This window comes from Vreelandella indica, assembly GCF_037070225.1.
Lineage (GTDB): Bacteria > Pseudomonadota > Gammaproteobacteria > Pseudomonadales > Halomonadaceae > Vreelandella > Vreelandella arctica.
Genome location: NZ_JBANSO010000018.1, coordinates 1 through 97,599 on the forward strand (window position 1 = coordinate 1; position 97,599 = coordinate 97,599).

The following is a 97,599-nucleotide window of genomic DNA, read 5'->3' on the forward strand; positions in this document are numbered from 1 at the left end:
AAGTACACCTGGCTGCCCTTGAGTGCCTATCTCTCGTTTGAACGTCTACATGAAGAGGTACACCGCTTACTCGGTGGTTACGGAACTGATCACGCGATTAATTTTGAATAGGCACTTAGCACTAAGTAAAGGCGCTGAACGTCTTCAATGTTTTCGACCCGCGGTGTATTGACCTTGGGCCGATAGAAAAAATAGATATCTCCCTTTTCAACATAATCCTTCATCTGTCACCTCCTGTGTAGAAATGGCTATGTCGTTAAGATGGAGTCCTCAAAAGCGTGTCCTACAGCTACCTTTCTAAACAAAGCCTCATTATGGGTTAGCAGAGGATTTTCCTTCGTGCAAACGTATCCTAGGCTATTGGTAGCTAATGCCTAGTCCTCTTCAGTAAGGCGCTGGTGCATCGAGAGCATAACCTCAAGCTCATGTTCTGGACGCATCGGCTCTAAGCCCAGCTCGCTGAACGTTTCACGCCGCTGGCGATGCCATTCGCCAGGAGTGATTGAAGGGTAGAGCACCGATGCCGGGGCTAGCTCTACGAAAGGATCCAGCCCATAGGTATCAAACAGCCGTGCCAGTGCCGCTTCGTCGTCGCCGTTGTCGCTGGTATACAGCGTGGCGGAGAAGTGGTCGTTCTCAAGTTCGCGAATCACTTCCAGAGGACTAACCCCCAGGCTCTCCAGCTCTTCCATGCTGTAGGCGCCCAGGGCATTGGTGTCTTCCTTTATCCAGCTATCATCCGGCTGAATTAATGTTTGCTTCACTCGGCCATCGGGCAGCGACCAAGCAATGGCGAGCGGTAAGCCATCGTCTTCGCCCGTTTCAATGGCAATAAACCCAGGATAATCGGCCACGCTAGTACTCCTATTATGATTCTGCGGGAAGACGGAAAAAACGCTTGGCAGTTTGGGTGGTGGCGTTGCCTAGTTCAGTTTCGTTGATGCCGTGCCACTGAGCAATCTCGCGCACTATCCAAGGTAACAAAGCGGGTTCATGGCGGCGCCCTTTGAGTTTTGTAGGCAAGTTACGGGGTAACAAATAAGGGCAGTCGGTTTCAACCATTAAACGTTCAAGAGGAATATCACTCACCAATGATCGCAGGTGATGACCGCGCCGCTCATCGCAAATCCAGCCCGTTAACCCTATATGCAAGTCTAGGTCGAGATAACCAAATAGCGTATCGCGGTCAGCAGTGAAACAGTGAACCACCGCGTGGCTGATGTCGTCTCGCCACGTATGCAGAATTTCGCGCATCCGCTGGCCTGCATCGCGCTCGTGTAAAAACAGCGGCAACCCGCTTTCGACCGCGAGCGCCAGCTGCGCTTCAAACGCACGCTCCTGCTCCTGGGGCGTCGAGAAGTTGCGATTAAAATCCAGCCCACACTCGCCCACAGCCACTACTTCCGGTAAGGCATGCAGGGCCGCCATGGCGCGCTCAAGACCTGCATCCCACTGGCTGGCGTCATGAGGGTGTACACCCGCCGTGGCGTACAGGCAAGGATACTGTTTGGCCAACTCGACGGCTTGCTCGGCGTGGGCAAGATCGGTACCGGTAACGATCATGCTCGTTACCTGCGCTGCCAGGGCACGTTGTATAACCGCCTCAAGATCACGTCCAAAGCTTTCGTGGGTTAAGTTAGCGCCGATATCCACCAAAGGGGTACTAGGCCGAAACTGTAGTGCTTCGGGTAAAAAATCATCGGCATACGCAGTGGTCAAAGGTGTCTCCCATTCAATATGCAAAGGCACCATTGTAACGGTATGCGCGAGCATCGACTAATGCATCAACGTTCCCCTACCAGCGCGCTCATGCGTTACACTGTGCGCCTCACGATTAAGGAGGACACCGCGTGACCCTGTTACGACTCGAACAGCTGCAACTCGCCTACGGCACCCATGTACTACTCAATCGCGCCGACCTGACGGTTGAAAAAGGCGAGCGGCTGGCGCTGGTCGGGCGCAATGGCACCGGCAAGTCCACTCTGCTGAAGCTGGTAGCGGGGGATATCCTGCCCGACGATGGCTCCATCTGGCGCGCACCTGGTCTCAAGATTGGCGTGTTGGCTCAGGAGTTACCCGAGTCATCTGGCTTGACCATTTTCGATATGGTCGCCCAAGGGCTTCCAGAAGCCGGAGAGCTGCTCTCCGAGTACGACCATCTGATCAATGATCCCGACCCTGATATGGATCGCATGGCGACCCTGCAAACGCGCCTGGAAGCCATTGATGGCTGGTCGTATCACCAGCGTATCGATACGGTGCTCACGCGCTTAGGCTTGCCCCCTGAGGCTGAAATGAGCTCGCTCTCCGGTGGCTGGCGCCGCCGAGTAGCGCTGGCGCGCGCTCTGGTTGCTGAGCCCGACCTGCTGCTGCTTGATGAGCCTACCAACCATTTGGACTTAGACACCATTGCCTGGTTGGAAGAGCAACTGCTGGCCTTTAATGGCGCAGTACTGCTGATTACGCACGATAGGGCGTTTCTTTCCAAGCTAGCGACCAATATTCTGGAGCTGGACCGTGGCCAGCTAGGGCGCTACCCCGGCAAGTACGAAGAGTATCAGGCCCGTAAGCAGCATGAGCTTGAAGTGGAAGCACGGGAGAACGCTGAATTCGATAAAAAACTCGCTCAAGAGGAAGCCTGGATTCGTCAGGGCGTTAAAGCACGGCGTACCCGCAACGAAGGCCGGGTTCGTGCGCTGGAAGCGATGCGTAACGAACGCAGCCAGCGCCGTGAACGCCAGGGTAATGCCAACTTAACGGTGGATCGCGGCGAGCGCACCGGTAAGCGCGTTGTGGAGCTGCAAGGCGTCACCCAGCGCTTTGGCGATGACGTAATACTGCGTGATATTAACCTTGAAGTACTGCGCGGCGACCGTATCGGTTTCCTGGGGCGCAACGGCGCGGGCAAGACAACCCTATTGAAAATCCTGCTGGGCGAGCTGGAACCCACTGAAGGCAAGGTGCAGATGGGCACCAATCTAAAAGTGGCCTATTTCGATCAGCTGCGTGCCGGGCTGGAGCTTGATAAAACCGTGTATGACAACGTTGCTCAGGGCAGTGATCGCGTCAGCGTGGGCGGTAAAGATCGCCATGTGATGAGTTACCTGCAGGACTTTCTGTTCACACCTGAGCGGGTACGCCAACCGGTGAAAGCGCTCTCTGGTGGTGAGTCCAACCGCCTGCTGCTTGCCAAGTTGTTTACTCAGCCAGCTAACGTGCTGGTACTCGATGAGCCGACCAACGACCTCGACATGGAAACTTTGGAGTTGCTTGAAGAGCTGCTTCTCGATTTCGATGGCACGCTACTGCTGGTTTCCCACGACCGTACCTTTATGGATAACGTGGTAACCAGCATGCTCGCCTTTGAAGGCGATGGCGTGGTGCGTGAATACGTGGGCGGCTATACCGATTGGATTCGCCAGGGCGGCAAGTTACCTCCAGCGCCTTGGGAAGGGGCGGCGCGTCAGCGTACTGAACCCACCTCAGAAACGCCTAAAAAGGTGGCCGAAGCTCCTGCTGCCCCGGCTAAGAAAAGCGTTAAGCTCTCCTACAGCTTGCAGCGTGAGTTAGATGCGCTGCCCGCTGAAATAGAACGCCTTGAGAGTGAAGTAGAGGCGCTAGAGAGCGAGATCGGTGACCCAGCGTTTTATCAGCAAGAAGCAGAAGCCGTTACGGCTAAACTTCAGTCCCTTGAGAAAGTGCAGAAAGCGCTAGAAGTAGCCATGGAGCGTTGGATGGAGCTGGAAGCGATGGCCGCTGGGGAATAGATGTAGCAACGATAAAAGGCGCCGAACGGGCGCCTTTTTCGTAGCGATATAAAGCAAGGGTTTACTCGTCGCTTTTCTCACCTTTCTTGCCCACGCGTACCGCAAGAACATCGCACTGAGCACCGTGCAGCACGCCAGTAGAGGTTGAGCCTAGCAGTAACGCAAAACCATGACGACCGTGGGAGCCCACTACGATCAAGTCCACATCATGCTCTTCGGCAAACCGGTGGATTTCGGTATCTGGCATACCCACGACGACATGCTGATCAGCCTCGGCAATATGCGGCGCGGCAATTTCGGCTAAACGTTTTTTGGCATGTTCATCCAACTGGTCTTGGATGCTGGTCAAGTCCATCGGAATATCGCCACCATAGGCAAACCCAAGCGGTTCCAGGGTATGCATAATGGAAATTTTGGCTTGATCGTTACGTGCTGCGATCGCGACGGCACGTTCCAGAATTTTGTGGGAATCTTTGGTTAAGTCAACGGCAACTAAAATGTGGTGATAGCTCATGGCATATCTCCTTAGCGTGGATAACACTAGTTCACAAAGAATAATGGAGCTCTTTGTTCAATAACCGTTACTTTAGATGGCGTGCCTTATTTTAACAATGACCCGTGTTTTAACCATGACTTGAGTCAAAACAACGACCTGAGTCATGGTATTTAGAATAGTGTATACAGTGTGGCTCATGTGGAGGGAAATGTAGAGATGGATTGGTTAATTATAGTCTTTATTCTGATGTTGGTGATTGCCCCGGTCATGTGGTTAAAGCCCAGCCCACGCCAAAAACGCCAAGAGGCATTGCGTTCGCAAATCTCAAAGCAGGGCGTCACTATCAAACTGGAAAAGCCGCCGCTGCACCATTTTAGAGGCACAATGCCTGCCTACCGGTGGCATTATCCGCAGTCAGCACCTGGGCCGGATTTCCTCTTAGTCAGAGACAGCAATGCCAGCGACGCTTTAGCACCGTATTATGCGGGCTGGCGTTGGCGAATAGCCCCTTTGCGGCCGCTTCCGGATAATGCCGAGATACCTTTAAAAGCACTGCTTGAGCGATTGCCACAAGACGCGCTGGTGGTCCAGTCGACTCCTTACACGCTGACATTATGGTGGTGGGAGTCGCAAACCGCTGAACGATTCGCGACTTATTTACCTGAATTTAAGCAACTGCTTGATGCGCTGCAGGGCCATGCCGACCGGCCTAACGGTCAGCCGCTCAAAGGGGCAGGGGAGGCTGAGCCAGCCTCAATGAACGATCACGAGGCTGGGCCGTCTTGATCCCGTGCCTGAATTGCTAGCCCATTGGCTTCAATCACCGCCAGCCATTCGTTGAGCTGTTCAAGGTTCTCCTCGCTCAAGCCTGCAAACATCTCCTTGCGCGCCTGCTGGGCAACGGTATCAATTTTTTCCAACAAAGGCATCGCGGCCGGCGTCAGATAGATACGTTTGCTGCGGCGGTCATTGTCACAGGCACGGCGTTCTACCAAACCTTGCTCTTCAAGCTGGCCGAGAGTGCGCACCAAGGAGGGTGCCTCAACACCAATGGCGCGGGCAAGATCGCACTGCGGGTGCCCTTCGCCCAGACGCCACAAGTGATAGAGCGTGACCCAACGCGTTTGCGTTAAGCCTAAGGGGGCAAGTCGTCGATCTAGAATTGAACGCCATAGATGCGGCAAGCGTGCGATACGAAAACCAATCGTTGAAGCCATAAGCAACTAACTACCAATAAGTGTGAGTAAGCGAATTGTCATAAGCTGCGCCACTGAATGCAAGGCGATTGACAATTCAGTCATCCGGTTGCGCCTCTGCATCATTAGTACGGCCCGGTACAAAGCGCCGTAAGTTCAATCCGCTTAAGCCACTGGCGTGTATTTCTCCATCGGCTAGCGAAGCCTGCTGGCTATCCTCTGCCACCTCAAAGCGTATTAATCCTAAGCGTTGCCCAGTGCTTGTCATAATGTCGATGCGCCACTGCCCGGTTGGATCTTCTGGAAAGTTTTGTTTGTGACTCCATGCGCGGTATCCCTGCTCGCGTCCGCCGTTGATGTTCAATTCCACTACGTCCATTGGCTCACCATTATGATGCCAAGCGTGGGTAATGGTTTCACTCAGTCCACGCGGTGCTCTGATAGCGGTATACACATAGAGCCCATTATCGCTAATGGCCTGGGGAGTCAGCGTCATTGAGCCTTGGGGTAAGCGCTGCTCGACGTCAAACCCAGGAGAGAGAGCACTGCTGGTCATCCATAGGCTGGCAGGGGGTACCCAAATGCGCCCTAGCCAAGCGCCGTACGCTAACACCAACGTTAAGCCAAAAAAGGCGCACCAGCGCTTGAAAGAACTTTGCTTTAGTAGATGCCAAAAGCTAGGGAGGGCGACCACGACCGTGATCCCGAGCGCTAAGAGTAAACTTTGCCCGGTGGTGAGGTGTACCATGATCGGTAACGTCACGAGCAATACGAGAAACACGCACATGGCGTGGAATAAGAAGTAAAGGCTACGCCATCGTTCGGAAATTTTAAAATAGATGGGATCGATGATAGATAGTAGCGCCATCACGCCCACAAGCAGTGCAAACAGCGTCTGGCCACTATTCCATACGGTAGTAACTAAAATAAACGGCAGCGTGAAAAAAAGCGTTTCCTGGTGAATCATCTGGGCAATAAACGTCGTTACGCCTCTTGGTGGCGTTGGGTGGCCACGACGTTTTAGCCAGCGGCTGATTAAACCTTCGGAAAGCAGTAGCGTCCAGGCGAACAAAAGCCCTAGCGCGAGGGCAGCCCCCAGCCACTGTTGGCGATCGACCAGAAAGAAGCTGCCTAACCCGGCAGTAAATGCCATGGGCGGCCATAGCCAGCTCCATGGCTTTAGTCGCTCGACAATGCTTTCTATATGCCGCTGAACGGTGGCAATGCGGGATGGCGTGAGCAGTGCGCCCATAGACAGTTAACCTGCAAAATAATTGGAAGCGTGATCCTAGCAGCATGAACGCCCGCAGGGGAGTGCTGGTCTCAGTAGATGGATAAATTAGCCAAAAGTCAGGGCTTGACGAACACAGGCAACTCAACCAAGCTAAAGCAATCAAACGGCCGTATGAAATCGTTTGGGTTGTATTGACCGTATATTTCTATTGGCCGAATAAAAGTGTGGCGGGTTCCTTTTATGGAACCAACCCGAATTGTGGAGAGAGCGCGGATGATCTACCAAGGCAACGCCATCACGGTGACACGTCGTGACACCCCGAGTGGCAATGACATCGCTATGCTCACTTTTGATCTGAAAGGTGAGTCCGTCAACAAACTATCCAGCGCAGTGGTGGCAGAGCTGGGTGAAGCCGTCAAAGCAATCCAAGCTGAAAATAGTTTAAAAGGCTTATTGATTGCCAGTGGTAAAGACGTGTTTATCGTCGGCGCCGATATCACCGAGTTTCATACGCTGTTCGATAAGGGCGAAGAGTACCTTGTTGAGATGAATCTCAAGGTACACGATATTTTCAACGCCATCGAAGACCTGCCTTTCCCCACCGTTACCGCGATTAATGGGTTGGCCCTAGGGGGCGGCTGTGAAGTATTGCTAACCACCGATTTTCGCGTGATGAGCGAGAAAGCCAAGATTGGCTTGCCGGAAACCAAACTCGGCATTCTGCCCGGTTGGGGCGGTTGTGTGCGCCTCCCACGTATTATCGGCGCTGATAACGCTATCGAATGGATTGCTGGTGGCACGGAAAACCGCGCTGATGCTGCTCTGAAGATGAGCGCTGTGGATGCCGTGGTCAGCGCCGAGCAGTTGGAAGATGCCGCGCTGGATATCCTTGATCGCGCCAATGCCGGTGAGCTGGATTATCAGGCGCGTCGTGCTGAAAAGACCAGCCCGCTGAAGCTCAACCCGATTGAGCAGATGATGGCCTTTGAAACCGCCAAAGGGTATGTCGCTGGCAAGGCTGGGCCGCACTATCCCGCGCCGGTTGAAGCGATCAAAGTGATACAGAAAGGCGCTGGTGAAGAGCGCGGCCGTGCTCAGGCAATTGAAGCCAAGGCTTTCGCCAAACTGGCGCTAAGCAGCGTAGCGTTCAACCTGGTCGGCCTGTTTCTTAATGACCAAGTGGTTAAAAAGAAAGCCAGCAATTACGAAAAGCAGGCTCAGCCGGTGAAGCAAACGGCGGTGCTCGGTGCTGGTATTATGGGTGGCGGTATCGCGTATCAGAGTGCCTCTAAAGGCACGCCGATCCTGATGAAAGACATCAAGGATGACGCGATAGAGTTAGGTCTGAAAGAAGCCCGTAAACTGTTTGCCAAGCAGGTAGAGCGTAAGAAGCTGACTACCGAGCAAATGGCTGAAAAGCTCACCAACATCCGCCCGACGCTCTCTTACGGTGATTTTGGTAACGTTGACCTTGTTGTCGAAGCCGTTGTTGAGAATCCCAAGGTCAAAGACGCCGTCCTTACCGAAGTGGAAGGCGTGGTGGGCGAGAACACTATTCTCACCTCCAATACCTCAACCATCTCGATCAACCGTTTGGCGCAAAACCTAAAGCGGCCGGAAAACTTTTGCGGTATGCACTTCTTTAACCCTGTGCACCGCATGCCGCTGGTGGAAGTTATCCGTGGTGAGAAAACCTCGGACGCCGCCGTTGCTGCCACCGTGGCCTACGCTCGCGCCATGGGCAAAACGCCGATTGTAGTTAACGACTGCCCCGGCTTCTTGGTCAACCGTGTGCTGTTCCCCTACTTTGGTGGCTTTAGCTTCCTGGTTGAGCAGGGCGCTGACTTCCAGCGCGTTGATAAAGTGATGGAGAAGTTTGGCTGGCCGATGGGGCCTGCCTACTTGCTTGACGTGGTCGGCCTGGATACCGCCGTACACGCTAATGAAGTCATGGCCGAAGGCTTCCCTGATCGTATGGCGCGCGAGGGCAAAACCGCTATCCAGGTCATGTACGACAATGACCGCTTGGGCCAGAAGAACGACAAGGGTTTTTACGCCTACGAAGAGGACAAGAAGGGTAAGCCGAAGAAAGTGACCGACGAAGCGGCTTACGCCTTGGTCAAAGAGGTGGTGAAGGAGCACAAAGAGTTTTCCGACGAAGACATCATCGCTCGCATGATGGTGCCGCTCTGCTTGGAAACCGTACGCTGTTTGGAAGATGGCATTGTCGCGACGCCGGCTGAAGCCGATATGGCGCTGATCTATGGCATCGGCTTCCCGCCATTCCGCGGTGGCGCTCTGCGCTACATCGATGCGATGGGCGTGGCTGAGTTTGTGAAACTTGCGGAAAGGCTAGCCGAAGAGCTGGGGCCGCTATACGCGCCCACCGATAAGCTGCGTCAGATGGCTCAAAATGGCGAGTTATTCTATTCCGGCGATAAGTCTGACAACCAAGCCTAACCACCACGCATAGGAGATAAGAGATGAGTTTGAGTCCGAGAGATATTGTGGTGGTTGACGGTGTCCGTACCGCCATGGCGAAAGCCAAGAATGGTGCTTTTCGTAACGTTCGCGCTGAGAACCTCTCCGCTGCGGCCATGCAGGCACTATTTACGCGTAACCCAAACCTAGACCCGTCGGAAGTTGATGACGTGATCTGGGGCTGTGTGAATCAGACGCTTGAGCAATCAATGAATATTGCTCGCAACGCGGCGATTATGACCGGTATTCCCCGTTCGGTACCTGCGCAAACGGTCAACCGTTTGTGCGGCTCTTCGATGACGGCGTTGCATATCGCGGCGGCCAATATCAAAGCGGGCATGGGTGATTTCTTTATCATCGGTGGCGTGGAGCATATGGAGCACGTACCCATGGCTCACGGCGTTGACGTCAACCCTGCAGCCAGCAAATACGCGGCCAAAGCGGCGATGATGATGGGCTTGACCGCTGAACTGTTGGGCAAAATGCACGGCGTTTCCCGAGAAGAGCAGGACAAGTTTGGCGTGCGTTCCCACCAGCGGGCTCAAGCGGCGATGGAGAAGGGCTACTTCGATAATGAAATTATCGGTGTTGAAGGCCACGATCAGCGCGGCTTCAGGGTGATGGTTCAGCGCGATGAGGTTATTCGCCCCGACTCTACTCTGGAGTCTATGGCGAGCCTCAAGCCGGTATTTGATCCGCGCAACGGTACCGTGACTGCGGGTACGTCCTCGGCGCTTTCTGTTGGCGCCTCGGCAATGGCAGTGATGAGCTACGAGCGCGCTCAAGCACTGGGCTTAGAGCCCATCGCGAGAGTGCTTTCGACCGGCGTGGCAGGTTGCGATGCCTCCATCATGGGCTATGGTCCAGTACCTGCGTCCAAGAAAGCGCTTAAAGCCGCTGGCCTGTCAGCCGCGGATATTCAAACCGTTGAGCTCAACGAAGCTTTCGCCGCTCAGGGTATCCCAGTGTTGAAAGATTTAGGCTTCCTGGATGCGCTTGACGATAAGGTTAATCTCAACGGTGGTGCCATTGCCCTTGGGCACCCGCTGGGCTGCTCGGGCTCGCGTATCTGCACCACGCTGTTGAACGTTATGCAGCAGCGCGATACCACCCTGGGCTTGGCGACCATGTGTATCGGCATGGGGCAGGGCGTTGCAACGGTGTTTGAACGACTGAAATAACCATAGCGCTTAGGTACTTAAACGGCATCCTTCGAGGTGCCGTTTTTATTTATCAGGTTTTTGTTCAGAAAAGCACTATTCAGGTTCAGATTGAAAAGCCGTGCGGTGAAAATCCGCTGCGGCTTGTACTTCCGCAATACCGCAGGTATCGGGTACCGGTACTGTGTTGCCCGCCAGAACCGCGAGCACCGCCCTTGTACCGTTGGCCAGTGACTCAAGGTTGTAGCCGCCCTCTAATACGAATACCAATCGGCCCTCGCAGTGCTGTTCTGCCAGCTGTTGCATAAAGCCGGTTAGCGCGCCAAATCCTTCGTAGGAGACGTTGAGCGCCAAGTCATGCCAGTGGGGGTCAAAGCCTGCTGAGACTAAAATGATATCAGGTTTAAACCAGGCAGCTGCTGGCGCCAGGATGTCGCGAAAGGCTTTCAAATACGCTTCATCACCGGCGCCAGCAGGTAGTGGTACGTTGATGGTGGTGCCTTCCCCCAAACCGGCGCCTACTTCTTCCAGGTGGCCAGAGCCGGGGTAGAAGGGGGCGGCGCGGTGAATATCAAAAAACATCACGTCGGGCTCTGCCCAGAAAATATCCTGAGTACCGTTGCCGTGGTGGGCGTCCCAATCAACAATGAGCACTCTTTCGCAACCTAGCGCGCTGCGGGCATGGGCTGCCGCCACAGCTACATTGTTAAACAAGCAAAAGCCGCGGGCGCGAACGGGTTCTGCGTGGTGCCCTGGCGGGCGCACAAGAGCAAAGGCGCTTTTAGCGCGTTTTTCCATCACTGCTTCCACTGCGGCAATAGCCGTTCCAGCGGCGACTTTAGCGGCATCAACGCTACCCGGTGAAACCGCGGTGGTGTCCATATCCAGCCAGGCATTTTTGCCGCGCAGGCTGAAAATGTCGCTTAGATAGGAAGTGGTATGCACACGCGCTAACTGCTCATGGGTAGCCGCTTGACCCCCTTCAATTTTTAAACCTTCAATGGGGGCTCTCTCAAGCAGCTGTTGAATAGCGGTTAATCGCCCAGGGTGCTCAGGATATTTCCAAGGCATAGGTAAGCCAGCAAGCAGATGGCGAATACGCTTATCGATTCGCTGAGGTAGAAAATCGGCATCAATGTTGGGTTCGTGAGCGAGTACGCGATCATCATAAAAGGCAATGACGTTGTGCATAATGGCTACCTAAGAATCGTGCGTTGATTACTCTCAATCGCACTGAATGCACGAAGTGCTTACCTGCAGTAAGGCAGGCTGCGCGTGGTTATACAATGCCGCTTTCAACACTAAACGCTAAGGTCATGCTCATTTCTTCTACTTGATCTGCAAACGTTGGCTGCCATTCACCGCGTAAAATGAGGGGTGCCTGCACCCAGCGCCAGCGTAAGCCAGTCACGATGCTTTCCACTGCGCGCTGAGTGCCCGTGCCGTCATGGCCTGCGCGGATATAGAGCGCACAGGGCAATCCTTGCTTTTTTTCTAGAACAGAATAGTAGGTGCGGTCAAAGAAATCTTTTAGCGCGCCACTCATATAGCCCAGATTCTCCGTGGTACCGAGCAAGATGGCATCGCAGGCTAGTACATCCTCTGGGCCTGCCTCTAAAGGCGCTTTCACTACACACTGCACCTGCTCAAGATCAGGATGACTAGCGCCCCGCGCGGCCGCTTCGCGCAGAAGGCGGGTATTCGCCGACGGGGCATGAGCAATCACTAACAGTTGTTTACTCAATTCATTACTAAGCTCAGCATTCATAGCAAAGACCTAATTGAAACGTGGGGCAGCAAGGGGTTGCGCCATATATTGAAAATGCCACACTGCTTAAGAGTCTTAAAGTTGAGAAGCAATATGTCCAGTAAGACATTGATCAATGTCTATTACGATGCCCAGTGCCCTCTTTGTCGACAAGAGCGTCGGCGCTATGAGCGCTGGTCGGGTCGCCATGCAAAAGATATCGGTTGGCTTGACGTAAGCGAAAATGAGCAAGCTCTATGTGCAAAGGGTGTTGACCCTGCAGTAGCGCTACGCTCTCTGCATGTCGAAACCGAGCAAGGTCAATTAATAGAAGGTATTGACGCCTACCGTTTGTTGATGAAGCGTGTTCCGTTACTGGTCCCGGTCGCTTGGCTGATTGGCTTGCCTGGGATTAAACCAGCACTGCGAACCCTTTATGATGTGTGGGTAAAGCGTCGCCTACAGAAACAGGGCCGGTGGCCTCTCTAATGTCTAGCAAAGGAAGCCTGACAATGCAGCGAAGTGCGCTATATCTAAGGGTGGTAGGGGTAGGTGTAAGCTTATTGCTCGCGGGCTGTGCCGGTGGACAGCATCCTTCGCCCACCCCTAGCCAGACAGCGGCTGATGCACCGTTAGCCAGCCCGCAACCCGCGCCTGCCGCCACGACAGCGCCGGAGGCCGCCACGGCGAGTGACTGGGTGCCGCCGCTATTTATCAGTCCCGAAGAGGAAGCGTCCTACTATGTTAGCCGTTTGGCAGATCGGCGTTTTGTGACCAGCTACGGTGATCGTGACAACCGTCGTCCCTGGTACATTGCCGCTGAGCAATTAGGCGAAATAGGGCTTCCTGCTGTTCCACTGCTGTTTGCTCGGTTGAACACCAGCGATGCGTATGAACAAATGCTGGTTCTCTACGCGCTTCAGCTAGCCACTCAAGATCCTCAGCTAATGGTTCGAACAGGTGGCGATTACGTTCAGTTAGGGGTAGTACTTGACCCCACACATAATGCTGAGAATGTGGCGTCTGCTCAGCAGTGGTGGCAACAACACGCTGAGCAGGTGACCCGCTGATTAATAGCCTTCACACTCAGCAGCGGCTCATCAGATAAATCAAGGCATCAGATAAACCAAGGCCCATCAGATAGACCGAGGAGAAAAACATGGCATTTGCACTTTCATCAATGCAGGTTACCAGCCCAGCGTTTGCTGATCATCAAGCGATTCCTTCCAAGCACACTGGTGAGGGGGAAAATGTTTCGCCTGCCCTAGCTTGGAAAGATGCCCCTGAGGGAACCCAGGGTTTCGCTGTTATCTGTCACGATCCAGATGCTCCTTTGGTCAAGGATGGCAGCTACGGCTTTGTACATTGGGTGCTCTATAACTTGCCCGCTGATACCCATGAGTTAACTGAAAAGAGTGTTGTGGGCACTGCTGGCGCCAATGATAAAGGCGAAGTTGGTTACTTTGGTCCGATGCCCCCTGAAGGGCATGGTAAACATCTTTACTATTTCTGGGTGTTAGCACTAGACCATCAAACGTCGTTGCCTGAAGGGCTGACGCTTGCCGAGCTTCTCAAAGAAATAGAGCCTAATCTGCTAGGCATGAATCGTTTGGTAGGCACGTATCAGCGTGATTGATCGCATCTGCAAAAGTAGACAAGCGGAATAATCCGTGTAGGCTCCACCGCTTTCTTAGGCCTTGAATCAGCCTTTTCTATTAGCCTAGCGATGGAGCCATCCCATGAGTGATCTGCCTAACTGTCCTGCCTGCGCTTCCGAATTTAGCTACGATGATGGGCTTCAATACGTCTGCCCAGAGTGTGGCCACGAGTGGTCAAAGGTAGCAGAGGAGAGCACTGAAGAAGCTTCAGGCGTGCGCGATGCTAACGGCAACATGTTGGTCGACGGCGATAGTGTCACGGTGATCAAGGATTTAAAGGTTAAAGGCAGTTCACTGGTGGTTAAAGTGGGCACCAAAGTGAAAAGCATCCGCTTGGTAGAGGGCGATCACGATATCGACTGTAAAATTGACGGCATTGGCCCGATGAAACTTAAATCTGAATTTGTTAAGAAAGCCTAGCGTTAAACCAGACAGTCAAAAAAATAGCCTCCTGCATGCAGGGGGCTATTGATTTATCAGTCGTCTATTTTTACGCAGTGGTATTAATTTGCGTACCGACGCTTCCACTTGTGGCCAGTTGTGGCACTTGCGCAACGCTGTCCATCAGCGCAGTAATATGGGCTGCTTGCCCGTCTAACGCCTCTTTAAAAACGTTAAACTGGGCCTGCTGGACGACTTGCACCTGCTGCATCGCCATTGAGGCGCTGACCATATTGTTGACTGCTGAATCCATCTTTTAATCCTCGAATAGCAAGCCGCCATCCAGAGCGATGGCACTCAATACTCAATCGAAATTACCAGACGCTGTTCATACATGCAAAGCGATAGCCAGCAGCAGTATAAAGCTAATAGCTTTTTTAAATGATAATGATTGTTGTTTTTGATGCGATTAGCGTCGATCGTGCTGTTATTTTGCTCAAATTGCCAACCATTTAACTCAAGGGCTTCACATCAAATTTATACAGGACTAAAATGGTACTCAATTGATGCAGCCAACCAGTTGATTGACTGCGTACCAAGCACATAAAAGGGGAGTCGACATGCTCAAGCTTTCTCGGCTGACAGACTATGCCGCTGTAGTGATGGCACAAATTGCCCGTCACTCCCAAGCATCACATGCAGCGGCCGACTTGGCTGAGGCTGTGCAGCTGCCACACCCCACAGTAAGTAAAACACTTAAAATGTTGGCACGTGCGGGACTGTTGGTTTCCCAGCGTGGTGCGCAAGGCGGTTATCGCTTGGCGCGGCCAGCATCACAGATTACGGCAGCTGACATTATTGCGGCGATTGAAGGCCCTGTTGCCATGACCGAGTGTAGCCAAGCGGAAGGCGATTGCGAGCTTGTGGCTACCTGTGGTGTGGCTGACAACTGGCAGCGGGTTTCATTGGCGATGCGAACGCTGCTTGAAAGCGTGACCTTAGCGCATTTAGCCGATACAGCACCCATAAAATTGCCGGTGCAACTGCCTATTCAAACGATCAGCCTGTCGGCGGCGTCGGCCTAAGCGCGGCGCAAGCACAGCAGGCCTACTTTATTATTAAAGGCGATCATCTCGCCACCCAACTGCCCGGAGGGTATCACCATGGCAAGCGAAGAAATGGAACAGTTGGTTCGTCGCGAATACAAAGACGGCTTCGTAACCGATATTGAAAGCGACACCCTGCCACCTGGCCTGGATGAAAACACCATCGCCTTTATTTCCAAGAAAAAGGGCGAACCCGAGTGGATGCTGGAGTGGCGCTTGGATGCCTATCGTCAGTGGTTGAAGATGGAAGCGCCATCCTGGGCGCATCTCGATTACCCACCGATCGATTACCAGTCGATCTCCTATTTCAGTGCGCCCAAGCGCCCGGAAGACCGCCCCCAGAGCCTGGATGAAGTCGATCCCAAGCTGCTGGAGACCTACGAGAAGCTGGGTATTCCGCTGCATGAACGCGCCGCGCTGGCTGGCGTTGCCGTTGATGCAGTATTTGACTCCGTGTCGGTAGCCACCACTTTCAAAAAGCAGCTTGGTGAAGCAGGGGTTATCTTCTGCTCTATCTCCGAGGCTATCCGCGACTATCCGGAACTGATCAAGCAGTATCTGGGCACCGTGGTGCCGGTGGCGGATAACTACTTCGCGGCGCTCAACTCAGCGGTCTTCACCGACGGCTCTTTCGTATTCGTGCCGGAAGGCGTGACTTGCCCGATGGAGCTGTCTACCTACTTCCGCATTAACGCGGCCAATACCGGCCAGTTTGAGCGCACGCTGATTATTTGCGAAAGCCGCGCCCAGGTTTCCTACCTGGAAGGCTGTACCGCGCCGATGCGTGACGAAAACCAGCTGCACGCTGCAGTCGTTGAGCTGGTCGCTCTGGACGATGCCTACATCAAGTACTCCACCGTGCAGAACTGGTATCCCGGTGATGAGAATGGCAAGGGCGGTATTTACAACTTCGTTACTAAGCGTGGCGACTGCCGTGGCGACCGTTCACGGATTAGCTGGACTCAAGTTGAAACTGGCTCGGCGATTACCTGGAAATACCCTTCCTGCGTACTGCGCGGCAAGGACAGTATTGGTGAGTTCTACTCCGTTGCGGTCACGAACGGACGCCAGCAGGCCGACACCGGCACCAAGATGATTCACATTGGCGAAGGCACCCGTTCCTATATCGTGGCTAAAGGTATCTCTGCCGGTCGCAGCGATCAGTCCTATCGCGGCTTGGTGAAAATCGGCCCGCGTGCCAAAGGAGCTCGTAACTTTACCCAGTGCGATTCGCTGTTGATTGGCGATAAGTGCGGTGCGCATACCTTCCCTTATCAGGAAATTGGCAACAGCACGGCGACTATCGAACACGAAGCGACCACGTCCAAAATCGGTGAAGATCAGCTGTTTTACTGTCAGAGCCGCGGTATCTCGGAAGAAGACGCGGTCAGCATGATTGTGAATGGCTTCTGTAAAGACGTCTTCCAAGAGCTGCCGATGGAGTTTGCCGTAGAAGCCGAAGCGCTGCTCAACGTCACCCTGGAAGGCGCGGTAGGTTAATCCCTAGCCCTTCAGTCACTCATTTTATTAGTGTCGCCGTAGCGACTCGCCAGAATTAGAAGGTAATCAACATGTTGCAAGTAAATGATTTACACGTCACCGTCGAAGGCAATGAAATCCTGAAAGGCCTCACCCTGACTATCAACGCGGGTGAAGTGCACGCCATCATGGGACCGAACGGCGCAGGTAAATCGACGCTATCGGCGGTTATCGCTGGTAAAGATGGCTACGAAGTCACCCAGGGCACTATTACCTTTGAAGGCAAAGACGTGCTCGAAATGGAAATTGAAGAACGCGCCCAGGCGGGCCTGCTGCTGGGTTTCCAGTATCCGGTAGAGATCCCCGGGGTTAAAAACATCTACCTACTGAAGTCGGCGCTTAATGCCCAGCGCGTAGCGCGTGGCGAAGGCGAAATGCCAGCGCCGGAGTTTATGAAGCTGGTGAAAGAGAAGCTTGGTTACATGAAAATGGACGCCAGCTTCCTACAGCGCGCTGTTAACGAAGGTTTCTCTGGCGGTGAGAAAAAGCGTAACGAGATCCTGCAAATGCTGGTGCTTCAGCCGAAGCTTGCTATGCTCGACGAGATCGACTCCGGCCTGGATATCGACGCCATGAAAGTGGTCGCCGATGGTGTCAACAGCCTGCGCGCTGAAGACCGCGCCATTCTGCTGGTGACTCACTACCAGCGCCTGCTGGATTACATCGTGCCTGATCAGGTTCACGTCCTGGTCGATGGTCGTATCGTTAAGACCGGTGACGCTGAACTAGCTAAGCAGTTGGAAGCCAATGGGTACGAAGGTATCGAGGAGTCTGTGGCATGAGCGATACGCAAACCTTTTTAGATACACTCAAAGCGCGCAGCCCGCACTATCAGGCGGAGCCCACGTGGATTGCTGCACGTCGTCAGGCGGGTGCAGCCCGCTTTGAAGCGCTGGGTTTTCCGACTCGGCGTGATGAAGAGTGGAAATACACCGACGTGCGCTCAATTGCTCAAGGCAACTTTGCGCTCGCCGACAACGCCGAGTTCTCTCAGGCCAGTGCCGCGGCGCTGACGCTGCCCATCGATGCTTACCGCCTGACCTTCGTGGATGGTGTTTTCTCGTCGGCGCTCTCGGATGTGGACTCGTTGCCGTCAAGCGTCCAGGTGTTACCGCTTTCCAAGGCGCTGGCGGAGAACCACGAAGCAGTTGGTGGCCCGCTGGGTCGCTTAACCGGGGTGGATTTCTCACCGTTTGCGGCGCTGAATACGGCATTTATGGAAGAGGGCGCTGTGGTGCGCATTGCACCGGGAACGGTCGTTGAGAAACCTATCCTGCTGCAGTTTCTGTCCCGCGCTGGCCAGCCGGTGATGTGTCACCCGCGCGTACTGGTGGAAGCAGGTAGCCGCAGCGAAGCCACGTTGATTGAACACTACACCGGCGAAAGCGAAGCGACCAACTTCACCAACGTCGTGGGTGAACTGATGCTTGATCGTGGGGCGATCCTTGCTCACTACAAGCTACAAGAAGCACCATTGGGTGATATGCATGTGGCGAGCATTCATGTCGAGCAGGGCCGCGATACACGCTATACCTCGTACAACCTGAGCCTGGGCGGCGCACTAGTGCGTAACGACTTGATCAGTGATTTGAACGGCCAGGGCGCGGAAACCAACTTCCTGGGCCTGTTCTTTGGTCAAGGTCGCCAGCACGTCGATAACCACACCAAGGTCAACCACAATGCGCCGCTGACGTTCTCTAATGAGAACTACAAAGGCATTCTGGATGACCGCGCTCACGGCGTGTTTAACGGCAAGGTCTACGTCAAGCGCGACAGCCAGAAAATTGAAGGGTTTCAGAGCAATCAAAACCTGCTGCTTTCGGATCGTGCTCACATCGATGCCAAGCCTGAGCTTGAAATCTACGCCGATGATGTTAAGTGTTCACACGGCACCACTACCGGCCAGCTGGACGAAGAGGCGGTCTATGCCCTGCGCACGCGCGGTATCGATGAAGCCACCGCACGAGGCCTGCTAACCCTCGCCTTTGCGGGAGAGGTGTTGGATAAAGTTAGCCTGGATGCGATTGCCGAGCGCGTTGAACTCGCGGTTGCGGGTAAGTTGCCGGAGCGCTTTAATCTTGCTGGGCTTGTTGAAGCGGCAGCCGCACTTAACGACTAGTTCTTTAAGACCCGCTTTTAAAGACTAGCCTCAAGGGCTCAACGAGGAGTGATTGATGCCAAATACCGTTATTGAGCAGGCGCCCGCGCAAGTGCAAGCACCCTTTGATGTCGCCCGTCTGCGTCAGGATTTTCCGGTGCTTGCCCGTGAAGTGCACGGCAAGCCGCTAATCTATTTAGACAACGCGGCGACTAGCCAGACGCCTCAACAGGTGATTGACGTCTTCAGCGATTATTACTCACGCTATAACGCCAATATTCACCGTGGGCTGCATACCCTTGCCGATGAGGCAACGGCGGCGTTTGAAGGCACGCGTCACAAGGTGCGGGCGTTTCTCAACGCGGAAGATGCGCGTCAGATCATCTTTACCCGCGGTACCACGGAAGCCATCAACTTGGTCGTTCAGAGCTGGGGGCGTAAAAACCTAGCACCTGGCGATGAAGTGCTGATCTCAATGTTGGAGCACCACTCCAATATTGTGCCCTGGCAACTGTTGGCCGCCGAGATCGGGTTTACCATTAAAGTGATTCCCGTTGAGGCCAATGGCGCATTGGATATGGCTGCTTATCGCGCACTGCTGAGTGAGAGTACAAAGCTGGTAGCGGTCAATCATGTCTCTAATGCGCTAGGGACCATTAACCCTGTGCAGGAAATGGCGGCACTTGCTCACCAGCACGGCGCCTTGATTCTGATTGATGGTGCCCAAGCTGCCCCTCATCAGGTAGTCGATGTGCAGGCGATTGATGCTGACTTTTACGCCTTCTCGGGCCACAAAGTGTATGGGCCAACCGGCGTAGGCGTGCTGTATGGCAAGCAGGCTTTGCTGGAGGCGATGCCGCCTTGGCAGGGCGGCGGTGAGATGATTAAAACCGTCTCTTTCGGTGCAGGCACCACCTTCGCCGATTTTCCGCACAAGTTTGAAGCCGGAACGCCCGCCATTGCGGAAGTCATTGCGCTGGGGCGTGCACTTGAGTGGGTAGAAAGCGTTGGTGTTGCTGCTATCGGCGAGTGGGAAGGGCAGTTGCTTGACCGCGCGACGCAAGCGGCTGGACGAATCGATGGGCTGCGTATCTTAGGCACCGCACCGCAAAAAGCAGGCGTGTTGTCGTTTGTGGTGGAAGGGGCGCATTCGCAAGACATCGGCTTATTGATAGATCAACTCGGCGTGGCTATTCGCACCGGCCACCACTGCGCGCAGCCCTTGCTGCATCATTTCGGAGTCGATGCGACGTGCCGTGCTTCATTTGCTGCGTATAATACGTTCGAAGAAGTGGATAGCTTTATTGAAGCACTCAATCGTGTCATTGGTATGGTGCGTTAAGGTCGGTTCTTTAAGGCCAGCTCTTTGAAGAACGTTTTTAAGGACAGATATGGATCTTGAGCAAGTAGCCAGTCTCGAACGGGGTCAACAGTTGCCGCTCCAGCGCGATGTGGAGGCTATTGCCATTCCGTTTGGTAGTACGGAAACGCTCGTCGAAGATAGCGTAGTCAGCGTCATGCAGGCTAAAGGTAGCTCGGTGAGCGTCGGTTTTGAGGGGCGCCTGTACTTGATTGAGGGGAGCAACCTTGATGCGCTGGGGCTTGAGTCGTTGCCCCGCCCCACACTACCTGAAACTGCCAGTGAAGAGGAAATCGAGCAGTTTGTGTGGGATCAGTTACGCACCTGCTTCGATCCAGAGATCCCCGTCAATATTGTTGATTTGGGCCTAGTTTACGGCTGCCGCATTGAGCGCCTGATCAGCGGCGAGCGCATTGCGACTATTCGTATGACGCTAACCGCCCCGGGATGCGGTATGGGCGATGTTATTGCAGCGGATGCGCGCAATAAGATTCTTGGTGCACCGCAGATCAGCAAAGTACACACCGAGATAGTCTTCAGTCCCCCCTGGAGCCGTGACATGATGAGTGACGAGGCCAAGCTTGAACTCGGCATGTTCTAACCCCAGCTGGGGAACTGGATGCATAACCTCTTGTTGAAATGGTTAAAGCGCTTACTAATGTCGCTAGGAGCACTGTCGCTGCTGGCGACATTGCTGTTTATAGGTGGCAATTTTTGGGTGCTCGCGACGACAGCTGCTTATATCGAACGTCAACCGCAGCAGTGCCGTCCCGCGAGTGTGGGAGTCGTCTTCGGTACTTCTCACTGGACGCGCAGCGGTGTTCGGAATCCGCACTTTCATGCGCGAATGCGTACTGCGGCCACCTTGATTGAACAGTCCCAGGTCGAGCATCTGTTGCTGTCTGGAGATAATCGTACCCAAGCGTATAACGAGCCACGAGCGATGTGGCGCGAGCTTTATCGGCGCGGCGTTGCATCAGAGCAATTGACCATGGATTTTGCGGGCTTTAGCACTTATGACACCCTTGCGCGGGCACGGGATGTGTTTCAGTTGGATAAAGCGCTACTGATTACCCAGAGCTGGCACCTTCCCCGCGCGGTGTACATTGGACGTGCGTTGGGGATGGATGTTACTGGCTGCGTGGCGGATGATGCCACGGTGGGAGTCGAGTGGCGGTTAAAACTGCGCGAGTGGGCAGCGCGTGTGGCTACCCTGGGCGATCTGTATCTATGGGGCAGGGAGCCCTATTTCCTCGGCACTCCAGAGCCCATAGAGTTTAAGAAGCGTGCGCCCATCGAGCTAATTCTGCCGTCACTAAACGAACGCTTTTCGGCACCCTAGCGATGCGTTTTGCGCTTTTGCAGCGCATAGAGCTCGCGAATCAGTTTACGGCACCCCCGCATGCATTCCTCTACCACCGGTTCGATGGGATCAGGTAGCGGATGGGTAAAGAGCGAAGAGAGCGCCTGCATCAATACACGCTCTTGCTCTAATAACTCATTGATCAATACTTGGCTATCGTTACCTACGAAGCTTTTTAGACGGCTCCAAAGCCATAAAAAGTCATCGCGTTCAACGTCTGCATCCCGAGGCAGCATTTTCAAATGCGCACGGGCAAGCTCCTGCAATTTACGCATCTGTTTAAGCCGCTCAGTATAATGCGGCTTTAAAGCGTCGCGCAGTGAGGGGCGCAGGCGTTCGATATTGTCTTGGAAATAATCAATGCTATCGGCCAGCGCTTCCAATACGCTGTCCATCGCCACTTGGCGATTATCGAGAAACATGAGCGTCTACCTCCTTCGGTGACGCAGATTGTGGGGGGGACAGCGTCGATTTGCCACCCCCGAATCGGATTATTTTAAGATTTTGCCTTAGCCTTTAGGCTTGGGCGGCGCTTTACGAGCTGGGGCGGCATTTCTTTCAATGTGCTCAATGATCATGCCCGCAATATCCTTGCCGGTGGCGTTCTCAATGCCCTGCAAACCAGGCGAAGAGTTAACCTCCATAATCACCGGGCCGTGATTTGAGCGTAACAAGTCGACACCGGCAACGCGCAGACCCATGGCCTTGGCTGCACGAATCGCCGTTGAACGCTCTTCAGGAGTGATTCGGATCACGCTGGCGGAGCCCCCGCGGTGTAGGTTCGAGCGGAATTCACCATCCGCCGCCTGACGCTTCATCGAAGCCACGACTTTATCGCCGATCACTAAGCAGCGAATATCAGCACCGCGTGCTTCCTTAATGTACTCCTGAACCATGATATTGGCTTTCATACCCATGAAGGCCTGAATGACTGATTCCGCCGCCTGGTTCGTTTCCGCTAACACCACGCCAATTCCCTGGGTGCCTTCAAGCAGCTTAATCACCAGCGGGGCGCCTTTGACCATGGTGATCAAGTCAGGAATATCGTCCGGAGAGTGCGCAAAGCCGGTAATCGGTAGCCCCAGCCCTTTGCGTGACAATAGCTGAAGTGAGCGTAGTTTGTCCCGCGAGCGTGTAATTGAAACGTTATCGTTGATAACGTAGGTGCCCATCATCTCGAACTGGCGTAACAGCGCACACCCATAAAAGGTCACCGACGCACCAATGCGGGGGATGACCGCATCAAAGTGCTCAATTTCTTGACCTTTATAGTGAATCGAAGGGTGGTGGGAGGTAATGCTCATATAGCAGCGCAGCGTGTCCACCACACGAGCGGTATGCCCACGCTGCTCTGCAGCTTCAACCAGACGGCGTGTAGAGTACAAATTACGGTTGCGCGATAGCAGAGCGATATGCATGTAGGGGACTCCGAGTCTAAATAAAGGCGGCTAATAAAAGGGGTTAAGGCTCACCGTGCAAAAATGCCGCACCGGGTGCAATTAGCAGGCGGCGCATAGCGCGGCGTCCTAATAACATTGGGTGGCGCATATTGCTGCGGTCAGTCAGGGTCAGTTCAACCGGAAAATTCAAATCACCCATTTGCATTGGGGTACGTATTACATAGCGCCACTCGCTATGTCCGTTTGAACTGGTGACTCGGCGTCGATCATGTAAATGTAGACTGTAGCGATGGGCGGGTGTAGTTGGCCCAGCGCTGTGGGTAATAAAACTTACCCATAGTTGACCATGTTCATCTTCATGTGTCTCTATCTCTTCTGCATGCAGGGCAGAAGTACGCGCACCAGTGTCTGCTTTACAGCACAGGTGAAGCCCTAGCTCAGGTAACGTCACCATTTCACGGCGTCCAATGACCGCCTTGGCCTGATAGGGTAATTCCTTCACGGCTCACTCCTTGCAATTAAAAATGACAACATCAAATCAAGCCTTTCTCTGCGACATCATCATGCTCAAACGGTGTTGAATAGAAGAGCCGTCGGGCGCATCACGCATGGCCATCATGACCGGTAAACGTAGCCGTGGGATGAGAGCAAGATCACGCACTACCGCGGCAAAATCAGTACGCTCATCTTCCGCCAAACGCTGTAGAAAAAGAGGTAAGCGCTCAGCGTCTTCAAGATACACCCAGCCACGCCCGGCTATGGCAGCCAGCATATCCGGCCCACAAACTGTGGTGTCTTTAAGTAAGGCGGAGTACCAATTGCCTACCGCTGTTGCATCCGTATTACCCACAGCGCGAAGGCAAGCACATAAGGTTTCAATGTCGCCCGCTTGTGCAGCGGCTTCGCCACGACGTTGCAGCGCGGCGACTAGTGCCTGTGGCAGTGGCTGGTGCTCTAAACAGTAGCACACGGAGTTAATAACGGCGGTAGGTAGGTCAGGCAGTCTCAGCGCTAACGTGTCCGCGTCGGGCGACTCCATACGAACGACGTAATCGGCAATTCCCTGTAATCCCAATGCCTGCCAATCAATCGCCTGCTGGCCACTCAAGTAATCCTCAACCGGCTCAAAATGCTGGCTGGCAGGTAGCCCTGTGTCATAAGTGGCACGGGCATTGAGCATCGCTTGAAAGGTAACGCTGGGCGTAAAGGCGAGGGGATTATCCTTCATTAAGTGGTCCACGTCCGCTGTTTCTTCACGTCCCACCTGAGAAACAGCTCGACCTAATGTTTCCAGCAGACGATTTAAAAACGCATCACGCTGAGCAGGGGAAAGCATCCCCTGTTCATCGAGTGGTAGGGCTAAAAACCAAATAGCAGGCTCGGGCATATCCCCCAAACGAAACAGAATGGCTAGACGTGCTTGGCCTTGCCAAGGTTCTGGCCACGCCAGTTCGCCACGCTCAAAGGTGGCGAGGGACTCCCGTGGGCAGGCGACCACATGGCGGCCCATATGGTAAAGGGAAACCTCTGCGCCGCTGCGGGTAAAAAACTCATCAAGGGTTTGAATCGGTTGCATGACATCCTTCCGCGTTGCAAGCCTGCACTCTACCTTGATGATGGGTCACTGTCAGCCGCCGAGGCGGATAAATACCGGCCAACGGGTATGTCTTACATGACAGTGTGGTTAAAAAGTAAACAACTGTGCGAAAGCCCCATGAGAGCAAGCGCTGCGACACCTTTCCATAGTTTATCCACAGGCTCGTGCAGGTTTTCTGTGAGTCTATGGATAACTCTTCACAAGTGAGCGTGATTGGCAAGCAGCCAGCCGAATGGGGATAATGGTAATAAGATACGCTTTTTCATTTTACGAGGTAGTTACAAACGACGTTATGAGTACTTTTCAACCGCTACAGACAGCACTTCTAGAACTTGAAGCCGCGATGAAAGCCGCCGATCTATGGCGTATGCCGACACCTGACGCTGATGCATTCGCCAGCCAGCAGCCGTTTTGCATTGATACGATGTCGCTGCCTCAATGGGTTCGCTTTGTATTTATTGCTCGCTTAAACGCCTTGATTGAGGCCCGTGCCGCCATGCCTGCCAAGTGCGAAGTGGCTCCCGCTGTGGCCGCGTATTTGCAGCAGGAGAAAACACCTGCCCATCATCAACTGCTTGTTGTACAAGCGGTAGAGAAAGTCGACCAGTTAGTCACTGAAAGCTGAATGGTATTTAAAGATGGAAGCGATTTAACAGACAAAGCCTGCGCAAGGCAGGCTTTGTAAATTACATCCGTCATAACGCTTTTTAAGGCGGCTTAGAAGCGGTAGCTGAGGCCAGCCATGACCACTACGGGGTCGATCTCAACGGTGCCAGCTTCTGCGCCGCCCACTTTGGCATCGGAATCGATATCGATGTACCACGCCGCAGCATTTAACGCCCAATGCTCATCAATCAGCAGATCGATACCGACTTGACCCGCTGCGCCCCAGGAGTCGTCAAGCTCCAATGATGCGCCGATATCGGTTTTTTCGTCAGAGAAACGGGTGTAGTTAATACCTGCGCCGACATAAGGCTGGACACGGGCCTCGGTACCCCCTAACGGGTAGTACTGTAGTGTGAGTGTAGGTGGCAAGTGCTTAGTAGAGCCATCGGTCACGCCTTCAACCTGCAGGTCGTGTTTGAAGGGTAGCGCGGCCAGCAGCTCGACGCCCATCTTGTCGTGGAAGCGATAGCCTAGCGTGAAGGCAAAATTCGTCTCTGCATCGACATTAACATCGGCGCCTAATATCTCACCGTTATTGCTTGTCGGGTCCACTTTCGCAACACCCACGCGGGTAAAAAAGTCACCCGCGCCATAGGCGAATACCTGGCTGCTGGTCATCAAAGCCGCAGCGGCAATACTGGAAACGAGTAGGGTGGGAAGGGCGGCTTTACGCATGAGTTGACTCCTAGTGGCATGGCTAAGCGGCTATGGATGGGCCACTTCATGATGTTTAAGAGTCTAATAAAGAGGTAGTCACTGGTTATTGATCTAGGGCAAGGGTGGGCTGCCTTAACGCCAGATTCGTTATTAACAATATGAACTGCAGACATAAAAAGGCCACCCGAAGGTGGCCCGATCACATACAGCTCAGAAGGGCTGTAATGTAGAGACCTTCCTGTTGTCGATATGTCTGACACATAAAGGTCTCATGATCATCTTACTGGTTAGCGAGTGATGTGCTGATATTCACCCGCATCGGCTGTCATACTGCTCACTACCAGGATAGCAATAAAGGAAGCGATGAAGCCGGGAATGATCTCATACACACCGGGACCACCCATAAATTCACCGTTCCAGCCCAATGCAATCCAGATCATGACGGTAGCAGCACCCACTACCATGCCAGCGATAGCGCCAGCACCGTTCGTGCGCGACCACATTAACGACAAGATAATCAGCGGGCCAAACGCGGCACCAAAGCCTGCCCAGGCATTACTGACTAGCCCAAGCACCTGTGAATCCGGGTCTGAGGCGATAACGGCCGCCACCAAGCCAACCAGTACGACACTGATCCGGCCTACGCCCACACACTCTTTATCGGTCGCTTCTTTACGAAAGAACAGGCGATAGAAGTCCTCAGTCAGTGATGAAGAGGCCACCAGCAGTTGGCTGGAAATGGTACTCATGACCGCCGCCAGCAGAGCAGCATAGAGGAAGCCAGTGATCAGCGGATGGAACAGCAGCTCGGCTAGGATAATAAAGATCGTTTCCGGATCTTCTACGTCCATGCCATTACGGACCGCGTAGGCACGGCCAAACACGCCCAGAGAGACTGCGCCAATCAGCGAGATGGCCATCCAGCTCATGCCGATATTGCGGGCAATAGGTACATCCTTCAGCGTTCGGATAGCCATGAAGCGCACGATGATGTGTGGTTGGCCGAAATAACCCAGGCCCCAGGTAACGGCAGAGAGCCAGCCGATAAAGGTCAATCCTTCTGTCCATGACAGTAGCGTGGGATCGACCTCATTGAGTGTCTGTGACGCTTGGGTGAAACCACCGCCACCTTCGCCAAACAGGACCACCGCCGGCATGATCACCAAGGCCAGCATCATGATGCAGCCTTGCACGAAGTCCGTCATGCTCACGGCCAGGAAACCGCCGACCACGGTATAGACCAGTACCACACCCAGCGTAATGATGATGCCCGTAGCGTAATCGCTCAGGCCACCAATGTTGATGACGCCAGCAAAGGCGCTTTCGAACAGCTTACCGCCTGCCACCAAGCCTGACGCCGTGTATACCGCGAAAAAGATAACGATGACGATGGCGGAGACCGTTCTCAGCGACATTGATCGAGTGGGGAACCGGTTGGCCAAGAAGGCTGGAATCGTAATCGCATTGCCATAGTGCACCGTCTGTTCACGCAAGCGCGGTGCCACCAGCACCCAGTTAAAGAAGGCACCCACGAACAGGCCGATACCGATCCAGGCTGAGCCCAAGCCGGATACGAACATCGCCCCAGGTAACCCCAGCAGCAACCACCCGCTCATGTCTGAAGCGCCAGCCGACAGGGCCGCCACCTTTGGGCTAAGGGTTCGGCCACCTAGCATGTAATCTTCCGAGGTGGATGTGGATTTGCGCATAGCATAAAGGCCGATGCCAATCATGAGCGCAAAGTAAGCAAAAAGGCTGATCCAAACGCCAATAGCCATAAAAAAGTCTCCTGTTTCTTAGTTATTAAGTCGGACGTAGCGCCGACAGGTTAGTGCGCTTACCGAGAAGAATGGGTTGTGGCGCAGTCTTGTTGTTGTTAATGGCTGTTATTCCCTTTTCCTATTCACTTGACGTACCCCAGCAAATGTCAGGCTGGGGTGAGGTCGGAGAAATTTTCGGGCGTGATGAGCGGCTCACTCATCACCCAGCGCCAGTAGCGACGCGTTCCCACCTAAAGCGGCGGTGTTATTAGTAATCGTTTTTTCAGTTACAAAGCGCTGCAGGTAGTGAAGGCCGCCGGCTTTTGGCCCTGTACCAGAAAGCCCTTGACCACCAAACGGTTGAACGCCCACCACAGCCCCAATGATATTACGGTTGATGTACACATTGCCTACGCGCATTTTCTGCGCTATTTCAGCGGCGAATGATTCGTTACGGCTATGTACGCCAAATGTCAGGCCGTAATTGCGACCGTTAATGTCATTGATAACTTTATCAAGCTCGCTGGCTTTGTAACGCACGATATGCAGTATGGGCCCGAACTGCTCGCGCGTGAGTGAATCGATGCTATCAATCGTGAAGGCGACAGGCGCCACGAATGTGCCATCTTGGGTATGCTCAGCAGCCATCGGTGTCTCGGCGACTAGTCGATTTTCGGCTTTGAGTTTTTCGATGTGCTCCATTAAGCCTTTACGCGCCTCTTCATCGATCACCGGCCCCACATCAGTGCCTAAATCGCGAGGGTCGCCAATGCGCAGTTCATTCATCGCGCCTTTGAGGATTTCAATGACCCGGTCGGCAACATCGTCTTGTAGATACAGTACCCGCAGCGCCGAGCAGCGCTGCCCGGCGCTCTGGAAGGCCGACTGAATCACATCTACCACCACCTGTTCAGGCAGGGCAGTAGAATCGACAATCATGGCGTTCATGCCGCCGGTTTCCGCAATTAGGGTGGCTAGCGGGGCATTTTCTCGTGCCGCCAAAGCGCGGTTGATAATTTGTGCGGTGTCGGTGCCACCTGTGAAGACTACCCCGGTGATCCGCGGGTCGGAGGTCAGCACGCTACCTACTGTGGGGCCGTCACCGGGCAGTAGTTGGACGACATCACGGGGCATGCCCGCTTCGTGGAGCAGCTCAATAACACGATGCGCGACGATAGACGTCTGTTCCGCCGGTTTGGCCAGTACCGTGTTACCTGCTACCGCCGCTGCGACAATTTGGCCGCAGAAGATCGCGACAGGGAAGTTCCAGGGGCTGATGGCTGCGAACACGCCCTTGCCACCCATAAATAAGCGGTTGGATTCGCCAGTGGGGCCAGGGAGCTCGATAACTTGGCCGAAGTCCTCTTCAGCGCGCATGGCGTAGAAACGGCAGAAGTCGACGGCTTCTCTAATTTCATCGACGCCATCGGTAAGCAGTTTACCGCCTTCACGCGAGCACAATGCCATTAGCTCTGGCATATGCTCTTCCATCAAATCCCCCAAGCGACGGACAATAGCCGCCCGTTCGGCCACCGGGGTGGCGTCCCAGCGAGGGAAAGCGGCCCACGCAGCATCCAGCGCCTGGGTGGCTTGCTCTTTGCTCGTCCACTGAACGCTACCGACGGTTTTTTGGCGGTCGTATGGGCTGGTAACGCTATGGGTATTGGCGGCGTCGTCCGCGACATCAAAAGCGAGCAGCGGCTTCGTTGGGTATTGCTGATCCATAAACGCAGCCATCTTCTCCATGAGCGGATAGTAGTGGCTGCGTATATTCAGATTCACCCCACGTGAATTGCGCCGCTTGGGCCCGTAAATGTCTTTGGGTAACGGAATGTTCATATTGGCCAGGTGTTTCTGCTGGCGCAGAGTTTCAATCGGGTGCTGACACAGCCACTCGACCGGTACGTCAGGATCAACCAACTGGTGAACAAACGAGGAGTTGGCACCATTTTCAAGCAGTCGCCGCACTAAGTAGGGCAGCAGGTCTTTATGCGCACCCACCGGGGCGTAAATACGGCAGTAGGTACCTTTCGGGGCACGCTCAAGAGCAGCGTCATAAAGCGCTTCACCCATGCCATGCAGACGCTGAAACTCAAAAGGACGGCTATCGCGATTAGCAAATTCTAAAATAGTCGTCACAGTGTGGGCATTGTGGGTAGCAAACTGCGGAAAAATACGCCCATTGGTGTCGCTAGAGAGCAGGAACTGCGCGCAGGCGAGATAGGCTACATCGGTACCCGCTTTACGTGTAAATACCGGATAGCCGTCGACCCCAAGCTGCTGGGACTCTTTAATTTCGGTATCCCAATAAGCGCCTTTGACCAAGCGCAGTGGAATCTCGTCGCCTTGCTGGTCGGCCAAACGGTTGATGTAGTGCAACACTGGCAGCGCGCGCTTGGAGTAGGCTTGAACCACTAAACCGAAGTGCCCCCAGCCCTTGGCGGCTTCACTTTCGTAAACCGCACGGAAGACTTCCAGAGAAATCTCCAGGCGATCGATCTCTTCAGCGTCAATAGTAACCGCAACATCCAGTGCACGCGCCTTGCTGACCAGCTTGATGACTGTGTCGACAAGCTCGGCAAGCACTTGCTCGCGGCGGCCAAACTCATAGCGGGGGTGAAGGGCTGAGAGCTTAATGGAGACCGACGGCGCCGGGGTTTTATCGCTTAACGTTTTGCAAGTCTTGCCGACTTGCTCAATGGCCCGTGCGTAGTCATCAAAATAGCGCTGTGCATCGTCACGGGTACGGGCGGCTTCGCCCAGCATGTCGTAGGAGTAGGTATAGCCTTTATTGAACAGCGGCTTTGAGCGCTTCAGCGCTTCATTGATATCGCGCCCCAGCACGAACTGTTTGCCCATAATCTTCATCGCTTCGTACATGGCGCGGCGGATCACCGGCTCACCCATACGATTAACCATGCGATTGATGAAGTTGGCGGGCTGCCCCTCTTTAGGGTGGTCTAGCTTGAGTACGCGCCCGGTCATTAACAGGCCCCAGGTAGAGGCGTTGACCATCCACGAGTCGCTCTTGCCCACGTGAGACTGCCAGTCGGCGGGGCCGAGCTTGTCTTCAATCAGGGCATCGGCGGTAGCTTTGTCGGGAATGCGCAGCATGGCTTCCGCTAGGCACATCAGCATCAAGCCTTCATGAGTATCCAGGCTGTACTGCTGTAGTAGCTCATCAATCGTATCGACGGCCGTGTCCATTTTACGGACATCCTGAACCAATGCGGCTGTATTGGCTTCAATGCGGGCAAAGTCGTGGCGGTCAGCATCCAGCACCTTGATCAGTTCGCTGACATAGGCGCTTTCATCCACTAGATAGTGGTCGCTAACGCGCGCCATGAGAGTGTCGAGATCAGTTTGCCAGATGGCAGGGTCACGCATTTTCTTGGCATTGAGCATTGAAGCCCCCGAAAGTCTGAACAGAACGAATGGGTAACAGGGCGTTACGCCCAAGCTAGTCAGCGAATGTAGAGTGCGGCTAACTCAGGTGTATGCTGATTTCACGGTAAAACATGTCAATTCCGCGGCAAGCACAGTAACTTTACGACTTTAGTATAGTTTTTGCTGGCCAGCTAGCGGCCCTAACGCAGCGTTTGAGGCGCTGAGCGCAATGGGTGACACATCACCCTGGCGTAGTTTACGCGGCGACAAACCATAGCTACGCCGGAAAGCATGAGAAAGAGCGCTTTGGTTGGCAAAGCCGGTTTGAATGGCAATGTCGGTGAGCGGAAGTCGGCTTTGCAAAATCAGTTGGCGGGCCGCATTTAGCCGTTGCCGCTTGACGTATTGCCAGGGTGAAAGCCCGGTTTGGGCGCGGAAACAGTCGGAAAAATGTGCTTCGCTCAAACAAGCCAGCCGCGCTAGGTCGGCGACACGCAGCTCCTCGGCGAGATGCTGGCGAATAAAATGATTAATTCGCGTCAAATCCAGCCGACGTTGGTTTGAAGTGGTAGCAGAGCCCAATCTCGCTTTAAGGGAACCTAAAAGGGTGGCCGCTAAGCGGTCTTGCTGAAAGGAGTTGGTAGAGGTATCAAACCCTTGAGCAAGTTCGCTCTCCATAAAGGCTAAGTAGTGGCGCAGTGCGTTGTCTAAACCAAAGAAACGGGGGGCATCAAATAGCGCTACTAATTCGTGATTTTCACCTGTCAAAGCGGGGGCGTCCTCGGGCAGGTCGAGAATCAATTGTCGATTATGGCCATTGCCCGAATAGTAGTGCTCGTGATTGGCGGGCACGATACAGCCCGAAAAGGCATTGACGCGCCCACCTAATCCTTCAATTTCAAACTCTGACGAGCCACACATGGTGATGACTATTTGATGAAAATCATGGGCATGATGTTGCGTGGCGCTGGCCAGAGGTATTTGTCGAATGGTGCTCGGCATAGCAGGTCTCCTGGATCGCACCAGCTACTGCTGGCGGAGGGCTGTATGGGCGGACAAATGATCGCGAAGGGCCTTAAGTTCAGCCTGGCCCTCTTGATTGAGCAATGGTTTACCCTGGGCTACCATCCAGCGTCGGCCATGCTGCTCCATTAAATGCGCGGCACGGCGACGAATGCCATCCAAATACTCATTATGCCGAATAGGGTAGCCGATGATAGCGTTCCACTCGGTTTCGCTTACCTGGCTGTTGAGCGCTTTATCAAACAGCGCCAGTAAATCCTTAGGTTCTGTGCGGTAGCGCGGCGTGCTTGAGGTCATCAACACCAGCATTACCGCGCCAATCACCAGCAAGCACACCCCAAATACCAATAAATACAGCGCCATTCGCTGGGCTCCTAGGCGTCATCAGTTCACAAATTGTCGTTTAATTATACGCTTGACGCCGCCAAGGTCGAAAATTTTACTATTTTGCGAACTTTTTCAGCGCGGCGTGTCTGAGTATGTACAGACAACAGCGCGATAGCAGTCGCTAAAGTTGTTGTTCTGGCTCTTTGTTTTGATCCCTTGCTTCCGCTACTCCTTGAGTAGCGGTTTTTTTTGCCTGATGCTTGCCTGTTATATAGCTACTTAAAGAAAGCGTAGCCAGCATAACGGCACGGCTAATGGCGGCGAATCATTAGCAGCGCAATTAGGATATCACGTCGTGTCACGATGCCTATTAACCGCTGTTGCTCCACGACCGGGTATACCTTGGGTTTCGCTGACCGCATTTCCTGTGCCAAGTCGGTAATGCTCTTATTCGGTGATACGCTGAGTACTTCGTGGCGCATCAACTCTTTAACGAGCGGCGCCTCATCATCGTGATAGATACTATCAAGCACACGGCCCAATACATCCTGCTCCGAAATAAAGCCGATTAAGCGGTCGGCGGCATCAACCACCGGTGCGCCTGGCAAGCGGTGCAGTGCCAGGCCCTTGGCTAATGTGGTGATGGATGCGTCGGGTGAAACACGGTAGCAATCGCGGGACATGATGTCGCGAACGATGTTGGGTGCTGCTCTACTCATCATGGACACTCCTCGATCATCGTATTCAGCGCTGTGACAATAATAAAGCTGTCGCAGGCAGTGCGTTGTGATTGTTCGTTGTTGTAGGCGCTAAGGGAGAATCAACTCTTTCACTGTAGGTGATTTGTTCATGGCGTGCGTCCTGCAAGCTATCTTTATTCAACGCTATAAGTACTGAATTTTCTGTGTTGTTAATTTTCTAATGGCATCACCTGACCGTTAATTAAGGCATCAAGGAGCCTTCCATGGATGCACGTGAATATTTAAACCGCAAAGGCGTGGGGAGTGAACGTGACCCGGATCGACCCAATACGTTAGAAGAGAAAGCCTGGGAACGGGCGAGGGGCTCTGGTCATCAACGGCCTAAATCGGGCACACCCCATGATTGGGAAGACTGGGAGCGCCATCACGATGACTTGGCTGAAGGGGCTGAAACCCTTGAGCAGAAAATCGATAAAGAAGCCCATCGTCTTGCCCAGGAGCGGGCGGCTCAGGCTGCTAAAGAGCCAGCTCCTGGCGCCGTAGAACACTTCACGCCACCGCCCAAGGCGGCGCTAGACGCGACCTCGGCTGCATCATCTAAAACGGCATCAGCAAGCCAGACAGAACCAGCGACACCTGAGCCCGCCGCGTTGAAGTTCGCCTATTATGCCCTGGCGATATGCCTGCCACCCCTCGCCGTCGGCTTAACACAGGGCGGCCAAAAGCGTGTGATTATCGCGGTACTGTTAACGCTAGCGGGTTGGTTGCCGGGTGTGGTGTATGCGGTTTGGTGGTTGCAGCGGCGTTAACCAACGGTTGTTATTACGTTTACGACTTGGCAGCTTCATCCAGGTGCGTATAATCCGCGTAAACTAATTTATAAGCCGGGGTTTACGATGGGTTATCTAGTGGGCGTTACCGCCCTGTGGGCATTTTCCTTTTCGTTGATAGGGGTTTATCTGGCGGGGCAGGTCGACAGCTACTTTGCGGTGCTGCTACGAGTAACACTTGCCATGCTGGTGTTCCTGCCGTTTTTACGCCCCAGCCTGCTGCGCGGTAAGCAGCGGCTCGCCCTCATGGGATTGGGTGCCATCCAATTGGGAGTGATGTACACCTTCTTCTACCAATCCTTTTTGCTGTTGTCGGTGCCAGAAGTACTGCTGTTCACGATCTTTACGCCTATTTATATCGCACTGCTGGATGACCTCCTGTTTGGTCGCTTTACCCCTATCTATCTCGTGACGGCACTGCTTGCTGTTCTCGGGGCAGGCGTTATCCGCTATGACGGTGTCGATAGCGGCTTCTGGATGGGCTTTTTAGTGGTGCAAGGGGCAAACCTTTGCTTTGCTATTGGTCAGGTAGGTTATCGTCGATTAGCGGCTGATTTGCCGCCTACGCTGGCGTGGCACAATGTGTTTGGCTGGTTCTTCATTGGCGCAATGGTAGTGGCATTACCCGCTTATTTACTTTTCGGCAACAGCGCTGCATTACCGACCACATCGCTGCAGTGGAGCGTACTGGCCTGGCTGGGGTTAGTGGCGTCTGGCGTTGGCTACTTTGCCTGGAATCAGGGCGCCACTAAAGTGGATGCTGGCACGCTAGCGATTATGAACAATGCGCTGGTGCCAGCAGGGCTTATCGTTAACCTGGTGATTTGGAACCGCGATGCGGATATCCCGCGCTTGCTGCTAGGTGCGCTTATCATTGCGGCCTCGCTGTGGCTCAACCATTGGTGGTGCCAGCGTCGTCAAGTGGCCGTTAGCTAAGCCTATTTGCCCGATACCTCAGGTGTCTCCATAATGGCGGCTTCTGTTAGCGAGAGTCGGCCCATGAGCAACACCTTACCACCAGATGCCAAATCTTCAGAGGCTAGGTCGCCCTCCAGCGATCAATCAGGCAGGCCCTTTAAAACCATCGGGCTGATTGGTCGGTTGGGTAGCGATAAAGTAATCGATTCTCTGCAGCGCCTGGTGACCTATCTCGTCGCCCATGAGTATTCGGTGCTGGTGGAAGACCGCACGGCTACTGCCTTGCCGCATCATGGTCAACCGGAAGCAAGCCGCCGCATGTTGGGGGAGCTGTGCGATCTGGTGATCGTGGTGGGAGGCGATGGCAGCTTGCTTGGTGCGGCGCGTACGCTCTGCCGAAGCGGAACGCTTATTTTAGGGGTCAATCGTGGCCGCTTAGGATTTCTTACTGACATTTCGCCAGATGAGCTGGAAATCCGTGTTAGTGAAGTGCTCGCGGGCGAATTTGAGATTGAACAGCGTTTCCTGTTAGACGCCGTGCTCTACCGTAACGGTGTTGCGGTGGGCAACGGCGATGCCTTGAATGAAGTCGTTCTGCACCCCGGCAAAGCGGTGCGCATGATTGAGTTTGAATTGTTTATTGATGGTCAGTTTGTTTATAGCCAGCGCAGCGATGGCTTGATTGTCGCCACGCCTACCGGCTCTACGGCTTATGCACTCTCGGGTGGTGGGCCGATTATGCACCCCAAACTTGATGTAGTGACGCTGGTGCCGATGTTTCCCCATACGCTGTCGAGTCGGCCAATCGTGATTGATGCCGCCAGCGAAATCCGTATTCATATTGGCGAAACTAACCAAACCTATCCGCATATAAGCTGCGATGGGCAAACGCGGGCGGTAGCGAAGCCCAACGATGTGTTGGTGATTACCCGTAAGCCTGAACGCGTTCAACTGGTGCACCCCATCGGACATAATTTCTACGAAGTGCTGCGCAGCAAATTAGGCTGGAGCCACCGGTTGGGGGATTAAGCATGCAGCGTGAAACGCAAGGCAGGCCTCAGCTGGAAGGATATGACCTGATTGGTGATGTCCACGGCTGTGGCGCTACGTTAGCCACATTACTCGAAAAGCTGGGTTATCATCAGCGCAGCGGTGTATACCGTCACCCACGCCGCAAGGTGATTTTCCTTGGCGACCTGATTGATCGCGGGCCGCGTATTCGCTTGGCAGTGACCATCGCCCGGCGAATGGTAGAGCAGGGCGAGGCCTACATTGTGATGGGTAACCATGAGTACAACGCCCTGGCGTATACTCATCCAGGGCCTGCAGGTAGCCACAAACGCTGGCTGCGTGAGCATACTCCTCGGCATAATCGCATTATTCAAGACACCCTAGAGCAGTATCGCGACTACACCAACGAGTGGGAAGATACGTTGGCGTGGTTTAAAACTATCCCGCTCTGCCTTGAGATAGACGGGATTCGGGTGGTGCATGCCTGCTGGGATCAGAAGCTGATTGACGAGCTAAAGCAGCGACGTCCTGATCAATGCATGGACACCGAGTTTTTGGTTGAATCCACCGACCCCACTACCCAAGCGTATCAAATACTAGATCGCCTCACTCGAGGCCCGCATGTCTCGCTGCCAGAAGGAATTGCGATACACTCTGGTGATGGCTTTACGCGGAAAAGTTTCCGCGCCCACTTTTGGGCTCAAGACCCACAGCAGTGGGGGGATGTAGTCTTTCAGCCGGATAACTTGCCCGGCGATCTTGAAACCCACGAACTCACGGCCGAAGAGCGGCAGCAATTGAGTTATTATGGGCCAGAACAGCCGCCGTTATTTATTGGTCACTACTGGTGCGAAGGGATACCGTCGCTTCCCGCTCGCAATATCGCCTGTTTAGACTACAGCGCGGTCAAATATGGCCGGTTAGTCGCTTACCGCTGGAGTGGGGAGGCGGTCTTAAATGCCGACCACTTTGTATGGATTAAGGTGCCGAAAGAGGAGCGGGCATTGCCGAAACCCTGGGAAATTGATTTTGATTAGGTGATTATTTCTTTGGTTACGTTTTTTTACATAATTTTTGCAAAACGGCTGAACTAACGCTGCTGTCGGCTATCAGAGTAAGTGTTCCCTTGAATGATCCCTTGCTTTTATTCTCCGGCGGTCCCCACCGCCGGTTTTTTTTGCCTGCTTGTTGGCAGCCGATAGCTCGCCCAATACCTACTCGCTGCGGTCAGCGTGCCGTTAGCGCATTGATTAGAGGGATGTTATGCATCCAGTGATGCTTTTGCCCGATCACGCGGATACAAGCGAACTGCGAAAGGCACTTTGGCGCCACCGCATTGGTCACCGCATTACCGACGAGGCCGACGGCCAGCTGCTATGGATTGCTGATCCTCGTCAGCACGATGAACTAAAAGCACTGGTAGAGCGCTGGAAACAGGGGGAACCCCTGGAGCTTCAGCACTCAGCCAAGCGTTCACGCAACATGACTGCTTCCCTGACTTCTCTCAAACAAGTGCCGGTGACGGCCTTGATGATTGCGATAAGCGTGGTGGTGTTTGCCCTGATAGAGGTGTTCGGTGACCAGCTGATCGTGACGTTGACCATCGTGCCCATCGGTATTTCAGGGGGTGAGCTGGTGTTCGGTCAGCTGTCGCAAACGCTCTCGTCAGGGCAGGTGTGGCGCTTACTATCGCCTGCATTTCTGCATTTTGGCTGGATGCATTTGATATTTAACCTGATGTGGGTGTGGTACTTCGGCCGTCAGATTGAAGCGCTGCAGGGCAGCCGCACTATGCTACTGCTGCTTGTTGTGGCGGGCATAGGCGCCAACATCGCTCAGTACTTAACCGGTACCGTATTGTTTGGCGGTATGTCCGGTGTGGTTTATGCGCTGCTGGCCCACGTTTGGTTGATGTCCCGGCGGGTGCCCCGAAGCGGTTTCTTTGTGCCGCAAATGCTGGTGGTCTTCATGCTGGGGTGGATGGTGTTCACCATGACCGATATGGCGGGCAGCGTTGGTTTTGGCAATGTCGCTAATGAAGCGCATTTGGGTGGCCTACTCGTGGGGCTGGTCACAGGCTGGTATTATTCATCCCGCCGTTTGAAAAAACATTAAGAGGCCGCAATGAGCGAAATGACGTTCGAGAAAATGATTAACCAGATGACCCCAGCGATCTATGAGAGCCTGAAACAGGCGGTATCGCTGCGCAAATGGCCTGATGGTCGTCGCTTAACGCCCGAACAGACCGAGCTCTGTTTGGAAGCGGTGATGCGCTATGAAGCTGAGAACAATGTGCCGGAAGAGAGCCGCGTAGGCTATTTAGAGCAGCGTACCTGTGGGGCAGCTGCCAACGGCGCTGGTGTAACACCAGAAATGGCCGGCTTGGCACGGGATGCCACGCGTGATTGAAGCGGCAGTGCAAGGTTGTTTAAGCAAAATGGCAGCAGCGCTGCCTGATCGTCAGCATGAGCAGGTAACCTACCATTTGCGTGCAGGGGAGCATCGTGTCGCGCTTAATGAGCGTATCGGTGAGCCGCTTAGTTTGCGTTGGACGGGCGCGATTGCCTGTACCCACTGTGGGCGGGCGACCAAGAAGAGCTTTGCTCAGGGCCACTGTTACCCTTGCTTTAAGCGGTTAGCACAATGCGATACCTGCATTATGAAACCAGAAACCTGCCACTTTTTCCAAGGCACCTGCCGTGAGCCGGAGTGGGGAGAGAAGCACTGTTTTCAGCCTCACATCGTTTACCTGGCTAACTCTTCTGGCTTAAAAGTGGGTATTACGCGCAAAACCCAAATGCCAACCCGTTGGTTGGATCAAGGTGCAATACAGGCACTGCCGATTCTGGAAGTCGATACTCGCCAGCAGTCCGGGTTTGTCGAAATGCTGTTCAAAGAGCAGGTGGCCGATCGCACCAACTGGCGGGCCATGCTTAAAGGTGACGTTACAGTAATGGATTTAGCCGCTGAGCGTGACCGGCTGCTGAGCCTGTTAGCTGGCGGGCTGAATCAACTCCGCGAGACTCATGGGGCAGATGCCATTCGCACCCTGGAGCAGCCCGCACAAGAATTTCACTACCCGGTCAGCGTCTTCCCAAAAAAAGTGGTGTCGCATAATTTTGATAAGCAACCGGTAGTGGAAGGCGTGCTGCAAGGCGTCAAAGGCCAGTATTTGCTGCTTGATAGCGGCGTTATTAATCTCCGCAAATTCACAGGTTACGAGATCCAGGTGAGTTAATCGGCTAGCCAGAGTGCGGTGAGTTGGCTAAGGTTAGGGGGTAGATTTATCTCGCCTTAAGCAATGCAAGGAAGCCCCGATGCCCTGGCTTAAACTGCTTCACATTGCCGCGCTAGTGATTTGGTGCGGCTCGCTGTTGTACTTGCCCGCTTTGCTCAGCCAAACGCTGCAGCTACGTAAAGACTCGGGCTTTGCTCAGGGTACGCCGCCAATGCCGCGGTTTTTTTATATCTCCTTTGCTACCCCTGCCGCCTTAGTGGCGATTGCGTCGGGTACGCTGCTGTTTCTTATCCATGGCATATTGGGCGGCTGGTTAATCTTAAAGCTTGGCGCCGTGGTGGCGATGGTGGCCGCTCATGGCTGTTTTGGCTGGTTAATACTGCGTCTTGAGCAGGGCCACTACCGTTGGGTGAAGCCCGCCAACTGGACAGCGCTATGCGTTGCGTTAGTGGCCATTCTCAGTGTGCTAGGCTTTGTATTAGCAAAACCGCTGGATTGGAGCTAACACTGTGGCTCTAGTCCTCAACGTCGACACCGACCGCATGTTCATACACCAGTTGGCCGCCCAGCAGGCCCGCCACGGCGATCAAACCAGCGGTGATCAGCGATACGGCCAATCCCCAGGGCAAAATCGCGCTGGCGTCGTTAAAGCGCAGCAGCCAGTTCAGCGACGCCAGCGAGAGCATTACGACCGCTACGATGGCATGACTCCAGCCAGTAATCAGGCGGCGAATACGTGGCACTGTGACCAAGTCGATAATCCCCGCCGTACTGGCAATCCAGCCGCCAAACGCACCGACGCCAGCCAGCCACAAGCTGGCGCGCAGCCAGAATTCATCACCACTCAGCAAAAAGCCAATATCGCTGGCCACCAGCGCCAACAGCGCGGCGACCGGGAAATGAATCATCACTGGATGCAGTGGGTGGCCGGCGATAGAGGCGCGGCTTACGATCGAGAGTTGGCGAGTTTTTGCCATGGTCACTTCCTGTGGGCAGAAAAAAGGAATTCAGGGATGAGGCTTAGACTTCAATATTTAACACGTATCCAGCGCTTAACAAGTATTCAACGCTTAACCCAGCAGAGGGTCAACCGGCTGGGCATTCTGCTCGCACTGTTAGCTGGATTACTGCTAACCGGCTGCGCGGGCGATAAGTCTATTCTAGACCCGGCAGGCCAAGCTGCGCGAGATGTGGTGATGATTTGGTGGGTGATGCTAGGCTTTGGCACCGTCGTATTGGTCATGGTCACCGTTTTTTGGCTGTATACCTTTAAGCGTAAAGAGGTGGCACGCACGCCGGTAGAAGAGCGCCGGGTGGCACGGCGTTGGATTGTCGGCGGCGGGATAATACTGCCAGTCGCCAGTATTATCGCGCTGTTAACTTTTGGTGTGCCGACGGGGCAACGTATGTTAACGCTGCCTTTAAGTGATCCACCGGAAGTGATTGAAGTCATCGGCCATCAGTGGTGGTGGGAAGTGCGCTACCCAGGAGCGGAAGGCGGCGAAGTGGTGACTGCTAATCAACTCATCATGCCGGCGGGTGAGCCCATTGATTTTCATGTCACCGGTGCCGATGTGATCCATGCCTTTTGGGTGCCGCGGTTAGGTGGCAAGATTGATATGGTTCCAGGGCGCATCAATAAAATACGCTTGGAAGCGGATGAGCCAGCGGTATTTGGCGCTCAATGCGCCGAGTTCTGCGGCGCCCAGCATGCCCAGATGCAGCTCTATGTAGAAGCTGTCGAGCGCGACGAGTACGACGCTTGGTTGGCTGACCGTCAAACGGATGAATTGTCGTCGCTAGCGACAAACGACCAACAGCATGAACCTGCCAGGGAGGCATTTATGACCCATTGCGCGAGCTGCCACCGGGTAGCCGGGCTCTCAACGGCTGGAGAAGGGCCTGACCTTTCTGATTTAGGCAGCCGTACCAGCTTAGGAGCGGGCATTATGGCCATGGAAGAGGGCGCGGTGACCCACTGGCTGCAACACCATCAACGTTTAAAACCAGGCAATAAAATGCCGCCCCACGATGATATTGACACCGCTACCTTGGCGTCCCTGGGTGCTTGGCTGGAGAGCTTGACACCATGACGACCATTAATCGTGAAGTGACGCCACCGGGCGATTTACCCGAAAATCCTAAGCGGTTGCATAACGATCTGCATGAGATCTGGGGAAATCCGCGCGGCTTGAAAGCACTGACCATTGTAAACCACACCACCCTTGGCCTGAGATTCATGGTTACCGGGATGGTATTTTTCTTGATCGGCGGTTTGTTGGCCATGCTGGTACGCACCCAGCTGGCGCTTTCTGATCAAGATTTCATGACGCCGGATATCTATAATCAAGTCACCACCATGCACGGCACGGTGATGATGTTCTTGTTCGCTATTCCTATGCTGGAAGGGTTAGCGATTTACATGATTCCTAAGATGATTGGTGCCCGCGATCTGGTCTGCCCACGGCTGACGTCGCTGGGCTACTGGTGCTATCTATTCGGCGGGATCATCTTAACTTTTAGTTTGGTGTTAGAGATGGCACCGGACAGTGGCTGGTTCATGTATACCCCGCTTAGTAGTAGCGAGTACTCACCGGGTTTAGGTTCGGATTTTTGGCTACTGGGGATCACCTTTGTTGAAATCTCCGCCCTCTCTGCGGGTGTAGAACTGGTGGTTTCAATACTGCGTACGCGTACCCAAGGAATGGCGCTGCATAAAATGCCGCTGTTTGCCTGGTACATTCTCGCGATGGCTTTAATGATTGTGGTCGGTTTCCCGCCGCTGATTCTGGGCAGTATTTTACTTGAGCTCGAGCGTGCCGCTGGGATGCCCTTTTTTGACGTGGCCGGGGGCGGTGACCCTATTCTTTGGCAGCATCTCTTCTGGCTGTTCGGTCACCCTGAGGTTTACATCATCTTTTTACCGGCGGCGGGGATAGTGTCTACGCTGATACCGGTGTTCGCTGGTCGTCCGATTGTGGGCTATGGCTGGGTGGTTTTCGCCATTGTCACCACCGGCTTCATTAGCTTTGGGTTATGGGTCCACCATATGTTCACTGTGGGGATTCCCCAGCTGGCTCAAGCCTTCTTTTCAGCTGCCAGTATGTTGGTCGCAGTGCCCACGGCGATTCAGGTATTTGTTTGGCTGGCGACGTTATGGCTGGGTAAGCCGAAGATGAAGCTGCCGATGCTATGGATATTAGGCTTTTTGATCATTTTTGTGTGCGGCGGCTTAACGGGGGTAATGCTGGCGCTGGTGCCGTTTAACTGGCAAGTGCACGATACCCACTTCGTGGTGGCACATATGCACTACGTTTTAGTCGGCGGAATGTTCTTCCCGCTGATCGCTGGGCTTTACTACTGGCTGCCCCTCTTTTCAGGCCGTATGCCTTCTGAAACGCTGGGTAAATGGGGCTTCTGGCTGACATTCATCGGTTTTAATACCACGTTCCTGATTATGCACTGGACCGGGCTACTGGGTATGCCGCGCCGTGTTTACTCTTATGACGCGGGCATGGGTTGGGATATTTTTAATCTAATTTCTTCAGTAGGCGGCTTCATTATGTCGGCGGGGATTGCCATGGTGCTGCTGGATTTTGCCCTACACTTCCGTTTTGGCAAGCCCGCTAAGCCTAATCCATGGAATGCTGATGGCCTTGAGTGGGCCAATAGCATGCCGCCAAGCGCCTATAATTTTGTCAGTTTGCCAAAAATCGAGACACGCCACCCGCTTTGGGATGATCCTGATTTGCCGCGCACTATGGCGGAAGGCCAGCATAGTTTGGCGGTAGCGACTCATGGGCGACGTGAAACGTGGGGAACCGATCCGTTAACCGGCAAAGTGCGCGAAATTATTCACCTGCCGGGTAACTCGTGGTGGCCACTTTTCGCCGCGATGGCACTGGCAGTGGTGTGTTTAAGCCTGCTGACTCGCCTTTACCCGTTGGCCGTTATCGCCGTGGTGATCGCTGGATTGTTTCTATTGCGCTGGTCATGGGAAAACGGTGCACATCCAAAAGCTGCGCCTGATGCCCGGGTGGCACCCGGCGATCCTCCGCTGCACTCGCGCACCATGGATGGCCCTGGCTTATGGGCAATGTCGATTACCATGCTGGCCAATGGCTCGTTCTTCCTTTCCTATTTGTTTGGCTGGTTTTACCTTTGGACGGTCTCGCCTGAATGGCGAATGCCTGAGGTATCACCGCTCTCTCTGATGGGGCTGCTGTTGGCTGGTGGGTCACTCACGGTAGGTGCAGGCATCCTCGAAAAACTGATAAGTGGGTTGCGTCAGCAGCGTGATGCTGGGCTGTCACTAGGCATGTTCAGTATTAGTGCGCTTGGGTTTTTGCAGGTGGGCATCACGCTTTGGGTACTGCTGAGCGCAGACCTTGCGGTTACCGAGAACTCTCATGATGCAATCATTATGGTGGGACTAGCGTATGCACTGTTTCATGGAGGTTTGGGTGCTGTGCTAACGCTGCTTCAGGGCCTACGGGTGGGTTATGGCTATGTGGGCGCCCATGCACCTTTTGAGCCCGCTGTCGTTGCTCAATTGTGGCGTTATAACGTGGCGACGTTCTGGATCATCGTGGGCGCGCTTGCCGTGCTGCCCCGTGTCATAGGGAGTTAGGCGGATGACCATAGTGATGCAGCGCTTACACCTCACTCACCCATTACACTTTGTTATTGGCTTAACGCTTTGGAGTGCTTGGTTTGTAACAGTTTACGGTGGCCATGCTGTGGCCTGTGAAGTCATGCCCCCTGACCCAGAACAGGGTGTTTTTACCCTCGTTAATGCGTTGTTGCTTATGGTCAGTCTTGCCGCCGTTGCGCTATTAGCCGCGTTAACGGTGGGGTGTTACCGCATGAGCAAACGTCATGCCGGGCGGCTGCGCTTTAATGCACGGGTTTCTGCCGGGCTCTATCTCTTTTCTACCTTCGGCGTATTGTTTGCAGCGATGCCCATCATCGGTATTCCGCCTTGCCTGTGAGCGGTATGACTGACACTAACGCAGACAAGCTCTATACCCTTCACGGCATGTGGTGTACCAGTTGCGCGTTGGCCGTGGAAGGCTCCCTCAAACGGAGTGCTGGTGTGCGCGACGTTAGCGTGCATTATCCCAGCGCCACGCTCTGTATAAGCGGCACGCCAGCCGCGATTCAGCTCTCAGGGCTTGCCTCAAAGGTCAAGCGACTAGGCTACCGGCTGACGGAACTTGAGCCGGTGGGCGATGCCCATGCGCGACTGGAAGAGGAGAGCCGCTACCTCACCCTTAGGCTGATGGTGGGTTCGCTATTTGGCATGTGGACCATGCTTGCCTCAGTTCTGATCTACGCATCCGCCTTGCCCAATGAACAGGTCGAGCAGGTAGTGGCATGGGTGTCGGGTGCTTTTTCACTTCCCGTGGTGCTGTTTGCGGGCGTGCCGTTTTACCGAGCGGGATGGCGTACATTGCTCGCCAAACGCCCTGGAATGGATGTGCTCGTCAGCCTTGGTGTATTTGGCGCAGTACTCGTCTCGCTTGGGCTTTTATGGCGCGGTTCATCGGAAGTATATTTCGATACGGCGGTGATGCTGATTGTGCTGTTACTGGTTGGGCGGTTAGTGGAAACGCTGTGCCGTCACCGTGGGTTAAAAGCGCTGGACGCATTGGCGCTACCGAACGCGAACATAACCGTTTGGCAACATGAACGATGGGAAACACTCCCCGCCGATGAAGTGGCCGTAGGAATACGCGTTGAGTTAGCGCCAGGTGAGCTGGTAGCGCTTGATGGCATCCTGGAAGCGCCTGGTTGGATCGATACTGCCTCGTTGACCGGTGAAAGCCTGCCGCGCCACTTTCATACAGGTCAGAAGGTCTACGCAGGCTACCGCTACCTGGGTGCAACGCCGCTGGTAATGCAGGTAAGCGCCGGCGTAGGCAAGCGCCGGTTAGACCGTCTATGTGACGAAATGCGCCGCTATCAGGCCAAAAAGGGCGAGCTACAGAAGCTTGCTGACCGCTTTGCCGCTTGGCTAAGCCCCTTAGCACTTGTGCTCGCACTGCTGACGCTGCCTGCTGCGCTGTTATTCGGAACAGGCTGGGAAGAGGCCTTTGTGCGGGCACTTTCCGTGCTGGTGGTGGCATGCCCCTGTGCTGTGGGGCTTGCCGTGCCATTGGCAAGCCTTGCCGGTGGCGGTCAGGCCATGCAGCAAGGTATTGCGCTCCGCGACCCGGCAGCGCTTGAAACCTTGGCGCGCATTCGCTCGGTAGCACTGGATAAAACCGGCACCTTAACGACCGGCAATCATTCCGTGCTGCATTGGCAGGCGCGGGAGGGCGTTAATAAGCATACTGTGCGGCGCAAATTAAGCGCCGCCGTCGTTGGAAGCGAACATCCGCTAGCGCAGGCGTTAACCCACTGGTCGGATGATCAACGTGATCAGCACCCTGAGCAGAATACGGAACAGAATATAGAAGTAAATGAATCGCCTGGGGAAGGGCGCCGAGTGCAGCTAAATAGCGGCGAGTGGCTAACGCTAGGCAGCGCTAATTGGCTAACTCGTCAGCAGATTGTGGTGCCATTTCAAGCTGAAGACCCCGCGCTGACGTTTGCTTCTCAAGTGATGTTGGCTGACGAAGCGGGCTGGCTGGCCACGTTCTATCTGGCTGATCAACCTGTGGAGGATGCCGCTCCAAGCGTGAAGCGCCTGCTCGCATCAGGTTATGTGGTGGCGATGATTAGTGGCGACCGGCAGGGAGCCGTTAGCTGGCTGGGTGAGCAGATAGGGCTTGCCCGAGAAGCTTGCTATGCCCAGCGTTCGCCTGAAGCCAAAGCGAGGCTGTTGCAGGCGCTACCATCGCCAACGCTCTACGTGGGTGATGGCTTGAATGATACGTTGAGCTTGGCCGCGGCTGATGTGGGTATTGCCCCGCTAAGTGCCAGCGAAGCCGCCCGTGAAGGGGCTTCTGCACAGCTCATGACGCCGGGAATGGGTGGTGTAGTGCAACTGCTTAGCATTGCTACACGCACCCGGCGCATCATGGTGCAGAATCTGTTCTTCTCGGCACTTTATAATACGCTGGCACTAGGGCTGGTAGCTGTGATGGCCATTCCACCCCTGGTCGCGGTACTCGCCATGGCGGCAAGTTCGCTGAGTGTCACGCTCAATGCCGCACGGTTAGCGTGGGCCGAGCCGGAGGAAAACGATCAGAGGGTTCCAGAATAGCCGAGTGCCTGTTTAAGCCGCTCGGCATTCGTTTCCACCCAACGTGGGTCAATCGCCCCCCAGTCACGTATCTGGTAGCGGCCAATGTTGTGGCGCTCGCCTTCATCTTTCGTAAATACGCACTCGATATCTAATTCGGCAAGGGAGGCGATCGTATCCTGGGCGGTACGCCGTGGCATGCCGGTGGCCTCAATGAGTGCAGGCACGCTGGCAGCGCCATGTTCGATAAGATGGGCCACGTATAAACGTCGGTAAAAACTCGATTTCGTTTTGCTAAGCGCGGACATGAGGCTTCCTTAACAGCAAATTGATTAATGCGCTGCTTAGCTTAAAGGAATAAGTCGCCCTGCGCCCGTGGTGGGCGGAAATCCCGCGTGTTCAAGCCCTGCTCGGTGCGATCCTGCATGTTCCACTGGCGGCTGGCGCGCGCAAAGCGCTGGGCAATTAGATCGGCAAAGACACCTTCCCCGCGAAAGCGCTTACCAAACTTGGCATCATAGGCCTTACCGCCCCGGCACTGGCGCATAAGACTCATCACTTTGGCGGCGCGTTCTGGATAGTGAGCTTCCAACCACGCTTCAAACAGCGGTGCCACTTCATAAGGTAAGCGCAGCAACATCCAAGCCGCCGTTCGTGCGCCTGCTCGGCTGGCGGCTTCGAGTAGTTTTTCGATTTCATGATCAGTCAGCCCTGGAATAACCGGCGAAATCAATGTGCCGACTGGGACTCCCGCGGTATTAAGTTCACGAATAGCCCGTAAGCGCGCCTGAGGCGACGCCGCCCGTGGTTCTAGCGTGCGCTTTAAATTGGCGTCCAGGCTGGTCAAGCTAACAAACACACGCACCAGGCGATGCTCTGCCATCTCTGCCAATAGTTCTAGATCGCGTAGCACCAGCGTACTTTTAGTTACCAGCGTTACCGGATGGCGGCACTCCAACAGCAACTCCAGCAAGCGGCGTGTGGTTTTATAAGTAGCCTCTAACGGCTGGTAGCAATCGGTGTTGCCGGAAAGGTTGATCGGACGGCACACATAGTTGGGGTGGCAGAGCTCCTCTGTTAACCGTTCCACCAACCCGCTGCGGGCAATCAACTTGGTCTCAAAATCCAGCCCTGGCGATAAATCCCAGTAAGCGTGGGAGGGGCGTGCGTAGCAGTAAACGCAGCCATGTTCACAACCACGATAAGGGTTCAGTGAGCGGTCAAATGGCAAGTCCGGTGATTTATTCCACGACAGTGCGCTCTTGCTCACTTCCTCTCGCACTTCGGTGGCGATGGTCGTAGAGGCTTCCTCACGCCACCAACCGTCGTCTTCCACCACGCTATGGCTAGGTGCAAAACGGTTGTGCGGGTCGTACGTTGCCCCGCGGCCTTTACGCACGGCTGAAACACTCGATGTTTGATCGGGGATCGTCATTTGCCACCTCTGACCTGTATAACTAACTATATGGCTATTTATACAGTATATGGCGTTTGGGCAAAGGCGCAAGAAAACGCTTAGCGGCTTAAATAGCAAATTCGGGGATACAAACGCGTCTTTATTTCATACGCTTAAAGAACCCGTTGTTGCCAGCATGGAAAGAGGCGATTTGACCTATGGAACTGCAACCACATTTTGCATTAATGGCATCCTACAACCAGTGGATGAATGCCAAGGTATATGACGCCGCTAGCAAGCTAAGTGCGGCTGAGCTTATAGAGGATAGAGGCGCTTTCTTTGGCTCTATTTTTGGCACCTTGAACCATATCGTTGTCGCCGACACGATTTGGCTTAAGCGGTTTGCGGCTCATCCTTCTTCAGCCGCCACACTGGCGGTAATGGAGCCGCTGCCCACGCCAACGCATCTCAATCAACGCCTGTTTGATGATATGCAAGGCCTAAGCGCGCATCGCCATTGGCTGGATAGCGTGATTATTAACTGGGTAGCCGCGCTGACCGATGATGATCTGGATACGCTACTGAGTTACCACAACACCAAAGGCGTGGCTTCAACCAGAAGTTACTCGCGCCTTATTAACCACTTTTTTAATCACCAAACCCACCACCGCGGGCAGGTATCTACCTTGCTCTCGCAAGCCGGTATAGATATTGGCGTCACTGATCTGCTGGCGTTGATTCCGGATGAGACGTAAGGAAGTAAGTTCACATATAAGAGCCTACTAGATTCAGTACTGCCAATTATTAAAGCTGAAAGAACCAAGAACGGAAAACGCCTTGACGTACTCAAGCCAAGGCGCAGTTTTATAAAGATTTACCAACCTATCCGTTCAACGTTTCTTTCGTGCTGGCTTCTTCTCGGCACTGGCCAGTGCGCTTTCCTTTTCGCCGCTGCCGCCATTTGGGAAGTGCGCCCGCACCAACTCCAGCAGGCCTTGAGTGGAGGCGTCAAAGTCAGCGGCGTTAGTGTCGATACGTTCGCTGATTTCACCGGCGATACGTTTGCCGAGCTGAACGCCCCATTGGTCAAAGGAGTTGATGTTCCAGATGACGCCTTGGACAAATACCTTGTGCTCATAAAGCGCGATGAGTGCCCCCAGGTTTTTTGGCGTTAGCTCGTCCAGCAATAGCGTGCTGGAGGGGCGGTTGCCGGGGCAGCTGTAGGGGTCATGTTGGCTTAGCTCTTTGCTGTCCCCCTGGCTGCCTTCCATAAAGGCGTTGGCCTGGGCGAGCATATTGGTCAGTAGCGCGAAGTGGTGGTCTTCTACGCCGGGTTCGGGTTTGAGTGAGGCAATAAAATCAATCGGCACGTAGCGGGTGCCCTGGTGCAGTAGCTGGAAGAAAGCGTGCTGGCCGTTGGAGCCAGTTTGGCCCCACACAATCGGGCCGGTTTTGTAGTTCACCGGGTGGCCAAAAATATCCACCGACTTACCGTTAGACTCCATATCAAGCTGCTGCAGGAAAGAGGGCAACTGATTCAGCGCTTGATCGTAGGGCACGATGGCTTGGGTTTCGGCACCAATAAAGTTGATGTACCAAATACCAATCAGCGCCATCAGCACCGGCATGTTCTGAGAGAAGGGTGCGTTGATGAAATGGTTGTCCATCTCGTGCGCGCCTTCCAGCAGCTCGATAAAGCCTTCGAAACCGATTGAAAGCGCAATCGGCAGCCCGATGGACGACCACATGGAGTAGCGACCCCCCACCCAGGCCCAGAATTCGAACACATTCTCTTCGCGAATGCCGAACTCCATGGCCGCTTTGCGGTTGGTGGAGGCGGCAATGAAGTGCGCGCCCACATCGGCGTCTTCGCCAGCGTTCTCCAGGAACCAGCGCCGTGCGGTTTTGGCGTTTAGCAGCGTCTCCTGGGTAGAAAAGGTCTTGGTAGAGACGATAAACAACGTAGTCGCCGGGTCGAGGCGCGAAAGCACCTTCTGGATATGGGTGCCGTCTACGTTGGAAACGAAGTGGAAGTGCAGTTCCGGGTGGCGGTATTTGAGCAGTGCGCGCACCGCCATGTTAGGGCCAAGATCCGAGCCGCCAATACCGATATTGACCACATCTTTAATACGTTTGCCGCTGTAGCCTTTCCACTCGCCATTGCGCACCGCTTCAGAGAACAGCTTGATCTGCTCGCGGGTGCGGGTGATCTCGGGCATGACGTCTTCGCCGTCTACATACACCGGCTCATCGCCTAAGTGACGCAGGGCGGTGTGCAGTACCGGGCGGTTTTCCGTAACGTTGATAATATCCCCGGAGAACATTTGTGCCCGGCGCTGTACCAGTGCGGAGTGGTCGGCTAGCTCAATCAACTTGGTAAGCACTTCATCGGAGACATGGTGCTTGGAGTAGTCAAGAAACAGACCGCCCACCCGAAGGCTCATTTTCTCAAAGCGCTGAGGATCATTGGTGAAGTAGTCACGAATACGGTCATTAGCGGTTTTGTCGCGTAGGCGGTCAAGCGCCTGCCAGGTGACACTACGAGTGAGCTGAAACATAGGGCGATCCGTTTGTTATTAAGTGAATGTAGTAACCAGAACCGAATGGCAAACTAAACGTGGCGTTATGTAAAAATACTACATAAAAAGCGGCGAGGAGTAGAAGGCATTTATGACTAGTATGACTAGACTTGCATTAACTGCGTAAAGCTACGTATTTGTGTGGGCAGGCAATCGTGCCTGCCCACACAGGGTAGGGTCAGCCGTTAGGTAGCCACCGCTACTTGAGCCGCGCCGCGTTTGATAAACGCATAGCCTAACCCGGTAACCAGTGAGCCCGCTATAATAGCGCCCAGGTAGAGCAGCGCCGGGGTAATGGCGTTGGGGATCAGCAGTACGAAGATACCGCCATGGGGCGCCATTAGCTTCGCACCCACCAGCATCGAGAGCGCGCCGGTGAGTGCCCCGCCCGCGATACAGGCCGGAATGACCCGCAGCGGATCTTTCGCCGCAAAGGGGATCGCGCCTTCACTGATAAAGCAGAGGCCCAGCACGAATGAGGCTTTACCCGCTTCGCGCTCCGGTGCCGAGAACTTGTTGCGCGCGACGAAGCTGGCAATCCCCATACCAATGGCAGGTACCATACCCGCCGCCATAATCGCCGCCATGGGGCCGTACGTTTCTGAGGCGAGCAGGCCCACGCCAAAGGTGTACGCGGCTTTGTTGACCGGGCCACCCAGGTCAAAGCACATCATTGCACCCAGCAGAATACCCAGCAGTACCGCATTGGTGGAGCCCATGGATTCCAGGAAGTTGGTGAGGGCGCTAAGCAGTGCCGCGACCGGTTCCCCAATCACGTAGATCATTGTCAGGCCGGTAACCAAGCTGGCGACCAGCGGAATGATCAGAATCGGCTTCAGAGATTCAACGCTGGAGGGCAGTTTGACATAGCGAGTAACCGCCAGCGCCACATAGCCCGCCAGGAAGCCAGCCAAGATACCGCCGATAAAGCCGGAGCCGATATTGGACGCCAGCATGCCGCCAATCATACCCGGTGCGATGCCGGGGCGATCGGCAATAGAGTAAGCGATATAACCTGCCAGTACCGGAATCATCAGCGCAAAGGCGGTGCCACCACCGATTTGCATTAGTGCAGCGGCCAGGGTGCCTTCCTGCTCAAACGCTTCAATGCCAAACACAAAAGAGAGTGCAATCAGCAGGCCCCCCGCCACGACCATCGGCAGCATAAAGGAAACGCCGGTGAGCAGGTGCTTATAAACGCCTTTCTCTTTGACGCTCTTATTGTCGCTAGCGGTCTTGGCCGAACCGCTATTTTCCAGTGCCGCGTTTTCCAGCGCGGCTTCAATGGTGGGGCGCGGCTTTTTCAGCGCGTTGCCGGTAGACGTGCGGTAGATGCGCTTGCCTGCAAACCTCGACGGATCAACGTCGATATCGCAAGCTAGTAGCACCACATCGGCCTGAGCTATCTCTTCTTCCGTTAATTTGTCTTGTGCGCCCACCGAGCCTTGAGTTTCCACGCGAATGGCGTGGCCCATGGCTTTACCTGCTTCCGAGAGCGCTTCGGCGGCCATAAAGGTGTGGGCGACGCCGGTAGGACAGGCGGTGACCGCGACAATTTTCTTGCCGCCCGCGCTGCTTGCAGCGGTAGAAACGGAAGTTGCAGGCGCGCTGTAAATCGGTGCTTCACGCTTGGCCTGGGCCAGAAAACCGCTAGGGTCGGGGAGCGCGCTGGCAATCGGTGCCTGGAACAGGCGCTTGCCTTCGAAGCGTTCCGGAGCGGGCACGTAATCGGCGGTGACCACAATCAAATCGGCGTTAGCAATCTGATCAGCAGTAGCAGCCTGCAGTGGCGCAATTTCACTGTGCATCTCAACGTGTACCGACCAGCCTTGGCGTTGGGCAGCCTGCTCCAGGCGCTTGGCAGCGAGGAAGGTGGTAGCCATGCCGCTGGGGCAGGCGGTAATCAGAATTATGTTCATAGCGTAGCTCCCTCGGTGATGGAGTCATCAAGACGCCGTATCCGGGTGTGTTGTTGGAGTGAGTCGAAATCCGCAGCGTTGGCGTTGCCGACACCGACATGGCGTACGGCTTCAGCAGAGAGTGCGGTAGCAAAGCGCAGCGTTCGTTCCGGGTCGTGTTGATTAAGTAAGCCGTGGAGCATGCCCGCGACAAAGGTATCGCCAGCGCACACCGTGTTGGTTGCCGTCACCTTGGGAGGCGTGGCGTGCCAGGCACCTTGGGCGTTCACCCACAGCACGCCTTCGGCACCCGCTGACACAAGCGCATGGGCGATGCCGCTTTGATGTAGCCGCTTGGCGGCCGCCAGGCGTGCTGGTGTCGTGTCGAGAGTGTCCCCTGCCCAGTCGGCGAGTTCATTTTCATTGGGCTTGATGCCCGCCGGGTGGGCGTCGATGGCGGCGTTAAGAGCCGGGCCGCTGGTATCCACCCATAGCGGCGCACCACTGGCGTTCAAGTGCTCCAGAAGCTGGCGAAAACCATCCAATGACAGCCCTGGGGGCAGGCTGCCAGCGACAACCACTGCCTGGGGTGGCATCGCGCTGCTCAGTTCGGCGTCCAACGTGTCGATTAGCGTTTGTAAATGTGTGGCGTTAATCGGCATGCCGGGACCGTTGATATCGGTAACGCGGCCACCCTGTTCAGCCAGTTTGGCATTGATACGCGTGCTGCCAGGCACCCGCACGAAGGCATCGGCCAGCCCCAGCTGTTTGAAAGCCAGGGCGAAGGGCGCGTCGTTCTCGCTGCCTAAAAAGCCGCTGACCGTGACGCTATGACCAAGCTCTGCCAATACACGGGCAACATTAACGCCTTTACCAGCGGCTTCGAGCTGCGCGCTGGTAGGGCGGTTGACGCTGCCCAATACTAAGGCGTCAAGGTTAAACGCTAAATCCAGCGCTGGGTTGAGCGTAATGCAAAGCACGCGGGCCATTAGCGCGCCTCCAGTGCATCACGCACTTCGTCACTGGTCGCTTGTGAAAGTGCTAGCTGAGCGATGGCCTGGGCGTCTGCAAAATCAAACTCGCGCAGGCGAGCTTTCACCAAAGGAATCTGCCGCGCGCTGACCGAGAGTTCATCCACGCCCAGGCCAACTAATACGGGAATAGCCACGGCATCCGAGGCCAGCTCACCACACACACCGACCCACTTGCCTTGGCTATGCGCTGCGGCCACGGTCATCTGGATTAGACGCAGCACCGCCGGGTGTAGGCCATCGGCCTGGGCAGAAAGCTCCGGATGACCGCGGTCAATCGCCAGGGTGTACTGGGTCAAATCATTGGTGCCCACCGAGAAGAAGTCCACCTCGGCGGCAAGGCTGGGTGCCAGCAGCGCGCTGGAAGGTACTTCAATCATCACCCCGAGCTGCACATCGGTAGCGCGCTGGGAGGCGGGGATCTCTTGCAGCAGGCGATCATAGATCACCTTGACCGCCCGAAACTCGGCAATGTCCTTGATCATCGGCAGCATGATGCGCAAAGGGTGATCTTTGCTGGCCATCAACAGCGCGCGCAGTTGGGTCTCGAGCACGTCGGGCTGGGTCAGTGCCAGGCGAATGCCGCGCAGCCCTAGGAAGGGGTTATCTTCCTGGGGAACCGGCCAGTAAGGCAGCGGCTTGTCACCGCCCACATCCAGGGTACGTGCCACCAGCGGGCGGCCGCCCAACGCTTCCACCGCTTGGCGGTACTCGCCGATCTGAGTGGTCAAATCCGGGGCGCTGGCATGGGCCATGAATAGGAACTCGGTACGCAGCAGGCCAACACCCTCGGCGCCGCGCTCTACTGCATCGGCAGCGTGGGCGGTATTGCCCAGGTTGGCGGCGACTTCGACACGGTGGCCATCGCGAGTTTGACCAACCTCAAAGCGGGTTTCCCAGGCAGCTGCTTCGCGCTGCTGGTGGTCGAGCAACTGCTGCTCGGCACGCTGTAACCGCTCTTCGGAAGGTTGCGATGTTACCCGGCCACGATCACCATCCAGAATCATCATGCTGGCGTTGTTGAGTGCCATCACCGCCTGTCCCGCGCCCACCACGGCAGGAATACCCAACGCGCGGGCCAGAATGGCACTGTGGGCTGTCGCACCACCGCGTACAGTGAGCAGGCCACGCACACGGGAGGTATCCAGGCGCGCCACATCAGAAGGGCCAATATCGTCCATCACCAGAATGTAAGGATGATCCGGCGGTTCAGGCAGCGTCACATCGCAGAGCACGCCAAGCACACGGCGGCCTACGTCGCGCAGGTCAGCAGCGCGTTCGGCCAGAAGGCGGTCGGCCAGCATTTCCTGGGCGTGGGCAGCGGTTTCAATCGCTTCCCACCAGCCCGCTTCCGCTGAGCGTCCTTCGCGAATGGCATCCGAGGCCGCGTGATGAAGTTCCGGGTCGACGAGCATCTCTTCGTGCATCGAGAGAATATCGGCGACTTCGCCGCCCTGGGCATTGCGAACCAGCGCCTCCAGTTGGGCCGCGCCCTCTTTAATGGCGTGATTCAAGCGTATGAGCTGTTGCTCAGCGTCATCGGCGTGCTCGGGGTAGTCGAACTGCATGGGGCGGATAACAAACACCGGGGCAATGGCCAAGCCCGGCGAAGCGGCCACGCCGGTATGGGGCGTGTCGGCAGCCAGTGGCTCGACGGCCGGTTGAGTCGTGCTGGCTTCGGGCGCGGTGTCAAAGCCGCCGTCAAGGGGCGTCACTTTCTCGCCCAAGCCAGCCTCAATCGTTTCCGCCACGCTCTCGAGCGCTTGACGCGCGTTATCACCTTCGGCGGACAGCACCAGCCATTGGCCGCGGCGAGCGCCCAGGCCGATCACCTTGGTCAAGCTGGCCGCCGAGACCAGCGTGGCGCTGCCTTCTTCCAGCCGCACATTGATCGACATTGCCTGGGCGCGGGCGACTTGCACCAACTGCTTGGCGGGGCGGGCGTGCAGGCCATGGGGATTAAGCACTCGAACGCGACGGGTGTGGGTGCTTGCGGTCTCGCCCGCCAGCAGGGAAAGCAGTTGAGCACTGTTGCATGTGAGCAGCGTGTCGCTGGCGCCGCTATCCAGCAAGGCCATTAATTGCTCTAACAGCGGACGGTGGGCATCACCGTGGGCAGCTAAGCAGATCAGCGCATGGACCGGGTGGCCAGCGCTTTCCAAGGTATGCGACGCCGGCGTGGCGACCCCAAGCGCGGGCTGATTAACCCCTTGCGAGCTGCTGGCCAGCCACAACCCCTTGCCTAACCAGGTGGGTTGAGCGGCGGCGACAGCGGCAATGAAGGCGTTATCGACGCAGCCGCTTTGACGCAGGCGGGCAGCGGCGGCCAAGGCAAGCTCTTTCGGATCTTGGGCGGGAAAGTTGATACATAGCGTATTAGCATCCAAGCGTGGCTCAAGCGCCGGTTTGGACAGCAGGCGCGCCACATCGGCAGCGGAACTGGCGCTGGCTAACTGCTCGGCAACGCCGTCACGATCCAGCACGTGAGTGAGCTGGCGCAAAATATCCAAGTGCTCATCGTTCTGGGCCGCGATGGTCACCAGCACATGCACCTGTTGACCGTCGTGCCACTCGATTCCTTGGGGAAACTGCAGCACGCGGACGCCGGTCTGCTTCACATGTTGGCGGCTTTCTGGCGTGCCATGGGGGATCGCGATGGCATTGCCCAGGAACGTCGATGACTGGGCTTCGCGGGCGTGCAGGCCGTCACGGTACTCGGCCTCAACCAGTCCGGCGTCTACCAGCGCTTCAGCGGCACTGTCCAGCGCGGTTTGCCAGCTATCCGCGTGGCGGCCTAGCAGGATGTCATCGGGGCCGAGTGTCAACATAGCATTCTCCTGTAAACGCGCTCTGTTGCTGCGAAGTACTTCCGGTGAGTACTTTGGGTCGAGTGCAGGGCGTGTACATAAGTGATCGTCGTTAAATGATCATGGTAATGGCATTGATGCCAGTGGGATGAATCGACCCTTCAGCGGTGATTCATCCTTGCCAATGAATCTAGTGTTAGTGCTATGCTGAATCGATTCACTTCATGACGCAAGGTTCGCGCTTTTAGACTTTGGTCTGGTAGCCGCTTACTTGCTGATAAACTGCCCGGTCACACCAAGGGGAACCCGAATGACACTCGCCGATATTGCCCGGCTAGCCGGCGTCTCGCGCACGACCGCTAGCTACGTGATTAATGGCCAGGCCGAGCAGCGACGTATTAGCGTGGCAACGATTGAGAAAGTGATGGCAGTAGTACGTCAGCACCGTTACCACATAGACCCGCAGGCGGCCGCTCTGCGTCGTGGGGCTAGCCGTCTGCTGGGCCTTATCGTGCCGGACCTGGAGAACATCAGTTATGCCCGGCTGGCGAAACGCCTGGAGCGTGGTGCGCGGGAGCAGGGCTATCAGTTGCTGATTGTCAGTTCAGATGACTGTGCAGAGAGCGAGCGAGCACTCGCCCTGGCGCTGCGTGCCCAGCGCTGCGAGGTGTTGATCACCGCCAGTTGTCTGCCCAGCGACGACACCTTCTACGCCGATCTGGTAGACGAGGGCTGGTGTGTGGTGGGCATGGACCGTGGCCTGAATCCCGCGCTGTTTTCCAGTGTGGTGAGCAATGACTGCGAAGCGGCCGAGACGTTGACTCGCTCGGTAATCGGTGGGGCAACCAAACGTGTGGCGTGGCTGGAGGCAATGCCGAACCTGTCGATCAGCCGCGAACGGCGGGGCGGTTTCCAGGCGGCATTGAGTGGCACTGAGGTTGTGCCGCTGATCTTGAGTGGAGTGAGCTATGAGCGTAGCGAAGGGGCGCGCCTTGCAGCCCGGCTGTTGGATGAGGAGGGCGGCGCCGATGCACTGGTAACGGCGTCGTACACGCTGCTGGAAGGGGTCTTTGATGTGTTCTTGGAGCGTGGCGGCTTGCCAGACAATATCCGTTTGGCCACCTTTGGCGATCACCGGCTGCTGGATTTTCTCCCTCAGCCGGTCAATTCAGCGTTGCAGGATTATGACCGGATTGCTGCGTTGACGCTGAGCTGCGCGTTGGCAGCCTTGGACGGCCACTACGAGTGCGGGCTGCAGGTGGTTGCCCGCCACCTGCACACCCGCTGAACAGGGCGTTCTGATGCTTGCTGCTTAGACCGTTCTGGCCTGGGCCCAAGCGTTGGCATCCGGAATCGACATCTCGTAGCTTTCGCCCAGATAGGGCGATGAAAGCAGGAAGTCTGCGGTGGCCGCATTGCAGGCAACGGGCACATTCCACAGGGCGGCCAAGCGCAGCAGCGCCTTGACGTCGGGGTCGTGAGGCTGCGGCGAGAAGGGGTCCCAAAAGAAAATCAGTACATCAAGGCGCTGTTCGGCGATGCGTGCACCAATTTGTTGGTCGCCGCCCAACGGCCCGCTCATCAACCCTTCAACGTCGAGTCCCAACGCGGTTTTCAAGCGCCCGGCGGTGGTGCCGGTGCCGATCAGCTCATGCTGGCTGAGCACGCTTTGCCAGCGGGTCGCCCACTCCAGCATTTCGACCTTCTTGCCGTCGTGGGCAATCAGTGCAATGCGTTTGCGTGCTTGTAGAGTGCGGATAGCTTGGCGGGGCGGTTGTGCATCACTCATGGCGGAACCCTTTACTTGTATTGGCTTTCTAAGACCAGCTTTTAATGTTGGACTACGGTAGCGCTTATATAGTAATTTTACTACATATTGGATATTTACAAGCCTTTTGGGGCCGTTGTTATACGAATTTTCAGCCTCATGACGCTTAAATACGTATTTTTAGTAATTTTTTTACTAAATGCGACACTTGCTACCATTGGTTAATTGAGGAGTTATATCATGACAATAAGAGTTGCGATTAACGGGTTTGGCCGTATCGGCCGCAATGTACTGCGCGCCCTTTACGAGAACAGCTACCGCGACCGTGTACAGGTTGTCGCTATCAACGATTTGGGCGATCCTTCGCTGAACTCCCACCTGTTGCGTCACGACACCGTGCATGGCCACTTCCCTTTCAAGGTAGAGCATGACAACGAGAGCATCACGGTGGATGGTGATCGTATCGCGATCTCCTCCGAGCGTGACCCAGCACAGTTGCCGTGGTCGTCGATGAATATCGACCTGGTGATGGAGTGCACGGGGCTGTTTACCAAGCGCGAGGCGGCTGCCAAGCACATTACTGCTGGCGCCAAGCGGGTGCTTATTTCTGCGCCCAGCCCCGACGCTGATGCCACCATTGTATACGGCGTGAATGACGATATTCTAACCGCCGAGCATACGGTGGTTTCCAACGCCTCCTGCACCACGAACTGCCTGGCGCCGGTAGCAAAAGCGCTGAACGATGCAGTAGGTATCGAGAACGGTCTGATGACCACGGTGCACGCTTACACCAACGACCAGAACCTGTCGGATGTTTACCACTCTGACCCTTACCGCGCTCGCAGTGCGACCCACTCCATGATCCCGACTAAGACCGGGGCAGCAGCGGCGGTAGGTTTAGTATTGCCGGAACTGGCTGGCAAGTTCGATGGCCTGGCAGTTCGCGTGCCGGTGATCAACGTGTCGCTGGTGGATCTTACTTTCACCGCCAGTCGCGATACCACCAAAGAAGAAATCAATGCCATCGTCGAGAAGGCTGCTGCGAATTCGCCGGTGCTGGCGGTTAATGCCGAGCCGCTGGTCTCCATCGACTTCAATCACGATGCCAACTCATCCACCTTCGATACCAATCACACCCGTGTAAATGGTCGCTTGGTTAAGATTATGGCGTGGTACGACAACGAGTGGGGCTTCTCCAACCGCATGCTGGACACCGCCATTGCAATGCAGAAGACCGCTTAAGCTATAGCGAACACTGCTAACTATTCTTACTCGTTACCCTGAGCCCTTGCTCAGGGTTTTTTTATTTTTTAAAAATAGTGCATCCAAAACGTCTTCTCGCGGGTATTCCCTATACAGCCGCCATTTAAAGGCAGCTGATAACAACCCTTTTAGGAGACTGAAATGACACTTCACCATCTAACGCGCGCTACCTTGGCCGCCACTCTGATTGCATCCTTCAGTCATGCCGCTTTGGCCGAAACGTCTGCGGATGTCCAGGTACCGGACGGCAACACCATCGCCCTCGAAACGGTTGGCGTTGGCGCTATTACCTATATGTGTGAAACCAACGACGACGGCAACATGGGCTGGGTATTTAAAGGCCCAGACGCTGCACTTAACGCTAGCGATGGCAGCCAAGTAGGTAGCTACTATGGCCCGCCAGCCACATGGGAAGCGCTGGACGGTTCAAAAATCACCGGCACCCAGCTAGCCACAGCCGCTAATGGCGATGGCAACATTCCGCTCCAGCTTGTTGAAGCCAACCCTGCTGAAGGCGAAGGCGCAATGACGGGCGTTAGCTATATTCAGCGCTTGAACACCCAAGGGGGTGTCGCTCCTGACGTCGCTTGCGACATGGAACATGACGGTGCAACCGCAGTAGTCACCTATCAAGCGGATTACATCTTCTGGACGGCTGAATAAGTCGACTGGAGCGCTAATTCCGCTGGGGACTCGTTTGTTGAGTCCCTAGCGGATATGCTGTCTGTGAAAACGACGACTGGCGTCGGTGCCGTCACCAGGGAGCTATGGTTTGACTGACGTGTCTTCAGAATTTGATCATGCTGCTGTATTGGCTAAATGTGCCCGCGGCGAGCATGACGCTTTGCACCAACTCTATATTCACGAAGGTGCCAGGCTTTTAGGTGTGGTACTACGAATCGTTAAAGATCGTGGCATGGCGGAAGATATTGTTCACGATGCTTGTCTTAATATTTGGCAACGCGCCGATAGTTTCGACCCTGACAAAGGGTCTGCGCGAGCATGGATATTTAGTGTCGCGCGTCACTTGGCATTAAATGCTATTCGTTACCGTGACCGTGAAATTACCTTCGATAGCGATGTCCCCTCCGAATTTGATCATGACGAACATTTCCAGCACGCTGATGTTGCCGAAGAAGCCTTTGATTGGCAGACCGGCCAGAGGATGGATAGCTGTTTAGAGCAACTGGAGCCCGAGCGGCGTAACTGTGTACTTCACGCCTATGTCGATGGCCTCAGTCACGCGGAAATTGCTGCCCATACTGGGGCGCCCCTCGGTACCGTTAAAGCCTGGATAAAACGCAGTTTACTGCGCTTACGGGAGTGTATGGCATGACCCGCCCTAATGATCACGAACGCGAAGATGACCATGCCTTGGCGGGTGAATACGTGCTAGGCACACTGTCGTTAGAGCAGCGCAAAGCGCTGGAAGCTCGGTTACCCAATGAGCCTGAACTGCAAAAAGCCGTGATGGCTTGGGAAGAGCGTTTCTTGCCCTATACCGCTATCACCGATCCGGTAACGCCCTCTGATTATTTATGGCCACGTATTGAGCGCAGCCTAAAGGCACGAGAAGCGTCCGATAAACGTACCGGTTCTGTTGTTGTGCCTCCCAGACCACGGCGCATGCTACACAGCTTGCCCCTTTGGCGTGGTGCTGCCGGGTTTGGCTTGGCGGCGGCGTTAGTAATGGGCGTAATGCTGGCAAATGAAGTAACCGAACCAACGACGCCCGAGTACATGGTGGTTCTGCTTGCGCCGCAAACCCAGTCTGCGGGATGGGTCGTACAGGCATCATCACGGCAGGAAATAGAGCTTATCCCACTGGGTACCTTCGAAGTGCCTGAAGGCAAAGCGCTAGAGTTCTGGACCAAGGCGGATGAGTGGCAGGCTCCGGTATCGCTGGGGCTAGTGGAGCCAGGCCAACCCATTCGGATGCGCTTAGACCAGCTGCCGCCGCTTGAAGATAACCAGCTGTTTGAGCTAACGCTTGAAGACGAAACCGGTTCGGCCACTGGCCTGCCCACTGGGCCCATTGAATTTATTGGTCGCGCGGTCGAGATTTAATCACTCTATAAACGCCTGTTAAAAGTGTCTTTAAAAGAACGATAAGCCAACTTGGAACAGGCGTTCCACATCGCGAATGCGGCGTTTGTCGACCACAAACAGAATCACGTGGTCGCCGCTCTCCACCTTCACATCGCCGTGGGCGATGATGACCTCTTTACCGCGCACAATCGCTCCAATCGTCGTCCCATCGGGTAAGTCTATCTCACGAATAGTGCGGCCCACGACTTTAGACGACTGCTTGTCGCCGTGGGCAATGGCTTCAATCGCTTCAGCGGCACCCCGGCGCAGCGAGTGAACGTTCACAATGTCGCCCCGGCGCACGTGCGTCAGCAGGCTGCCGATGGTCGCCTGCTGGGGCGAAATGGCGATATCGATCTCGCCACCCTGCACCAAATCCACATAAGCGGCGTTGTTGATCAGCGTCAGTACCTTCTTGGCCCCTAACCGCTTGGCCAGCAGCGAGGACATGATATTGACCTCGTCGTCGTTGGTCAGTGCACAGAAAATATCGCACTCTTCGATGTTTTCTTCTTCCAGCAGCCGCTTGCTGGTGGCGCTGCCGTGGAGCACCACGGTGCGATCCAGCCGCTCCGATAGCGTGGTACAGCGCTCCAGATTGTGCTCGATGATCTTGACCTGATGGCTATGCTCTAGATGCTCCGCCAGCCGCTCGCCGATGTTGCCGCCACCGGCAATCACCACGCGGCGGAAATCCCGCTCGACCCGGCGTAGCTCGCTCATCACCGTGCGAATATCGCGGCGAGCGGCGAGAAAGAAGACCTCATCGTCAGCTTCGATGACCGTATCGCCGCGGGGAATAATCGGTCGATTGCGCCGGTAGATCGCCGACACACGGGTATCCACGTTGGGCATATGGCGGCGCAGAAAGGCTAAATCCTGACCCACTAGCGGGCCGCCGTAAAACGCTTTCACCGCCACCAGCTGTACCAGGCCACCGGCAAACTCCAGCACCTGTAGGGCGCCGGGGTGCTCAATCAGGCGGCGCACGTGGTCGGTGACCACCTGCTCGGGGCTGATGAGGACATCAATGGGAATCGCTTCGTGGGCGAATAGTCCTTTGCGGGTCAGGTACGCCGTGGCGCGCACCTCATGCCCGCGAACCGAAACGATGATAACGGGCACTTCATAATGCTGGCGGATGGCATCGAGTACCTGCTGACCATCCATATCGGGTAGGCCAAGATCCAACAGCACGATGTCCGCGTTGGGTGCAGAGGCACCGGCGCTGAATTTTTCCAGCCCTTCACGACCAGTGGCGGCCTCAATCACCTGGAATCCCTGGGAGGCAAGGCTGATGCGCAAGAAGTGGCGAATATGCGGTTCGTCATCGATGACCAATACCCGCACTTGATCACTGCTCATTGTCTGCCTCCTTGCGGGTGGAGGGTAGCGGCAGTGACATGGTGATCGTAGTGCCGATCCCTGCGGGCCCCTGGCTGGCGTGGATCTGCCCTGCGTGAGCGCCCAGCATGCCGCGGCAAATCGCCAGCCCCAAGCCACTTCCATGTCGGCTGCGATCACCTTCATGACCAGTAACGAACATATCGAATACCCGTTCGCTCAGCGCTGGCGGAATTCCGGGGCCCTCGTCGGTGACTGAAAATAGCAGGGTAGGTGTATCATCAGTGTTGGGCTTAGCAGAGCCACTTTTCCCAGCTTTGTGAGTTCCAGAGCAGCAGGCTTCGATAGTGATGCAGCCATTTGGGGGCGAGAAACGAGCCGCATTCTCCAGCACATTGACCAGGGCCTGCTCGATCAGGGCCGGATGCACGTAGAGCAGCGGCAGGTCGTCAGTCCAGTGCTGCTTTATCTGCAAGCCATTGAGGGTGCTGCCCAGCCGCTTACGAGCCGATGAGACCAGATCGTCAAACGCGACCCAGTCACGCTCGATTTTCATATCGCCATGGCCGAGGCGGGTCATGTCCAGCAGGTTCTGTATATAGCGATTTAGCCGTTCGCTTTCGCTCAATACGCCATCCAGCAGCTCGAAGCGATCCTGCTGGGTCAACTGAGCATCCAGGGTGCGCAAAGAGCTGGCGGCACCAATGATTGATGCCAGCGGGGTACGCAAGTCGTGGGATACCGATGAGAGTAGCGCGGACCGCAGCCTTTCCTGCTCTTCTGCAAGGCGCGCCTCACTCAGCTCCAGCAGCCGTTGTCGGCTATCGCCAGCGATCTTGCCCACTACGAGTGCCACCAATAGGAAGAATAGCAGCGTCAGTAGCTGCTCCTGCTCTTCGACCGCAAGCGAAAAATGCGGGACGGTAAAGCAGAAATTGAAGGTCAGAAACCCCAGCAGGGCGCTGAGCAAAGCCGCATAGCTCCCAGCCACAACAGCGCTGGTGAGTACCGCGGTAAGAAAGATCAACGAAAGATTGGCTAGTGCCAGCCAGGCGTACAGACCCCATGCGATCAGCAGCGCAGCGCCGGTACTCGCCAGGGCGATGAGGATTTCAAACGGCGTGGGAGCGCGCAGCCGGCGAACGAAGTGCGAGGCGGACCTGCTAATTGATTTGCCAAGCGGCATGATGTTGTCGTCCTTCATGGTAATTCGCTAGCGGCGCCAGAACATCGGGGTCAGCAGTACGACGACCGTCAAAATTTCCAGACGTCCCATCAGCATGCCGATACATAGTAGCCACTTGGCAGCGTCGGGCAGGGAGGCGAAGTTGCCCGAAGGGCCGATGATGTCACCCAGGCCGGGGCCCACATTGGTAACCGCCGTGGCGGCACCAGAAAGGGCAGTTACCAAATCAAGTCCCAACGCGGAAAGGCCTAGTGCCAGTGCAGCGATGGTAATGAAGAAAAAGAATGAAAAGGCGACTACGCTGCGTGAGATGTCGCTGGTTACTGGCTGCTGATTGTAGCGAGTGGTAAATATGCCATTGGCATGGATCAAGTAGTGCAACTGATTACGCAGCATCAAGGTGGCAATCTGCAGGCGGAAGATTTTCATCCCACCGCTGGTCGAACCGCTGCAGCCGCCGACAAAGGTGAGGTAGAAAAATGCCATCATCGGGAGAGCACCCCAAAGCGTATAATCGTCAGAGGCATAGCCGGTGGTGGTTACTATGGATACGACGTTAAAGGTGACGTGGGTCAACGACTCAAACCAGTTATCTCCGTGAGCAACCCGCCAGAGGCTAATAAGCAGTACCGCGGTAAACAGCAGCTGCAACAGCCCCCGTACCTGCTGGTCTTGCCATAAGGCGCTGCTTGAACCTCGTATAAAACGGATATACAGCACAAAGGGAAGCGCACCGCTGAGCATGAAAAAGCTGGCCATCCAGAGTAACCAAGGCTGGCCGCTATAGGCTCCAAAGGAGGCGTCGGAGTTGGCAAATCCGCCGGTGGAAAGCGACGTCATGCCATGTACGGTGGCGTCCAATAGCGTCATCCCTCCGGTCCAGTAACTGCCAATCGCGACCAGGGTCAAAGCCACATAAATGGTAAGCGTTGCTTTGGCGATACCACCCGTGCGCGGCATCACTTTATCCGACCAGTCGGATGATTCAGTATGGAACAGCCGCATACCGCCCACTTTCAGAAACGGCAAGATGGCGATGCCCATGACGATAATGCCGATGCCGCCCATCCACTGCATCAGCCCCCGCCACAGTTTCAAGCCATCGGAAAAGTGTTCGATGCCGACCAGGATGGTCGACCCCGTGGTGGTAATCGCCGAAACCGATTCAAAGACGGCATTGGTAAACGTCAACTGGGGTGCGCCAAGTACGAGCGGTAGGCTGGCAAAACCGCTGATGGTGACCCAGCTGGCAGCGGTCAGAATAAACATCTGCCAGGGCTTCAGCTCCAGCGTGGCCCGGAAGGTGAGTAGCCAGGTAAGTGCGGCCGCCCCCACTATGAACAGCACAGAGATACCAAAGGCGGGGGCGTCGGGATCATGCTCGATAAGCAATATAATCAGGGGAGCCAGCATGAATAGGGCCAGTACTACCCAGAGAATCGACATGATTTTAAAGACAGGGGCCCAGTGCCGATACATATCCCTACTGCGATGAAACAACGGTGTAAAAGGTGTCATATACCTGACTCGCCATTTAGTATTCTGAAGCATGCGCTAAGAGAACATGGCCTTCCATAAAAAGTCTGTAAAAACCAAGCCGTTTGGATAATTATTTGTGAAATAGCTCTGTTGTCACGGGCCCATTTCGCGCTTTAGCGACGCAGAGAGAATGTTATGAGCTGTTGACGGTAGATAATCCCAATTTTTGTAGTAAAATTACACAAATTATTGCGTACAATGTCTTCTTTCAGGTAGGTTTTAGGTAATCTAACTACATTAGATTGACTAACTATAAATAGGAGCAACGATGAGCCAGTCCAATGCTTCCCACGGTGCGCCGCTGGGCGATCCAAATAATGCTATCGATTTAGCGCTATTTGGGGCGCTGGGTGATCTTGCCATGCGCAAGCTGTTTCCTGCCTTATACCATCTTGACCGTGAAGGCTTAATGCCTGAAAGCACGCGCATCATGGGGCTGGCTCGCCAAGAGCACGATGTGGCGTCGTTTCGGCAACTGGTTAACGACGCGCTGCAAAAGCGACTGAAAAGCGGCGAGCAGGACAAGCAAAGCTTAGAACGCTTCCTCGCCCGCCTGGATTACCTGCAACTCGATTTTTCCAGTGTCGACGGGTACGACGCTATCCGCCAGTGGCGAAAGGGGTCACCCCGCCCGATGGTGGTGTATCTTTCTGTCGGCGCGCGTATTTACGGTGATATTTGCCGCCATCTTCAGGCCAGCAAAAGTCTGGATGAAGAGTCCCGCGTGGTGGTTGAAAAACCGATTGGCTCCGATCTGCACTCCTCAATTGAAATTAACGACGCCATTGGCGAGGTGTTTCCCGAGTCGCGGATTTACCGCATCGACCATTATTTGGGCAAAGAGACCGTACAGAACCTGATCGCACTCCGCTTTGCCAACCCGCTATTCGGCACTCAGTGGAATCAGAACAACATTTCCCATGTGGAGATCACCGTAGCGGAAAAAGTGGGCATTGAGGGTCGCTGGGGCTACTTCGATGAGGCAGGTCAGTTGCGCGACATGGTGCAAAACCACCTGCTGCAGCTACTGTGCTTAATCGCCATGGATCCACCCTCGAACCTGGATGCCGATGCCATCCGTGACGAGAAGGTGAAAGTGCTGAAAGCACTCAAGCCCTTTGTGGGCGAAGCGCTAGATCGAGACGTGGTGCGCGGTCAGTACATCGCGGGCAACAGCGATGGGCAGTCGGTACCCGGCTATCTAGAAGAAGAGGGCGCCAATACCCAGAGCCAGACCGAAACCTTTGTCGCGATGAAAACCGAAGTGGCTAACTGGCGTTGGGCGGGCGTACCGTTTTATTTGCGCACCGGTAAACGGATGCCGGAGAAACTGTCGCAGATTGTGATTCACTTCCGCCAGCAGCCGCACTATATCTTCGACCCGGACCAGCGCAATATTGCCTCCAATAAGCTGATCATCCGCTTACAGCCGGAAGAGGGTATCGCTCTCCAAGTGCTGACCAAAGACAGTGGCCTGGATAAAGGCATGCGCCTGCGCCCCGGCCCGCTACATTTGGACTTTAACAGTGCCTTCCCGAAATCGCGCATTCCCGATGCCTACGAACGGCTATTGCTGGAAGTCATGAAAGGGCAGCAATACCTGTTCGTTCGCCGCGATGAAATCGAACACGCATGGCGCTGGTGCGACCAACTGATTGACGGTTGGAAAAAACGTGACACGCCGCCGCGTCGTTACCCGGCGGGTTCCTGGGGGCCGGTCGCCTCCATCGCCATGATCACCCAAGACGGCCGTAGCTGGTACGAGGATTATTAATATGAGCCAAGCACGCCAACAGCTCGCCGAGCAGCTTGCCGAAGCGGTGTTTCAAGCCCTTCAAGACGATTTAAATCATCAAGAGCGCGCTCTGTTAGTCGTCTCAGGTGGCTCGACACCGGTACCATTTTTTAAGGCGCTGGCGGCCAAGCCACTGCCGTGGGATCGCATTGACATCACCCTTGCCGACGAGCGCTGGGTCGGAGAGGAAAGTACCGATAGCAACGCCAAGCTGGTACGCGAACACCTGTTGCAGGGTGAAGCGACGGCCGCTCAGTTTATACCGTTAACTTGTGATGCTGCCACGCCTGAAGAAGGTGTCGAGGAAGTCGCTAAGCGAATGGATGCATTGGCGTGGCCCGCTAGCGTCGTAATTCTGGGCATGGGCGGCGATGGTCACACTGCCTCGCTGTTCCCTGATAGCCGTGAGCTTGACCTGGCACTCGCCACGGATGAGTTGCTGGTGGCAGTGCGCACCCCTAGCCAGCCGCAGCCACGAATTACCTTCTCAGCGGATCGCTTACATCAAGCGCGCCGTCATTTTCTACATATTACCGGCGACGATAAACGCGCCGTATTGGCCAAGGCATTGAACGGCGACGACGTACGTCAATTGCCGATACGTGTCTTTTTAACCTGCCCCCTGGCGATTTACTGGGCGCCCTAAGGTCAATCCTTTAGGCCCGCCCTTGAGAATTAACCGCCTTAGTCAATAATAATTTGCTTGGAGACTCACTCATGACTATCGATAAACAGTTACCGTCTACACGTACCGCCGAGCTTGATAGCATCTGCTTAAAAGCCGAAGTGATTCCCGTCATCACTATTGAGCGCCTGGAAGACGCTGTCCCGCTGGGCCGCGCCCTAGTGGAAGGGGGGTTAACTGTACTGGAAGTCACCCTACGTACTGATTGTGCTCTAGAAGCGGTTAAACGCATGCGCGAAGCCTTGCCCGGTGCCAGCATTGGTGTGGGCACGGTATTAACCCCGGCCCAGTATCGCCAAGCTGAGCAGGTCGGCGCTGATTTTGTGGTAACTCCCGGTGCCACCGATGCCCTCTATCGCTATGGCGTTGAAAGCCCGGTACCGATGCTGCCAGGCGTCTCAACCGTTTCTGAGTTGATGACTGGCTGGCAGTATGGCTATCGCCGGTTTAAGTTCTTCCCAGCAGAATCCAGCGGTGGGGCTAAAGCGATCAAAGCGTTTGGAGCGCCGATTCCTGAAGCACGCTTTTGTCCCACCGGCGGTATCACTGTTGATAACGCCGATGACTATTTATCGTTGCCGAATGTGATGTGTGTCGGCGGTTCCTGGTTGACGCCTAAAGCAATGGTGGAAGCGGAAGATTGGGACGGTATCCGTGAACTCGCCCGCCAATCAGCCGAGCGTTTTCATCATTAAGTAAGCTGCCGCTGCGTATCAATAGCAGCAGCGCTGGCAGCCGCCCTGGTTTATGTTTTTAAACGTTATGTTTAAGAACAGAGCCGGGGCTTTTTTATGTGCTGACTGTGCCCACTTGGCGCTTTGAAGGAGCGACTAAGACCAAAGGTGTATAACGGGGCTATATTCAGCTCGTCTAAAATGACTGAATAATATGTCTGACATTTTAATCCGCGCATACCGTAACGTGCGTGCCACTTATAATGATGATGAGGTGAGTCAATATGCACGCGTTGACCCTGGCGTCCTTCCTGTTCTTTACAGGACTTGTCGCCTTTATCACTTGGCGCATTACGCGCCGCGATGATCACTCAAGCACCAGCGGCTACTTTCTGGCTGGTCGCACGCTAACCTTTCCGCTGATTGCTGGCTCACTATTGATGACCAACCTCTCTACCGAGCAAATGGTAGGGTTGAACGGAGCTGCCTTTGCCGATGGTTTAAGTGTAATGGCCTGGGAAGTGGTGGCGGTTATTGCGCTGGTAGCGCTGGCGCTCTTTTTCCTGCCGCGATTTTTGAAAAGTGGTATTGCCACGTTGCCACAGTTACTCGAAATACGTTTCGATAAAACCACTCAGTTAATCACCAATATCATTTTCCTGATTGCCTACGCGGTGATTCTGCTGCCGATTATTCTCTATTCGGGCGCCATAGGTTTGCAGGGAATGCTGGACCTGCCAGGACTAACCGGCATTGAGTCTACCACTACACTGCTATGGTTAACGGTGTGGATCGTCGGCATTATCGGTGCAGTGTATGCACTATTTGGTGGGCTACGCACGGTTGCTGTCTCGGATACGCTGAACGGCGTCGGGCTGCTAATCGGTGGTTTCGTGATCGTTTACTTCGGCCTCCAGGCCGTGAGTGGCGGCAGCGGTATCATGGAAGGCTGGAGTATCCTTAAAGAGAGTAACCCAGAGAAGCTAAATTCGATTGGCGGCTCTGAGCAGCAGGTGCCGTTTTTTACCCTGTTTACCGGTGTTTTCCTGATCAACTTATTCTATTGGACCACCAACCAGCAGATTATTCAGCGCACCTTTGCGGCTAAAAACCTTGCTGAAGGCCAGAAAGGTGTTTTGCTAACCGGTCTCTTCAAATTGCTCGGGCCTCTGTATCTCGTTCTGCCGGGTATCATCGCTTACCACCTTTATGCCGATCAGGGCGTGCGTGCTGATGCAGCCTATGGCCACTTGGTGTTTAACGTACTACCGCCGTATCTAACCGGGTTTTTTGCCGCCGTCATGGTAGGCGCGATTCTGTCGTCGTTTAACTCCGCGCTTAACAGCACCACCACGATTTTCAGCCTGGGTATCTATAAAGGAGTGCTCAACAAAGAGGCTACGGAAGAGCAAGTAGTTAAATCCGGTAAGGTGTTTGGCTGGATCATGGCCATCATTACGATGATTATCGCGCCCCTGCTGGCAGGCCAAGAGAGTCTGTTTGGCTACCTACAGAAGATGAACGCGATCTACTTTATTCCGATTCTGGCCGTGGTGCTGGTTGGCCTGCTGACCAAGCGTGTTCCGCCTATGGCGGCTAAAATTGCCCTGGTGGGTGGCTGTTTATTGATTGCTGCCGGTTACTTTGTACCACCCTTTACGCTGCTGCCGCAGATCATGAGCGAGTTCCACTTTGTGGCGTTGGTCTTTGTGTTGCTGGTTGTCGTGATGCTGATTATCGGCAAGCTTCGCCCGCGTGAAACGGATTGGGTTCAAGAGCACAGCGGCGATGTGGATCTAACGCCATGGAAAGGCGCGGTGCCGGCCGGTATCGTCTTGGTCGTGTTAGTCATCGTTATGTATATCAGCTTCGCTGGTTAACGATCATCTAGGATGACGAGAAGGTGAAGTCGTAACCACAAGCCCCCGCTAGCAGTCGCTAGCGGGGGCTTGTGGTTTTGGTAGCTTACTGATGATTTTAAGTGAGGCGCAGCGGCGGCTCAGCTAGCCCAGCGATATCGAGTTCGGCTACATAAAGCGAGCCTGCGGTGGGTTCCTGAGCTAGCTGCTCAGCACTAAATCCCTCTTGTGCCGTGGTGATATACAGCGTTTTCAGATCAGGGCCTGCAAACGCCGGGCAAGAAGGTTGGCTAACCGGCAGCTCAACGCGGCCAATGATGTCACCATCGTGATTCAAGCGCACGACCTGTCCAGCCCCCCAGAGCGCTAGCCATAGGCAGCCTTCGCTATCGACGACCGCGCCATCGGGGTTCCCAAGGCTAGAGGAGAAGTCAGCCCAAGGCTGCGGTTCGCCAGCGGGCCAGCCGTCGTTATCCAGAGCCCAGCGCATCACGACGCCGGTGACGGTGTCGGTAAACCAGGCAAACTGACCATCCTCAGAGAAGCAGATAGCATTGGGAATCGTCAGGCCTGAGCGCAGTTGGGTAAGCTTGCCGCGGTGTAAGCGGTAGAGACTGCCAGCGCCATGTTCAGCGGATTTTCCCATGCTGGAAAGCCATAGGCTGCCATGGCGATCCACGCGGGCGTCATTGCTCCGGGTGACCGGGTTATCGGCTTCAAAATCACAAAACTTTTCTACACTGCCAGTGCTTGGGTCAAAAAGGCTTAAGCGATCTTCACCCACTAGCAGAAGCCCTCCATCATTAACCGGTGCCGCCAGTGACACCATATGATCAAGCTGATAATGACCGCTTTCCCCAGTGGCGGGGGATAGCCAGTGCAGCTGCTTTTCAAGAATATCGCACCAATAAAGGCGCTGATGGCTGGCATCCCACTGCGGGCCTTCACCCAAGGTGCAGCGGCAATCGATCGCTAACTCGGCCCGCCGCGTCGAAACGCTCATGTCTGTATTCATTGTTGTTTGTTCTCCTTATTGTTCTCCGGCTAACCAGGCATCAACCAGGGCTTGAGCCTGTTGGCCTACCTGAGCTGCGCTTTGGCCGGGTTTATATAGCGCGCTACCCAGGCCTGCACCATCAACACCCGCGGCGCGCCATTCGGCGAAGTTATCGACGCCCGCGCCGCCAACGGCATACAGAAGTGTGCCAGTTGGCAGTACCGCACGCACCGCTTTCATACCTTCTAAACCGACTTGCACCGCGGGGAAGAGTTTAAGGCCGGTAGCACCTGCATCCAGCGCATCGAAGGCTTCGGAGGGGGTGACAATGCCCGGCCAGCTCGCCATACCCAGCCTATGTGTCTCTTCAATCACCGCCGGCCGACAGTTAGGGGAAACGATTAAACGCCCCCCAGCAGCATGAACATCACGTACCTGGGCGGGAGTAAGTACCGTGCCTGCACCAATCACTGCGCGATCGCCAAAGGCGTCTACCAAACGGCGAATGCTCTCCAGCGGGTTGGGTGAATTAAGCGGCACCTCGATCTGGGTGATACCCGCAGCCAGTACCGCTTCCGCGATATCCACAGCCTCATCAGGCGTTACACCGCGTAAAATACCAATCAGGGGCAGCGACATAGGCAATTTCTCCATGCTTAAATTATTTTAACGCGTGATGGGCGAGGCGAAGTCCAGCTAACACGGCTGTGTCGCCATCCACATGCTGCGTCTGATAGCCGATAGCATTGAGCGCCAGCGTATAGCGCTGACTAAGCGCTTGGTTGCCAATCAGCATGATGGGCTTATCGGTGGGGCACTCACGGCAGGCGCCAGCAAGCTCAAGGCCAATGGCGAGTCCAGAGAGCCTGGCCGCCAATACCGCACCACGCGTGTCGCCAGCGGGTAACCGACCATCGAGTAAATCTTGCGCGCGCAGGCCGAACAGACGGCTGCTAAACAGTTCGGGTGCTTCGTTTGTTTCTCTGACTGCCGAAGTAAAGGCCTCACGGTAAGTCGGATCGTTAAGGTCGTTACTGGCCGCAGAAGGTGATGAAACGGAATGCTTTAGCACCGATTGGTTAGCCAATAGCTGGTACAGCTCACCGGTCAAATAGGTCGTGAACTGAGTAACGGTGCCTGATTCAAGGGTAGCCCACTTAGCGTGGGTGCCGGGCAAACAGGCAAGGCCAGAAAAGTCGGGAGTGTTGGCGATGAGGCCTGCCAACTGAGTCTCTTCACCGCGCATCACATCAAAGTGGCTGGAGGCACTGCGGGTTTGGCTTAAACCAGGCAGCAGATAAACACGCAGCCGATTGCCCGAAAGCGTTGGCGTCACCGCCCCCTGGCTAAGTTGATCAAGCCGCGTTGGCACCGGTAAATAGGCGGCCTCCAGCCAGCCCTGGCGGGCGCCTGCCATTCCACACACCATTACATCCGTTTTGCCGGAAGCGGGCAACCATCCGCCCACCAGTCTTAACAGCTCGGCTTCGTACTCGTTGGCCTTAAGCGCCAGCATGCCCTTATCGCTGTTGGCTTGGGCAATCACTTCATCGTGTTGATCCAGCCCCCAGGCGCGCAGGTTGCTAGAGCCCCAGTCCACGGCAATCCAGGTTAACTGATGTGCTGTTTCTGGTGTTTCACTCATCTTGGTTGATCCCATGGCTTACCACTCCGCAATAGAGCCATCTTCATGTGTCCAAACCGGGTTACGCCAGCGGTGGCCCACCTTGGCGCGCTCCTCAACGAACTCCTCGTTGATCTCGACACCCAGGCCTGGGCCCTGGGGAATGGCGCAGAAACCGTCTTCAATGGCCAAAGCAGATTTATCGACCAGGTAGTCGAGGACATCGTTGCCCTGGTTGTAGTGAATGCCCATGCTCTGTTCTTGAATAAAGGCGTTGTGGCTGACTGCATCCAGCTGTAGTGATGCGGCCAGAGTTAACGGACCGAGCGGGCAGTGGGGCGCTAAGGCGACGTCATAAGCGGATGCCAGAGCAGCGATTTTTAGACCTTCGCTGATACCGCCGCAATGGGAAATATCCGGTTGAATAATGTCGATCATGCCGTCGGCCAGCAGGTCGCGGAACTGAAAGCGGGTGTGTAGCCGTTCCCCGGTGGCTAGCGGGTAACCCAGGCCACCGGCAATATCCTTCAGGCAAGGCAAGTGCTCCGGGGCGACCGGCTCTTCCACGAACATCGGGTGAAAAGGCTCCAGCTCGCGCAGCAATGCTTTGGCCATTGGCCGATGCACACGGCCATGAAAGTCGATCCCAATGCCGACATCCGGGCCCACGGCGTTTCGCGCTTCCGCGACTCGTGCTACTGCTTCATCAATCTTGCGATGGGAGTCGACGATTTGCAGTTCGGGCGTACCGTTCATTTTGAAGGCAGTAAAGCCTTTTTCGACCAAGGCCTTGGCACCAGCGCCCACGTCGCTTGGTCGATCGCCGCCGGTCCAGGCGTACATGCGCATTTTGTCGCGTACGGCGCCGCCTAACAGCTGGTGAACGGGCACACCCAGATCGCGACCTTTAAGGTCCCATAGCGCCTGATCGATACCGGCAATCGCGCTCATCAGAATAGGGCCACCGCGGTAGAATCCGGCGCGATACATGATGTTCCAGAGGTGTTCGATTCGGTGCGGGTCCTGGCCGATCAGGTAGTCGGAAAGCTCGTGCACGGCGGCTTCAACGGTTGCGGCGCGGCCTTCAATCACCGGTTCTCCCCAACCGTAGCAGCCTTCGTCAGTCTCGATTTTGAGAAACAGCCAGCGCGGAGGAACTTGCCAGGTTTTGAGCTTGGTAATTTTCATGTCCGGTCATCCTTTTGGATAGGAAATATTTATTGAGTAATGTTAGCTAACAATGCCAAGGTCAATGGCGGTGCGGCGCAGCACTTCTCTGGCGGCGGTTTCTGCAGCGCTGGCATCGCGATGGCGAATAGCGTCAAGTACTTGACGATGGCGGGCGAGGCTGTCGTCCAAGGTGTCAGTACGGTGTTGAGAGCCATGAATCAACGCCATGATAGATGGGCGCAGTAAATGCCCCATTTGTCGCCAGACTAAATTGTGACTAGCGCGATAGGTGGCATCGTGAAAGGCAACGTCGTATTCCGCATGCTCATCGCGCGCATCAACGCTGCCTGCGGTGTTTTCCATACCCGCAAAGGCGCGCTCTAAGCGTTCGAGGTCTTCAGCTTCAGCGGCCTGGGCGGCGAGCCCGGCGACTACTGGTTCGGCAGAAAAACGAAAGGCGTAAATAGCCCGTACCAGCTGAGGGTCAAGATTGACCAGGCCGGTCATCCATTCGCTCATCAGCGGGTCGAGCAGGTGCCAGTCGCCCATTTCGCGCACCAGCGTGCCCCGACCCGCCGTACGTTCCAGTAGCCCTGCCGCGGAGAGGCTGGTCAGCGCATTGCGTACCTGATTGCGGCTCACCGCAAAGTGTTTACCGATATCAAGCTCGCGGGGGAAGGTATCACCCGGCTGCCAATGGCCTGTCAGCAGCGCCTGGGCGAGTAGGCACGCTAACTGTTCAGCGCCCCCCTGGTGGGGCGGTAGAGCGTCCAACGTCATGGCGGATCTCGTCAATGGCCGTATTACCCTCAGTCTATTAAATGTCTGACATTTCTACAAGCAAGCCAGATTAGACATAAGTACGAGCTAACAGGGTGTTTAGTGACCCCTCGCGCGGACAAAAAAATGGCGCGTCTGAAGCAGGCGCGCCATTTAATTAATGCTTATGTGTTTTTACTGACTAAGCAATATCGGCTCGGGTCGGCAGTGCGGCGTAGGCGCCCGGCCGAGTGACGGCGTGCGCACCGCAGCGGCAGGCGGTATCCACTGCACGCCGCAGAAAGTCGCTATCGTTGTGCCAATTCTCATTAATGCCGTGGGCCGAGAGTTCCGCCAGCAGCCCGCCAATGAAAGCGTCGCCACCCGCGGTGGTATCGACTGCTTCCACTTTGGGTGGCGCAATTCGCTGGTCGATACCGACGCCTTTCAGTACGACATCGTTGGGGCCGTCGGTGATTAAGATAACTTTTACCCCTGCCGCTAGCCGCTCTGAAAGCCACGACTCCGCAGGGTGGTCGGCACGCAAGTAATCAAGCTCTTCCTGTGAGAGCTTGAGCAGCTCAGCGCCGTCTAGCAGCTGCGTGACTAAGCTGGCATCCGCTTCGCCACCGGGCCATAAATTGTGACGCAGGTTGGCGTCTACGCTGACCAGGCAACCTGCCCGTTTGGCCATGGTGGCCATTGCTAGGGTGACATCGGCAATCTCAGGGTCGGTCAGGCTGTTGCTACACAGGTGTAAAATAGCGGGGTTCTCAAAGACACCGTGGGGTAGGTGCTCAAGACGATAAAGCAGATCAGCCGCGGGTGGGCGATAAAAATCAAAAGTGCGTTCGCCCTGGTCATCCCGGGAAACGAACGCCAGCGCTGTACGGGCTTCTCGGGTATATACCACGCCGCTGGTGTCGACGCCGTGACTGTTGAGTTCGCGCACGATGAAGTGACCAAACGTATCGTCGCCCACCATGCCTAGAAACTGGCTGGGTACGCCTAAACGAGCGCAGGCGACCGCCACATTAGCGGGAGCACCACCGGCGTAGGGCGTAAAGGTTTCCTGTGCATCCTTTGCCGCCCCTAGACGGCTGGAGAGCATATCCACCAGTGCTTCCCCAAAGGCGATGATTGGCGTCATCAGTGGCTCCTTAGTGTAATTAACGTAATAGTTGTTTTGTACCGCGTCGTTTTATACAAATAGCCTTATGCCACGCAGTGGCCGCGGGCGGCTTCTAGCAATTCATACCAGGCTTCCCTAGGTAGCGTGGCAGGGCCTTTAAGCATGTCGTTGATTCGGTCAGGTTTAACGCTGCCAATTACCGGTACTGGCGAGTTAGGAAGACTGCGCAGCCATGCCAGCGCTAAAGCACTAGGGGTGCTATCAAGCTCTGTTGCCCACTTATCCAAACATTCGCCAACGGCGCCATGCATTAACTGCCCACCTGCCAAAGGTGACCATGCCATGGGCGCGTGGCCTTCGGCACAGAGATCATCAAAGCTGCCGTCAAACAGTGGCGCTGTGTGGGCAATCGAGAGCTCGATTTGGTTAGCTGATAAGCGGTGATGCATGGCGCCCTGCAAGCGCCGCCACTGGCTGGGCAAATGGTTGGAAACACCTGCTGCGCCAATTTTGCCGGCGTCAATGGCGTCGTCCAGCGCCCGGCCGGTCGCTTCCGCATTCATCAGTAGATCGGGGCGGTGAATTAGGAAGTGATCGAGACGTTCGACATTCAAACGCGCAAGTGAGCCATCAATGGCGCTATTAAGATAAGCAGGGCTGGCGTTGTAGTGCTTTACCTTGCCCGAACCGGGGGCGGGGTTGTCGTTAGCAATACTCGCTTTGGTGACGATATTGACTCGTTGAGCCAGAGCAGGTCGCGCCCGCAGAGCGTCACCAAACAGTATCTCCCCTTGGCCGCTGCCGTAAATGTCTGCATGGTCAAACCAGTTAAGGCCTTGTTCCAGGCGCGCTTCAATCCATTCTGCTAATCGCTCAGGTTCGTGCATGGCAGGTGCTTCGTGCAGGCGCATCATGCCGAGTAAAAACGGCACATCAAAAATGGCGGCGGGCATAGCAGGTTCCGTATTGGTGTTGTTAGGAGTGTTGTTAGAGGTGCTAGAAATGTTATTAAAAAACCTCTTCGTTATGCAGTGCCTCAGCGGCGCCTAATAAGCCTGTCCATGGGGCGGTGACCACCCAAATGGGGATATCGGCATTATAAGCACCCATGCGTCCTTTATTGACAAAAGCGGCGCGCAGTTCGCTTTTGGGTAGCCAATCTAGCAGGCGCGGCAGGATGCCCCCGCACAGATAAACACCGCCCCTCGCGCCCATGGTCAAGGTGGCGTCGCCGCATACATCGCCCAGAATTTTTAGAAAACGCAGCAGGGCGGCAGTGGCGAGGCTATCGCCTACATTAGCGGCTTTTGTGACATCCGCCGGGCTAGCTAAGCGTGGTTCAGCACCTTCAAACGTGCAGTAGGCTTGATAAAGTTCTAACAAGCCCTGGCCGCATAAGACCCGCTCTACACTGATTCGTGGACGACGCTGTTTAAACACATCCACAATCGCTCGCTCGGTATCATCCGTGGGCGCGAAGGTAACATGGCCGCCTTCAGTAGGCAGTGGAATCCAGGCGCGCTGGCCGGGGAATACCCCGGCAACGCCTAGCCCTGTGCCAGGCCCGATGACAAGGCGTGTGGCGTGCGCTTGTGACTTGCCTGGCTGGACTTCGACCAATTCACTGGCAGCGACATGAGGCACACCCAGCGCCTGGGCGGTGAAGTCGTTAATGACTTTAAAAACAGCGAGGTTCAGCGTTTGCTGAACCTCGCTTTTTAAAAATTCCCAGTGGTTATTGGTCATCTTGACCCGCTCAGCGTGAACGGGGCAAGCAAAGGCTAAGCACGCTTCTTGAGGCGCTTTATCGCCGGTAGCACCGACACGCTGTAAATAATCCTGCACCGCTTCAATAACGCCGGGGTAGTCAGCGCAGGGAAGATTCACAATATCGTGCGGCGTGATCTCGCCTGGCGTGACTAACGCCAAGCGTGCATTGGTGCCACCTATGTCGCCAATGAGGGCCGGTCGGCTCATTGGTCCTCCTGTTCGATTTTTTCCAGCTCCCGCGCTAGTACTTCTGCCTCGAAACCACCAAATACGCCCGCTCCCTCTTCGGCCTTGGTGGCCAGGTGGCGGAAGCCGCCAAAGAGCTCACGGCCCATGCCAAAGTGGTTGTGTTCCAGATTGGCTTCGGCGCATGGACGGGCATTGAATTTTGCGGCGTCTATTAATACGTTTAGCTCTCCGCTATCGGCATCCAGGCGGACGATATCGCCATCCTTAAGTTTCGAGAGCGGCCCACGGTCAACGGCCTCTGGCGTTACGTGGATAGCGGCCGGAACCTTGCCCGACGCCCCAGACATACGCCCGTCCGTAACCAGGGCAACTTTATAGCCGCGGTCTTGAAGCACACCCAAGAACGGGGTGAGCTTGTGTAGTTCAGGCATGCCGTTGGCTTTGGGCCCCTGAAAGCGCACCACCACAATCACATCACGATCAAGCTGGCCGGATTCAAACGCCGCTTTTACCTGATTTTGATCATCAAACAGCTGTACCGGTGCTTCAATGACGCGATGATCCTGTTTTACTGCCGAGATTTTAATCACGCCGCGGCCCAGGTTGCCGTCAAGCACGGTAAGCCCGCCGGTGGGCGAGAAGGGATTGCGAACCGGGCGCAGGACGTCTGTGTCATGGCTCGTGGCCGGTCCTTCTCTCCAGGTAAGCTTACCCTCTTCAAGGAAAGGCTCTTGAGTGTAGGCCGACATATCGGTGCCAAAGACAGTGGGAATATCCCCGTGGATAAGCCCAGCCTCGAGTAGCTCACGAATCAGCAGGCTCATGCCGCCAGCGGCCTGGAAGTGGTTAACATCCGCTTGGCCATTGGGGTAGATGCGGGTCATGCTGGGTACCACGGCGGAGAGGTCCGTGAAGTCGTCCCAGTTAATGGTAATGCCCGCCGCCGCCGCCATGGCAACCAAGTGCAGGGTATGGTTGGTAGACCCGCCGGAGGCCAGTAAACCTACGATAGCGTTAACGATCGCACGTTCGTCAATCTGCTTGTAGAACGGGCGGTAGTTGCCGCTTTGCTCGGTATTGCGAATCGCTTGTTCAGTGGCGTAACGGGTAAGTGCTTCGCGCAGCGGCGTGCCTGGGTTAACAAAGGAGGCGCCGGGCAGGTGCAGACCCATCATCTCCATCATCAGCTGGTTGGAGTTGGCAGTGCCGTAGAAGGTGCAGGTGCCAGGGCTGTGATACGACTGTGATTCGGCCTCTAAAAGCTCATCGCGACCGACTTTTCCTTCTGCGTAAAGCTGACGGACTCTAGCCTTTTCATCGTTAGGCAGGCCTGTTGTCATGGGGCCGCCGGGGACAAAAATAGCGGGTAGATGGCCAAAGCGTGCGGCACCAATAAAGAGACCTGGCACGATTTTATCGCAGATACCTAAATACAGCGCTGCATCAAACATATTATGGGAAAGCGCAACCGCGGTTGCCATGGCGATCACATCACGGGAGAAGAGCGATAGCTCCATGCCCGGTTGACCTTGGGTAACACCGTCGCACATGGCGGGTACACCGCCAGCAAACTGAGCGGTTGAGCCCATGCCACGTGCGGCTTCTTTTATAGCGGCAGGGTAGTCTTCAAATGGCCGGTGGGCTGAAAGCATATCGTTATAGGACGATATGATGCCCAAGTTGGCACTATTGGTTAACTTTAGTCGGCCTTTATCGGTAGGCACATCACAACCTGCAAAACCGTGCGCGAGGTTACCGCAGGAAAGCTCACCGCGATGTACGCCTTGCTTATGCTGGTCAGCCATATGAGATTCATAGAGGGCACGCCGGTGCTTGGAGCGCTCACGGATGCGCTGGGTAACCTCAGCAACGGTGGGGTTTAGTGTGGCAGGTGTTGGGCTCGGCATAGGGACCTCTGCATGATAAAGACGGTGTGTAACACATGTAGTTATTTTACATTTTTTAGTGTCGATATAAGAGACTTTACGGCAATAAAAACCATAATTGTAGTTTTATTACCCGAATATGGGGCGTCGAATTTTTCCCGCAAATGCGCGGGTGAATCCAAAGAACCCCAACAGCTTGGTAGAGCCACCAGTGAAATAGCAAGTATAGCACTCAGGCTTTTGCTACCCTTTTGCGCGCTACGTTTAATATTTATTGTTTATTCACCAAGCCGGAGCCTGCATGCACACGATTCTTGACGACATCCAGCCAGTTAATTTTCATGCAGGTGAGCAAGCGCGTCGCTACTTGGATACCTTGACCAAGCCGCCGGGCAGCTTAGGTGCCCTAGAGACATTAGCCATTCAGCTTAGCGCTATCACTGGCGAACTGAAGCCCAGCGTAATACCGCCGGCCGTGATTGTGTTTGCCGCCGATCACGGCGTTGCCGCGGAGGGTGTTTCAGCCTTTCCGCAAGCGGTGACTGCTCAGATGGTGGCTAACTTTGCCCAGGGCGGCGCGGCGGTTAACGTGTTTGCCCGGCAGATTGGCGCGCGTGTTGAAGTGGTGGATGTCGGCGTGGCGAGCGATATCACGGCAGCTGGTGTGGTGAATGCCAAGGTATCCCGCGGTACCGCCAACATGGCGATAGAAGATGCGATGCAGCCTGAGCAGGCAGCAGAGGCCATTAATGCAGGCGTGGTGGCGGTAGAGCGGGCAATAAAGGCGGGGGCAAAGTGCCTTATAGTCGGGGAGATGGGTATTGCCAACACCACCGCCAGCAGCGCCATGTTAGCAGTGTTAACCGGCGAGCCGGTAGCAAGCCTAGTGGGCGCTGGCACGGGCATTTACCCACAGCAGCTAACCCATAAAGTGGCCGTCATTGAGCGTGCCATCGCGGCGCGCAATGCTGATTCACAGGCACCCTTAGAGGTGTTGACCAAGCTGGGCGGGCTGGAGATCGCCGCCATGACCGGCGCGTATTTAGCGGCAGCAGCGCATCGGTTGCCTGCGATTGTGGATGGCTTTATCGCTACCGTCGCCGCACTCACCGCCTGTCGAATGTGTCCCGCAGTGCGCGGCTACTTGATTTTTGGCCATCGTTCCCAAGAGCCGGGGCACGATGTCGCGTTACGTGCGCTAGACGCCAAGCCGCTGCTGGATATGGGCATGCGGCTAGGCGAGGGCAGCGGCGCGGCGCTGGCGTACCCCTTGCTGCAGGCGGCCACAGCGATGATGGCAGAAATGGCCACGTTTACCGATGCCGGTGTTAGCGATAAAGCTGCACTATGAGCACACTGTTGAGCATGCCGAAAACGCTTCCTTTTAACCAGCCATTAACGCTCTCGCAAAGCGAGCACTGCTTGGCGATAACCTCTCAGGTGCCGCTGCGCACACTAAGCAGCGCGCTGATAGGCGATGGCTTTGGCACTACGCATTACTTTGCCAACTTTCATGTTGATAAACATTACGATGGGCGTACCCCTAGGGCGGATCTAATAGGCTGGCTGGATACCAAGGGATTACCTTCTTCGTCAATTGCCATGATGACCGCCGTCCGTTTAAGCAGTGCCTCCATCGTCAGCATGCCATTGGCGCAGCGCGAGCATGGCGTGATGGCGCTGGTGACGGCGGGGACAGGCAATGCGGTGGATATCACTGCGCCTCACTCGCAAGACCCCCGACTAGTGGCAGGCACTATCAATGTGTTTGTGTTTGTCGATGCCCAATTAACTGACGGCGCGCTAGTAAACGCGTGCTTGTCGATAACAGAGGCCAAGGTTCAAGCGCTCTATAAGGCTGGCATTATCGATACGTATAGCGGTACAGCCGCCACAGGCACCTCTACGGACTGTGTCTGTGTGGCGGCCACTCAGCAAGGGATGCAAACCCCGTATGCAGGTTCCGGCACACCACTTGGCCGAGCAATTGGAAGAGCGGTGTATCAGGCAACGCTAAACTCGCTAGCTTGCTCTAGCGAAGGATTAGTATGAGCGCGCCTTTCGAATTAACAGGCATCATCCTGGTCGCCCTGGCGATTGTGATTGATTTAATCGTTGGCGATCCGCGCTCAATACCGCATCCAGTGGTGCTGATCGGGCGGTTTATCAGTCGTTTTGAACAGCTTTGGAATCTCGGGACTGCGCAGCAGCGTAGAGTGTGCGGCTTCCTGCTGACGCTCATCGTGGTAGGCGGCGTGTGGAGTATCAGCTGGCTGTTACTAGCAGTGTTGACGCAGTTGCACCCTGGGCTGGCATTGGTCGCTGAACTCTGGCTGCTCTCCACGACACTGGCGATCAAAGGTTTGGGCGATGCGGCCCGCGCTGTGGTAGAGCCGCTGACCAAGGGCGATTTGCCCGCCGCACGTCAAGCGCTGGGCATGATTGTTGGCCGCGACACCCATCGCTTGGACGAAGCGGAAATCACCCGGGGCACTGTGGAAACCGTGGCTGAAAACACCGTGGATGGCATCACTGCGCCGCTGTTTTTTGCTCTTATTGGCGGGGCACCGCTAGCGCTGGCGTATAAGGCGGTAAATACTCTGGATTCGATGGTCGGCTATAAAAACCAGCGTTATGCTGATTTTGGTTTTGCCTCTGCCAAGCTGGACGATGTGGCTAACTGGCTACCCGCACGCTTAACCGCGCTGTGTCTATGGCTCGCTGGCCTGCTGCTGAGCACTTTTACTGTTTTAACGTTACGCTGGAAAGATGCGCTACGTGGCACGTGTCGGGATGCGCCACGCCATCCCAGCCCGAACGCTGGTTGGCCGGAAGCCATGGTAGCGAGGCTTTTGGGGGTGCAGTTGGGCGGCACCAACTTCTATCAAGGCGTGGCTTCTCACCGTGCGACCCTGGGCGAGCCACTTGAGAAGCTGCGTGTTGCTCATATCGGCGCTACTCTCCGTTTGATGCACGGCGCCTGGCTACTCTTTATGTTGCTGTCGGTGCTCGTGATGGCTGGACTGATGTTTATTCTGCGAGGATTGCTATGAGTACGCCCGCATGCCCCGGCTCTCAATGGACCAGCTCTCCATTACCCAGCTCTGCATGGCCCAAGCATGGCGGCCAGGCCGAGACGCTGCTAACGCACTTCGGTTTGCCTGCCGATCACCGTCTGGACGATTTTAGCGCCAATCTCAACCCGCTGGGGCCGCCCGCGTGGGTGCGCGATTGGCTAACGCGGCAGCTAGCGGGCCTTGATCATTACCCATCGCCCGATTATCCCGCTGCTCGTCAGGCCATCGCCGCCCATCACCAGCTTCAGCCTGAACAGGTGTTGCTGACCAACGGCGGTGCCGAGGCCATCTTTCTGACCGCTGCGTTACATGCGGGTAAGCGAGCCGCCATATTGACCCCGAGCTTTGGCGAGTATGCCCGCGCCTGTCGCGCCCATCGGCTTTCGATCAACGAGATTCCGCTGTCTTCATTGGATTTTAGCCTGGAGATTGATGCGCTGATGGCTGCGTTAAGCGACACCGATGTGCTGTTTCTATGCCGACCCAATAATCCTACCGCGACGCTTATCGACTTCTCGACCATGGTGGTTTTGCTGGAGCGCACCGCTGCTCTGAATTGTCGCGTGGTGGTCGATGAAGCTTTTATCGATATGGTGGTGGGTAACAGCCAAGATGAGGCATCGCTGACAACGTTATTGGCGCGCTATCCGCATCTCGTTCTACTGCACTCCATGACCAAATTTTATACCCTACCGGGTCTCCGGCTGGGCTACCTGCTGGCGGATGCGGCCACAGTTCAAGCGGTACAGGCTCACCAACCGCCATGGAGCGTTAATCACCTGGCGGCGGAACTGGTAGCGCCGCTGCTGGCGGATGATGCGTTTACCCGGCGCACTCAGCGATGGTTGACCAGTGAGCACCCACGCATGGCACAAGCGCTCGCTCAATTGGGGCTGGAAGTGGTGCCTAGCCAAGCGTGTTTTTTCCTGCTCCGCCCTGGGGCTGAACAGCGTGCAAGCGGTATCACTAGCGACATACTGTTTGAGCGCCTGTTGCGCCGGGGCGTACTGGTGCGCCATACGCATAACTTTGCCGGGCTTAATGGCGAATGGCTGCGAGTGGCGCTACGCGATGAGCCCGCCAATCGACGCTTGATAAAGGTGCTGAATGATTGTCTTCGTTAGCGGTGGTGCGCGTTCTGGTAAAAGCGATGTTGCCGAGCAGCAGGTGGTGAATGCAGCGGGCAGTTTGCCCTGTTACTACTTAGCCACCGCAAACGTATACGACGCCGAAATGGCCGCGCGCGTGGCCCGTCATCGTCAATCCAGACAAGAGGAGTGGCAGAGCGCTCATTGGAAAACACTGGAAGAGCCACTTGTCATTGATCAAGCGATCGCCAAAGTGCCAAAGGGTAGCGCCGTGCTGCTGGATTGCTTAACGCTCTGGGCCAGCCAGGTGCTGTACGCCAGTGAGCTCAGCGAAGAGGAAGGGCTGGCGCTGCTGGCAAGCACACTTGTTGATGTCCGAGCGCGTAGCCTCTATCTAGTGATTGTCTCCAATGATATCAACGAAGCGCTTCCGCCCTCGGATGCTGAAACCTGGCGCTATCTGGCGTTTCTTCAACGCGTTCACCGCTGGCTAGCGAAAGAGGCGGACTCGGTAATAGAAGTAATAGCTGGCCGTGCTATCGAGTGGAAGCGAAATAAGGAGAGATGCGTGTGAAAAATGCGCTGTATGGTGCTTTGCTGGCGCTACAGTTTCTAACGCGAATTCCTATTCCCGTCGCTGCTCCTTGGATTCCAGAAAACCGACGCTGGGCAGTACGCGCCTATCCGTTAGTGGGGCTGTTGATTGGTGCCGTGCTAGCGGTAGTCGCGTTCGGAATGCAAAACGTTCCCGCCCCGATTACTGCGCTGACATTGCTAAGCATTTGGGTGGCTATTTCGGGTGGGCTGCATTTAGACGGCGTAATGGATATCGCCGATGCGCTGGGCAGTAATCAGCCCCTGGCGCGTCGTTGGGAAATCATGAAAGACCCGCAAATCGGCAGTTTTGGTATGTTGGCGCTGGTGTTTCTGCTTGCCTGGAAGGCCGTGCTGCTGTGGGCATTGCTGGCTTATCACGCACCCTGGTGGTGGCTATTAATAGTCCCCGCGCTAGGGCGCTGGGCAGGCGTGGCATTACTGGTGCTGACTCCCTGCGCACAACCGAAGGGCTTGGCCTGGAGCTGGCAGCAGTCGCTTAGCGGCCAGGATGTGGCGCTTGCGTTGGTGCCGGTCTTGCTGATAGCACTGCTAGCGCCCGCGATAGTGTTGATGGTGCTAACGGTCACTGTTTTTGTGTTACTAATCCGCTGGCTAATGTTGCGACTGTTTAACGGAATGAACGGCGATATGGTGGGCGCCACCATTGAAGGAGGAGAGCTTTGGCTACTGATCTTACTGTGGAGCTGGTGGCAGTTCGCCACGGTATCACCGCTTGGAATTTAGAGCGTCGTTATCAAGGCCAGCGCGATATTCCGCTGCTGTTTCCTGACGCTGAAGTTGGGCTTCTAGCACTGCGCGACGCGTTGGTGGATGAGCGGTTTGATGCTATCTACTCAAGCGACCTTGACCGCTGCCAACAAACCCTGGCGTGGACAGAAGTCACCAAGGCTGGCGTGCCACTCACTCTTGAACCACGCCTGCGGGAACTCGATTTTGGCGAGTACGAAGGCAAGGTGTACGACGAGCTAAAAGACTTGCCGCACTACCGTGCCTGGATTGATAGCGTGGGCGAACTGCAAATTCCTGGGGGCGAATCGGCGGCTCAACTGCGTGAGCGTTTAGACGCTTGGCTGCATGACCTAGCGGTTAATGCCCGCGCCAGTGGCCACAAAAAAGTATTGGCAGTGACCCACGGCGGCGTGATCCGTGAGCTACGTCGCCGCTTTGAGACGATCCACTTCTGGGAGGGTACCGTGCTTCAAGCGCAAGGCAGGCGTTGGCAGCTTATTTATCAAAAAGACGAACATGGCAAAGGGGAATGGCAATGCAGCTCTTCATCGGCGGTGCCTGCGCTGGCAAACGCGACGCCGTAATTGCTCGCTTTCCCGAAGCGCAGTGGTGGCGGCTTGATACTGCGCAGCCTTTCATCGATAGCCAGCAAGCGCTAGTAGCCAATACGCCGCTGATTATCACTGGCGTGCTTGAGTGGCTTGGCGTAGCACTTGAACGTGATGATAACGATGCCCTGCGCCAGCAGTGGCAGCGCGATATGATCCAGCTTTGCCAGCGCGCCGACGAGTTAAACGCGGCGTTAATCATTATCGCCACCGACGTTGGCCGTGGGGTTGTGCCCATGGAACCAGAGCAGCGGCGCCTGCGTGATCTCAATGGCTGGTTCACCCAAGACGCCACCGCCCAAGCTGAAGAGGTATGGTATGTGCGCCATGGGTTGGTGATGGCGCTCAAGTAGCTGACGAGTCAGTCGCTGAAAATAGCATTTAGGGACTAGCAGGCTAAGCCGCTGGTTTGTGGGGTCGGGTGGTGAGATCCACCCCTAGAGCACGGGTTACCGCTAACATTGTCTTGAGTGTGGGGTTACCCGATTCGCCAAAAGAGCGGTAAAGCTGTTCGCGTGGCAAGCCAGTTTCAATTGCCAGTTGAGACATGCCTTTCGCTCTGGCGGCTACACCAACAGCTTTTGCAATGTAGCTGGCATCACCGGTTTCAAAAGCATCTGATAAAAATATCGCAATGGCTTCTTCGTTATCCAGCGCTGCCGCGGGATCGTAATCGTAAAGTTGTTCGCTCATGTTTACCTCCATGCCTTCGCAAGGCGATGAGCTGTGTCTATATCTTTCTGTTGCGTGCTTTTGTTACCGCCACACAGTAATAAAATAAATTCATCGTCGCGCTTAAAGAAGTAGACCCGATAGCCAGGCCCATAATGAATGCGTAGCTCACTTACGCCTTGGCCGACTGGCTGTACATCACCAGCTAGGCCATTGGCTAGGCGAAAGATACGCGCAGCGATAGTAGCTTTAGCACGTGAATCTTTGAGTTTGCTTTCCCACTTCCGGAAAGTGTCTGCCTGCTTTATGTCAGCCATCCATTTAATGTAGTTTATAGATTACAGTTTCTGCAATAGCAAAATTGACCGCCCTTTCAATTGACCTCTCTTGGGCAAGTTGCTAGCTTACGCCCACTCTTAGGTGCTGGCGGTGGATAAAGCCGCTAGTGAAACGGGAAGTTGGTGAACGCCTCGCGTGATTCCAACGCTGCCCCCGCAACGGTGATCGAGATAAGAACGGCCAATACGCCACTGTGCTCACGCACGGGAAGGTGGTCGTTCGGAAAAGAGTGGCTCTGTTTGCTAGAGACACCTTTCGCTCGTCAGCCCGGAGACCGGCCCGAGAGTAATGGTTCTAACTGAACCACACCATGCCGAGACGCGGAGGGCGTTCTTAGGGCAGTGAACGGTAGCGCAACGCTATCGTTACTCCCTTGTTTTTGCCCCGCGCTCGGTCAAAAAAACTGCGTTGTGCGGGTGAGCACGACGAGCAAGGGATCTCACATGAACCACCGTTTTCACACCACCGCCAAACGGGCGGCGTTTTGTATGGCTGCGTTACCGCTAGCCATCTCCTTTTCTGCCCAGGCCCAATATGCCGAAGCGACGACCGAATTAGCCGCGCTAGATCCTGTCGTTGTGACTGCTGCGTTAGCCCCTCGTACCGCCAATGAGAGTCTCTCTTCCGTTAGCGTATTGGATGAAGCCACTTTTCGCCGCCAAGACCCCACCAGTTTGACGGATCTTCTGCGCGGCCAGCCGGGCGTTGATGTCACTAGCAACGGCAGCTTTGGCAAAAGCAGCAGTGTTTACCTGCGCGGTGCGCCCAGCGATGCCTCCGTGCTAATGATTGATGGCATTCGCCTGCGCTCCGCTACGGCGGGCAGTGCCGCATTTCAGTACTTAGACCCGCGCATGTTTGATCGCGCGGAAATCGTGCGCGGCCCACGGGGTAGCCTTTACGGTGCAGATGCGGTCGGCGGTGTTATTCAGCTTTTTACGCCTGATGGTGACGAAGAGGGCCCGCAACCGAGAATCTCCGTCGGCGGTGGTTCATTCAATACCCAGCGGTTAAGCGCAGGTGTTTCGGGACGCGAGGGAGGCACGCGCTACAGCTTTGCCGGTAGTCATTTCAATACCGACGGCCAGCCCATTCGACGGGGTGGTGAAGACAAAGGCTACGACAACACCTCTGCGCTGGCCCGTGTTGCGCATACCTTTGAAAGCGGTGCTGAAGTTGGTGTGCTGGCGCTGCGCGCTCGCGGTAACAACGAATATGATGGCGGTGAGAATGACTTCGTCCAGCAGGTGGCGGGTATTTATGGCGAGCTGCCAGTTACCGATACCTGGCAAAGTCGCCTAACGCTTAGCGAAGCTCGTGATGAGCTGGACACCATCGATAATTTCGGTGGCTCGGTGATTGACACCCGCACCCAAACCGCGCGCTGGCAGAACAATTTTCAGTTTGGCGCTCATGAATTGATCGCTGGCGCTGAAATCAGCGAAGACCGCGTTTCAAGCACCAACGATTTTGATGTCACCAGCCGCGATAACACTGCTGTATTTACGCAAGGGCTACTCGACTTTTCGCCGTTCGCCATTCAAGCAAGCCTGCGTTACGACGACAACGAAGCTTATGGCGATGAAGTCACCGGCAGTTTGGCGTTGGGTTACGACCTGGATAATTATCATACGCTGCGCGCTAGCGTAGGCACCGCCTTTAAAGCGCCAAGTTTTAATGACCTTTATTGGCCGAATTCGGGCAATCCTGATCTCAATCCTGAAACGTCTGAAACTGTTGAGGTAGGTGTTCGCGGCCAATACAGCCAGTGGTTCTGGGACTTGGCCGCCTTCCAAAACGACTACGATGACCTGATTGCCTGGGCACCGACGCCCAGCGGATTATGGGCGCCGCAAAACGTCAATCATGCGCGTATTCGCGGTGCTGAGCTTTCCAGTGGTGTCGAAATCAGCGATTGGACTCTGCAAGCTGCGTTTACCTACCTGGACCCAGAAGACCAGGATACCGGCAATCGACTAGCCCGTCGCGCCACCCAAAGTGTACGTTTGGATGCCGATCGCGAGCTTGGCGATTGGTCGCTGGGTGGTTCCTTAGTGGCGCAGAATCACCGCTACGATAATGCCGCTAATACCGAGCGTTTGAATGGCTATGGGCTGGTTAACCTGCGTGCAGGCTGGCAGTTTGCGCCACTCTGGACGGCGCGTATTACGGTAGAAAATGCCTTTGATAAAGAGTATGAAACGACGAGCGACTACATCAACGCCGGCCGAGCAGGGTTTTTGAGTGTTCACTTTGGTCAATAAAAAGAGTGGATTAGCGCGCGGGGCCTTGGGCCTCGCGCTGCTATTCATGGCAACGGTTGCACCGGCAAACGACGACTCGCGCTGCGCAGTGGATGACCGTGACCGTGAGGTCTGTCTTCACAATGCTGCCCAGCGAATTGCCACGCTCTCGCCTGGCGCAACCGAGCTGACCTATGCGGCTGGAGCTGGGGATCAGGTGGTCGCCGTCGTCTCGTATAGCGACTATCCGCCGGAAGCCAAACAAGTGGAATCGGTGGGCAGTCACACCCGAATTGATTTAGAAAAGCTGGTTGGCTTGGCGCCGGATTTAGTGATTGGCTGGGTAACCGGCAACCCCGCTGAACAGCTTGAAACCCTCGAAGCCTTGGGTATGCCGATGTTCTATATAGAGCCTCGCGATATGGATGGCGTGGCCAGCGCCATCGAACGCTTGGCGCGGCTGGCAGGAACGGAAGCGGCCGGGCAGGCGGTGGCCGATAATTTCCGTACGACCATGAACGCCTTGGAAGAGCGCTATCGAGACCGCGAACCTGTGCCTACCTTCTACCAAGTCTGGGACGAGCCGTTAATGAGTGTTAACGACCAGCACCTTATCGGCCAGGTGGTTGAGATTTGTGGCGGTAAGAATGTGTTTGGCGAGCAAACGCGCCTTGTGCCGCGTATCGACGATGAAGCCGTGTTGGCAGCCAATCCCGAAGCGATTATTGCCGGTGGCATGGGTGAAGAGAATCGCCACTGGCTGACGCATTGGGAGCAGTACCCTAACTTGAAGGCGGTTGCGGAGGAGAATCTCTTCTTTGTGCCCCCTTCACTGATTCAGCGGCCCACGCCGCGCCTGATGGAAGGCACACAGCTCCTGTGTGAAAAGCTCGACATCGCCCGCCAAAAACGTGGGCGCAGCTAATGCTAGCGCGCCTGGGTCTCCCGCTTAGCCTGCTATTACTAGCGGCGCTGGCAGCGCTACTCTTAGCGCTTGGCGTCGGCAGCGCTAAGATTTCTCCTGCGCAAATTTGGGCCTTGTTGCAAGGCGAAGGCGATGCGCTCGCGCGTACTATGGTGATGGAGCTGCGCTTGCCTAGGGCGCTCTCGGCGTTTGCCGTTGGCGGTTTGTTGGCAGTAGCCGGTGCGCTAATGCAGGTGCTGCTGCGCAACCCTCTTGCGGACCCATACGTGCTGGGCCTTTCCGGCGGCGCTTCCATTGGCGCACTGGCGGCCATGCTAGGTGGGCTAGGCGGGCTGGCGATTTCAAGTTCGGCGTTTGGCGGCGCGCTATTTTCGACATTTTTAGTCTTCGGTTTGGCCCACGGCAGCGGCGGCTGGACGCCTTCTCGGCTGCTGCTCACCGGCGTTGTAGTGGCCGCGGGGTGGGGCGCAGTGATTACGCTGATGCTGGCGTTGAGCCCCGCCGAGCGCCTGCCGGGCATGCTTTACTGGCTGATGGGCGATCTCTCCTATTCGCGCACGCCTTGGCCACCGTTACTGCTGTTACTGGCCACCTGCGTGGTGTTGATTCCGCTTGGGCGTAGCCTGAATGTACTGGCCCGTGGCCCGCAGCAAGCCGCCGCGCTGGGCGTGGCGGTTCGGCCGCTGGAGTGGTGTATCTACGTTGCCGCTAGCTTACTGACCGCCGCTGCAGTCACTACGGCTGGCAGCATTGGGTTTGTTGGTTTAGTGGTGCCGCACATGCTGCGCCTGCTGTTAGGCAACGACCAGCGGCTGATACTGCCCGCCTGCGCACTGGCGGGCGGCACGCTGTTGGTGTTGGCCGATACCCTGGCGCGTACCATGATCGCCCCGGAACAGCTGCCCGTTGGGGTCATTACGGCGCTATTGGGCGTGCCCACCTTCCTGTTTCTGCTCTACCGGAGCCGCTGATGAGCGTACTGGCTACCCGCGATCTCATCATTGATGTGCCCGGCCGCGAAGGCGGCACCCCGCTTAATATAACCATCGAGCCAGGGCAGGTGTGGGGTGTGTTAGGGCCCAACGGTGCGGGTAAAACGACGCTATTACATACCCTGGCCGGGCTTCAGGCGCCGCGTTCAGGCAGTGTTCAGCTTAACGATTCAGCGCTTGGTCAGCTGCGCCGCCGCCACGTCGCTCAGCGATTGGGGTTGGTGTTTCAAGACCGCCAGGATGGCTTCCCCGCGACCGTTCTGGAAAACGCACTGATTGGCCGTCATCCCTACCTTTCACCGTGGCAGATGGAGGGCGCTGATGACTACGCACGCGCGGAAGCCGCCCTTGAACGCCTGGATGTAGCGCATCTACGCGACCGCTTGGTGAGCACGCTTTCCGGCGGTGAGCGTCAGCGGGTGGCGATTGCCACTGTTCTCACCCAGGCACCCAATGTGTGGCTGGCGGATGAACCGACTAACCATTTGGATCTTCATCATCAGAGTGCCGTGATGGCACTAATGGCGGAGCAGGCCGCTGAAGGGCACGCCGTTATGATGTGCTTGCACGACCTGAACCTGGCTGCCCGCTGGTGCGACCACGTGCTGTTGATGTATCCCAATGGCGAGGTGTGCTGGGGACCGCGAGATAGCATGCTGGTGCCCAGCGCGCTGGAAAGCCTCTACCGCCAAAAGCTAGCAGTGGTAGAGGTGGATGGCGCGCCGGTGTTTGTGCCGATAAAGGCCTAGCTTATTGCGCCAGTTCATCCCGCCACGTGTGGCGAGGTTCGAAGCCGACCAACCGGCGGGCCTTTTCGATACTGTAGAAGGTCTCAAATTCGCCCATTTCGCGCTTGATGGGCACGCCTGCGTAGAAGCGCTCGATCACTTGGGCATTGGTTAGGCCGACCGAGAGTTCGCGATTGGCGACGTTGAACACCTGGTAGCCCAGGCCGTCCGTTTTCAGACAGCAATCGACCATTTGGCCCAGGTCCCGGGCGTCGATGTAGGCGAAAATATTGCGGCGGCGTAGGGCGGGGTCATCCATGTAGGCCGGAAAATTCTGACGGTACTCGTGGGGCTCGATAACGTTGTTGATGCGCAGGCCGTAGATGTCGATGCCTGAACGCGCCTGGAAGGAGCGGGCGGTCACCTCGTTGACCACTTTGCTCATCGCGTAGCTATCTTCCGGCACGGTGGGGTGCTCTTCATCGATGGGAAGGTAGTCCGGTTTCTTCTCGCCATCGGCGAAACAGACGCCGTAGGTGGTCTCGCTGGAAGCGAAGATAACCTTGGGAATGCCCAGTTTGGTGGCGGCATCCAGCACGTTGTAGGTGCTCAGCGTATTGATGCGGTAGGTCTCATTATCTGGCCGGTGCAGGATGGCAGGAATAGCGGCGAAATGAACAATGGCATCGTAACGCGGCACGCCGGTGCCAGGCTCAAGCTCATCGAACCCGGCATAAGCATGGCAGGCATTGAACACTTGGCCTGCATCGGTCAGGTCGGTTTTCAGGGTGGTGATGCCGGGCACGTCAGACGTCACCCAATCCAGATTGGTAACGCGGTGACCTTGATCACGAAGATAAGCAGTGGCATGGCGGCCAGCTTTGCCACTGCCGCCAGTAAACAGAATACGCATGCGGTAACCCCGGTTGGTGAAACGAAGCGGAACATAGAATTAAACGAAGACCTTCACTTTAGCAAAGAAAGGTTCGGCCCGCCGACACTCAGCCCTGATCGCATGAAAAAGGCTTAACCATCAACCGTTAAAAGGAGCGTTATGTTTCAGGGCAAAGCACACGCGGCGTTAATCAGCGCACCCGGTTCCGACCAGGGGAAATCAATGGTCACCGCGGCGTTAGCACGGCTGCATCGCAACGCCGGGCTTACCGTGCGGGTCTTCAAGCACGGCCCCGATTACCTTGACCCCATGATTCAGGAAGTGGCCTCCGGTCAGCCGGTGTATCAGCTTCACCCCTGGATGACCGGTGAAGAGGAGTGCCGCTGGCGCTTAGCCGAAGCCGCCCAGGAAGCCGATGTGATTCTGGTCGAAGGCTCTATGGGCCTGTTTGATGGCTCGCCCTCCAGCGCCGACTTGGCGATCTTGGCAGGCATCCCCGCGCTGCCGGTGATTGATGCCTGGGGAATGGCACAAACCTTTGGCGCGGTGGCGCAGGGCTTGGCCAACTACCACCCTGATCTTGCCATTCACGAAGTAATTGCCAACCGCGTCGGCAGCCCCGGCCACGGCAAACTGCTTGCCGACAGCATGCCGGAAGGCATTGCGCTGCTGGGGGCCATTCCCCGCAATGACGCAATGAAGATACCTGATCGCCATTTGGGCTTGGTGCAGGCCAGCGAGCTAAGCGGCCTGGATGCGCAGCTGGATGCCGCCGCTGAGGTGTTGAAAGAAGCGGGCTTAGGCCGGTTGCCCAAGCTGGTCACGCTTAGCGCGGAGTCGCCAGCGCCGGTGCCGGACTACCTGAATGGCGTACGCATTGCGATCGCCCGAGACGACGCCTTTGCGTTTATCTACCGCGCCAATGTCGACGTGCTGCGCGCCATGGGCGCAGAGGTCAGCTTCTTTTCACCGCTTAATGATCATCAGTTACCCGAGTGCGACGCGCTCTGGTTACCGGGTGGGTATCCCGAGCTTAACGCCGCTCGCTTTAGCAGCAACCACGGCATGTTAGAAGCGATTAGCGCCCATCACCGCGCGGGTAAACCGATACTCGCAGAGTGCGGCGGCCTGATGGCCTGCGTTGAGCAGCTGGTAGATGGCGAGGGTGAAAGCCACGCGATGCTGGGGCTTCTCAACGGCACCGCGAAAATGGTCGGTAAACTCACCGCGCTAGGTCTGCAAAGCCTGCACGCCGGGGCAGGGGAGCTGCGTGGCCATACCTATCACCACTCACTGCTTGAAACCACCATGACGCCGCTGGCGCGCACCCGCAAACTCGCCGGAAGCGAAGCCGAGCCGATTTACCGCGAAGGCGGGCTGGTCGCGAGCTATTTCCACGGCTACTTCCCTTCTGCGCCCAAGCTGGTTGCGGATATTTTTACCGGGCAGGCGATTAGCATCAATAACGGTTAACGAGGGATGTGGAAGATTTTTCCATAAAATTGAACTGCGCTATGCTGTGTGCCTTTCACACCTGAATTTAACTCAGCAGGAGAATATTATGAGCTTTTACGTCTACCTTTCCGGCGAGATTCACACTGACTGGCGCGAAGAGATTCAGCGCGGCGCTGACGCGGCGGGTCTGGATATCGTGTTCACCGCCCCGGTAACCGACCACGCTGCCTCTGATGCTGCTGGTGACCACCTGGGTAAACCGGACAATGGCTTCTGGCGTGATCACCAGTCATCCAAGGTCAACGCCATCCGCACCCGCACCATGATCGAGCAGTCCGACCTCGTTGTCGTTCGTTTTGGCGAGCAATACAAGCAGTGGAACGCCGCTTTCGATGCAGGCTACTGCGCCGCCTTGGCCAAGCCCTACATCACCCTGCACAGCGAAGACATCGTTCACCCGCTGAAAGAAGTCGACGCGCAAGCCCAAGCCTGGTGCACCACGACCGATCAGGTGGTTGAGACATTGCGCTACGTACTAAAAGCTTAATAAAGAGGACACCCCATGCGCGAGAATGCCAAAACCCCCGAACGCCATGCCCAGCGCATGGCGGCCAAGCAGAAAATCATGAACGAGCGCATCGCCCGCGCCGATAAAGAGCAGGGCGTGCTGCTAGTGCTCACCGGCCCCGGTAAGGGCAAAAGCAGCTCCGGGTTTGGCATGCTAGCCCGCGCCCTGGGCCACGGCATGAAAGTCGGCGTGGTGCAGTTTATTAAAGGCGCGTTTAGTACCGGCGAAGAGGCATTCTTCCGCAACCTGCCCAACGTCGATTACCACGTCATGGGGCAGGGCTACACCTGGGACACCCAAGACCGCGAACGGGACGTCGCCGCCGCCAATGCCGCCTGGGCAGAAGCCAAACGCATGTTGCAAGACGAAAGCTATCACCTGGTACTGCTCGACGAACTCAATATCGCCCTGCGCTACGAGTACCTAGACCTAGACCAAGTACTCGACGACCTTCAAGCCCGCCCAGCAATGCAGCACGCCGTCGTCACCGGCCGCTACGCCCCGCAACAGCTCATCGACCTCGCTGACACCGTCACTGAAATGAAGGTGGTTAAGCATGCTTTTAAAGACCAAGGTATTAAGGCCCAGAAGGGGGTTGAGCTTTAGGCGAGAGGTGTAAAGTGTGAGACGTGAAGGGCAGTGAAAGTTAGTGTGTGCTCTGTTGTGCGAGGGCGCCTCAGCTAGCGATAGTTGAGCCCTTTAACGAGCAACTCCCAGTGTCTTGATAATACCTACAATGCAACTACAATATAATGCATGAGCTACCTTACCTTTGATTGGGATCCAAGTAAGGATGCCGCCAATCGCAAGAAGCATGGCGTTTCTTTTAAAGAGGCAAAAACGGCCTTCACGGACGAATTCGGCCGCCTCATATCAGATCCCGATCATTCTGAAGAGGAGGATCGATTCATACTCCTTGGAACGAGCATTCATTCCCGTTTATTGGTGGTGTGCCACTGCGTGAGAGACGGCGACACAATCCGAATTATCTCAGCGCGCAAGGCGGATAAACGAGAGCGAAAAACTTACGAAGGGTACAGACATGCGTGACCATTACGATTTTTCAGAGTCAGTCAAAAACCCATACGCCAAGAAGCTAAAAAAGCAGGTCACGATCCGGCTGGATGAAGATACCATCGCGTATTTCAAAAATCTGGCGGAAGAGAAAGATCTTCCCTATCAGAGCTTGATTAATCTCTATCTACGCGACTGCGCCCAGTCACATAAAGACCTTAAGCTTGAGTGGCAATAAACAGTGCGGCGCTGCCCGCGCCCTGCATCAACTTGCAAAGCTAAGATATCGTATGTCCGTTAAAAAAAAGTCGGCGCAGGCGCCCAAGTCTGGAGCACAACCACTGACCAAGTCGGCGAAACCTGCGTCATGCTCTAAAAACCGCATGGTCCTACCAGCTAAGTGCACGTCACGGTGCCTTTCAGGAGAGCGGCTCATTTCTCGACCGTAGCTATCTTGCCACCAAAACCAGCGGTGAGGGGGCTGTAGGAGCCCAATTCATTGGGCGATCAGCGCGTAGGCTGCCACTGCGCATCACCGCTCACCAAAACTGTTTGTTGGAAAGTGCTCAATTCTATGCGCTCTCAAAAATTTTCCCGCCAGGGCGTGACCTAAGCCAAATTTATGAATAGAGTATGATTGAACTGAGCATAACGAGCGGGCACACGATTTTTGAATATATTGCCAAGTAGCCAAGCTAATTATTATATAACTCAATGAAATATGCTTATTTTGGTACACCAGAAAACTTCAATAAACGCGCAGGAGCGTTCATCAGTGTTATACGGCGGGCTATATAATCACTGTTAGAGCGCAAATGGTCTGGTTCGGTATCGCGGTCTATTTGACGGTTTGGGGTCTCGGCTTGGTCTGCCTTTGGTTCGCCTACCAAATACGTTTCAAGCGGCGGTACTCGCTCATTCGCGACGGTCAACGGAAGCCGCTCCCTCATGCCTACCTCATCGCCGCGCCGTTCGCATTCATGGCCGCGCTTGCGGGCGTTCTAGTTCTCGGGTTTGCTGTGGCTATTCCCGTTTACCGTCTTCAGTTTGGCACCTGGCACCTATACATCGGCGCACTTGTTGGCGTGCTCGGTGTTTGGCGCTACTTCTTGTTCAGGCGTCACGCCAAACTTGTGCGCTCTAACCCTTCGCTCCACCTGACGGGCGCCGGCAAGCCGGCACCCGCAGGTGAGCTCAAACGTTATACGAAAGGGTAGATGATGGAAGTTTCCGAAGAAATCGAGGAAAGGATCGAATTCTGGATTAAGACAAAGTTTTACTATGTCGCCTATCCTGATCCTGTAGACGAGTATTGGTGGCTAGATCGTGAGGGGCAATGGCAGCCGATGGCGGACATGTCGCTTGATCACCTAAAGGCGTCCGCAAAATTAATAGAGCGGGACGTCAAGAATGCTTTCAGCCCCAAAGAAGGTAAGTACTCATATTATGCAAAATTTATTCTTGAGCCAGCTTTAGCAAAGAAGTCTGAACTAGAAGAGGTCTTTCGAGATCAGGCAAAGCTGTGACAATTCGTATAACCATGCAAGTCAAGGCGACGTCTACTCCATTGCGGCTTCGCCTCCATTCCGTAGCCGCGCGTGCTTAGCGGCGTTAGGCGCGCGGGCAGCAACGCACGAGGTTTAGGGGCCAGGGTGAACGAGAAAAAATTGAGCTACGTATACAGTTTCAAGTGTGGAGACGATCTTCAGCACTTCGACAGGCTGCCAGAAGTTACGCAAGTCAATATCGAACGACACATTGTTGAAGTCATCACGGATTCTTTCATTGAACCGGCCGATGAACCGTACCGGGATTCCCGGAGGCTCCAAACCTTGAGAGGATGGAGCCATGAGCAAATCAAATCGATATTCCCCTGAAGTTCGCCAGCGGGCGGTACGTATGGTCTTCGACCACGAGGC

Annotated in this window: 100 protein-coding genes, 1 pseudogene and 1 riboswitch; of the genes and pseudogenes, 58 read left to right on the forward strand and 43 right to left on the reverse strand. The window is 55.5% G+C overall.

The annotated features are described in order from the left end of the window. Positions 1 to 111 (forward strand): annotated as a pseudogene (locus V8L71_RS13140) (IS630-like element ISHsp2 family transposase); the annotation flags it as partial. Here the strand turns inward: V8L71_RS13140 and V8L71_RS13145 are convergent. From V8L71_RS13145 to V8L71_RS13155, 3 genes are all read right to left on the reverse strand, one after another. After that, on the reverse strand, positions 90 to 224 hold the full coding sequence (locus tag V8L71_RS13145) for a hypothetical protein (RefSeq protein WP_336274376.1): 135 nt from the start codon (positions 222 to 224) through the stop codon (positions 90 to 92). The pseudogene V8L71_RS13140 and the gene V8L71_RS13145 sit on opposite strands and share 22 nt — an antisense overlap. A gap of 150 nt (positions 225 to 374) precedes the next feature. After that, entirely contained in the window at positions 375 to 854 is a 480-nt protein-coding gene (locus tag V8L71_RS13150) for a hypothetical protein (protein WP_008959945.1), read from the reverse strand. A 13-nt stretch (positions 855 to 867) separates the two neighbouring features. Next, positions 868 to 1,752 carry a TatD family hydrolase gene (locus V8L71_RS13155; RefSeq protein ID WP_431313180.1) on the reverse strand — a complete coding sequence of 295 codons (885 nt, stop codon included), beginning with the start codon at positions 1,750 to 1,752 and terminating at the stop codon, positions 868 to 870. A gap of 98 nt (positions 1,753 to 1,850) precedes the next feature. On the opposite strand from V8L71_RS13155, the gene V8L71_RS13160 reads away from it, so the two are divergent. Beyond that, complete coding sequence (locus tag V8L71_RS13160) at positions 1,851 to 3,767, forward strand: ATP-binding cassette domain-containing protein (RefSeq protein ID WP_336274378.1); 1,917 nt, start codon at positions 1,851 to 1,853, stop codon at positions 3,765 to 3,767. Positions 3,768 to 3,828: 61 nt separating this feature from the next. On the opposite strand, the gene V8L71_RS13165 is transcribed toward V8L71_RS13160, so the two are convergent. Then, a complete protein-coding gene (locus V8L71_RS13165; RefSeq protein ID WP_008959936.1) occupies positions 3,829 to 4,281 on the reverse strand; it encodes a universal stress protein in 453 nt (150 codons plus the stop codon). A gap of 198 nt (positions 4,282 to 4,479) precedes the next feature. On the opposite strand from V8L71_RS13165, the gene V8L71_RS13170 reads away from it, so the two are divergent. Beyond that, positions 4,480 to 5,049, forward strand: a complete 570-nt coding sequence (locus V8L71_RS13170; RefSeq protein WP_336274379.1) for a preprotein translocase subunit YajC — start codon at positions 4,480 to 4,482, stop codon at positions 5,047 to 5,049. Here the strand turns inward: V8L71_RS13170 and slyA are convergent. Together slyA and V8L71_RS13180 are read right to left on the reverse strand one after the other, a co-directional pair. Beyond that, a complete protein-coding gene (gene slyA / locus V8L71_RS13175) occupies positions 5,028 to 5,480 on the reverse strand; it encodes a transcriptional regulator SlyA (protein WP_008959934.1) in 453 nt (150 codons plus the stop codon). The two genes, V8L71_RS13170 and slyA, sit on opposite strands and share 22 nt — an antisense overlap. A 76-nt stretch (positions 5,481 to 5,556) precedes the next feature. Then, a complete protein-coding gene (locus V8L71_RS13180) occupies positions 5,557 to 6,711 on the reverse strand; it encodes a DUF5924 family protein (RefSeq protein ID WP_336274380.1) in 1,155 nt (384 codons plus the stop codon). Positions 6,712 to 6,966: 255 nt separating this feature from the next. Here V8L71_RS13180 and fadB point away from each other — a divergent pair, with 255 nt between their 5' ends. Both fadB and fadA read left to right on the forward strand, forming a co-directional pair. Continuing rightward, positions 6,967 to 9,153 (forward strand): fatty acid oxidation complex subunit alpha FadB, encoded by a 2,187-nt coding sequence (gene fadB / locus V8L71_RS13185; RefSeq protein WP_336274449.1) that lies wholly within the window; start codon positions 6,967 to 6,969, stop codon positions 9,151 to 9,153. 23 nt (positions 9,154 to 9,176) lie between these two features. Beyond that, on the forward strand, positions 9,177 to 10,355 hold the full coding sequence (gene fadA / locus V8L71_RS13190) for an acetyl-CoA C-acyltransferase FadA (RefSeq protein WP_008959931.1): 1,179 nt from the start codon (positions 9,177 to 9,179) through the stop codon (positions 10,353 to 10,355). 75 nt (positions 10,356 to 10,430) lie between these two features. On the opposite strand, the gene V8L71_RS13195 is transcribed toward fadA, so the two are convergent. Together V8L71_RS13195 and V8L71_RS13200 are read right to left on the reverse strand one after the other, a co-directional pair. Next, the gene (locus V8L71_RS13195; protein ID WP_336274381.1) at positions 10,431 to 11,525 is read right to left on the reverse strand and encodes a histone deacetylase family protein; all 1,095 of its coding nucleotides are present in this window, start codon (positions 11,523 to 11,525) and stop codon (positions 10,431 to 10,433) included. A gap of 88 nt (positions 11,526 to 11,613) precedes the next feature. Then, positions 11,614 to 12,102: a flavodoxin family protein gene (locus V8L71_RS13200; protein ID WP_336274382.1), complete on the reverse strand. Its 489-nt coding sequence runs from the start codon at positions 12,100 to 12,102 to the stop codon at positions 11,614 to 11,616. A 93-nt stretch (positions 12,103 to 12,195) separates the two neighbouring features. On the opposite strand from V8L71_RS13200, the gene V8L71_RS13205 reads away from it, so the two are divergent. The 4 genes from V8L71_RS13205 (at position 12,196) to V8L71_RS13220 (ending at position 14,159) form a co-directional block, all read left to right on the forward strand. Then, positions 12,196 to 12,570: a thiol-disulfide oxidoreductase DCC family protein gene (locus tag V8L71_RS13205; RefSeq protein WP_176304596.1), complete on the forward strand. Its 375-nt coding sequence runs from the start codon at positions 12,196 to 12,198 to the stop codon at positions 12,568 to 12,570. Positions 12,571 to 12,593: 23 nt separating this feature from the next. Beyond that, positions 12,594 to 13,151 carry a hypothetical protein gene (locus V8L71_RS13210; protein WP_176304597.1) on the forward strand — a complete coding sequence of 186 codons (558 nt, stop codon included), beginning with the start codon at positions 12,594 to 12,596 and terminating at the stop codon, positions 13,149 to 13,151. Between the two features lie 89 nt (positions 13,152 to 13,240). Continuing rightward, the gene (locus V8L71_RS13215; RefSeq protein WP_101145274.1) at positions 13,241 to 13,717 is read left to right on the forward strand and encodes a YbhB/YbcL family Raf kinase inhibitor-like protein; all 477 of its coding nucleotides are present in this window, start codon (positions 13,241 to 13,243) and stop codon (positions 13,715 to 13,717) included. A 103-nt stretch (positions 13,718 to 13,820) separates the two neighbouring features. After that, positions 13,821 to 14,159, forward strand: a complete 339-nt coding sequence (locus V8L71_RS13220; protein WP_336274383.1) for a zinc ribbon domain-containing protein YjdM — start codon at positions 13,821 to 13,823, stop codon at positions 14,157 to 14,159. A gap of 70 nt (positions 14,160 to 14,229) precedes the next feature. Here the strand turns inward: V8L71_RS13220 and V8L71_RS13225 are convergent, their stop codons facing one another. Continuing rightward, positions 14,230 to 14,433: a putative motility protein gene (locus V8L71_RS13225; protein WP_336274384.1), complete on the reverse strand. Its 204-nt coding sequence runs from the start codon at positions 14,431 to 14,433 to the stop codon at positions 14,230 to 14,232. A gap of 307 nt (positions 14,434 to 14,740) precedes the next feature. Between V8L71_RS13225 and V8L71_RS13230 the strand changes: the two genes are divergently transcribed. The 7 genes from V8L71_RS13230 to V8L71_RS13260 all read left to right on the forward strand — a co-directional run bounded on the left by V8L71_RS13230 (position 14,741) and on the right by V8L71_RS13260 (position 21,565). After that, positions 14,741 to 15,205 (forward strand): SUF system Fe-S cluster assembly regulator, encoded by a 465-nt coding sequence (locus V8L71_RS13230; RefSeq protein WP_008957030.1) that lies wholly within the window; start codon positions 14,741 to 14,743, stop codon positions 15,203 to 15,205. Between the two features lie 78 nt (positions 15,206 to 15,283). Next, positions 15,284 to 16,726, forward strand: coding sequence for a Fe-S cluster assembly protein SufB (sufB, locus tag V8L71_RS13235; RefSeq protein ID WP_176304600.1), 1,443 nt, complete (start codon positions 15,284 to 15,286; stop codon positions 16,724 to 16,726). Between the two features lie 71 nt (positions 16,727 to 16,797). Further along, positions 16,798 to 17,547, forward strand: coding sequence for a Fe-S cluster assembly ATPase SufC (gene sufC / locus V8L71_RS13240; RefSeq protein WP_336274385.1), 750 nt, complete (start codon positions 16,798 to 16,800; stop codon positions 17,545 to 17,547). Continuing rightward, the gene (sufD, locus tag V8L71_RS13245) at positions 17,544 to 18,884 is read left to right on the forward strand and encodes a Fe-S cluster assembly protein SufD (protein WP_336274386.1); all 1,341 of its coding nucleotides are present in this window, start codon (positions 17,544 to 17,546) and stop codon (positions 18,882 to 18,884) included. The genes sufC and sufD overlap by 4 nt, the downstream gene beginning before the upstream one ends. Positions 18,885 to 18,939: 55 nt before the next feature. Next, positions 18,940 to 20,205, forward strand: coding sequence for an aminotransferase class V-fold PLP-dependent enzyme (locus V8L71_RS13250; RefSeq protein WP_176304603.1), 1,266 nt, complete (start codon positions 18,940 to 18,942; stop codon positions 20,203 to 20,205). Positions 20,206 to 20,254: 49 nt separating this feature from the next. Then, on the forward strand, positions 20,255 to 20,824 hold the full coding sequence (sufT, locus tag V8L71_RS13255) for a putative Fe-S cluster assembly protein SufT (protein ID WP_176304604.1): 570 nt from the start codon (positions 20,255 to 20,257) through the stop codon (positions 20,822 to 20,824). Between the two features lie 18 nt (positions 20,825 to 20,842). Continuing rightward, positions 20,843 to 21,565, forward strand: coding sequence for a SanA/YdcF family protein (locus V8L71_RS13260; protein WP_176304605.1), 723 nt, complete (start codon positions 20,843 to 20,845; stop codon positions 21,563 to 21,565). On the opposite strand, the gene V8L71_RS13265 is transcribed toward V8L71_RS13260, so the two are convergent. From V8L71_RS13265 to V8L71_RS13280, 4 genes are all read right to left on the reverse strand, one after another. Next, entirely contained in the window at positions 21,562 to 22,008 is a 447-nt protein-coding gene (locus V8L71_RS13265) for a hypothetical protein (RefSeq protein ID WP_336274387.1), read from the reverse strand. The two genes, V8L71_RS13260 and V8L71_RS13265, sit on opposite strands and share 4 nt — an antisense overlap. Before the next feature lie 87 nt (positions 22,009 to 22,095). Further along, positions 22,096 to 23,004, reverse strand: a complete 909-nt coding sequence (gene rimK / locus V8L71_RS13270) for a 30S ribosomal protein S6--L-glutamate ligase (RefSeq protein ID WP_008957022.1) — start codon at positions 23,002 to 23,004, stop codon at positions 22,096 to 22,098. Positions 23,005 to 23,047: 43 nt separating this feature from the next. Next, positions 23,048 to 23,488 (reverse strand): putative ATP-dependent zinc protease, encoded by a 441-nt coding sequence (locus V8L71_RS13275; RefSeq protein ID WP_176304607.1) that lies wholly within the window; start codon positions 23,486 to 23,488, stop codon positions 23,048 to 23,050. A gap of 36 nt (positions 23,489 to 23,524) precedes the next feature. Then, a complete protein-coding gene (locus V8L71_RS13280) occupies positions 23,525 to 24,562 on the reverse strand; it encodes a DUF3549 family protein (RefSeq protein WP_336274388.1) in 1,038 nt (345 codons plus the stop codon). 313 nt (positions 24,563 to 24,875) lie between these two features. Between V8L71_RS13280 and V8L71_RS13285 the strand changes: the two genes are divergently transcribed. Then, positions 24,876 to 25,208, forward strand: a complete 333-nt coding sequence (locus V8L71_RS13285; RefSeq protein WP_336274389.1) for a YqcC family protein — start codon at positions 24,876 to 24,878, stop codon at positions 25,206 to 25,208. A 92-nt stretch (positions 25,209 to 25,300) separates the two neighbouring features. On the opposite strand, the gene V8L71_RS13290 is transcribed toward V8L71_RS13285, so the two are convergent. From V8L71_RS13290 to V8L71_RS13315, 6 genes are all read right to left on the reverse strand, one after another. Then, complete coding sequence (locus tag V8L71_RS13290; RefSeq protein ID WP_336274390.1) at positions 25,301 to 25,924, reverse strand: OmpW/AlkL family protein; 624 nt, start codon at positions 25,922 to 25,924, stop codon at positions 25,301 to 25,303. Between the two features lie 269 nt (positions 25,925 to 26,193). Continuing rightward, entirely contained in the window at positions 26,194 to 27,684 is a 1,491-nt protein-coding gene (putP, locus tag V8L71_RS13295) for a sodium/proline symporter PutP (RefSeq protein WP_008957017.1), read from the reverse strand. Between the two features lie 195 nt (positions 27,685 to 27,879). Next, positions 27,880 to 31,071, reverse strand: coding sequence for a bifunctional proline dehydrogenase/L-glutamate gamma-semialdehyde dehydrogenase PutA (gene putA, locus V8L71_RS13300; protein WP_336274391.1), 3,192 nt, complete (start codon positions 31,069 to 31,071; stop codon positions 27,880 to 27,882). Positions 31,072 to 31,221: 150 nt separating this feature from the next. Then, entirely contained in the window at positions 31,222 to 32,055 is an 834-nt protein-coding gene (locus V8L71_RS13305; protein WP_008957015.1) for an AraC family transcriptional regulator, read from the reverse strand. A gap of 24 nt (positions 32,056 to 32,079) precedes the next feature. Beyond that, entirely contained in the window at positions 32,080 to 32,439 is a 360-nt protein-coding gene (locus V8L71_RS13310; protein ID WP_008957014.1) for a hypothetical protein, read from the reverse strand. 275 nt (positions 32,440 to 32,714) lie between these two features. Then, on the reverse strand, positions 32,715 to 33,122 hold the full coding sequence (locus V8L71_RS13315; RefSeq protein ID WP_035557597.1) for a CBS domain-containing protein: 408 nt from the start codon (positions 33,120 to 33,122) through the stop codon (positions 32,715 to 32,717). Between the two features lie 245 nt (positions 33,123 to 33,367). Here V8L71_RS13315 and V8L71_RS13320 point away from each other — a divergent pair, with 245 nt between their 5' ends. The 8 genes from V8L71_RS13320 to V8L71_RS13355 all read left to right on the forward strand — a co-directional run bounded on the left by V8L71_RS13320 (position 33,368) and on the right by V8L71_RS13355 (position 39,606). Continuing rightward, positions 33,368 to 33,913: a YqaE/Pmp3 family membrane protein gene (locus V8L71_RS13320; RefSeq protein WP_336274392.1), complete on the forward strand. Its 546-nt coding sequence runs from the start codon at positions 33,368 to 33,370 to the stop codon at positions 33,911 to 33,913. Between the two features lie 87 nt (positions 33,914 to 34,000). Continuing rightward, the gene (locus V8L71_RS13325) at positions 34,001 to 34,870 is read left to right on the forward strand and encodes a carboxylate/amino acid/amine transporter (RefSeq protein ID WP_336274393.1); all 870 of its coding nucleotides are present in this window, start codon (positions 34,001 to 34,003) and stop codon (positions 34,868 to 34,870) included. Positions 34,871 to 34,933: 63 nt separating this feature from the next. Then, a complete protein-coding gene (locus V8L71_RS13330; RefSeq protein WP_336274394.1) occupies positions 34,934 to 35,881 on the forward strand; it encodes an NAD(+) kinase in 948 nt (315 codons plus the stop codon). A gap of 2 nt (positions 35,882 to 35,883) precedes the next feature. Further along, entirely contained in the window at positions 35,884 to 36,900 is a 1,017-nt protein-coding gene (locus tag V8L71_RS13335; RefSeq protein ID WP_336274395.1) for a metallophosphoesterase, read from the forward strand. A 226-nt stretch (positions 36,901 to 37,126) separates the two neighbouring features. Then, positions 37,127 to 37,978, forward strand: coding sequence for a rhomboid family intramembrane serine protease (locus V8L71_RS13340; RefSeq protein ID WP_008957008.1), 852 nt, complete (start codon positions 37,127 to 37,129; stop codon positions 37,976 to 37,978). A 9-nt stretch (positions 37,979 to 37,987) separates the two neighbouring features. Then, positions 37,988 to 38,272: a YeaC family protein gene (locus V8L71_RS13345; RefSeq protein WP_176304616.1), complete on the forward strand. Its 285-nt coding sequence runs from the start codon at positions 37,988 to 37,990 to the stop codon at positions 38,270 to 38,272. Further along, positions 38,256 to 39,101, forward strand: a complete 846-nt coding sequence (locus V8L71_RS13350; protein ID WP_336274396.1) for a DUF2797 domain-containing protein — start codon at positions 38,256 to 38,258, stop codon at positions 39,099 to 39,101. The genes V8L71_RS13345 and V8L71_RS13350 overlap by 17 nt, the downstream gene beginning before the upstream one ends. A 79-nt stretch (positions 39,102 to 39,180) precedes the next feature. Next, on the forward strand, positions 39,181 to 39,606 hold the full coding sequence (locus V8L71_RS13355) for a CopD family protein (RefSeq protein ID WP_008957005.1): 426 nt from the start codon (positions 39,181 to 39,183) through the stop codon (positions 39,604 to 39,606). A 10-nt stretch (positions 39,607 to 39,616) separates the two neighbouring features. On the opposite strand, the gene V8L71_RS13360 is transcribed toward V8L71_RS13355, so the two are convergent. Beyond that, a complete protein-coding gene (locus tag V8L71_RS13360; protein ID WP_008957004.1) occupies positions 39,617 to 40,078 on the reverse strand; it encodes a DUF2231 domain-containing protein in 462 nt (153 codons plus the stop codon). 36 nt (positions 40,079 to 40,114) lie between these two features. On the opposite strand from V8L71_RS13360, the gene coxB reads away from it, so the two are divergent. From coxB to V8L71_RS13380, 4 genes are read left to right on the forward strand one after another with little or no spacing between them, the layout of a single operon-like run. Further along, positions 40,115 to 41,194 (forward strand): cytochrome c oxidase subunit II, encoded by a 1,080-nt coding sequence (gene coxB, locus V8L71_RS13365; protein WP_336274397.1) that lies wholly within the window; start codon positions 40,115 to 40,117, stop codon positions 41,192 to 41,194. Continuing rightward, complete coding sequence (gene ctaD / locus V8L71_RS13370; RefSeq protein WP_336274398.1) at positions 41,191 to 43,731, forward strand: cytochrome c oxidase subunit I; 2,541 nt, start codon at positions 41,191 to 41,193, stop codon at positions 43,729 to 43,731. Before coxB ends, ctaD begins: the two co-directional genes overlap by 4 nt. A 4-nt stretch (positions 43,732 to 43,735) precedes the next feature. Further along, positions 43,736 to 44,092, forward strand: a complete 357-nt coding sequence (locus tag V8L71_RS13375; protein WP_336274399.1) for a hypothetical protein — start codon at positions 43,736 to 43,738, stop codon at positions 44,090 to 44,092. A 5-nt stretch (positions 44,093 to 44,097) separates the two neighbouring features. Continuing rightward, a complete protein-coding gene (locus V8L71_RS13380) occupies positions 44,098 to 46,311 on the forward strand; it encodes a heavy metal translocating P-type ATPase (RefSeq protein WP_336274400.1) in 2,214 nt (737 codons plus the stop codon). Here V8L71_RS13380 and V8L71_RS13385 read toward each other — a convergent pair. After that, entirely contained in the window at positions 46,293 to 46,598 is a 306-nt protein-coding gene (locus V8L71_RS13385) for a winged helix-turn-helix domain-containing protein (RefSeq protein ID WP_336274401.1), read from the reverse strand. The genes V8L71_RS13380 and V8L71_RS13385 overlap by 19 nt on opposite strands. Positions 46,599 to 46,639: 41 nt before the next feature. Continuing rightward, a complete protein-coding gene (locus V8L71_RS13390) occupies positions 46,640 to 47,725 on the reverse strand; it encodes a PA0069 family radical SAM protein (RefSeq protein ID WP_336274402.1) in 1,086 nt (361 codons plus the stop codon). 179 nt (positions 47,726 to 47,904) lie between these two features. Here V8L71_RS13390 and V8L71_RS13395 point away from each other — a divergent pair, with 179 nt between their 5' ends. Next, the gene (locus V8L71_RS13395) at positions 47,905 to 48,441 is read left to right on the forward strand and encodes a DinB family protein (protein WP_336274403.1); all 537 of its coding nucleotides are present in this window, start codon (positions 47,905 to 47,907) and stop codon (positions 48,439 to 48,441) included. A gap of 135 nt (positions 48,442 to 48,576) precedes the next feature. Here the strand turns inward: V8L71_RS13395 and pgi are convergent, their stop codons facing one another. From pgi to ptsP, 4 genes are all read right to left on the reverse strand, one after another. Beyond that, a complete protein-coding gene (gene pgi / locus V8L71_RS13400) occupies positions 48,577 to 50,244 on the reverse strand; it encodes a glucose-6-phosphate isomerase (RefSeq protein WP_336274404.1) in 1,668 nt (555 codons plus the stop codon). A 206-nt stretch (positions 50,245 to 50,450) separates the two neighbouring features. Next, positions 50,451 to 52,184 carry a PTS fructose-like transporter subunit IIB gene (locus V8L71_RS13405; protein ID WP_336274405.1) on the reverse strand — a complete coding sequence of 578 codons (1,734 nt, stop codon included), beginning with the start codon at positions 52,182 to 52,184 and terminating at the stop codon, positions 50,451 to 50,453. After that, complete coding sequence (gene pfkB, locus V8L71_RS13410; RefSeq protein ID WP_336274406.1) at positions 52,181 to 53,152, reverse strand: 1-phosphofructokinase; 972 nt, start codon at positions 53,150 to 53,152, stop codon at positions 52,181 to 52,183. Before pfkB ends, V8L71_RS13405 begins: the two co-directional genes overlap by 4 nt. After that, the gene (ptsP, locus tag V8L71_RS13415; RefSeq protein ID WP_336274407.1) at positions 53,152 to 56,022 is read right to left on the reverse strand and encodes a phosphoenolpyruvate--protein phosphotransferase; all 2,871 of its coding nucleotides are present in this window, start codon (positions 56,020 to 56,022) and stop codon (positions 53,152 to 53,154) included. Before ptsP ends, pfkB begins: the two co-directional genes overlap by 1 nt. A 289-nt stretch (positions 56,023 to 56,311) precedes the next feature. Between ptsP and cra the strand changes: the two genes are divergently transcribed. Beyond that, positions 56,312 to 57,289, forward strand: a complete 978-nt coding sequence (gene cra / locus V8L71_RS13420) for a catabolite repressor/activator (RefSeq protein WP_336274408.1) — start codon at positions 56,312 to 56,314, stop codon at positions 57,287 to 57,289. Between the two features lie 24 nt (positions 57,290 to 57,313). Here cra and V8L71_RS13425 read toward each other — a convergent pair whose 3' ends face one another. After that, positions 57,314 to 57,790: a methylglyoxal synthase gene (locus tag V8L71_RS13425; RefSeq protein WP_336274409.1), complete on the reverse strand. Its 477-nt coding sequence runs from the start codon at positions 57,788 to 57,790 to the stop codon at positions 57,314 to 57,316. A gap of 219 nt (positions 57,791 to 58,009) precedes the next feature. Here V8L71_RS13425 and gap point away from each other — a divergent pair, with 219 nt between their 5' ends. From gap to V8L71_RS13445, 4 genes are all read left to right on the forward strand, one after another. Next, a complete protein-coding gene (gene gap / locus V8L71_RS13430) occupies positions 58,010 to 59,011 on the forward strand; it encodes a type I glyceraldehyde-3-phosphate dehydrogenase (RefSeq protein ID WP_008956989.1) in 1,002 nt (333 codons plus the stop codon). Positions 59,012 to 59,173: 162 nt separating this feature from the next. Next, positions 59,174 to 59,695: a DUF3455 domain-containing protein gene (locus V8L71_RS13435; protein WP_336274410.1), complete on the forward strand. Its 522-nt coding sequence runs from the start codon at positions 59,174 to 59,176 to the stop codon at positions 59,693 to 59,695. A 118-nt stretch (positions 59,696 to 59,813) separates the two neighbouring features. Further along, the gene (locus V8L71_RS13440) at positions 59,814 to 60,368 is read left to right on the forward strand and encodes a sigma-70 family RNA polymerase sigma factor (protein ID WP_336274450.1); all 555 of its coding nucleotides are present in this window, start codon (positions 59,814 to 59,816) and stop codon (positions 60,366 to 60,368) included. Beyond that, the gene (locus V8L71_RS13445; RefSeq protein WP_336274411.1) at positions 60,365 to 61,099 is read left to right on the forward strand and encodes an anti-sigma factor; all 735 of its coding nucleotides are present in this window, start codon (positions 60,365 to 60,367) and stop codon (positions 61,097 to 61,099) included. Before V8L71_RS13440 ends, V8L71_RS13445 begins: the two co-directional genes overlap by 4 nt. A gap of 30 nt (positions 61,100 to 61,129) precedes the next feature. On the opposite strand, the gene trkA is transcribed toward V8L71_RS13445, so the two are convergent. The 3 genes from trkA to V8L71_RS13460 are packed head-to-tail and all read right to left on the reverse strand — an operon-like array spanning position 61,130 to position 65,168. Beyond that, a complete protein-coding gene (trkA, locus tag V8L71_RS13450; protein WP_336274412.1) occupies positions 61,130 to 62,485 on the reverse strand; it encodes a Trk system potassium transporter TrkA in 1,356 nt (451 codons plus the stop codon). Further along, positions 62,475 to 63,668 (reverse strand): sensor histidine kinase, encoded by a 1,194-nt coding sequence (locus V8L71_RS13455; RefSeq protein WP_336274413.1) that lies wholly within the window; start codon positions 63,666 to 63,668, stop codon positions 62,475 to 62,477. The genes trkA and V8L71_RS13455 overlap by 11 nt, the downstream gene beginning before the upstream one ends. A 9-nt stretch (positions 63,669 to 63,677) precedes the next feature. Continuing rightward, positions 63,678 to 65,168 carry a TrkH family potassium uptake protein gene (locus V8L71_RS13460; protein WP_336274414.1) on the reverse strand — a complete coding sequence of 497 codons (1,491 nt, stop codon included), beginning with the start codon at positions 65,166 to 65,168 and terminating at the stop codon, positions 63,678 to 63,680. Between the two features lie 289 nt (positions 65,169 to 65,457). Here V8L71_RS13460 and zwf point away from each other — a divergent pair, with 289 nt between their 5' ends. The 4 genes from zwf (at position 65,458) to V8L71_RS13480 (ending at position 70,223) form a co-directional block, all read left to right on the forward strand. Further along, a complete protein-coding gene (gene zwf / locus V8L71_RS13465) occupies positions 65,458 to 66,963 on the forward strand; it encodes a glucose-6-phosphate dehydrogenase (protein WP_336274415.1) in 1,506 nt (501 codons plus the stop codon). Position 66,964: 1 nt separating this feature from the next. Continuing rightward, on the forward strand, positions 66,965 to 67,630 hold the full coding sequence (gene pgl, locus V8L71_RS13470) for a 6-phosphogluconolactonase (RefSeq protein ID WP_336274416.1): 666 nt from the start codon (positions 66,965 to 66,967) through the stop codon (positions 67,628 to 67,630). Between the two features lie 71 nt (positions 67,631 to 67,701). Next, complete coding sequence (locus tag V8L71_RS13475) at positions 67,702 to 68,364, forward strand: bifunctional 4-hydroxy-2-oxoglutarate aldolase/2-dehydro-3-deoxy-phosphogluconate aldolase (RefSeq protein ID WP_008956979.1); 663 nt, start codon at positions 67,702 to 67,704, stop codon at positions 68,362 to 68,364. Between the two features lie 263 nt (positions 68,365 to 68,627). Further along, positions 68,628 to 70,223 (forward strand): solute:sodium symporter family transporter, encoded by a 1,596-nt coding sequence (locus V8L71_RS13480; RefSeq protein WP_336274417.1) that lies wholly within the window; start codon positions 68,628 to 68,630, stop codon positions 70,221 to 70,223. 97 nt (positions 70,224 to 70,320) lie between these two features. Here the strand turns inward: V8L71_RS13480 and V8L71_RS13485 are convergent, their stop codons facing one another. From V8L71_RS13485 to edd, 9 genes are all read right to left on the reverse strand, one after another. After that, positions 70,321 to 71,205 (reverse strand): SMP-30/gluconolactonase/LRE family protein, encoded by an 885-nt coding sequence (locus V8L71_RS13485; protein WP_336274418.1) that lies wholly within the window; start codon positions 71,203 to 71,205, stop codon positions 70,321 to 70,323. A gap of 27 nt (positions 71,206 to 71,232) precedes the next feature. Further along, positions 71,233 to 71,838, reverse strand: coding sequence for a 2-dehydro-3-deoxy-6-phosphogalactonate aldolase (locus tag V8L71_RS13490; protein WP_336274419.1), 606 nt, complete (start codon positions 71,836 to 71,838; stop codon positions 71,233 to 71,235). 22 nt (positions 71,839 to 71,860) lie between these two features. Then, complete coding sequence (locus V8L71_RS13495; protein WP_336274420.1) at positions 71,861 to 72,859, reverse strand: 2-dehydro-3-deoxygalactonokinase; 999 nt, start codon at positions 72,857 to 72,859, stop codon at positions 71,861 to 71,863. Between the two features lie 3 nt (positions 72,860 to 72,862). Then, positions 72,863 to 74,011, reverse strand: a complete 1,149-nt coding sequence (gene dgoD, locus V8L71_RS13500; protein ID WP_336274421.1) for a galactonate dehydratase — start codon at positions 74,009 to 74,011, stop codon at positions 72,863 to 72,865. A 42-nt stretch (positions 74,012 to 74,053) separates the two neighbouring features. Continuing rightward, entirely contained in the window at positions 74,054 to 74,773 is a 720-nt protein-coding gene (locus V8L71_RS13505; protein WP_336274422.1) for a FadR/GntR family transcriptional regulator, read from the reverse strand. Between the two features lie 181 nt (positions 74,774 to 74,954). Continuing rightward, positions 74,955 to 75,902 (reverse strand): carbohydrate kinase family protein, encoded by a 948-nt coding sequence (locus tag V8L71_RS13510; RefSeq protein ID WP_336274423.1) that lies wholly within the window; start codon positions 75,900 to 75,902, stop codon positions 74,955 to 74,957. Between the two features lie 65 nt (positions 75,903 to 75,967). Continuing rightward, entirely contained in the window at positions 75,968 to 76,837 is an 870-nt protein-coding gene (locus tag V8L71_RS13515; protein ID WP_336274424.1) for an aldo/keto reductase, read from the reverse strand. Between the two features lie 55 nt (positions 76,838 to 76,892). Then, on the reverse strand, positions 76,893 to 77,861 hold the full coding sequence (gene glk / locus V8L71_RS13520) for a glucokinase (protein WP_336274425.1): 969 nt from the start codon (positions 77,859 to 77,861) through the stop codon (positions 76,893 to 76,895). Then, on the reverse strand, positions 77,858 to 79,750 hold the full coding sequence (gene edd / locus V8L71_RS13525) for a phosphogluconate dehydratase (protein WP_336274426.1): 1,893 nt from the start codon (positions 79,748 to 79,750) through the stop codon (positions 77,858 to 77,860). Before edd ends, glk begins: the two co-directional genes overlap by 4 nt. A gap of 280 nt (positions 79,751 to 80,030) precedes the next feature. Here edd and cobT point away from each other — a divergent pair, with 280 nt between their 5' ends. The 8 genes from cobT to V8L71_RS13565 are packed head-to-tail and all read left to right on the forward strand — an operon-like array spanning position 80,031 to position 86,202. After that, the gene (gene cobT / locus V8L71_RS13530; RefSeq protein WP_336274427.1) at positions 80,031 to 81,080 is read left to right on the forward strand and encodes a nicotinate-nucleotide--dimethylbenzimidazole phosphoribosyltransferase; all 1,050 of its coding nucleotides are present in this window, start codon (positions 80,031 to 80,033) and stop codon (positions 81,078 to 81,080) included. Beyond that, positions 81,077 to 81,781, forward strand: coding sequence for an adenosylcobinamide amidohydrolase (locus tag V8L71_RS13535; protein WP_336274428.1), 705 nt, complete (start codon positions 81,077 to 81,079; stop codon positions 81,779 to 81,781). The genes cobT and V8L71_RS13535 overlap by 4 nt, the downstream gene beginning before the upstream one ends. Further along, positions 81,778 to 82,782 (forward strand): adenosylcobinamide-phosphate synthase CbiB, encoded by a 1,005-nt coding sequence (gene cbiB / locus V8L71_RS13540; protein ID WP_336274429.1) that lies wholly within the window; start codon positions 81,778 to 81,780, stop codon positions 82,780 to 82,782. Before V8L71_RS13535 ends, cbiB begins: the two co-directional genes overlap by 4 nt. Continuing rightward, complete coding sequence (gene cobD / locus V8L71_RS13545; protein ID WP_336274430.1) at positions 82,779 to 83,930, forward strand: threonine-phosphate decarboxylase CobD; 1,152 nt, start codon at positions 82,779 to 82,781, stop codon at positions 83,928 to 83,930. The genes cbiB and cobD overlap by 4 nt, the downstream gene beginning before the upstream one ends. After that, positions 83,914 to 84,468, forward strand: coding sequence for a bifunctional adenosylcobinamide kinase/adenosylcobinamide-phosphate guanylyltransferase (locus tag V8L71_RS13550; protein ID WP_336274431.1), 555 nt, complete (start codon positions 83,914 to 83,916; stop codon positions 84,466 to 84,468). Before cobD ends, V8L71_RS13550 begins: the two co-directional genes overlap by 17 nt. Beyond that, positions 84,465 to 85,235 (forward strand): adenosylcobinamide-GDP ribazoletransferase, encoded by a 771-nt coding sequence (gene cobS, locus V8L71_RS13555; RefSeq protein WP_336274432.1) that lies wholly within the window; start codon positions 84,465 to 84,467, stop codon positions 85,233 to 85,235. Before V8L71_RS13550 ends, cobS begins: the two co-directional genes overlap by 4 nt. Beyond that, positions 85,172 to 85,825, forward strand: coding sequence for a histidine phosphatase family protein (locus V8L71_RS13560; protein ID WP_336274433.1), 654 nt, complete (start codon positions 85,172 to 85,174; stop codon positions 85,823 to 85,825). The genes cobS and V8L71_RS13560 overlap by 64 nt, the downstream gene beginning before the upstream one ends. Then, positions 85,777 to 86,202 carry a bifunctional adenosylcobinamide kinase/adenosylcobinamide-phosphate guanylyltransferase gene (locus tag V8L71_RS13565; protein ID WP_336274434.1) on the forward strand — a complete coding sequence of 142 codons (426 nt, stop codon included), beginning with the start codon at positions 85,777 to 85,779 and terminating at the stop codon, positions 86,200 to 86,202. Before V8L71_RS13560 ends, V8L71_RS13565 begins: the two co-directional genes overlap by 49 nt. Before the next feature lie 43 nt (positions 86,203 to 86,245). Here V8L71_RS13565 and V8L71_RS13570 read toward each other — a convergent pair whose 3' ends face one another. Further along, positions 86,246 to 86,542, reverse strand: a complete 297-nt coding sequence (locus V8L71_RS13570) for an addiction module antidote protein (RefSeq protein WP_336274435.1) — start codon at positions 86,540 to 86,542, stop codon at positions 86,246 to 86,248. Between the two features lie 2 nt (positions 86,543 to 86,544). Beyond that, a complete protein-coding gene (locus V8L71_RS13575) occupies positions 86,545 to 86,838 on the reverse strand; it encodes a type II toxin-antitoxin system RelE/ParE family toxin (protein ID WP_336274436.1) in 294 nt (97 codons plus the stop codon). Between the two features lie 84 nt (positions 86,839 to 86,922). Then, positions 86,923 to 87,157: riboswitch (cobalamin riboswitch) on the forward strand. 146 nt (positions 87,158 to 87,303) lie between these two features. On the opposite strand from V8L71_RS13575, the gene V8L71_RS13580 reads away from it, so the two are divergent. The 4 genes from V8L71_RS13580 to V8L71_RS13595 are packed head-to-tail and all read left to right on the forward strand — an operon-like array spanning position 87,304 to position 91,769. Further along, entirely contained in the window at positions 87,304 to 89,124 is a 1,821-nt protein-coding gene (locus V8L71_RS13580) for a TonB-dependent receptor domain-containing protein (RefSeq protein WP_336274437.1), read from the forward strand. 46 nt (positions 89,125 to 89,170) lie between these two features. Continuing rightward, positions 89,171 to 90,028 carry a cobalamin-binding protein gene (locus V8L71_RS13585; RefSeq protein WP_336274438.1) on the forward strand — a complete coding sequence of 286 codons (858 nt, stop codon included), beginning with the start codon at positions 89,171 to 89,173 and terminating at the stop codon, positions 90,026 to 90,028. Beyond that, positions 90,028 to 90,999 (forward strand): FecCD family ABC transporter permease, encoded by a 972-nt coding sequence (locus V8L71_RS13590; protein ID WP_336274439.1) that lies wholly within the window; start codon positions 90,028 to 90,030, stop codon positions 90,997 to 90,999. The genes V8L71_RS13585 and V8L71_RS13590 overlap by 1 nt, the downstream gene beginning before the upstream one ends. After that, positions 90,999 to 91,769, forward strand: a complete 771-nt coding sequence (locus V8L71_RS13595) for an ABC transporter ATP-binding protein (protein WP_336274440.1) — start codon at positions 90,999 to 91,001, stop codon at positions 91,767 to 91,769. The genes V8L71_RS13590 and V8L71_RS13595 overlap by 1 nt, the downstream gene beginning before the upstream one ends. Before the next feature lies 1 nt (position 91,770). Here V8L71_RS13595 and V8L71_RS13600 read toward each other — a convergent pair whose 3' ends face one another. Next, on the reverse strand, positions 91,771 to 92,661 hold the full coding sequence (locus V8L71_RS13600; RefSeq protein ID WP_336274441.1) for an NAD-dependent epimerase/dehydratase family protein: 891 nt from the start codon (positions 92,659 to 92,661) through the stop codon (positions 91,771 to 91,773). A gap of 141 nt (positions 92,662 to 92,802) precedes the next feature. On the opposite strand from V8L71_RS13600, the gene V8L71_RS13605 reads away from it, so the two are divergent. The 7 genes from V8L71_RS13605 to V8L71_RS13635 all read left to right on the forward strand — a co-directional run bounded on the left by V8L71_RS13605 (position 92,803) and on the right by V8L71_RS13635 (position 97,206). Next, positions 92,803 to 94,116, forward strand: a complete 1,314-nt coding sequence (locus V8L71_RS13605; RefSeq protein WP_336274442.1) for a cobyrinic acid a,c-diamide synthase CobB — start codon at positions 92,803 to 92,805, stop codon at positions 94,114 to 94,116. An 88-nt stretch (positions 94,117 to 94,204) separates the two neighbouring features. After that, positions 94,205 to 94,645 carry a YtoQ family protein gene (locus V8L71_RS13610; protein WP_336274443.1) on the forward strand — a complete coding sequence of 147 codons (441 nt, stop codon included), beginning with the start codon at positions 94,205 to 94,207 and terminating at the stop codon, positions 94,643 to 94,645. Between the two features lie 15 nt (positions 94,646 to 94,660). After that, positions 94,661 to 95,272, forward strand: a complete 612-nt coding sequence (gene cobO / locus V8L71_RS13615) for a cob(I)yrinic acid a,c-diamide adenosyltransferase (protein ID WP_336274444.1) — start codon at positions 94,661 to 94,663, stop codon at positions 95,270 to 95,272. Positions 95,273 to 95,422: 150 nt separating this feature from the next. Continuing rightward, on the forward strand, positions 95,423 to 95,716 hold the full coding sequence (locus V8L71_RS13620) for a BrnT family toxin (protein ID WP_336274445.1): 294 nt from the start codon (positions 95,423 to 95,425) through the stop codon (positions 95,714 to 95,716). Further along, positions 95,709 to 95,918, forward strand: coding sequence for a BrnA antitoxin family protein (locus tag V8L71_RS13625; RefSeq protein ID WP_030069104.1), 210 nt, complete (start codon positions 95,709 to 95,711; stop codon positions 95,916 to 95,918). The genes V8L71_RS13620 and V8L71_RS13625 overlap by 8 nt, the downstream gene beginning before the upstream one ends. 577 nt (positions 95,919 to 96,495) lie before the next feature. Next, positions 96,496 to 96,897 carry a hypothetical protein gene (locus tag V8L71_RS13630; RefSeq protein ID WP_336274446.1) on the forward strand — a complete coding sequence of 134 codons (402 nt, stop codon included), beginning with the start codon at positions 96,496 to 96,498 and terminating at the stop codon, positions 96,895 to 96,897. After that, a complete protein-coding gene (locus tag V8L71_RS13635) occupies positions 96,898 to 97,206 on the forward strand; it encodes a hypothetical protein (protein ID WP_336274447.1) in 309 nt (102 codons plus the stop codon). It abuts the gene before it with no gap. A 114-nt stretch (positions 97,207 to 97,320) separates the two neighbouring features. Here V8L71_RS13635 and V8L71_RS13640 read toward each other — a convergent pair. Then, a partial coding sequence (locus tag V8L71_RS13640; RefSeq protein ID WP_336274448.1) for a hypothetical protein occupies positions 97,321 to 97,599 on the reverse strand: 279 nt, incomplete at its 5' end.

Coding starts and splice junctions, on each gene's coding strand:
- V8L71_RS13145 (WP_336274376.1), bottom strand. CDS start 224: ATGAAGGATTATGTTGAAAAGGGAGATATCTATTTTTTCTATCGGCCC.
- V8L71_RS13155 (WP_431313180.1), bottom strand. CDS start 1,752: ATGGTGCCTTTGCATATTGAATGGGAGACACCTTTGACCACTGCGTAT.
- V8L71_RS13165 (WP_008959936.1), bottom strand. CDS start 4,281: ATGAGCTATCACCACATTTTAGTTGCCGTTGACTTAACCAAAGATTCC.
- V8L71_RS13170 (WP_336274379.1), top strand. CDS start 4,480: ATGGATTGGTTAATTATAGTCTTTATTCTGATGTTGGTGATTGCCCCG.
- slyA (WP_008959934.1), bottom strand. CDS start 5,480: ATGGCTTCAACGATTGGTTTTCGTATCGCACGCTTGCCGCATCTATGG.
- V8L71_RS13180 (WP_336274380.1), bottom strand. CDS start 6,711: ATGGGCGCACTGCTCACGCCATCCCGCATTGCCACCGTTCAGCGGCAT.
- fadB (WP_336274449.1), top strand. CDS start 6,967: ATGATCTACCAAGGCAACGCCATCACGGTGACACGTCGTGACACCCCG.
- fadA (WP_008959931.1), top strand. CDS start 9,177: ATGAGTTTGAGTCCGAGAGATATTGTGGTGGTTGACGGTGTCCGTACC.
- V8L71_RS13195 (WP_336274381.1), bottom strand. CDS start 11,525: ATGCACAACGTCATTGCCTTTTATGATGATCGCGTACTCGCTCACGAA.
- V8L71_RS13200 (WP_336274382.1), bottom strand. CDS start 12,102: ATGAATGCTGAGCTTAGTAATGAATTGAGTAAACAACTGTTAGTGATT.
- V8L71_RS13205 (WP_176304596.1), top strand. CDS start 12,196: ATGTCCAGTAAGACATTGATCAATGTCTATTACGATGCCCAGTGCCCT.
- V8L71_RS13210 (WP_176304597.1), top strand. CDS start 12,594: ATGCAGCGAAGTGCGCTATATCTAAGGGTGGTAGGGGTAGGTGTAAGC.
- V8L71_RS13215 (WP_101145274.1), top strand. CDS start 13,241: ATGGCATTTGCACTTTCATCAATGCAGGTTACCAGCCCAGCGTTTGCT.
- V8L71_RS13220 (WP_336274383.1), top strand. CDS start 13,821: ATGAGTGATCTGCCTAACTGTCCTGCCTGCGCTTCCGAATTTAGCTAC.
- V8L71_RS13225 (WP_336274384.1), bottom strand. CDS start 14,433: ATGGATTCAGCAGTCAACAATATGGTCAGCGCCTCAATGGCGATGCAG.
- V8L71_RS13230 (WP_008957030.1), top strand. CDS start 14,741: ATGCTCAAGCTTTCTCGGCTGACAGACTATGCCGCTGTAGTGATGGCA.
- sufB (WP_176304600.1), top strand. CDS start 15,284: ATGGCAAGCGAAGAAATGGAACAGTTGGTTCGTCGCGAATACAAAGAC.
- sufC (WP_336274385.1), top strand. CDS start 16,798: ATGTTGCAAGTAAATGATTTACACGTCACCGTCGAAGGCAATGAAATC.
- sufD (WP_336274386.1), top strand. CDS start 17,544: ATGAGCGATACGCAAACCTTTTTAGATACACTCAAAGCGCGCAGCCCG.
- V8L71_RS13250 (WP_176304603.1), top strand. CDS start 18,940: ATGCCAAATACCGTTATTGAGCAGGCGCCCGCGCAAGTGCAAGCACCC.
- sufT (WP_176304604.1), top strand. CDS start 20,255: ATGGATCTTGAGCAAGTAGCCAGTCTCGAACGGGGTCAACAGTTGCCG.
- V8L71_RS13260 (WP_176304605.1), top strand. CDS start 20,843: ATGCATAACCTCTTGTTGAAATGGTTAAAGCGCTTACTAATGTCGCTA.
- V8L71_RS13265 (WP_336274387.1), bottom strand. CDS start 22,008: ATGTTTCTCGATAATCGCCAAGTGGCGATGGACAGCGTATTGGAAGCG.
- rimK (WP_008957022.1), bottom strand. CDS start 23,004: ATGCATATCGCTCTGCTATCGCGCAACCGTAATTTGTACTCTACACGC.
- V8L71_RS13280 (WP_336274388.1), bottom strand. CDS start 24,562: ATGCAACCGATTCAAACCCTTGATGAGTTTTTTACCCGCAGCGGCGCA.
- V8L71_RS13285 (WP_336274389.1), top strand. CDS start 24,876: ATGAGTACTTTTCAACCGCTACAGACAGCACTTCTAGAACTTGAAGCC.
- V8L71_RS13290 (WP_336274390.1), bottom strand. CDS start 25,924: ATGCGTAAAGCCGCCCTTCCCACCCTACTCGTTTCCAGTATTGCCGCT.
- putP (WP_008957017.1), bottom strand. CDS start 27,684: ATGGCTATTGGCGTTTGGATCAGCCTTTTTGCTTACTTTGCGCTCATG.
- putA (WP_336274391.1), bottom strand. CDS start 31,071: ATGCTCAATGCCAAGAAAATGCGTGACCCTGCCATCTGGCAAACTGAT.
- V8L71_RS13305 (WP_008957015.1), bottom strand. CDS start 32,055: ATGCCGAGCACCATTCGACAAATACCTCTGGCCAGCGCCACGCAACAT.
- V8L71_RS13310 (WP_008957014.1), bottom strand. CDS start 32,439: ATGGCGCTGTATTTATTGGTATTTGGGGTGTGCTTGCTGGTGATTGGC.
- V8L71_RS13315 (WP_035557597.1), bottom strand. CDS start 33,122: ATGAGTAGAGCAGCACCCAACATCGTTCGCGACATCATGTCCCGCGAT.
- V8L71_RS13320 (WP_336274392.1), top strand. CDS start 33,368: ATGGATGCACGTGAATATTTAAACCGCAAAGGCGTGGGGAGTGAACGT.
- V8L71_RS13325 (WP_336274393.1), top strand. CDS start 34,001: ATGGGTTATCTAGTGGGCGTTACCGCCCTGTGGGCATTTTCCTTTTCG.
- V8L71_RS13330 (WP_336274394.1), top strand. CDS start 34,934: ATGAGCAACACCTTACCACCAGATGCCAAATCTTCAGAGGCTAGGTCG.
- V8L71_RS13335 (WP_336274395.1), top strand. CDS start 35,884: ATGCAGCGTGAAACGCAAGGCAGGCCTCAGCTGGAAGGATATGACCTG.
- V8L71_RS13340 (WP_008957008.1), top strand. CDS start 37,127: ATGCATCCAGTGATGCTTTTGCCCGATCACGCGGATACAAGCGAACTG.
- V8L71_RS13345 (WP_176304616.1), top strand. CDS start 37,988: ATGAGCGAAATGACGTTCGAGAAAATGATTAACCAGATGACCCCAGCG.
- V8L71_RS13350 (WP_336274396.1), top strand. CDS start 38,256: ATGCCACGCGTGATTGAAGCGGCAGTGCAAGGTTGTTTAAGCAAAATG.
- V8L71_RS13355 (WP_008957005.1), top strand. CDS start 39,181: ATGCCCTGGCTTAAACTGCTTCACATTGCCGCGCTAGTGATTTGGTGC.
- V8L71_RS13360 (WP_008957004.1), bottom strand. CDS start 40,078: ATGGCAAAAACTCGCCAACTCTCGATCGTAAGCCGCGCCTCTATCGCC.
- coxB (WP_336274397.1), top strand. CDS start 40,115: ATGAGGCTTAGACTTCAATATTTAACACGTATCCAGCGCTTAACAAGT.
- ctaD (WP_336274398.1), top strand. CDS start 41,191: ATGACGACCATTAATCGTGAAGTGACGCCACCGGGCGATTTACCCGAA.
- V8L71_RS13375 (WP_336274399.1), top strand. CDS start 43,736: ATGACCATAGTGATGCAGCGCTTACACCTCACTCACCCATTACACTTT.
- V8L71_RS13380 (WP_336274400.1), top strand. CDS start 44,098: ATGACTGACACTAACGCAGACAAGCTCTATACCCTTCACGGCATGTGG.
- V8L71_RS13385 (WP_336274401.1), bottom strand. CDS start 46,598: ATGTCCGCGCTTAGCAAAACGAAATCGAGTTTTTACCGACGTTTATAC.
- V8L71_RS13390 (WP_336274402.1), bottom strand. CDS start 47,725: ATGACGATCCCCGATCAAACATCGAGTGTTTCAGCCGTGCGTAAAGGC.
- V8L71_RS13395 (WP_336274403.1), top strand. CDS start 47,905: ATGGAACTGCAACCACATTTTGCATTAATGGCATCCTACAACCAGTGG.
- pgi (WP_336274404.1), bottom strand. CDS start 50,244: ATGTTTCAGCTCACTCGTAGTGTCACCTGGCAGGCGCTTGACCGCCTA.
- V8L71_RS13405 (WP_336274405.1), bottom strand. CDS start 52,184: ATGAACATAATTCTGATTACCGCCTGCCCCAGCGGCATGGCTACCACC.
- pfkB (WP_336274406.1), bottom strand. CDS start 53,152: ATGGCCCGCGTGCTTTGCATTACGCTCAACCCAGCGCTGGATTTAGCG.
- ptsP (WP_336274407.1), bottom strand. CDS start 56,022: ATGTTGACACTCGGCCCCGATGACATCCTGCTAGGCCGCCACGCGGAT.
- cra (WP_336274408.1), top strand. CDS start 56,312: ATGACACTCGCCGATATTGCCCGGCTAGCCGGCGTCTCGCGCACGACC.
- V8L71_RS13425 (WP_336274409.1), bottom strand. CDS start 57,790: ATGAGTGATGCACAACCGCCCCGCCAAGCTATCCGCACTCTACAAGCA.
- gap (WP_008956989.1), top strand. CDS start 58,010: ATGACAATAAGAGTTGCGATTAACGGGTTTGGCCGTATCGGCCGCAAT.
- V8L71_RS13435 (WP_336274410.1), top strand. CDS start 59,174: ATGACACTTCACCATCTAACGCGCGCTACCTTGGCCGCCACTCTGATT.
- V8L71_RS13445 (WP_336274411.1), top strand. CDS start 60,365: ATGACCCGCCCTAATGATCACGAACGCGAAGATGACCATGCCTTGGCG.
- trkA (WP_336274412.1), bottom strand. CDS start 62,485: ATGAGCAGTGATCAAGTGCGGGTATTGGTCATCGATGACGAACCGCAT.
- V8L71_RS13455 (WP_336274413.1), bottom strand. CDS start 63,668: ATGAAGGACGACAACATCATGCCGCTTGGCAAATCAATTAGCAGGTCC.
- V8L71_RS13460 (WP_336274414.1), bottom strand. CDS start 65,168: ATGACACCTTTTACACCGTTGTTTCATCGCAGTAGGGATATGTATCGG.
- zwf (WP_336274415.1), top strand. CDS start 65,458: ATGAGCCAGTCCAATGCTTCCCACGGTGCGCCGCTGGGCGATCCAAAT.
- pgl (WP_336274416.1), top strand. CDS start 66,965: ATGAGCCAAGCACGCCAACAGCTCGCCGAGCAGCTTGCCGAAGCGGTG.
- V8L71_RS13475 (WP_008956979.1), top strand. CDS start 67,702: ATGACTATCGATAAACAGTTACCGTCTACACGTACCGCCGAGCTTGAT.
- V8L71_RS13480 (WP_336274417.1), top strand. CDS start 68,628: ATGCACGCGTTGACCCTGGCGTCCTTCCTGTTCTTTACAGGACTTGTC.
- V8L71_RS13485 (WP_336274418.1), bottom strand. CDS start 71,205: ATGAGCGTTTCGACGCGGCGGGCCGAGTTAGCGATCGATTGCCGCTGC.
- V8L71_RS13490 (WP_336274419.1), bottom strand. CDS start 71,838: ATGTCGCTGCCCCTGATTGGTATTTTACGCGGTGTAACGCCTGATGAG.
- V8L71_RS13495 (WP_336274420.1), bottom strand. CDS start 72,859: ATGGGATCAACCAAGATGAGTGAAACACCAGAAACAGCACATCAGTTA.
- dgoD (WP_336274421.1), bottom strand. CDS start 74,011: ATGAAAATTACCAAGCTCAAAACCTGGCAAGTTCCTCCGCGCTGGCTG.
- V8L71_RS13505 (WP_336274422.1), bottom strand. CDS start 74,773: ATGACGTTGGACGCTCTACCGCCCCACCAGGGGGGCGCTGAACAGTTA.
- V8L71_RS13510 (WP_336274423.1), bottom strand. CDS start 75,902: ATGACGCCAATCATCGCCTTTGGGGAAGCACTGGTGGATATGCTCTCC.
- V8L71_RS13515 (WP_336274424.1), bottom strand. CDS start 76,837: ATGCCCGCCGCCATTTTTGATGTGCCGTTTTTACTCGGCATGATGCGC.
- glk (WP_336274425.1), bottom strand. CDS start 77,861: ATGAGCCGACCGGCCCTCATTGGCGACATAGGTGGCACCAATGCACGC.
- edd (WP_336274426.1), bottom strand. CDS start 79,750: ATGCCGAGCCCAACACCTGCCACACTAAACCCCACCGTTGCTGAGGTT.
- cobT (WP_336274427.1), top strand. CDS start 80,031: ATGCACACGATTCTTGACGACATCCAGCCAGTTAATTTTCATGCAGGT.
- V8L71_RS13535 (WP_336274428.1), top strand. CDS start 81,077: ATGAGCACACTGTTGAGCATGCCGAAAACGCTTCCTTTTAACCAGCCA.
- cbiB (WP_336274429.1), top strand. CDS start 81,778: ATGAGCGCGCCTTTCGAATTAACAGGCATCATCCTGGTCGCCCTGGCG.
- cobD (WP_336274430.1), top strand. CDS start 82,779: ATGAGTACGCCCGCATGCCCCGGCTCTCAATGGACCAGCTCTCCATTA.
- V8L71_RS13550 (WP_336274431.1), top strand. CDS start 83,914: ATGATTGTCTTCGTTAGCGGTGGTGCGCGTTCTGGTAAAAGCGATGTT.
- V8L71_RS13565 (WP_336274434.1), top strand. CDS start 85,777: ATGCAGCTCTTCATCGGCGGTGCCTGCGCTGGCAAACGCGACGCCGTA.
- V8L71_RS13570 (WP_336274435.1), bottom strand. CDS start 86,542: ATGAGCGAACAACTTTACGATTACGATCCCGCGGCAGCGCTGGATAAC.
- V8L71_RS13575 (WP_336274436.1), bottom strand. CDS start 86,838: ATGGCTGACATAAAGCAGGCAGACACTTTCCGGAAGTGGGAAAGCAAA.
- V8L71_RS13580 (WP_336274437.1), top strand. CDS start 87,304: ATGAACCACCGTTTTCACACCACCGCCAAACGGGCGGCGTTTTGTATG.
- V8L71_RS13585 (WP_336274438.1), top strand. CDS start 89,171: ATGGCAACGGTTGCACCGGCAAACGACGACTCGCGCTGCGCAGTGGAT.
- V8L71_RS13590 (WP_336274439.1), top strand. CDS start 90,028: ATGCTAGCGCGCCTGGGTCTCCCGCTTAGCCTGCTATTACTAGCGGCG.
- V8L71_RS13595 (WP_336274440.1), top strand. CDS start 90,999: ATGAGCGTACTGGCTACCCGCGATCTCATCATTGATGTGCCCGGCCGC.
- V8L71_RS13600 (WP_336274441.1), bottom strand. CDS start 92,661: ATGCGTATTCTGTTTACTGGCGGCAGTGGCAAAGCTGGCCGCCATGCC.
- V8L71_RS13605 (WP_336274442.1), top strand. CDS start 92,803: ATGTTTCAGGGCAAAGCACACGCGGCGTTAATCAGCGCACCCGGTTCC.
- V8L71_RS13610 (WP_336274443.1), top strand. CDS start 94,205: ATGAGCTTTTACGTCTACCTTTCCGGCGAGATTCACACTGACTGGCGC.
- cobO (WP_336274444.1), top strand. CDS start 94,661: ATGCGCGAGAATGCCAAAACCCCCGAACGCCATGCCCAGCGCATGGCG.
- V8L71_RS13620 (WP_336274445.1), top strand. CDS start 95,423: ATGAGCTACCTTACCTTTGATTGGGATCCAAGTAAGGATGCCGCCAAT.
- V8L71_RS13625 (WP_030069104.1), top strand. CDS start 95,709: ATGCGTGACCATTACGATTTTTCAGAGTCAGTCAAAAACCCATACGCC.
- V8L71_RS13630 (WP_336274446.1), top strand. CDS start 96,496: ATGGTCTGGTTCGGTATCGCGGTCTATTTGACGGTTTGGGGTCTCGGC.
- V8L71_RS13635 (WP_336274447.1), top strand. CDS start 96,898: ATGATGGAAGTTTCCGAAGAAATCGAGGAAAGGATCGAATTCTGGATT.